121 protein-coding genes and 1 pseudogene (2 of these 122 only partly in view) are annotated in these 109,570 nt (G+C 63.6%); 46 read left to right on the top strand and 76 right to left on the bottom strand.

The features are described from left to right. Positions 1-853, bottom strand: partial view of an aspartate kinase gene (locus MchiMG62_RS01750; RefSeq protein WP_221057622.1) — the 5' portion only. 536 nt of this gene lie to the left of the window's left edge; the window shows 853 of its 1,389 coding nt (coding positions 1-853); the start codon lies at positions 851-853; its stop codon lies beyond the left edge, outside the window. A gap of 72 nt (positions 854-925) precedes the next feature. Here MchiMG62_RS01750 and tfrA point away from each other — a divergent pair, with 72 nt between their 5' ends. Both tfrA and tfrB read left to right on the top strand, forming a co-directional pair. Further along, entirely contained in the window at positions 926-2,557 is a 1,632-nt protein-coding gene (gene tfrA / locus MchiMG62_RS01745) for a fumarate reductase (CoM/CoB) subunit TfrA (protein ID WP_221057621.1), read from the top strand. After that, a complete protein-coding gene (gene tfrB / locus MchiMG62_RS01740) occupies positions 2,554-4,011 on the top strand; it encodes a fumarate reductase (CoM/CoB) subunit TfrB (protein WP_221057620.1) in 1,458 nt (485 codons plus the stop codon). The genes tfrA and tfrB overlap by 4 nt, the downstream gene beginning before the upstream one ends. 38 nt (positions 4,012-4,049) lie before the next feature. On the opposite strand, the gene MchiMG62_RS01735 is transcribed toward tfrB, so the two are convergent. Further along, on the bottom strand, positions 4,050-4,628 hold the full coding sequence (locus tag MchiMG62_RS01735; RefSeq protein WP_221057619.1) for a CDP-alcohol phosphatidyltransferase family protein: 579 nt from the start codon (positions 4,626-4,628) through the stop codon (positions 4,050-4,052). 352 nt (positions 4,629-4,980) lie between these two features. Between MchiMG62_RS01735 and MchiMG62_RS01730 the strand changes: the two genes are divergently transcribed. After that, the gene (locus MchiMG62_RS01730; protein ID WP_054847660.1) at positions 4,981-5,166 is read left to right on the top strand and encodes an antitoxin VapB family protein; all 186 of its coding nucleotides are present in this window, start codon (positions 4,981-4,983) and stop codon (positions 5,164-5,166) included. Further along, positions 5,163-5,456, top strand: a complete 294-nt coding sequence (locus MchiMG62_RS01725) for a hypothetical protein (protein WP_221057618.1) — start codon at positions 5,163-5,165, stop codon at positions 5,454-5,456. The genes MchiMG62_RS01730 and MchiMG62_RS01725 overlap by 4 nt, the downstream gene beginning before the upstream one ends. Positions 5,457-5,562: 106 nt before the next feature. Here the strand turns inward: MchiMG62_RS01725 and hepT are convergent, their stop codons facing one another. The 5 genes from hepT to MchiMG62_RS01700 form a co-directional block, all read right to left on the bottom strand. Further along, positions 5,563-5,991 (bottom strand): type VII toxin-antitoxin system HepT family RNase toxin, encoded by a 429-nt coding sequence (gene hepT / locus MchiMG62_RS01720; protein WP_221057617.1) that lies wholly within the window; start codon positions 5,989-5,991, stop codon positions 5,563-5,565. Beyond that, positions 5,975-6,400: a type VII toxin-antitoxin system MntA family adenylyltransferase antitoxin gene (mntA, locus tag MchiMG62_RS01715; RefSeq protein WP_221057616.1), complete on the bottom strand. Its 426-nt coding sequence runs from the start codon at positions 6,398-6,400 to the stop codon at positions 5,975-5,977. Before mntA ends, hepT begins: the two co-directional genes overlap by 17 nt. Before the next feature lie 62 nt (positions 6,401-6,462). Beyond that, complete coding sequence (locus tag MchiMG62_RS13405) at positions 6,463-6,747, bottom strand: hypothetical protein (RefSeq protein ID WP_244987755.1); 285 nt, start codon at positions 6,745-6,747, stop codon at positions 6,463-6,465. A 113-nt stretch (positions 6,748-6,860) separates the two neighbouring features. Continuing rightward, positions 6,861-8,045 (bottom strand): FAD-dependent oxidoreductase, encoded by a 1,185-nt coding sequence (locus MchiMG62_RS01705; protein ID WP_221057615.1) that lies wholly within the window; start codon positions 8,043-8,045, stop codon positions 6,861-6,863. An 89-nt stretch (positions 8,046-8,134) separates the two neighbouring features. Beyond that, the gene (locus tag MchiMG62_RS01700) at positions 8,135-8,635 is read right to left on the bottom strand and encodes a rubrerythrin family protein (protein WP_221057614.1); all 501 of its coding nucleotides are present in this window, start codon (positions 8,633-8,635) and stop codon (positions 8,135-8,137) included. 181 nt (positions 8,636-8,816) lie between these two features. Here MchiMG62_RS01700 and MchiMG62_RS01695 point away from each other — a divergent pair, with 181 nt between their 5' ends. After that, positions 8,817-9,740: a cation diffusion facilitator family transporter gene (locus tag MchiMG62_RS01695; protein ID WP_244987754.1), complete on the top strand. Its 924-nt coding sequence runs from the start codon at positions 8,817-8,819 to the stop codon at positions 9,738-9,740. Here MchiMG62_RS01695 and MchiMG62_RS01690 read toward each other — a convergent pair. Next, positions 9,732-10,322, bottom strand: a complete 591-nt coding sequence (locus MchiMG62_RS01690) for a flavodoxin family protein (RefSeq protein ID WP_221057612.1) — start codon at positions 10,320-10,322, stop codon at positions 9,732-9,734. The genes MchiMG62_RS01695 and MchiMG62_RS01690 overlap by 9 nt on opposite strands. A gap of 147 nt (positions 10,323-10,469) precedes the next feature. On the opposite strand from MchiMG62_RS01690, the gene MchiMG62_RS01685 reads away from it, so the two are divergent. The 7 genes from MchiMG62_RS01685 (at position 10,470) to MchiMG62_RS01655 (ending at position 17,398) form a co-directional block, all read left to right on the top strand. Next, a complete protein-coding gene (locus tag MchiMG62_RS01685) occupies positions 10,470-10,700 on the top strand; it encodes a zinc ribbon-containing protein (RefSeq protein WP_221057611.1) in 231 nt (76 codons plus the stop codon). Between the two features lie 28 nt (positions 10,701-10,728). Beyond that, complete coding sequence (locus MchiMG62_RS01680) at positions 10,729-10,854, top strand: desulfoferrodoxin FeS4 iron-binding domain-containing protein (RefSeq protein WP_054847656.1); 126 nt, start codon at positions 10,729-10,731, stop codon at positions 10,852-10,854. A gap of 5 nt (positions 10,855-10,859) precedes the next feature. Next, positions 10,860-11,210 carry a carboxymuconolactone decarboxylase family protein gene (locus MchiMG62_RS01675; protein WP_221057610.1) on the top strand — a complete coding sequence of 117 codons (351 nt, stop codon included), beginning with the start codon at positions 10,860-10,862 and terminating at the stop codon, positions 11,208-11,210. Between the two features lie 3 nt (positions 11,211-11,213). Continuing rightward, positions 11,214-11,858 (top strand): peroxiredoxin, encoded by a 645-nt coding sequence (locus MchiMG62_RS01670; protein WP_221057609.1) that lies wholly within the window; start codon positions 11,214-11,216, stop codon positions 11,856-11,858. 41 nt (positions 11,859-11,899) lie between these two features. Further along, a complete protein-coding gene (locus tag MchiMG62_RS01665) occupies positions 11,900-12,511 on the top strand; it encodes a flavodoxin family protein (RefSeq protein ID WP_221057608.1) in 612 nt (203 codons plus the stop codon). Further along, the gene (locus tag MchiMG62_RS01660) at positions 12,508-13,119 is read left to right on the top strand and encodes a flavodoxin family protein (RefSeq protein ID WP_221057607.1); all 612 of its coding nucleotides are present in this window, start codon (positions 12,508-12,510) and stop codon (positions 13,117-13,119) included. The genes MchiMG62_RS01665 and MchiMG62_RS01660 overlap by 4 nt, the downstream gene beginning before the upstream one ends. Before the next feature lie 208 nt (positions 13,120-13,327). After that, positions 13,328-17,398, top strand: coding sequence for a PAS domain S-box protein (locus tag MchiMG62_RS01655; protein WP_244987753.1), 4,071 nt, complete (start codon positions 13,328-13,330; stop codon positions 17,396-17,398). Positions 17,399-17,412: 14 nt separating this feature from the next. On the opposite strand, the gene MchiMG62_RS01650 is transcribed toward MchiMG62_RS01655, so the two are convergent. After that, positions 17,413-18,003 (bottom strand): site-2 protease family protein, encoded by a 591-nt coding sequence (locus MchiMG62_RS01650; protein WP_221057606.1) that lies wholly within the window; start codon positions 18,001-18,003, stop codon positions 17,413-17,415. Between the two features lie 93 nt (positions 18,004-18,096). On the opposite strand from MchiMG62_RS01650, the gene MchiMG62_RS01645 reads away from it, so the two are divergent. After that, positions 18,097-18,381: a chorismate mutase gene (locus tag MchiMG62_RS01645; protein ID WP_054847650.1), complete on the top strand. Its 285-nt coding sequence runs from the start codon at positions 18,097-18,099 to the stop codon at positions 18,379-18,381. A 199-nt stretch (positions 18,382-18,580) separates the two neighbouring features. Here the strand turns inward: MchiMG62_RS01645 and argB are convergent, their stop codons facing one another. From argB to argC, 4 genes are read right to left on the bottom strand one after another with little or no spacing between them, the layout of a single operon-like run. Beyond that, on the bottom strand, positions 18,581-19,450 hold the full coding sequence (gene argB, locus MchiMG62_RS01640) for an acetylglutamate kinase (protein ID WP_221057605.1): 870 nt from the start codon (positions 19,448-19,450) through the stop codon (positions 18,581-18,583). Then, a complete protein-coding gene (argJ, locus tag MchiMG62_RS01635) occupies positions 19,447-20,586 on the bottom strand; it encodes a bifunctional glutamate N-acetyltransferase/amino-acid acetyltransferase ArgJ (protein WP_221057604.1) in 1,140 nt (379 codons plus the stop codon). The genes argB and argJ overlap by 4 nt, the downstream gene beginning before the upstream one ends. Further along, complete coding sequence (locus MchiMG62_RS01630; protein WP_221058583.1) at positions 20,583-21,065, bottom strand: CBS domain-containing protein; 483 nt, start codon at positions 21,063-21,065, stop codon at positions 20,583-20,585. Before MchiMG62_RS01630 ends, argJ begins: the two co-directional genes overlap by 4 nt. A 13-nt stretch (positions 21,066-21,078) precedes the next feature. Beyond that, positions 21,079-22,065, bottom strand: coding sequence for an N-acetyl-gamma-glutamyl-phosphate reductase (argC, locus tag MchiMG62_RS01625; RefSeq protein WP_221057603.1), 987 nt, complete (start codon positions 22,063-22,065; stop codon positions 21,079-21,081). A 164-nt stretch (positions 22,066-22,229) separates the two neighbouring features. Between argC and MchiMG62_RS01620 the strand changes: the two genes are divergently transcribed. Further along, complete coding sequence (locus tag MchiMG62_RS01620) at positions 22,230-23,417, top strand: RNA-guided endonuclease InsQ/TnpB family protein (RefSeq protein WP_221057602.1); 1,188 nt, start codon at positions 22,230-22,232, stop codon at positions 23,415-23,417. A gap of 1 nt (position 23,418) precedes the next feature. Here MchiMG62_RS01620 and MchiMG62_RS01615 read toward each other — a convergent pair whose 3' ends face one another. Next, the gene (locus MchiMG62_RS01615) at positions 23,419-24,321 is read right to left on the bottom strand and encodes an ADP-ribosylglycohydrolase family protein (protein WP_221057601.1); all 903 of its coding nucleotides are present in this window, start codon (positions 24,319-24,321) and stop codon (positions 23,419-23,421) included. A 202-nt stretch (positions 24,322-24,523) separates the two neighbouring features. Continuing rightward, on the bottom strand, positions 24,524-24,832 hold the full coding sequence (locus MchiMG62_RS01610) for a hypothetical protein (RefSeq protein ID WP_221057600.1): 309 nt from the start codon (positions 24,830-24,832) through the stop codon (positions 24,524-24,526). Positions 24,833-25,205: 373 nt separating this feature from the next. Here MchiMG62_RS01610 and MchiMG62_RS01605 point away from each other — a divergent pair, with 373 nt between their 5' ends. Then, positions 25,206-26,936 carry a M28 family metallopeptidase gene (locus tag MchiMG62_RS01605; protein WP_221057599.1) on the top strand — a complete coding sequence of 577 codons (1,731 nt, stop codon included), beginning with the start codon at positions 25,206-25,208 and terminating at the stop codon, positions 26,934-26,936. Between the two features lie 52 nt (positions 26,937-26,988). Here MchiMG62_RS01605 and MchiMG62_RS01600 read toward each other — a convergent pair whose 3' ends face one another. The 11 genes from MchiMG62_RS01600 to MchiMG62_RS01550 all read right to left on the bottom strand — a co-directional run bounded on the left by MchiMG62_RS01600 (position 26,989) and on the right by MchiMG62_RS01550 (position 36,447). Next, positions 26,989-27,876, bottom strand: a complete 888-nt coding sequence (locus tag MchiMG62_RS01600; RefSeq protein ID WP_221057598.1) for a hypothetical protein — start codon at positions 27,874-27,876, stop codon at positions 26,989-26,991. Positions 27,877-28,314: 438 nt separating this feature from the next. Continuing rightward, on the bottom strand, positions 28,315-28,665 hold the full coding sequence (locus MchiMG62_RS01595) for a hypothetical protein (protein ID WP_221057597.1): 351 nt from the start codon (positions 28,663-28,665) through the stop codon (positions 28,315-28,317). Next, positions 28,662-28,970: a hypothetical protein gene (locus MchiMG62_RS01590; RefSeq protein WP_221057596.1), complete on the bottom strand. Its 309-nt coding sequence runs from the start codon at positions 28,968-28,970 to the stop codon at positions 28,662-28,664. The genes MchiMG62_RS01595 and MchiMG62_RS01590 overlap by 4 nt, the downstream gene beginning before the upstream one ends. A 250-nt stretch (positions 28,971-29,220) precedes the next feature. Next, positions 29,221-30,078 carry a hypothetical protein gene (locus MchiMG62_RS01585; protein WP_221057595.1) on the bottom strand — a complete coding sequence of 286 codons (858 nt, stop codon included), beginning with the start codon at positions 30,076-30,078 and terminating at the stop codon, positions 29,221-29,223. A gap of 9 nt (positions 30,079-30,087) precedes the next feature. Next, positions 30,088-30,498: a transglutaminase-like domain-containing protein gene (locus tag MchiMG62_RS01580; RefSeq protein ID WP_054847610.1), complete on the bottom strand. Its 411-nt coding sequence runs from the start codon at positions 30,496-30,498 to the stop codon at positions 30,088-30,090. Positions 30,499-30,812: 314 nt separating this feature from the next. Further along, positions 30,813-31,367, bottom strand: coding sequence for a hypothetical protein (locus MchiMG62_RS01575; protein ID WP_153020038.1), 555 nt, complete (start codon positions 31,365-31,367; stop codon positions 30,813-30,815). Between the two features lie 76 nt (positions 31,368-31,443). Then, positions 31,444-32,385 (bottom strand): calcium-dependent protein kinase, encoded by a 942-nt coding sequence (locus MchiMG62_RS01570; RefSeq protein WP_067077882.1) that lies wholly within the window; start codon positions 32,383-32,385, stop codon positions 31,444-31,446. 1 nt (position 32,386) lies between these two features. Then, positions 32,387-33,175, bottom strand: a complete 789-nt coding sequence (locus MchiMG62_RS01565; protein ID WP_067077879.1) for a hypothetical protein — start codon at positions 33,173-33,175, stop codon at positions 32,387-32,389. A gap of 815 nt (positions 33,176-33,990) precedes the next feature. Continuing rightward, positions 33,991-34,437 (bottom strand): hypothetical protein, encoded by a 447-nt coding sequence (locus MchiMG62_RS01560; RefSeq protein ID WP_011842993.1) that lies wholly within the window; start codon positions 34,435-34,437, stop codon positions 33,991-33,993. 27 nt (positions 34,438-34,464) lie between these two features. Then, positions 34,465-34,914 carry a hypothetical protein gene (locus tag MchiMG62_RS01555; RefSeq protein WP_048115122.1) on the bottom strand — a complete coding sequence of 150 codons (450 nt, stop codon included), beginning with the start codon at positions 34,912-34,914 and terminating at the stop codon, positions 34,465-34,467. A gap of 171 nt (positions 34,915-35,085) precedes the next feature. Further along, positions 35,086-36,447, bottom strand: a complete 1,362-nt coding sequence (locus MchiMG62_RS01550; protein ID WP_161485897.1) for a hypothetical protein — start codon at positions 36,445-36,447, stop codon at positions 35,086-35,088. Between the two features lie 459 nt (positions 36,448-36,906). On the opposite strand from MchiMG62_RS01550, the gene MchiMG62_RS01545 reads away from it, so the two are divergent. The 5 genes from MchiMG62_RS01545 to MchiMG62_RS01525 all read left to right on the top strand — a co-directional run bounded on the left by MchiMG62_RS01545 (position 36,907) and on the right by MchiMG62_RS01525 (position 40,193). After that, positions 36,907-37,599, top strand: coding sequence for a hypothetical protein (locus MchiMG62_RS01545; protein ID WP_221057594.1), 693 nt, complete (start codon positions 36,907-36,909; stop codon positions 37,597-37,599). Between the two features lie 15 nt (positions 37,600-37,614). After that, complete coding sequence (locus MchiMG62_RS01540) at positions 37,615-38,391, top strand: PepSY domain-containing protein (protein ID WP_221057593.1); 777 nt, start codon at positions 37,615-37,617, stop codon at positions 38,389-38,391. A 26-nt stretch (positions 38,392-38,417) separates the two neighbouring features. Then, positions 38,418-39,233, top strand: coding sequence for a hypothetical protein (locus MchiMG62_RS01535; protein ID WP_221057592.1), 816 nt, complete (start codon positions 38,418-38,420; stop codon positions 39,231-39,233). Positions 39,234-39,352: 119 nt separating this feature from the next. Next, complete coding sequence (locus MchiMG62_RS01530; RefSeq protein ID WP_011842985.1) at positions 39,353-39,826, top strand: winged helix-turn-helix domain-containing protein; 474 nt, start codon at positions 39,353-39,355, stop codon at positions 39,824-39,826. 172 nt (positions 39,827-39,998) lie between these two features. Further along, on the top strand, positions 39,999-40,193 hold the full coding sequence (locus MchiMG62_RS01525) for a hypothetical protein (RefSeq protein ID WP_011842984.1): 195 nt from the start codon (positions 39,999-40,001) through the stop codon (positions 40,191-40,193). A gap of 525 nt (positions 40,194-40,718) precedes the next feature. Here MchiMG62_RS01525 and MchiMG62_RS01520 read toward each other — a convergent pair. The 5 genes from MchiMG62_RS01520 to MchiMG62_RS01500 all read right to left on the bottom strand — a co-directional run bounded on the left by MchiMG62_RS01520 (position 40,719) and on the right by MchiMG62_RS01500 (position 44,949). Further along, positions 40,719-41,093, bottom strand: a complete 375-nt coding sequence (locus tag MchiMG62_RS01520; protein WP_011842982.1) for a hypothetical protein — start codon at positions 41,091-41,093, stop codon at positions 40,719-40,721. A 19-nt stretch (positions 41,094-41,112) separates the two neighbouring features. Further along, on the bottom strand, positions 41,113-42,117 hold the full coding sequence (locus MchiMG62_RS01515; RefSeq protein ID WP_011842981.1) for a hypothetical protein: 1,005 nt from the start codon (positions 42,115-42,117) through the stop codon (positions 41,113-41,115). Between the two features lie 502 nt (positions 42,118-42,619). Next, positions 42,620-43,195 carry a hypothetical protein gene (locus MchiMG62_RS01510; protein WP_011842980.1) on the bottom strand — a complete coding sequence of 192 codons (576 nt, stop codon included), beginning with the start codon at positions 43,193-43,195 and terminating at the stop codon, positions 42,620-42,622. A gap of 38 nt (positions 43,196-43,233) precedes the next feature. Continuing rightward, a complete protein-coding gene (locus MchiMG62_RS01505; protein WP_011842979.1) occupies positions 43,234-44,196 on the bottom strand; it encodes a hypothetical protein in 963 nt (320 codons plus the stop codon). A 9-nt stretch (positions 44,197-44,205) separates the two neighbouring features. Next, entirely contained in the window at positions 44,206-44,949 is a 744-nt protein-coding gene (locus MchiMG62_RS01500) for a DUF6345 domain-containing protein (RefSeq protein WP_011842978.1), read from the bottom strand. 484 nt (positions 44,950-45,433) lie between these two features. Here MchiMG62_RS01500 and MchiMG62_RS01495 point away from each other — a divergent pair, with 484 nt between their 5' ends. Further along, complete coding sequence (locus MchiMG62_RS01495; protein WP_221057591.1) at positions 45,434-46,366, top strand: AEC family transporter; 933 nt, start codon at positions 45,434-45,436, stop codon at positions 46,364-46,366. A 253-nt stretch (positions 46,367-46,619) separates the two neighbouring features. Continuing rightward, positions 46,620-47,090, top strand: a complete 471-nt coding sequence (locus MchiMG62_RS01490) for a hypothetical protein (protein WP_221057590.1) — start codon at positions 46,620-46,622, stop codon at positions 47,088-47,090. A gap of 47 nt (positions 47,091-47,137) precedes the next feature. Here the strand turns inward: MchiMG62_RS01490 and comE are convergent, their stop codons facing one another. From comE to MchiMG62_RS01460, 6 genes are read right to left on the bottom strand one after another with little or no spacing between them, the layout of a single operon-like run. Further along, entirely contained in the window at positions 47,138-48,259 is a 1,122-nt protein-coding gene (gene comE, locus MchiMG62_RS01485) for a sulfopyruvate decarboxylase subunit beta (protein WP_221057589.1), read from the bottom strand. Next, entirely contained in the window at positions 48,252-49,544 is a 1,293-nt protein-coding gene (locus tag MchiMG62_RS01480; RefSeq protein WP_221057588.1) for a cysteate synthase, read from the bottom strand. The genes comE and MchiMG62_RS01480 overlap by 8 nt, the downstream gene beginning before the upstream one ends. Further along, a complete protein-coding gene (locus MchiMG62_RS01475) occupies positions 49,541-50,782 on the bottom strand; it encodes a methanogenesis marker 16 metalloprotein (protein ID WP_221057587.1) in 1,242 nt (413 codons plus the stop codon). The genes MchiMG62_RS01480 and MchiMG62_RS01475 overlap by 4 nt, the downstream gene beginning before the upstream one ends. Continuing rightward, positions 50,779-51,396, bottom strand: a complete 618-nt coding sequence (locus MchiMG62_RS01470; RefSeq protein ID WP_221057586.1) for a (Fe-S)-binding protein — start codon at positions 51,394-51,396, stop codon at positions 50,779-50,781. Before MchiMG62_RS01470 ends, MchiMG62_RS01475 begins: the two co-directional genes overlap by 4 nt. A 4-nt stretch (positions 51,397-51,400) precedes the next feature. Next, positions 51,401-52,108, bottom strand: a complete 708-nt coding sequence (locus tag MchiMG62_RS01465) for a GTP-binding protein (protein WP_221057585.1) — start codon at positions 52,106-52,108, stop codon at positions 51,401-51,403. Then, positions 52,105-52,884 carry an ATP-binding cassette domain-containing protein gene (locus tag MchiMG62_RS01460; protein WP_221057584.1) on the bottom strand — a complete coding sequence of 260 codons (780 nt, stop codon included), beginning with the start codon at positions 52,882-52,884 and terminating at the stop codon, positions 52,105-52,107. The genes MchiMG62_RS01465 and MchiMG62_RS01460 overlap by 4 nt, the downstream gene beginning before the upstream one ends. A gap of 105 nt (positions 52,885-52,989) precedes the next feature. Here MchiMG62_RS01460 and MchiMG62_RS01455 point away from each other — a divergent pair, with 105 nt between their 5' ends. After that, on the top strand, positions 52,990-53,475 hold the full coding sequence (locus MchiMG62_RS01455; RefSeq protein ID WP_221057583.1) for a helix-turn-helix domain-containing protein: 486 nt from the start codon (positions 52,990-52,992) through the stop codon (positions 53,473-53,475). A 10-nt stretch (positions 53,476-53,485) separates the two neighbouring features. Here MchiMG62_RS01455 and MchiMG62_RS01450 read toward each other — a convergent pair whose 3' ends face one another. The 12 genes from MchiMG62_RS01450 to MchiMG62_RS01395 form a co-directional block, all read right to left on the bottom strand. Continuing rightward, positions 53,486-54,298, bottom strand: a complete 813-nt coding sequence (locus tag MchiMG62_RS01450) for a hypothetical protein (RefSeq protein WP_221057582.1) — start codon at positions 54,296-54,298, stop codon at positions 53,486-53,488. A gap of 1 nt (position 54,299) precedes the next feature. Beyond that, the gene (locus MchiMG62_RS01445) at positions 54,300-55,400 is read right to left on the bottom strand and encodes a carboxypeptidase regulatory-like domain-containing protein (protein ID WP_221057581.1); all 1,101 of its coding nucleotides are present in this window, start codon (positions 55,398-55,400) and stop codon (positions 54,300-54,302) included. Between the two features lie 17 nt (positions 55,401-55,417). Beyond that, a complete protein-coding gene (locus MchiMG62_RS01440; protein WP_221057580.1) occupies positions 55,418-55,849 on the bottom strand; it encodes a hypothetical protein in 432 nt (143 codons plus the stop codon). A gap of 239 nt (positions 55,850-56,088) precedes the next feature. Beyond that, positions 56,089-57,051, bottom strand: coding sequence for a hypothetical protein (locus MchiMG62_RS01435; RefSeq protein WP_221057579.1), 963 nt, complete (start codon positions 57,049-57,051; stop codon positions 56,089-56,091). 147 nt (positions 57,052-57,198) lie between these two features. Then, positions 57,199-57,828, bottom strand: a complete 630-nt coding sequence (locus tag MchiMG62_RS01430) for a hypothetical protein (protein WP_221057578.1) — start codon at positions 57,826-57,828, stop codon at positions 57,199-57,201. Positions 57,829-57,884: 56 nt separating this feature from the next. Beyond that, positions 57,885-58,382, bottom strand: coding sequence for a hypothetical protein (locus tag MchiMG62_RS01425; protein WP_221057577.1), 498 nt, complete (start codon positions 58,380-58,382; stop codon positions 57,885-57,887). Between the two features lie 23 nt (positions 58,383-58,405). Continuing rightward, entirely contained in the window at positions 58,406-58,807 is a 402-nt protein-coding gene (locus MchiMG62_RS01420; protein WP_221057576.1) for a hypothetical protein, read from the bottom strand. A gap of 45 nt (positions 58,808-58,852) precedes the next feature. Next, positions 58,853-59,407, bottom strand: coding sequence for a hypothetical protein (locus tag MchiMG62_RS01415; protein ID WP_221057575.1), 555 nt, complete (start codon positions 59,405-59,407; stop codon positions 58,853-58,855). Positions 59,408-59,588: 181 nt separating this feature from the next. Further along, positions 59,589-61,973: an endopeptidase La gene (gene lon / locus MchiMG62_RS01410; RefSeq protein ID WP_221057574.1), complete on the bottom strand. Its 2,385-nt coding sequence runs from the start codon at positions 61,971-61,973 to the stop codon at positions 59,589-59,591. Between the two features lie 57 nt (positions 61,974-62,030). Beyond that, positions 62,031-62,450: a MarR family winged helix-turn-helix transcriptional regulator gene (locus MchiMG62_RS01405; protein WP_221057573.1), complete on the bottom strand. Its 420-nt coding sequence runs from the start codon at positions 62,448-62,450 to the stop codon at positions 62,031-62,033. Between the two features lie 83 nt (positions 62,451-62,533). Beyond that, positions 62,534-63,661 carry a PQQ-binding-like beta-propeller repeat protein gene (locus MchiMG62_RS01400; protein WP_221057572.1) on the bottom strand — a complete coding sequence of 376 codons (1,128 nt, stop codon included), beginning with the start codon at positions 63,659-63,661 and terminating at the stop codon, positions 62,534-62,536. A gap of 77 nt (positions 63,662-63,738) precedes the next feature. Next, positions 63,739-64,410, bottom strand: a complete 672-nt coding sequence (locus tag MchiMG62_RS01395) for a hypothetical protein (protein ID WP_221057571.1) — start codon at positions 64,408-64,410, stop codon at positions 63,739-63,741. Positions 64,411-64,762: 352 nt separating this feature from the next. Here MchiMG62_RS01395 and MchiMG62_RS01390 point away from each other — a divergent pair, with 352 nt between their 5' ends. The 4 genes from MchiMG62_RS01390 to MchiMG62_RS01375 all read left to right on the top strand — a co-directional run bounded on the left by MchiMG62_RS01390 (position 64,763) and on the right by MchiMG62_RS01375 (position 66,845). After that, the gene (locus MchiMG62_RS01390) at positions 64,763-65,308 is read left to right on the top strand and encodes a Yip1 family protein (RefSeq protein ID WP_221057570.1); all 546 of its coding nucleotides are present in this window, start codon (positions 64,763-64,765) and stop codon (positions 65,306-65,308) included. A 15-nt stretch (positions 65,309-65,323) separates the two neighbouring features. Then, the gene (locus MchiMG62_RS01385) at positions 65,324-65,524 is read left to right on the top strand and encodes a hypothetical protein (protein WP_221057569.1); all 201 of its coding nucleotides are present in this window, start codon (positions 65,324-65,326) and stop codon (positions 65,522-65,524) included. 170 nt (positions 65,525-65,694) lie between these two features. After that, a complete protein-coding gene (locus MchiMG62_RS01380) occupies positions 65,695-66,258 on the top strand; it encodes a hypothetical protein (protein ID WP_221057568.1) in 564 nt (187 codons plus the stop codon). Positions 66,259-66,317: 59 nt separating this feature from the next. Continuing rightward, on the top strand, positions 66,318-66,845 hold the full coding sequence (locus MchiMG62_RS01375) for a hypothetical protein (protein ID WP_221057567.1): 528 nt from the start codon (positions 66,318-66,320) through the stop codon (positions 66,843-66,845). A gap of 6 nt (positions 66,846-66,851) precedes the next feature. Here MchiMG62_RS01375 and MchiMG62_RS01370 read toward each other — a convergent pair whose 3' ends face one another. Continuing rightward, on the bottom strand, positions 66,852-67,517 hold the full coding sequence (locus tag MchiMG62_RS01370) for a cytochrome c biogenesis CcdA family protein (protein WP_221057566.1): 666 nt from the start codon (positions 67,515-67,517) through the stop codon (positions 66,852-66,854). A gap of 143 nt (positions 67,518-67,660) precedes the next feature. Here MchiMG62_RS01370 and MchiMG62_RS13150 point away from each other — a divergent pair. Next, positions 67,661-68,503, top strand: a pseudogene (locus tag MchiMG62_RS13150) (Na/Pi cotransporter family protein); the annotation flags it as partial. Positions 68,504-69,274: 771 nt separating this feature from the next. Here the strand turns inward: MchiMG62_RS13150 and MchiMG62_RS01360 are convergent. The 9 genes from MchiMG62_RS01360 to MchiMG62_RS01320 form a co-directional block, all read right to left on the bottom strand. Beyond that, positions 69,275-70,375 carry an ATP-NAD kinase family protein gene (locus MchiMG62_RS01360; RefSeq protein WP_221057565.1) on the bottom strand — a complete coding sequence of 367 codons (1,101 nt, stop codon included), beginning with the start codon at positions 70,373-70,375 and terminating at the stop codon, positions 69,275-69,277. Continuing rightward, positions 70,372-71,208, bottom strand: coding sequence for a tryptophan synthase subunit alpha (gene trpA, locus MchiMG62_RS01355; protein WP_221057564.1), 837 nt, complete (start codon positions 71,206-71,208; stop codon positions 70,372-70,374). The genes MchiMG62_RS01360 and trpA overlap by 4 nt, the downstream gene beginning before the upstream one ends. Next, positions 71,205-72,377 (bottom strand): tryptophan synthase subunit beta, encoded by a 1,173-nt coding sequence (trpB, locus tag MchiMG62_RS01350; RefSeq protein ID WP_221057563.1) that lies wholly within the window; start codon positions 72,375-72,377, stop codon positions 71,205-71,207. The genes trpA and trpB overlap by 4 nt, the downstream gene beginning before the upstream one ends. Next, on the bottom strand, positions 72,374-72,949 hold the full coding sequence (locus MchiMG62_RS01345) for a phosphoribosylanthranilate isomerase (protein WP_221057562.1): 576 nt from the start codon (positions 72,947-72,949) through the stop codon (positions 72,374-72,376). The genes trpB and MchiMG62_RS01345 overlap by 4 nt, the downstream gene beginning before the upstream one ends. Beyond that, on the bottom strand, positions 72,946-73,698 hold the full coding sequence (locus MchiMG62_RS01340; RefSeq protein WP_221057561.1) for an indole-3-glycerol phosphate synthase TrpC: 753 nt from the start codon (positions 73,696-73,698) through the stop codon (positions 72,946-72,948). Before MchiMG62_RS01340 ends, MchiMG62_RS01345 begins: the two co-directional genes overlap by 4 nt. Beyond that, entirely contained in the window at positions 73,695-74,711 is a 1,017-nt protein-coding gene (trpD, locus tag MchiMG62_RS01335) for an anthranilate phosphoribosyltransferase (protein ID WP_221057560.1), read from the bottom strand. Before trpD ends, MchiMG62_RS01340 begins: the two co-directional genes overlap by 4 nt. Next, a complete protein-coding gene (locus MchiMG62_RS01330; protein WP_221057559.1) occupies positions 74,708-75,286 on the bottom strand; it encodes an anthranilate synthase component II in 579 nt (192 codons plus the stop codon). The genes trpD and MchiMG62_RS01330 overlap by 4 nt, the downstream gene beginning before the upstream one ends. After that, complete coding sequence (locus tag MchiMG62_RS01325) at positions 75,286-76,539, bottom strand: anthranilate synthase component I family protein (RefSeq protein ID WP_518523735.1); 1,254 nt, start codon at positions 76,537-76,539, stop codon at positions 75,286-75,288. Before MchiMG62_RS01325 ends, MchiMG62_RS01330 begins: the two co-directional genes overlap by 1 nt. A gap of 256 nt (positions 76,540-76,795) precedes the next feature. Next, positions 76,796-78,154, bottom strand: coding sequence for a TrpB-like pyridoxal phosphate-dependent enzyme (locus tag MchiMG62_RS01320; RefSeq protein WP_221057558.1), 1,359 nt, complete (start codon positions 78,152-78,154; stop codon positions 76,796-76,798). Positions 78,155-78,295: 141 nt separating this feature from the next. On the opposite strand from MchiMG62_RS01320, the gene MchiMG62_RS01315 reads away from it, so the two are divergent. The 4 genes from MchiMG62_RS01315 to MchiMG62_RS01300 all read left to right on the top strand — a co-directional run bounded on the left by MchiMG62_RS01315 (position 78,296) and on the right by MchiMG62_RS01300 (position 80,368). Next, positions 78,296-78,880 (top strand): metal-dependent hydrolase, encoded by a 585-nt coding sequence (locus MchiMG62_RS01315; RefSeq protein WP_221057557.1) that lies wholly within the window; start codon positions 78,296-78,298, stop codon positions 78,878-78,880. Between the two features lie 69 nt (positions 78,881-78,949). Continuing rightward, the gene (locus MchiMG62_RS01310) at positions 78,950-79,423 is read left to right on the top strand and encodes a spore germination protein GerW family protein (protein WP_244987751.1); all 474 of its coding nucleotides are present in this window, start codon (positions 78,950-78,952) and stop codon (positions 79,421-79,423) included. 20 nt (positions 79,424-79,443) lie between these two features. Continuing rightward, the gene (locus tag MchiMG62_RS01305) at positions 79,444-80,121 is read left to right on the top strand and encodes a DUF2953 domain-containing protein (protein WP_221057556.1); all 678 of its coding nucleotides are present in this window, start codon (positions 79,444-79,446) and stop codon (positions 80,119-80,121) included. Continuing rightward, a complete protein-coding gene (locus MchiMG62_RS01300) occupies positions 80,114-80,368 on the top strand; it encodes a hypothetical protein (RefSeq protein WP_221058796.1) in 255 nt (84 codons plus the stop codon). The genes MchiMG62_RS01305 and MchiMG62_RS01300 overlap by 8 nt, the downstream gene beginning before the upstream one ends. A 4-nt stretch (positions 80,369-80,372) precedes the next feature. Here MchiMG62_RS01300 and MchiMG62_RS01295 read toward each other — a convergent pair whose 3' ends face one another. From MchiMG62_RS01295 to radC, 5 genes are all read right to left on the bottom strand, one after another. Then, positions 80,373-81,518: an ABC transporter permease gene (locus tag MchiMG62_RS01295; RefSeq protein WP_221057555.1), complete on the bottom strand. Its 1,146-nt coding sequence runs from the start codon at positions 81,516-81,518 to the stop codon at positions 80,373-80,375. Further along, the gene (locus MchiMG62_RS01290) at positions 81,515-82,186 is read right to left on the bottom strand and encodes an ABC transporter ATP-binding protein (RefSeq protein WP_221058577.1); all 672 of its coding nucleotides are present in this window, start codon (positions 82,184-82,186) and stop codon (positions 81,515-81,517) included. Before MchiMG62_RS01290 ends, MchiMG62_RS01295 begins: the two co-directional genes overlap by 4 nt. Before the next feature lie 5 nt (positions 82,187-82,191). Then, positions 82,192-83,334 carry a COG1361 S-layer family protein gene (locus tag MchiMG62_RS01285; RefSeq protein ID WP_221057554.1) on the bottom strand — a complete coding sequence of 381 codons (1,143 nt, stop codon included), beginning with the start codon at positions 83,332-83,334 and terminating at the stop codon, positions 82,192-82,194. Position 83,335: 1 nt separating this feature from the next. Then, positions 83,336-83,992, bottom strand: coding sequence for a YIP1 family protein (locus tag MchiMG62_RS01280; protein ID WP_221057553.1), 657 nt, complete (start codon positions 83,990-83,992; stop codon positions 83,336-83,338). Positions 83,993-84,164: 172 nt separating this feature from the next. Beyond that, entirely contained in the window at positions 84,165-84,833 is a 669-nt protein-coding gene (radC, locus tag MchiMG62_RS01275; RefSeq protein WP_221057552.1) for a RadC family protein, read from the bottom strand. Between the two features lie 198 nt (positions 84,834-85,031). Between radC and MchiMG62_RS01270 the strand changes: the two genes are divergently transcribed. Beyond that, positions 85,032-86,726 (top strand): tetratricopeptide repeat protein, encoded by a 1,695-nt coding sequence (locus tag MchiMG62_RS01270; RefSeq protein WP_221057551.1) that lies wholly within the window; start codon positions 85,032-85,034, stop codon positions 86,724-86,726. Here MchiMG62_RS01270 and MchiMG62_RS01265 read toward each other — a convergent pair. Genes MchiMG62_RS01265 through MchiMG62_RS01250 form a run of 4 tightly spaced genes read right to left on the bottom strand, consistent with a single transcriptional unit; the run spans position 86,723 to position 89,905 of the window. After that, on the bottom strand, positions 86,723-87,853 hold the full coding sequence (locus MchiMG62_RS01265; protein ID WP_221057550.1) for a pyridoxal phosphate-dependent aminotransferase: 1,131 nt from the start codon (positions 87,851-87,853) through the stop codon (positions 86,723-86,725). The two genes, MchiMG62_RS01270 and MchiMG62_RS01265, sit on opposite strands and share 4 nt — an antisense overlap. Next, entirely contained in the window at positions 87,850-88,257 is a 408-nt protein-coding gene (gene ribH, locus MchiMG62_RS01260; RefSeq protein ID WP_221057549.1) for a 6,7-dimethyl-8-ribityllumazine synthase, read from the bottom strand. The genes MchiMG62_RS01265 and ribH overlap by 4 nt, the downstream gene beginning before the upstream one ends. A gap of 59 nt (positions 88,258-88,316) precedes the next feature. Beyond that, on the bottom strand, positions 88,317-88,778 hold the full coding sequence (ribC, locus tag MchiMG62_RS01255) for a riboflavin synthase (RefSeq protein ID WP_221057548.1): 462 nt from the start codon (positions 88,776-88,778) through the stop codon (positions 88,317-88,319). Further along, positions 88,775-89,905, bottom strand: coding sequence for a pyridoxal-phosphate-dependent aminotransferase family protein (locus MchiMG62_RS01250; protein WP_221057547.1), 1,131 nt, complete (start codon positions 89,903-89,905; stop codon positions 88,775-88,777). The genes ribC and MchiMG62_RS01250 overlap by 4 nt, the downstream gene beginning before the upstream one ends. Before the next feature lie 135 nt (positions 89,906-90,040). On the opposite strand from MchiMG62_RS01250, the gene purE reads away from it, so the two are divergent. Together purE and MchiMG62_RS01240 are read left to right on the top strand one after the other, a co-directional pair. Then, entirely contained in the window at positions 90,041-90,433 is a 393-nt protein-coding gene (purE, locus tag MchiMG62_RS01245; protein WP_221057546.1) for a 5-(carboxyamino)imidazole ribonucleotide mutase, read from the top strand. 322 nt (positions 90,434-90,755) lie between these two features. After that, positions 90,756-91,157, top strand: a complete 402-nt coding sequence (locus tag MchiMG62_RS01240) for an arsenate reductase ArsC (protein ID WP_221057545.1) — start codon at positions 90,756-90,758, stop codon at positions 91,155-91,157. Between the two features lie 389 nt (positions 91,158-91,546). Here MchiMG62_RS01240 and thiC read toward each other — a convergent pair whose 3' ends face one another. Next, on the bottom strand, positions 91,547-92,836 hold the full coding sequence (gene thiC / locus MchiMG62_RS01235) for a phosphomethylpyrimidine synthase ThiC (RefSeq protein WP_221057544.1): 1,290 nt from the start codon (positions 92,834-92,836) through the stop codon (positions 91,547-91,549). 25 nt (positions 92,837-92,861) lie between these two features. Here thiC and MchiMG62_RS01230 point away from each other — a divergent pair, with 25 nt between their 5' ends. Genes MchiMG62_RS01230 through MchiMG62_RS01220 form a run of 3 tightly spaced genes read left to right on the top strand, consistent with a single transcriptional unit; the run spans position 92,862 to position 94,460 of the window. Continuing rightward, a complete protein-coding gene (locus MchiMG62_RS01230; RefSeq protein WP_221057543.1) occupies positions 92,862-93,464 on the top strand; it encodes an MBL fold metallo-hydrolase in 603 nt (200 codons plus the stop codon). Then, on the top strand, positions 93,457-93,912 hold the full coding sequence (locus MchiMG62_RS01225) for a GIY-YIG nuclease family protein (RefSeq protein WP_221057542.1): 456 nt from the start codon (positions 93,457-93,459) through the stop codon (positions 93,910-93,912). Before MchiMG62_RS01230 ends, MchiMG62_RS01225 begins: the two co-directional genes overlap by 8 nt. Continuing rightward, complete coding sequence (locus tag MchiMG62_RS01220; protein WP_074369065.1) at positions 93,909-94,460, top strand: flavodoxin family protein; 552 nt, start codon at positions 93,909-93,911, stop codon at positions 94,458-94,460. The genes MchiMG62_RS01225 and MchiMG62_RS01220 overlap by 4 nt, the downstream gene beginning before the upstream one ends. A 143-nt stretch (positions 94,461-94,603) precedes the next feature. On the opposite strand, the gene MchiMG62_RS01215 is transcribed toward MchiMG62_RS01220, so the two are convergent. The 3 genes from MchiMG62_RS01215 to MchiMG62_RS01205 form a co-directional block, all read right to left on the bottom strand. Beyond that, entirely contained in the window at positions 94,604-94,765 is a 162-nt protein-coding gene (locus MchiMG62_RS01215; RefSeq protein WP_221057541.1) for a DUF1328 domain-containing protein, read from the bottom strand. 126 nt (positions 94,766-94,891) lie between these two features. Then, positions 94,892-95,986, bottom strand: coding sequence for a 5-amino-6-(D-ribitylamino)uracil--L-tyrosine 4-hydroxyphenyl transferase CofH (gene cofH, locus MchiMG62_RS01210; protein WP_221057540.1), 1,095 nt, complete (start codon positions 95,984-95,986; stop codon positions 94,892-94,894). A gap of 29 nt (positions 95,987-96,015) precedes the next feature. Beyond that, complete coding sequence (locus MchiMG62_RS01205; RefSeq protein ID WP_221057539.1) at positions 96,016-96,684, bottom strand: S26 family signal peptidase; 669 nt, start codon at positions 96,682-96,684, stop codon at positions 96,016-96,018. A 236-nt stretch (positions 96,685-96,920) separates the two neighbouring features. Between MchiMG62_RS01205 and MchiMG62_RS01200 the strand changes: the two genes are divergently transcribed. From MchiMG62_RS01200 to MchiMG62_RS01180, 5 genes are all read left to right on the top strand, one after another. Continuing rightward, positions 96,921-98,324: a DNA-directed DNA polymerase II small subunit gene (locus tag MchiMG62_RS01200; RefSeq protein WP_221057538.1), complete on the top strand. Its 1,404-nt coding sequence runs from the start codon at positions 96,921-96,923 to the stop codon at positions 98,322-98,324. Positions 98,325-98,412: 88 nt separating this feature from the next. Continuing rightward, positions 98,413-100,437, top strand: a complete 2,025-nt coding sequence (locus MchiMG62_RS01195; protein WP_221057537.1) for a sodium-translocating pyrophosphatase — start codon at positions 98,413-98,415, stop codon at positions 100,435-100,437. A gap of 110 nt (positions 100,438-100,547) precedes the next feature. Further along, complete coding sequence (locus MchiMG62_RS01190) at positions 100,548-101,489, top strand: magnesium transporter CorA family protein (RefSeq protein ID WP_221057536.1); 942 nt, start codon at positions 100,548-100,550, stop codon at positions 101,487-101,489. Between the two features lie 350 nt (positions 101,490-101,839). Then, positions 101,840-103,729 (top strand): acetate--CoA ligase, encoded by a 1,890-nt coding sequence (acs, locus tag MchiMG62_RS01185; RefSeq protein WP_221057535.1) that lies wholly within the window; start codon positions 101,840-101,842, stop codon positions 103,727-103,729. Positions 103,730-103,735: 6 nt separating this feature from the next. Beyond that, entirely contained in the window at positions 103,736-105,037 is a 1,302-nt protein-coding gene (locus MchiMG62_RS01180; RefSeq protein ID WP_221057534.1) for an L-lactate MFS transporter, read from the top strand. A 196-nt stretch (positions 105,038-105,233) separates the two neighbouring features. Here the strand turns inward: MchiMG62_RS01180 and MchiMG62_RS01175 are convergent, their stop codons facing one another. Continuing rightward, a complete protein-coding gene (locus tag MchiMG62_RS01175; protein ID WP_221057533.1) occupies positions 105,234-105,704 on the bottom strand; it encodes a ribonuclease III domain-containing protein in 471 nt (156 codons plus the stop codon). A 9-nt stretch (positions 105,705-105,713) separates the two neighbouring features. Continuing rightward, positions 105,714-106,199: a peptidylprolyl isomerase gene (locus MchiMG62_RS01170; protein ID WP_221057532.1), complete on the bottom strand. Its 486-nt coding sequence runs from the start codon at positions 106,197-106,199 to the stop codon at positions 105,714-105,716. 235 nt (positions 106,200-106,434) lie between these two features. On the opposite strand from MchiMG62_RS01170, the gene MchiMG62_RS01165 reads away from it, so the two are divergent. Then, positions 106,435-107,127, top strand: coding sequence for a nucleoside-triphosphatase (locus tag MchiMG62_RS01165; RefSeq protein ID WP_221057531.1), 693 nt, complete (start codon positions 106,435-106,437; stop codon positions 107,125-107,127). Between the two features lie 5 nt (positions 107,128-107,132). Here the strand turns inward: MchiMG62_RS01165 and MchiMG62_RS01160 are convergent, their stop codons facing one another. Next, positions 107,133-107,480 carry a putative zinc-binding protein gene (locus MchiMG62_RS01160; protein WP_221057530.1) on the bottom strand — a complete coding sequence of 116 codons (348 nt, stop codon included), beginning with the start codon at positions 107,478-107,480 and terminating at the stop codon, positions 107,133-107,135. Positions 107,481-107,484: 4 nt separating this feature from the next. Further along, entirely contained in the window at positions 107,485-107,877 is a 393-nt protein-coding gene (locus tag MchiMG62_RS01155) for a DUF2703 domain-containing protein (protein WP_221057529.1), read from the bottom strand. A 229-nt stretch (positions 107,878-108,106) separates the two neighbouring features. Between MchiMG62_RS01155 and MchiMG62_RS01150 the strand changes: the two genes are divergently transcribed. Both MchiMG62_RS01150 and MchiMG62_RS01145 read left to right on the top strand, forming a co-directional pair. Further along, positions 108,107-108,412 (top strand): ArsR/SmtB family transcription factor, encoded by a 306-nt coding sequence (locus tag MchiMG62_RS01150; protein WP_221057528.1) that lies wholly within the window; start codon positions 108,107-108,109, stop codon positions 108,410-108,412. 63 nt (positions 108,413-108,475) lie between these two features. Beyond that, positions 108,476-109,570 carry the 5' end (the start) of a heavy metal translocating P-type ATPase gene (locus tag MchiMG62_RS01145; RefSeq protein WP_221057527.1) on the top strand. It continues 1,662 nt past the right edge of the window, so the window shows 1,095 of its 2,757 coding nt (coding positions 1-1,095); the start codon lies at positions 108,476-108,478; its stop codon lies beyond the right edge, outside the window.

The following is a 109,570-nucleotide window of genomic DNA, read 5'->3' as shown; positions in this document are numbered from 1 at the left end:
ACGAGTTCTTGACCCGGATCGGGATATCCTTCTGCATCGCGGGTTCGATCGAACGCGGGTGGAGGACCTTCGCGCCGAAGAAAGAGAGTTCCATCACCTCAAGGTAGGAGATGTCGTCGAGGACCCGGGCGTCCCTGACGATCCGGGGGTCGGAGGTCATCACACCGTCGACGTCGGTCCAGATCCAGATCTCGTCGGCATCAAGCCCGGCGCCGACGACGGCGGCCGAGTAGTCGGAACCGCTCCGCCCGAGGGTGGTGACGACGCCCTGCTCGGTCGCCCCCATGAAACCCATGATCACCGGGACGGAATCGGCGAGCAGCGGGGCGACCCGGGCACGGATGTTCTCCTCGCTGACCGGGAGGGCACGGGCGTCCCCGTGGTTTGCGGTCGTGACGATCCCGGCCCCGGCGCCGTCGAGGACGACCGAAGCGATCCCGCGCTGCCGCAGGGCGGCCGCGACGATCGGGGCGGAGAGCCGTTCCCCGAAGGAGATGATGTAGTCGCGGGACCGGGGCGTCAGTTCCTTTAAGGTATGCACCGCGGTGAGGATGTTCTGCAGCCGGGTGAGCCGGTCATCGATGATCGCGGTCACCTCGCGGGCGTGGTCGGGAGCCACTTTCTCAAGGAGCCGGGTGTGCCGCTCCCGTATCACCGAGAGAAACGTCTCAATCCGGGGCTGCTCCTTGCTTGCCATGACCTCGTCGGTCACCGCGATGATCTGGTCGGTGACCCCCGAGCATGCCGATACGACTAATGCAACCTCGTCGCCTGCCGCACGATGCGATTCCACGATGTCTGCGACCCTCCCGATACAGTCGGTCTCTCCGACGGAAGTGCCGCCAAATTTCATTAAAAGCCTCATTCTGGCTCACTTGTCCCCTGCAATTACTTTATGGTATTATACAACGCACCGACTAATAAGATGCATGCAGACGAGATTGTGGACGCGCACGTGCTGGTTGTCGGAAGCGGCGGCGCCGGGGTGCGGGCCGCCATCGAGGCTTCCCGGTACGGCGACGTGGTCATGGTCTCCAAGACCATCGCCGGCAAAGGCGGGTGCACGACGATGGCGGAAGGCGGTTACAACGCCGTGCTGCGGGACCGGGACTCGGTCGACGTTCACCGCGAAGATACATTGAAAGGCGGGGCGTATCTCAACGACCCGGCCCTCGTGGACGCGCTGGTCCGCGAAGCGCCGGAGCGGATGGCCGACCTCGTCCGGTGGGGCGCGGTCTTCGACGTCACGGAGGACCGGGAGATCGCGCAGCGGCCGTTCGGGGGGCAGCGGTTCCCCCGGACCTGCTACGCCGGAGACCGGACCGGGCACGAGATGATCATGACCCTCCTCGACCGGCTCGACGCGACCGATACGCACCTCTACCAGGAGGTCTCGGTCGTCGACTTTGTGAAGGACGAGAACGGTGCGGTCGCAGGCGCGATTGCTCTCGACCGCGACGGGAACGTCGTGCTCTTCCGCTCCGACGCGACGGTGCTCGCGACCGGCGGGGGGACGCAGGTCTACGATATATCCACGAACTCCGCCGCCGGGACGGGAGACGGGTTTGCGATGGCCTACCGGGCGGGGGCGGAACTGATCGACATGGAGATGATCCAGTTCCACCCGACCGGGGCGGTCTACCCCTACGACGCCCGCGGCCGGCTGGTGACGGAGGCCGTCCGGGGCGAGGGGGGCATCCTCTTGAATGCGCGGCGGGAGCGGTTCATGAAGCGCTACGACCCCGACCGGATGGAACTCTCCACCCGGGACGTGGTGGCGCGGGCGATCGCGACCGAGGTGCTGGAGGGCCGGGGGACGAACCGGGGCGGGGTCTACCTGGACGTGACCCACCTCCCCGCGGAGAAGATCGAGACCCGGCTCCCGGTGATGCTCGAGCAGTTCCTCGCGTTCGGCGTCGACATCCGCCGGGAGCCGATGGAGGTCGCCCCCACCGCCCACCACATCATGGGGGGGCTGCGGATCACCCCGGAGTGCCGGACGACCCTCCCGGGCCTCTTCGCCTGTGGGGAGGTCGCCGGCGGGGTGCACGGGGCAAACCGTCTCGGCGGGAACGCCCTCGCGGAGACGCAGGTCTTCGGGAAGCGCGCCGGGGAGTTCGCCGGGAAGGCACCCGCACGGGGCGGCCGGTTTGATGAGGGCGCAATCGACGAGAGACTCCGGATGCTCGACGGTTTCTTCGAGGGAGCGATAAGCCCCGCAGACGTCAGGAAGGACCTGAAACTCACGATGTGGAACCAGGCCGGGATCTTCCGGAACGCCCCCGACCTCCGGACGGCGCTCGGGCACGTCCGGCGGCTGGCGGAGACGCGGCTCTGCGCCGCCTCGACCGCGAACCTGCTTGAATGTTGTACGGTCCGGAACATGTGCACCACGGCGTCCCTGATCGTCCGGTGCGCCCTCCTGCGGCCCGAGAACCGGGGTGCCCACGTCCGGCTGGACGCGGAGATCGTGACTGACCCTGCGACGTCGCCGTTCGGCCACACCTACATCTCGCTCGCCCGCGAGGGGATCGAGCAGCGGGAGGTCACGGCATGAAGACGATCACGCTACAGGTCTCTCGCTTCGACCCGGCCGTGGACGCGGAGCCGCACTTCGAGGAGTACGCCGTCCGGGTCAACGAGGGCGCCCGGGTGCTCCACGCCCTCCACGCCGTCCGCGACGGGCACGACCCGACGCTCACCTACCGCTACTGCTGCGGGTCGGGGCAGTGCGGGAGCTGTGCCGTCCGGGTGGACGGGAAGCCCGTCCTCGCCTGCATGGAGGAGGCCCGGGACGGGATGACGGTCGAGCCGCTGGACCTCCCTGTCCTGAAAGACCTGACGGTGGATATGGAGCCGGTGATCGCGAAGATCGCCAGGATCTGCCCGGCGCCGGATGCAGTGCTCCCGGCAAAGGAAGAGATCGAGGCGATCAAGCCGCTCCGGGACTGCATCGAGTGCCTCTGCTGCGTATCGGCCTGCCCGGCGCTCCAGGTGACGGATTTCGCGGGGCCGACGGTGATCCGGCAGGAGATGCGCCTCGCCCTTGACCCCCGCGACTCCGGGGACAGGATAACCGACGCGATCGCAAAAGGGCTCTTCTACTGCACGACCTGCAAGCGCTGCACGGAGGTCTGCCCGAAAGAGATCGATATCCCGGGGAAGGCGATCGAGAAACTCCGGGAGATCGCGAACCGCCGCGGGCTGACCCTTCCCCGCCACCGGGAGGTGGCGCGGCTGGTGCAGGAGACCGGCCGGAGCGTCGAGCGGACACAGCCGACCTTCCTCGAACAGGTCCCGGAGGTTATCGAGCCCGACGGCCCCGTCCGCGGCGAGGTGGGGTTCTTCGTCGGGTGCATGTTCAACGGCCGGGTGCCGCAGACGGCGCTCGACGCGATGGAGGTGATGAAGCGCAACGGCATCCGGGTGATCGTCCCCCACGACCAGGTCTGCTGCGGTTCGCCGCTGATCCGGACGGGGCAGACGACGAATGTCTCCGACCTGAAGAAGAAGAACATCGAGGCCTTCGCCCGCCGGGGGATCACGACCGTGATGACGATCTGCGCCGGGTGCGGGGCGACGCTGAAGAACGACTACGAGACGCCGTTCGAGGTCAAAGACGTCACCGAGATCCTCACCGGGTACGGGATCGAGCCCACGGCGAAACTCGACCTCCGGGCGACCTACCACGATCCCTGCCACCTCCTCCGTGGCCAGGGGATCAGCGAGCAGCCGCGGGCGCTCCTCCGCGAGGCTGTCCGGGAGTTCGTCGAGATGCCCTCCCAGTGTTGCGGCGCTGGCGGCGGCGTCCGGTCGGGGGTGCCGGAGGAGGCGAAGGCCCTCGGGGCGAAACGCAACGAGTGCGTGAAGGCGACCGGCGCGGACGTGGTGGTGACGGTCTGCCCGTTCTGCGAGTTCCACATCGCGGACTGCACGGACGTGCCCGTCAAGAACCTGGTGACGGTCCTGCTCGAGGGCTACCGGAAGAAGGACGCGGAAGCGGGGCAGTGAGAGAAGCCCCTTCCGCCGAACTGTTTTTGCATCATACATCACCAGTGTGACACCCCCCGGACAGCGAGGAGTCTCCGCGCCGCAGTAATGTTCGTCGCGACCGCGAGGAGGACGAGCGCCGGGAGGACGAGACCCGTCACCAGTCCGATGATGATGACCGCGATCCGCTCCGGGCGGGCGAAGAGCCCGGCCCGGCACTCGATCCCGAGCCCCTCGGCGCGGGCCCGGGCGTAACTGACCATCAGCGACCCGATCGCGGCGGCAAACGCAGCCTCGACGCCCGAGATCGTCCCCACCCCCGCGTAATGCACGACGAGCCCCCCGTAAACCGCCGCCTCGGCGTAGCGGTCCAGGAACGAGTCGAAGAACGCCCCGAAGGGAGAGGCGGCGCCGGTCACCCGGGCGAGCGCCCCGTCGAGGGCGTCGAAGACGCAGGATGCGGCGACGATGATGCCGGCGAAGAAGAACGATCCTAAAGCACAGAGGACCCCCGCGACCGCCATCCCGAGAAACCCGAGCAGGGTGAGGGTGTTCGGGGTCGCCCCCGTCCGGGCAACGAGGGCTGCGATCCGGGTGAGCGCCCCGTTCAACCGTCCCCGGAGGTGCTCCTCGATCACCGGCCCGTCACCCCGGAGAGCTGATCCGCGACCGCCGCCGACCCTGCCATGGCAGGGGATCGTTCCTCTCGGGAGATAAGGGTGTCTCTCCCGGGCGGTGGCCACAATGATTGTATCTATAATTATTATGGGAATAATCATTGAAGTCGTCCCGAAAGTGTCCAGCGATCGAAGATCCGCCTGATGTAGAGCATTCTCACGCAGATTTTCGAAGGAATGCCATTATACAGTGTCGAATTGCTAACATGGCTTCCCACCGGGAGTCGCACCTCCCGGTTGAAGGATTCTTGCCGGAGAATACCCGATACACCGGCAATGTTTTTCTGTCAGTAGTACATATATCACGAATATCATGAATGCCATAAAGCGTATTGTTGTCAGGGAAGAGGTCTGGGCTGCCCTCTCCAGTATGCGCAAGCCGGGGATGACCTTCTCCGAACTGATAGAGGAGATGATCGAACACGAAAAGAAGCGGCGGCTTATGGAGGATATCAAGCGGATCCAGGAGACGGAAGAACTCGTGGAGATCCCATTGTGACGTTTGCCGTTCTGTTCAGGCGGTCGGCAGCGGATTTCTTGAATACTCTGCCGGAGAAGTCGCAGCGCATCATCGCGGCAAAGCTTGCTATTCTACAGACAGACCCATATCCCGGTAGCGGGGGAGATAAAGAACGCCTGAATACGGATGGCGTGGAGGTATTTCGCCTCCATATAGGGCGAACGTTTACCGCGCTCTATATTATCCATACCGATACCGACAGGAACTGGGTCGAGATCACCCACCTGATGACCATCGAACAGGCGCATAAACGCTACGGCAGACTCTGACCCGTGATAGCATGCGATCGGCCATATTCACGGGTCAGGCTCGCATGAATGAGCTCGGGACGCACGGAATGATGAGTGGCCCGGGGCCAGTAGAGTGCCAGCGCCTTCACTCCCTCTGCAGGGCACGGATATATTCGGTGAGAAACTGCTCGATGTCGCCGACGTCCTCCCTGAGCAGGTCGTAAATCCTGTCGTTATCGATATCCCAATAGATGTGGATCAACCGGTTCCTGAACCGGGCCATCGTTTGCAGGCGTTTTCCAAGGTCTTCGTCGAAGAACCCGTGTTCCTGCACGATACAAAACGTGTCGGCATAATTTTCAGGCATTTTCCATCGATTCTTCGTGATCACGTGGTTGGCGAGATCGATAGCCGCCTCGACGCCGACGATCAGATGATACTTCGCGCTTGCAACGAGGTGAGGGTCTCCCGTAAACACCTCCCTCGGGAGTTGACCCAGTTCCCGGAGCCTCTCACAGGCCTGCATCAGCTCCGATGACAGCGCAGTAACCTTCTCCTCATCGTAGGAGACCAAGAGCCTCCCTCCTGTAACGCTCCCGGTGATGGGAGAAATCGTGATACTCAGTAAGAATCCTGCAGACAAACTCGCAGCGCGCCTCCTCATCGCGGGATACCAGGATTTCCCCGGTACGGAGAACCGTGAACGCGAACGAAAGCGGCGCCGTGGTGAGCACCCGTACATCTATAGGCACCCCGGTAACCTCCTCCAGTTCCTGTTCAAGCGCCAGCTCGTACCGAAGCGGGTCGGACGACCCGGTGCTGCCGTCCGCGAGGAAGACAGCGATATCGATATCGCGGAAGGGACCCTGCACAAAGGAGCCGTACACGTACGCGAAGAGGATCTCCTTCTTCTCCCCCAGTCGAGCGGCGAGGAGGGCACGGAGGCCCTGTTTCTCTTCCGGGGAGAGGTTCCGGGGTCTCATTGGAGAGAGATCGGCGGCGACGGATAAAGACCTTGTGCCGCCGGGGGAACACCGCGGCGCACTTATATCCCGGGAGCGACAGGAGTTTGTTGACCATCGGGCCGATACCATGGATGCGAACATGCGGATTCGATCTGCAGTGCCGCGAGACGAGCGCTCGCCGGGTGATGGAGCAGGTCCGGGCTCTCGCTCGCGAGATCCGGGCGCGCCGGCGTGTCAGCGCTATCATCCTCTACGGGTCGTTCTCCCGCGGGGACTTCCACGAGGAGAGCGACGTCGACCTGATCGTCGTCGGCGACTTCCCCGAGCGTCCTCACAAACATTGCAGCGTTCATCATCGGTCTCACCGACCTCCCGGTCGAACCGCTCTGCTACATCGACAAGGAGTTCGCCGACCTGATCCGAGAGGAGAACCCGTTCGCCCTTCAGGCACTGGCCGAAGGCACCCGGGTGTAGCCCCTCACGTGCAGACGGCCCGCTCCTCGGTCGGCCTGCCCGTGAGTTCCTCGAAGTACTCGTGCGCCGAGAGCGCCGCCTTCGCCCCGTCGCCGGCGGCGACGATGATCTGTTTGGCCTTGACGCAGGTCGCGTCCCCGGCCGCGAAGACCCCGGGAACGCTCGTATGGCCGTTCTCGTCGATGACGATCTCACCCTGCTCGTTCAGCGCCACGAGATCCTTGAGGAAACCCGTATTCGGCGCAAGCCCGATCGCGAGGAAGAGCCCCTCCACATCGAGGTCCGTCTCCTCACCGGTCTCGCTGTCGCGGATCGTGATCCCGGTCAGGCCCGCGTCCCCGTGGAGCGCCGTCACCTCGTGGCGGGAGAGGATCCGTATCCCCGCCTCTTCCGCCCGGTCGATGTAGACCTCGTCGCAGCGGAGGGATCGCCGGACGATCAGGGCCACCGAACTCGCGAACTTCGTCATCTCGATCGCGGTCTGGAGCGCTGCGTTCCCCCCGCCGACGACGGCTACCGGTTTGCCACGATAGAGCGGGGCGTCGCAGATGGCGCAGATCGAGACGCCCTTCCCCATCAGCCGGTCCTCACCCGGGATCCCCAGTCTCCGGGGCTCCTTGCCCGGGGCGAGGATGAGCGTCCGGGAACGGTAGACGGTTCCCGAGGCCGTCCGGACGAGGAACGTCTCATTCTCCTTGCGGACATCCCCGACGCTCTCGAGCTCGAGACGGACCTGGAACCCCCGGACCTGCTCCTCGAACTTCCGGACCAGTTCCTCGCCCGAGATCGTCGAAAATCCCATATAGTTCTCGATGGTCCAGCTCCAGGCCGCCTGACCGCCGACGTTCTCCGCTATGACGACGGTCTTCATGAGTTTCCGGGCGCAATAGACCGCTGACGTCAGCCCTGCCGGACCGGCGCCCACAATGACCGCGTCGTGGACGATCTCCTCCGGCGGCGTCCCAAAGAGCTCGCGGAGCCGCTTTGCATCAAACCCGACGACCACCTCGTCGCCAAAGACCGTGACCGGCACCCCCCGCTGCCCCGAGATCGCGATCATCTCCCGGGCTGCCTCGCGATCCTTCCCGACGTCGACGATCTCAAACTCGACGTCGTGTTTCCGGAGGAACGCCTGAACCATCCGGCAGTACGGGCAGTTCTCCGTCGTGTAGACCTTAACGCCTGCCATGTGAGGGAATATCTCGGGAAGAGTATTTAACATAGGGGGTGCGGTGCAGGAACCCCGGCCACGGCGGCACCGAGCCGAAAAGAAAGGAATTATTGGACTTCGCGGAACATCCGCGCCGGAACCCCGCAGATCGGGCATTTCTCCGGCGCCGCCCCGATCTCGAGGTTGCCGCAGACCGGGCAGAGGAAGACCTTATCCGCATCGAGGTCTTTGCCTTCCCGGACGGCCTCGAGCGCCTGGAGGTAGAGGTTCGCGTGCACCTCTTCCGCCTTCATCGCATGGGTGAAGACGATCGATGCCTCGTTTTTGCGCTCCTTCTTCGCCTCGGCGACGAACGGGGGGTACATCTCCATGAACTCATAGTTCTCGCCCTCCATCGCGCTTTTCAGGTTCTCTTCAGTGCTCCCGACGGCGTTCAGGATGAAGAGAAGGCGTTTCGCGTGGACGGCCTCCGCTTCGCTTGCCGCACGGAAGAGTTTTGCCACCGCGGGATACCCCTCGGCGGCTGCCTTCTCTGCAAAGACCGAGTACTTTCTGTTCGCCTGGGACTCCCCGGCATACGCATTCTGAGCGTTCTCATCTGTCGGCATGGATGGATCATTGCGGGACGCTCGTATTAAACCTTTCATCTTAATCTCCGGAAACCCTATGCCGCTGGAACACCACCACCCCCGGTGGATGAGGGTTGCGACGGACGGAACGACCGGAGCTCGAGAGGACCGAAGGTCTTCGAGTGCGACGAGACGAAGTGCCGGAGCAGGAGCACCGGAGGTGAGGGGGGCGGCGGGCGGAACGGCCGGAGAACGAGAAGACCAGGAGGATTCAAGTGCGACGGGCCGGAAGGTGCAGCGGGTCTTTCTCCTCGTCCTCGTGCTGAACCTCGCCGTCGCGGTCGCAAAAGCGGTCTTCGGCCTCCTCGCCGGGTCGGTGAGCATGGTGGCCGACGCCATCCACTCGGGGTTCGACTCCTTCTCGAACGTCGTCGGCATAATCGCCCTCTACTTCGCCGGGAAACCCCCCGACCCCGAACACCCCTACGGCCACGGCAAGATCGAGACGCTCGGGACCCTGGCCATCGGGGCGATGCTCCTCCTGACCGCAGGAGGGATCCTCTACGAGGGGTACAGGCGGCTCATCGTCCCGGTCGTCCCCGAGATCACCCCTGTCACTGTCGTGGTCATGGTCGGAACGCTCGCCATCAACCTCGCCGTATCCACCTATGAACGGAGGAAGGGGGAGGAGTACCAAAGCCAGATCCTGGTCGCCGACTCCCAGCACACGAAAAGCGACGTCTTCGTCTCGATCGCCGTCCTCGGGGGGTTCCTCGCCGTCAGACTCGGGTTTCCGGCGGCCGATCCGGTCATCGCACTCGCCATCGGCCTCCTCATTGCAAGGATGGGGATCGGGATCCTCTACGAAGCCGCGCAGGTCCTCACCGATGCGATGAACCTCCCCTGTGACCCGGCACTCATCCGGGCGGTGGTGACGGACACCCCCGGTGTGGCCGGGTACCACGAGTTCCGGTGCCGGGGGAAACCCGGCGAGATCTTCGCCGACATCCACATCACCGTCGAGGCGGCCCTCCCGGTCCCCCGTGCCCACGCGATCTCCGACGAGGTGGAGCGGCGGCTCAAAGAGGCGGTGCCGGGGCTCGTGGAGGTCGTGGTCCATATCGAACCCGACGGCTCATTGTAAGAGCCGCCCGAGTTCGCGGCCCTTCCGGTACGCCGCTTCCATCACCTCCGGCCGCGTAGTGATATCCTGGACGGTGTCCATGTCGTTCTGGAGCACCTCGGCCCAGAGGGGGCAGTCGATGATCTCCCCGAACGCCTGCATGGTCATCCTGACCCCGTCAAAGACGTTCGGGATATTCATCCCCGCGATCGATATAAAAAGCATCTTCCGTTTTTTCCGGCGTTCAGGAGAGATAAATGAGTTGCCCCGGTGATACTTCGCCATATAAAAGACCTGGAACCGATCGATGAACGACTTGAGCCTCCCGGGAACACCCATCGTCATCACCGGGGTCGCCACGATCAGGCCGTCCATCTCCCGGAACTTCCGGAAGATCTCCGTCATCTCGTCCTCGATCAGGCAGTTCTCGCTCCCTTTGCACTGGAAGAACTCCATGCAGGGCAGGATGTCCATCTGCGCGACCTCGATCTTCTCGACCCGGACCCCCTCCTCCTCTACGCCCCGGATGGCCTCGTCGAGGAGGCGGGCGGTGTTCCCGTCGAGGATCGGGCTCCCGAGCAGTGCGATAACCGTCTTAGGCATGATGCAGGGTTGTTCACGGCCCTATTAATAGGGTTCGGGCTCCTCCGGTGCGGGTCGGGATAACCGGATACCCCGGCCGGACCGGTTCTTGCCCGGGTGAAAACTGCTAAATACCTTGAAATGATAGTAACAGTCCGGTGATTTTCTGTGGTCGAACCAGGATCCAGCAAAACGGCGAAGGCAGGAGAGAAACCGGGCCCGGGCCGCTACATCTGTATCGACTGCGGGCGGGAAATCCGCATCGACAGCACCGATGCAGACCTCGTTAAGTGCCCGACCTGTGCCTGCGAAATGTATAACTGTTTTCCGATGACCCACATCAGACCGGACATCAAGACCCCGGAAGACGTCATGAACCCCCCGAAGAGGAAGAAGTGATCGGGGCCCGTCAAGGTAGGTGAGAAGAATGGTGAATGTATCGGCAAAAGGAGAGATCTACCACTGCGAGATCTGCGGAAACGTGGTCCAGGTAATGGAGGCCGGCGGCGGCGAACTGATCTGTTGCGGCGAACCGATGGTGCTCGAGGAGTGAGCGGCATGGAAGAGAAGAAACTCGAAGAGAAGATCGGGAAGATCCCCGTGATCTTCAAGGAACTCAAAGAGACCGACCCCGACCTCTACGGAAAGGTCATGGGGCTCGATCAGGTGATCTGGGCCGACGGCGCCCTCTCCAGGCAGACGAAGAAGGTCATCGCGATCGCGATCGCCGCGGCGCTCCGGGACGGGCACGCCGTCCGGGCGCAGATGGCCGGTGCCGCGAATCTTGGCGTATCGAAGGAAGAGATCGAGGAAGGACTCAGGGTTGCGTTCCTGCTCGCGGGGATGCCGGCCTACGTCCACGGCAAGACCGCCCTCGAAGAATATCTGGGCAACCGCCCGAAGAAGTGAGTCATGGAACCTGCAGGGCTACTCCAGATGCCGGTCATCGGCGAGAAAGCACCGGAATTCGACGCGCTGACCACTCACGGACGCCTGAAACTCTCGGACCTCAAGGGAAAGTGGGTCATCCTCTTCTCCCACCCGGCCGACTTCACGCCGGTCTGCACCACGGAGTTCATGGCGTTCGCCGGGATCGCCGATGAACTCAAAGGACTGAACGTCCAGCTCGTCGGCCTCTCGATCGACAGCGTCCACTCGCACCTTGCGTGGGTTCGAAACATCAAGGAGAAGATGGGCGTCGAGATCCCGTTCCCGATCATCGCCGACCTCGACATGAAGGTCGCCAAGACCTACGGGATGCTCCACCCCGGGCAGAGCACCACCTCGACGATCAGGACGGTCTTCTTCATCGACGACAAGGGCGTCATGCGTGCCATGCTCTACTACCCGATGTCCAACGGCCGCTCCATGCCCGAGATCCTCAGGATCACGAAGGCCCTCCAGACCTCGGACGCGCACGGCGTCGCGACGCCGGCGAACTGGCAGCCCGGCGAGAAGGTCATCGTCCCGGCGCCGACGACCCCCGAGGGGATCGAGAAGCGGATGCAGGAAGGCTACGAGTGCAAAGACTGGTACCTCTGCTTCAAGAACCTCTAAACCCGTACTTTTTTTGCCTCCGGCCGAGCAACACTCTGTATATGACCATCGACGTCCTCGCGTTTGCGACCTCGCCCCGCCGTCACGGCAACTCCGAGACCCTCCTCGACTGGGTGCTCGCGGCGATGGCGGAGGAGGGGGCCGCGACCGAGAAGATCGCCGTCACCGAGGTTGATATCAGGCCCTGCCGCGGGTGCAATGTCTGCGAGACGCTCAACCGGTGCGTCCAGCGGGACTACATGGACTACGTCTACGACCGGATCGTCGCGGCCGACTGCATCGTCCTCGCCGCCCCGATCTACTGCATGGGGCTCCCGGCACAGGCGAAGGCGCTGGTCGACCGGGCGCAGGTCTTCCGGTCCCGGAAGTACGTCCTCCATCTCCCGGTCGCCCCGCCCGAGCGGAAGGGGAAGCGGGTCGGGATCTTCCTCTCGACCGCCGGGCAGAACTGGAACTACGTCTTCGACGCGGCGATCCCGTCGGTGAAGTGCTTCTTTAACGTCGCCGATGTCCGGAATAAGGACCTCCGGTACCTGATGGTGAACGGGGTCGACGAGAAGGGCGCGATCGAGCGCCACCCGACCGCGAAGGCCGACGCGGAGGCTCTCGCCCGGGAGGTCGCCGCGCACCTGCGGGAGGTCGGGGTGGCATGACCGTAAAAGTCCTCGGTATCTCCGGCAGCCCCCGGCGGCACGGAAACACCGAGACGCTGCTCGATGCCGTGATCGAGGGCGCCCGGGAAGCGGGGGCCGATGTGGAGAAGATCGTTCTGCGGCCGCTCGACTACGCCTCGTGCCGGGGGTGCAACGCCTGCCACAAGACAGGTGTCTGCATCATCAAAGACGACCTCACAGGGGTTTTTGAGAAGATCGGCGACGCCGACGTCCTTGTCCTTGCTTCCCCCATCTACTCGATGGGGATCACGGCGGAGGCGAAGGGGCTGATCGACCGCGCGCAGTACCTCTGGGCGCGCAAGTTCATCCTGAAGAATCTCCACTACGCTCCCGACCGCCTCCGCCGCCACAAGGGGATATTCGTCTCGACCGCGGGGCTCGGGTGGGAGAACGTCTTCGACGCGGCGTTCCCGGCGATCACCGCCTTCTTCAACACCACCGGGTTCGAGTACTGGGACAACGTCATCGCCAACGATCTCGACCGCTACGGGGGGATCGCGGGGCATCCGACAGCACTCACGGAAGCACGGAAGAAAGGGCGGGACGTGGTCAACCTTCTCGCCGGCCTGCAAGACGCAGAGGCCTGACTCCCGTCTGCCCCGCGCGCGGCCGGCTCCGGCAACGAATGTTTCCATATCACCGATCCCGGGCACGATCCCCCACTCCATCGCCGGCCGCACGGATCAATATTTTTCCCTGCCGCCCTGCAACCGGAACAGATTAATACGTTTTGACCGTCTCCATATTCAGTACCAGCCCGCACGATGCATCTTGGGGCAGCAGGAGCAAATGCGCGTGACCCCCGCCAAGCCTCCGGAGCGCCTGCACGGCGCGCAGCCGGATTACCGGATACTGGAGGGCATGGAAGACGCTGTCCTGGTGCTCGATGAGGACGCCCGCATAGTCTGGGCGAACACGGCCTCCCGGAGGGTGCTCGGCGTGCATGAGGGAGAAACCCGGCGGGCGGGGGCGGTGAGCGAACTTGCCGATAAGGTTCTTGCGGCACCCGGAAACGGGACTCTGGAGTTCGAGTGCCGGCTCAAGAGCCCGGGCGGTGAAGAACGGGGGTACCGCTGCTCGGGGTGGAGAACGCCGTCCGGGAAGAACTGGGTGCTCCGGCTCCGGGAAGCCCCGGGCACCGGGGATTACGAGGCGATCGTCGAGTACACCGGGACGGCAACGATCCTCATCGAGGAGAACGGCACCATATCGGTGGCGAACACGGAGTTCGAGCGGCTCTCCGGGTACCCGCGCGCCGAGATCGTCGGGATAAAGCGGCTGACCGATTTCGTAGCATCCGAAGACGAACGCCGTCGGCTGAAGGAGTACCATGCCCTCCGGCGAAACGATCCTGCAACCGCACCGAAGAACTATGCCATCTCATTTGTCGACCGTTCCGGCAACACCCACGCCGTCGAGGTCACCATCGGCCTGATCCCGGGAACCGCCCGTTCCGTGATGTCGCTCCTCGACGTGACCGAGCGGAACCGCGCGGAGCAGGCGCTCCGGGTGAGCGAAGAACGGCTGCACCTGGCACTCTCGGCGGCAGACGACGGGCTGGTCGACTGGGACGTCGGCACCGGCACGGCCTACTACAGCACCCGGAGTTTCACGATGCTCGGCTACGATCCGGGAGCGTTCGTGCCCACGACCCCTACGATCCTCGCACTCGTCCACCCGGACGACCGCGACGGCGTCGAGGCAGCCCTCACCGGGATGGCCGCAGGAGTTCGCGATCGCTGCGAGATGGAGTTCCGGATGAAGTCCGCATCGGGAGAATGGGTCTACGTGCTCGACCGGCTCCGGGTGGTCGAGCACGATGCCCGCGGAATGCCGCTCCGGATCGTGGGGGCGCATTCCGATATCACGGAGAGGAAGGAGGCGGAGCGAGAACTCCTGATTGGGAAGATGGCGGTGGAGTCGTCGTTTGCCGCGATCGCCATCGCCGACCTCGACGGCAACATCACGCACGTCAACCCGGCCCTGCTCGCGCTGGGCGGGCTGACCGACCCCGCAGAGGTTCTCGGACGGCATCTCACGGAGTTCTGGGTGGACCCGGCGAAGGTCGAGAGGGTGCTTGCGACGTTTTCGGGGCGCGGCAGGTGCAACGGGCAACTGGTCGGCAGAAAGGCCGATGGGACGGAATTTACTGCTCATATCACCGCGAATCTCCTCAAGGACGACTCCGGAAACCCGATCTGCATCATGGCCACCGCCGTCGATATCAGCAAGGATATGCGCATGGCGCAGGCGCTCCGGGAGAGCGAGGAGCGCTACCGGACGCTTACCGAGTTTGCACCGGACGGCATCTTCCTCGTAGGCACGGACGGCGAGGTCCTCTTCGTGAACAGTGCCGGCAGCCGCCTGGTCGACGCAGATCCGGAGAGCCTGCGGGGAAAGAACATCAGGGAATTGTTCCCGCCGGATCTCGTTGATGGATGGCTTCCGGCGCTCCGGGCCGTAGCGGAGTCTCCAGGGAAGATCTTCACCGCGGAGGGACAGATTCCCGGTGACGGCGGGGGGATATGGCTTGAGACGCGCCTCATCCCGATGGTTGAACCCGACGGCACCGCCCGGAGCCTGCTCGGGATCGGCCGCGACATCACCGAACGAAAACGGGCGGAAGAGCAGCTCCGGTTCCAGGCCCAGGTGCTCTCGCAGGTGGAGGACGCCGTGATCGCAGCCGATACGGATGAGAGGCTCACCTACATGAACCGGGCGGCAGAGCGGCTCTACGCCGTCCCTTCCGGTGAGGCTCTCGGCCGGCCGATCCCGGAACTCTTCACCACCGAGTGGCTCCGCCCGGACGACGAAGAGGCGGCGAAGAATGCCCTCCGCTCATCCGGAACCTGGCGCGGTGTCGTCAGTCACCGGAAGAGGGATGGAGAGGTTATATCCGTCGACGAGACGCTCAGCACGTTAACCGACGATTCCGGGCAGGTTACCGGGACGCTCTACTCCCTCCGCGACGTGACCGGGCAGCGACGTGCCGAACTCGAACTCTGGATCAAGGATATGGCGATAGCCTCGGCACTCGAAGGCATCTCGCTTTCCGACTACGACGGGAAGATCATCTACGCCAACCGCGCCTCTCTCGCCATACACGGATGGGAGGAGGAGGAGATCGTCGGGCAGCATGTCTCGGTGCTCTGGGGGGACCTGGGGGAGATGAATCAGATCCGAGAGGAACTCGTCCGAAACGGCGCCTGGTCGGGCGAGGTGAAATCGCGACGAAAAGACGGCTCAACCTTCCCCATGCAGCTCGTCCTCTCCGTCGTCACCGACGAAGCGGGCAGGCGGATCTGCACGATGGGATCGGGGATCGACATCACCGAACGCAAGCAGGCCGAGCAGGAACTCCGGATCAGGGATATGGCGATAGCGTCTTCATTGAGCGCGTTCACCGTCGCCGATCTCGACGGCCGCCTGATCTATGTCAACCGGGCGTTTCTCTCCATGTGGGGCTACGACTCCCCGACCGAGGTGATCGGGAAGCGGGTCACGGAACTCTGGCAGAACGAGGAAGAGGCCCGGAACACGTTTGAGAACGTCGTCCGCACCGGCAGGCACATCGGAGAGCGGATCGGCAGAAGGCGGGATAAAACGACGTTTTATGCCATGTTCTCCGGAAGCCTGGTCAGGGACGGCGACGGAGTCCCTCTCTGCATCACGGCTTCGCTCACCGACATCACCGGCCAGAAACAGGCCGAGGCGAACATCCAGGCCCACAATCGCGAGCTCTCGGTCTTAAACCGGATCATCGGGGTATCGACGTCCGCGACGGATCTCGAGGAGGCGCTGGGACGGGTCCTCGCGGCAGTCCTCTCCCTCCTCGATCTCTCCGGCGGCGGCATCTACCTGATCGAGCCGGGGAGGGAGAGAGCGCGACTCGTCTGCGTGCAGGGTCTCCCCGAAGGCTTTCCTTCACAGCCGTGCATCCCCGACATCACCGCGCGGCCCTACGTGGAGGTGCTGGTGGCAGGAAACCCCCTCTTCTTCGACGATCACCCGGATCTCCGCTACCCGGGGGAGGAAGAAGGAACACTGCACCAGTCCGCCAGCATCCCGATCACGGCACACGGGAGAGTGATCGGGGCGCTGAATGTGGTCTCCGGGAACGGCAACCAGTTCACCGACGCCGACCGGTCGCTCCTTACGGCCATCGGGAGAGAGATCGGCACCTCCGTCGAGCGCACCCTGCTGATCCGGCAGCTTGAGACAGCCGAACAGGAGGCGAATCTCTACCTCGACATTCTCAGCCACGATATCAGGAACGCCGAGAACGTCTCGGGCCTCTACACCGATCTCCTCGTCGACATGCTCGAAGGGGAAGGAAGAGACTACGCACAGAAACTCCAGAACAGTATCCGCAAAAGCGTCGAAATCCTGCGGAACGTCTCGACCATCCGCCGGATCCACAAGGAATCGGCCGTGCTCGCGCCGGTAGACCTCGAAGGGGTCATCCGGAACGAGATCGGGATCTTCTCCGGAAGCCGGATCCATTACGGCGGCACGAACCTCTCGGTCATGGCCGACGCGCTCCTCCCCGAAGTCTTCACGAACCTCATCGGCAACAGCATCAAGTTCGGGGGGCCGGAGGTCGAGATCACCATCCGCGTGGAAGAGAGCGACGGCGAGGTCCGGGTATCGGTCGAGGATACCGGGCCGGGGATTCCCGATGGGATGAAAGATGCCGTATTCATGCGGTTCGGGCAGAGCCGGAGCCGCAAAAGCGGCCAGGGTCTCGGGCTCTACATCACCCGGATGCTTGTATCGCGCTACGGCGGCCGTATCCGGGTCGGCGACCGGGTGCCGGGTCGGCCGGAGTGCGGCGCGGCGTTCCGATTCACCCTGAAGAAGGCCTGAAAAAAGGGTGTTACTCAGAGGAGGAGCGACCAGAAGAGGAGCCCGGCGGAGGCGACGATCAGCACGGCAAAGACGGCCGGGTTCCAGGCGAGAACCTTGCGCCCGTCGAGGACGCTGATCGGGAGCATGTTGAAGGTCGCGATCATCGCGTTGACCCGGAGCCCGACGAGGCCGACGAGAGCGAGGAGCCCGCCGCCGGAGAGAAGCATCAGCGCCGCGAAGGGTATGCAGAGGAGGAGGTTCGTGATCGGGCCCGCAGCCGATATCCGCCCGTTCTCCGTCCGTGTCGCGTTCCCGTAGACGTAGGTCGCTCCCGGCGCCGCAAAGACGACCCCGACGAGCGCCGCCATCACCACGGCGACGAGGAGCATCTGGTTGTCCTTCTGAAATTCGGCCCAGTATCCGTAGCGCATCGCGGCGAACTTGTGCGCCAGCTCGTGCAGGACGAAGGCGACGCCCACCGTGACGAGCGACATCACGAAGAAGAAGACGAGCCCGATAGGGTCCACGCCGCCCCGGATGTAGATCAGGGTGAAGGCAATCGAGATGGCAAGCCACGCGATCAGGAGGTCCCGGCGTTCGCGTAGCGGTATTCGTTCCAGCATCCGGTATCAGGTTTGTCCCGGCACGATAATATCCTTCGCCTCACCGGGCGCGACCCGTCAGGTTTATTCCCCGGCCGCGGTCAATCATGTAGTATGACTCTAGATGCCGTCAGGAACGAGATCCGTGAGATCGACGAGAGAATCATCGATCTGGTTGCGGAACGGCAGAGACTTGCGGCGAGGATCGCCCGGATCAAGCAGGAGGAGGGTCTTTCCATCCACGATCCGGCGCAGCGAAAGGTTGTCCTCGACCGGGTCTTCACCTACGCCGTCGAGAGCCGGATCGACCCGGTCGCCGTCAGGAGCGTCTTTGAGATCCTGGTCGGTATGAGCGAGGAGCGACAGCGGGAGTGCAGCGGCGACGGCAACCTGCCGTGAGAGGAAAGGTACGGATTTCCGGGGTCCAAAGACAAGCCCCAGTCCTGCGATACGGTCTCACGCGAAGTGCGACTGCCGCAGGGCAGGAGCTTGAGCACGGCTGGGTGCGAGCCGCGAAGAACGCAAAGGCCGTGATAAACGCTCCCCCCATCTTCGCGGCTTTCGCGTCTTCGCGTGAGCTGAAAATGTAGGAAAGGGGTTAGAGGGTGAGCATCGTCCCGACGCCCTGGTTGGTGAAGAGTTCGAGGAGCAGGTTGTGCTCCTTGTTGCCGTTCACGACGTGGGCGCTCGTAACCCCGCTCCGGACCGCCTTCATGCACCCGTCGAGCTTCGGGATCATCCCGCCGGCGATGATTCCGTTGCTGATCATCGTCTCCGCTTCGGTAAGGGAGAGCCGGTGGTAGACCGTCGTCCGGTCGGCGTCCATCACGCCGTCGACGTCGGTGAGGTTGACCAGTTTGAATGCGCCAAGAGCGATCGCGATCTCGGCGGCCGCCGTGTCGGCGTTGATGTTCAGGCTCCGCCCCTGCCGGTCGATGGCGATCGGGGCCACGACCGGGATGTAGTTCTGGGCGAGGAGACAGTGGAGCACCTCGGGGTCGACCTCCTCGATCTCCCCAACCTGGCCGAGATCCACCTCCTCGATGACCTCCCCGACCTTCACCCGCTGGGGCTCCATCTTCCGGGCGATGAGGAGGTTGCCGTCGTTGCCGGAAATCCCGACGGAACGGGTGCCGCAGTTCGCGATGAGGGAGACTATGCCGTCGTTGATCTTGCCCACAAGGACCATCTGGGCGATCTCGAGCGTCTCGGCGTCGGTGATCCGGAGCCCCCCGACGAATTTGGGTTCTTTTCCCATCGCCTGCATCTTCGCGGTGATCTCCGGGCCCCCGCCGTGGACCAGGACGACCTTCATCCCGACGTAGCGGAGAAGAACGGCGTCCCGGATCACCGTCTCGAGGATGCCCTGGTCGACCATCGCGTGGCCGCCGAGTTTGATCACGATCGTCTTGCCGTAAAACTTCTGGATGTAAGGGAGTGCCTCCATCAGCACGTCTTCTCGTTTCATGTCGTATACTTCCCGTTGATCTCTACGTACTTCTCGGTGAGGTCGCACCCCCACGCCGTCGCCTTCCCGTCGCCTGCGGCAAGGTCGAGGTCGAACGCGACGGTCTTCCCCCGCATCGCGGCCTTTGCCGCCCCGAGGTCGGCGACGATCTCGCCGCGGCGGACGAGCGGCGTGTCCCCGACCGAGAGCGAGACGGCGTAGGGGTCGAACTCCACGCCGGCCCTCCCCGCCGCCGCGACCACCCGGCCCCAGTTCGGGTCTTCACCGTAGATGGCGGTCTTGACGAGCGGGGAGGCGACGACCGTCCGCGCCACGGCGGCGGCGGCGTCCTCGTCGGGGGCGCCGCGGACGGTCACTTCGAGGAGTTTCGTCGCCCCTTCGCCGTCGCGGGCGATCTGAACGGCAAGGTCGCGGCAGACGGCCTCGACGGCCCGTGCAAGCTCGTCGCGGTCAACCCGCCCCGCGGCGCCGGTCGCGGTGCAGAACGCGACGTCGTTCGTGCTGGTGTCGCCGTCGACCACCACCCGGTTGAACGACCGCCGGGTTGCCTCGCGGAGGATGTCCTGCAGAACGGGAGCCTCGACCTGGGCATCCGTGTAGATGAACGCGAGCATCGTCCCCATGTTCGGGGCGATCATCCCGCTCCCCTTGGTGATCCCGCCGACGGAGAACGACTCCGTCCGGACGAGGGCGTGCTTCGGGAAGGTGTCGGTCGTCATGATCGCCTTCGCCGCCGCGTCCTCGGCCTCACCGCTCCGGGCAAGGAGCGGTGCGACCCGCCCGCACTGATCCGTTATGAGTGGGAGATCGAGGTAGCGCCCGATCACCCCGGTGCTCGCGACGCCGATCGACTCCGTTGCAAGGCCGAGGGCTCCGCCCGCGATCTCGCACATCCGGACGGCGTCGCGGTAGCCCCGCTCGCCGGTGTAGGCGTTCGCGCACCCGCTGTTGACGACGACGGCATCGAGGGTCCCCCGGCGCATCCGCTCCATCATCACCTCGACCGGGGCCGCCCGCATCCTGTTCGACGTGAAGACCCCGGCCGAGGTTCCGCTTGCCCGGATCAGGGCGAGCCCGAACTTTCCTTCCTTGATTCCCCAGGCACTGACGCCTTCGACTCCGCAGATACTCTTCACGACCCTTCCTCCGAAGACATCCCGATACCCCGGACGATATCCGCCCGGGTGACGATCCCGACCAGCCGCCCGTCGCGGAGGACCGGGAGGCGGGCGATCCCCTCGTGGAGCATCTGGGCTGCCGCATCGGCGATATCGGCATCCTCGTCGATGGCGACGACCGGGCTGCTCATCACCCGTCGCACCTCCACGTTCCCGATTTCAGTGAGCGCCCGCTTCGTCTTCTCCCAGTTGATGAACTCCCTGACCGGGACCTCGATCACCTCGAGCGGCGACGGAAGCCAGAGGTCGTCGGAGATATCCCCAACATCGAGGAGCGAGAGGATGTCCGTCTCGGTGACGATACCCGCCACCCGGTCACCGTCCATCACGGGAAGCCCGCCGATATGGTACTTCCTGAGCAGTCCCGCCGCCTCGCTGACCGGCGAGTCGACCCGGACGGTCACCGGGTCCGGGGTCATGACATTCCTGACCTGCACCACCTTCATCACCTCAGGGGAGCATCCCGGCGCTGCGGAGCCCGGCGTCTTCCGCAAACCCGCACATCAGGTTCATGTTCTGGATCGCCTGGCCGCTCGCGCCCTTGACCAGGTTGTCGATAGCCGAGACCGCGACGACCCGGTCGCCCTCGCTCTCGACGGCGACGTCGCAGAAGTTCGTCCCGCGGACGGCCGCGAGGGTCGGTCTCTGGTAGCGGACGAAGAACTCGTCGGCGTAGAACTTCTGATACAGCGCCTCGACCTCGTCCTGCTCCATCGGTTCGTTGAGGAGGATGTGGGCCGTCGTCAGGATGCCCCGGTTCACCGGGAGGAGATGGGGCGTGAAGTAGCACCGGGCGGTCGAGCCGAGCCGGGCGACCTCCTGCTTCATCTCCGCGAGGTGCCGGTGGGTCGTCCACTTGTAGGCGCTGAAGTTGTCGCCGACGTTTCCGTAGTGGGTGGTCGCGGAGGGGGTGTTCCCCGCGCCCGAGACCCCGGTCTTCGAGTCGTAGATGATGGTGTGAGCGAACTTCGCGAGCGGTGCCGCCGCAAGCGTCGCTCCCGTCGGGAAGCAGCCGGGGTTCGCGACGAAAGCGGCACCCCTGACCTCGTCCCGGTGGAGTTCGGGGATGCCGTAGGGCGCCTCGAAGTAGGCCGTATGGGATACGCCGTAGGTCTTCTCGTAGATATCCTTCGCGAGCCGGTAGTCGGCCGAGAGGTCGACGGTCTTTATCCCCCGCTCCGCAAGCGTCCCGGCAACCTTCATCGCCGCCGTGTGCGGTACGGCGAGGAAGGCGAAGTCGGCGTCGATATCGCCGGCCTCGGTGTTCCGGAAGACGAGATCGGTCAGTCCCCGGAGATGGGGGTGTACCGAGGCGACGGGGGTGCCGTCCAGCTTCCGGGACGTCGCCGCGACGACGTCTGCGGACGGGTGCTGCAGCAGGAGCCGCATCAACTCGCCGCCGGTGTATCCGGATGCACCGATGATCGCAATTTCCATAAGAGAGAGGTGTCTTTTATAGAATCTTAAGGCTTTGGGGCTGAAGGGGCGAAGCGGGAAGTTCCCGGCCTTTAGGCCGGGGATGAAAGCGGAGCCATCCATCTTCCACTTTCGCCCTGCACGGATCACGTATATCTTCTTTCGGATAAACTCTCTCGTTGTCTATGCTTATTTCCTACAAGTATCGAGCGTATCCAGATGCAACCGCTGAGGCGCGATTGAATACCGCACTCGATACCTGTCGGTGGCTCTACAACAAACTCCTCGAAGAGTGCACTACCGCACGAGAGGCCGGGATCACTCCGGCGATGCGAGGAATGCAGGCGCGGATCGTCACGTTGAAAGAGGAGAACCCATTTCTAAAGGACGTGTACTCCAAAGTGCTTCAGATGGTGAACTACACTCTCTGGAGTAACATCCGTGCTCTGTCGCAGACAAAGAAGAGAGGACGCACGATCGGCAAACTCCGGTTCAAGAGTGCATCCCGGTACCGCACACTCAACTACAACCAGTCCGGGTTCAAGATCGACCGTGGACATCGTTCGATCACGTTCTCGAAGGTCGGGACAGTCCCATTCAAGATGCACCGACCATACTCGGGGGAGGTGAAGGGCATCCTGATCACCCGTTCTGGTGATAGATGGTACGTGATCATCCAGGCAGAGCGGGGGGCTTCTGAATCAAAGCGTGAAGGGCGGTCTGTCGGGATCGATGTTGGTCTGAACGCATTTGCGGTCGATAGCGACGGCGCGGTAATTGAGAACCCTCGGTTCTATGAGCACTCGCTCGACCGGATCAGGAAATTACAGCAGAGTATTGCCCGGAAACAACGGTTCTCGAAAAATTGGGAGAAGACAAAAAGAAAACTGGAGGAGGTGTATGAGCATATCACGAACCAGAAGAACGATTTCCTGCACAAACTCTCCCGCCAGTATGTTGACGCCTACGTAGCGATCTGCGTCGAAGACCTGAATATCAAGGAACTGAAAGAGAACGGCAAATCGTGCGGGCTTCGGAGAAGTATCCACAGTGCGTCATGGGGACGATTCTATTCTTACCTCTCGTACAAGGCTGAAAGTGCCGGTACGAACTTCATTCAAATCGATCCCCGGAATACAACGCAGATGTGTTCAAACTGCGGAAGTATCGTGAAAAAGGATCTCTCTGTGAGAGTCCACGATTGCCCATATTGTGGGTTTGTTGCCGATAGAGATTACAATGCGGCGGTGAATATCCACCGCGTGGGGATGGAACAGCCCTTTGAGCCTGGGGAGCCAATACCGCTACATCACATCTCTGTGATGCAAGTGTTGTCCATGAAGCAGGAAGCCCCGCCCGAGAGCGCTGGGTAGTTCACGGCTTTGTGGTGCAGCGTTCGTAGAGGCGGGCGGCCACGGACTCGATCTCGTCTCTTCCCTCGAGTCCATCGAGGAGATCCTGCGGGAGGGCGGATCTCCCGTAGACAGCGCCCGCGTATGCCCCGCAGATGAGCGCGATGGTGTCGGTGTTCCCCCCGACGTGCGCCGCGGTGGTGAGGAGAACCGTGACGTCTTTGATCCGGCTGATCAGGAAGAATGCGAGCGGGACGGTCTGGTAGACGGTGACGTCGTTGCCGATCACCGAGAGCGCGCTTTCGAGGCTGATCCCCTCGTTTGCGAGGCGGACGGCGTCCCGGATCTTGTTGCCGAGGGCGACGTCTTCGAGGGTGGCGTGCTTCCCGGCAAGAGCGAGGGCGTCCGGGCGGCCGCGGACGGCGTGGTGGACGAGCATCGCGACGGTGACCGCTCCCGCGTGCGCCGCAGGGTGGGTGTGGGTGACGCTGCAGGCCTGGACCACCCGCTCGGTGACGTCGATGGGGTCGCCGTAGAGGAGGCCGAACGGGACGGCGATCCCGGTGCAGCCTGCGGTGTTGGAGGCGACACCCCCCGGTTTGCCGGAGAGGAGGAGGTGGCGGCACGCGGCGTCCACGGCGCCGTCGGGGAACCGGAGCTCCTCGTGCATGTACATCCGGGCAAGGGCTGCCGCGTATGCCTGCTCCGAGTAGGTGCCGTCGGCGAGCATCCCGGCGACGAGGAGCATCATCTGGGTGTCGTCAGTGAACTGCCCGGGTTTCAGCCCGGCGTTCGGGTGCCCCCGCCAGGCACGGCGGTAGCCCTCGTGGAGGCGCTGGAAGTCGGGCGGCGTGCTCTCCCGCGCCATGCCGAGCGCGTCCCCGATGGCGGCCCCGAGGAGGCAGCCCTTGAACTGATCGAGCATTCGAATAGTAACTCTCGTAGGGTTGCTCTTAAGGGTTGTTGTTCGGCGCGCGGGGGGGAAGGGCAGAGCGGTAACTCATGCTGTCCGAGTGGCTGAGAGGAAGTCGCTCTCGCCGGAGATCCCTCTTCCCGGATGACCCATCGGGGCTATGAGAACGAACGCTATCCAAGGACGAAGGCGACGGCCGGATAGAAGAGCACACTCACGGTGCATCCTTCCCGCGGGACCTCCGGATGAGGAAGTAGCCCACCGCGAGGACGATCACGGCTCCCAGGCCGCACCCGAGAAGCACGGGGCTGTAGAAGATGCTGAACGCACTTTCGGAACCGTGATACACCGCCGTATCTGCGGGTTGCTCGAGCACGGCCTCCCGGCCCTCCCCCGCATCGGCCGGCGGTGCTCCACCCGGAGATGCGCACGCTATGCCACTACCGGCCAGGATGAAGGCCAGTAGGGCGATGCAGATCAGCCCTTTCCGGCCGGTGCCGTTCATGAATTGCTTTTCTTCCACCGATTTCACCTGCCGGCGCGTCCCGGGAGACCGATCCCGGTATTCATGACGGAAAAGTCAACGCCCTTCTATAAACCTTTTCTGTGACACGCATCTACACATCGGGTCTTTCCAATCGGTTTCACACCAAAAACAGGCCGCAACGGGCCGGGAACCGGGGACAGGAATAGCGCTCCACCCCGGCGACCGATGAGACGGCCTACGTTATTTCGTCTGCCGGGGGTTCTCCAGTCACGCGGAAGTATCAGAAAGGAATCTGCCGGCGCCCGCATCCCCGGCAGCCCGAAGAGTTGACTCCTGGCACAGAAATCACTTATAGCGCGACAACAAGCTCTTCGATCAGGAGGGGGCCCGCCTATAACGAGAGGGAACCATGAGACAATCATTAATACTGAGGGGCGCCGCCGTGCTCCTGGTGGTGCTCGCCGGGATCGCGCCTGCGGCCGCCCTCGACAATCTCACGGCCGATCCTGCACGGATCGAGGAGATGACGTATGACCTCTGCACATTCGAGCGGGCGCTGGGGTCAAAAGAGCGGACTGCAGCGGCGACCTACATCGCCACCGCGATGGAGGAGCGCGGGCTCTCGGTCGGCACCGGGAGGTTTTCGTACAGCAACTGCTACTTCGACCCGCCGCTGGCCCTCTCCTCGAACATCATCGGTGTCAGGGAGGGGACGAGCGACCATATCGTCGTCGTCTCCGCACACTATGACACCGCCGGGCCGGAGACCCCCGGCGCCGACGACAACGCCGCGGGCGTCGCAACGATGCTCGAGGTCGCCAGGATCTTCAACGCCACTCCCCTGAACCGGACGGTCTACTTCATCGCCTTCGGCGGCGAGGAGACCGGGCTTGAGGGGAGCACACGGTGGCTCGCCGACAACCCGGACCTCCACGACCGGATCGTCGCCGCGATAAACCTCGACTGCATCGCCTCCGGAGACCGGCTGCTCGCGACGACGCTCCCTCAGCACCGGTGGACCCTCGATCTGCTCCCGCCGTCGGCGTGTATCGAGGAGACGCCGGCGCGGCTGCTCGACGCTGCACGGGGGGACGAACATGCCTTCCGTGCCGCGGGGATACCGGCGCTCCGGCTCTACGAGCGCGACAGTTATGCGATCATCCATACGCCCGACGACCGGCCTGAGAAGCTCAACTACACCCTTGCCGCGGAATGCGCACGGGTCGTCGCCGGGACGATTGTGGGGATTGACACGGCCGATGACACGCCGGAGATCGATCTCTCGGTCGAGGACGGAACGGTCACCTTCAGAACCCCGGACGACGCGCCGGTCGAGGTGCTCGTCGACGGCACCAGCCTCGGGGTGCTCCCGTCCGGATCGGTCACCCTCCCGGGAGGGTCCCACGTTGTGCAGGCGGCCACCTACGGCCCTACCGGGGCGAAAGCGGTCGCGACGGTCATGGGGGAGGGGGTAGAGATCGTGCCGCCGGCGGTATCCGGGAGCGTCGTCACCATCCCCTGGGGGGACGAAGCCGGACCGGACGAAGGCCCTCCAGTCCTATTCACCTTTGCGGCCGTCCCGCTCTCTTACCGCCTCGAACGGCCAGAAGTGGTCGTTCGGGTCGACGGCTACCTGGACGGGATATTGATCCGGGATCTTGAGGACGGCCAGGCGGTCAGCCCGGTCCCGGGGCCGCACTCCTTCACGGTCGTGGCCTACGGACCGGACGATGCGGTCCTTGGGGCCGACCGGGCCGACTTCTCCATCTCGAGCTACGGGATGGTCGACCTCGACGGGGGAATTTTGCAGGTCGATGAGACCGGCGGGGCAACCTGCTCGGCATCGGCCCGGACCTACACCCGCACCTACACTCCCGGCGAGCGCTACCGTATCGTGGTGGGGTGCGACTACCGGGACACCGCGGATGCGTTCCTGCGGGCGGCGGAGTTCCGGGTGGATGGTGATGGTGGCATGAATAGCGTTCGGAAGTTCTTTGATCTGCCGGTCCTCAACGACTCCCAACGACAGGAGATCGGGTTCTGGCTGGAGCCGGAGGGGCCCGGGGTCTATCAGTGGACCATCTCCTGTAGCGAGGGGGACAGAGGTGGCGCGGAGACCGGAAGCCTCGTCCTCAGCTGATCCGGCTACCCGGGGGCCGGCCGGTACCCCTGCAGCAGCGACCCCTCAGTCATCAGGCTCTTCCCGGCCCCATAGCGTCGATCAGGCTCTTTGCGAGGCTTGCAACCCGGGCCCCGGTAGCTTCCGGAGAGCCCCCGGTCCCGGACGGCGTCACGCAGACGTCGGTAGCCAGGGGCCAGAATTTCGGGATGACGTCCCGTTCGTCGTAAATGATGTGCACGACCTTCTGCTCCCCGCCGACCTCGACCGTCCCGGCCTGGCCGATGGCGAGCGACGTCGCGCCGCACCGGATCGTCCCGAGGATCACGCCGTCGCCGACCATGAACGAGGCGGAACTCCCGGGCTCGCCGGCGACGATCCCCTCGAAGAACCAGATCCGCAGAGGAGCGACTTCAAACGTGCCCGACTCGTTCTTGACGAACGCACGGGCGTTTCCGGCAACGGGGCCCGGCACCGGTTCGAGGTCGAGCACGAACTTCCGGCCGGGGAGGTGAAGCGCCACCGGGCTGCCCGAACCCGCGTCGGCGACGAACGACACCGGATCGGCGATCACGAGGTCGTACTCCCGGAGGGGCGGAAGGCTTGTGAGGTTCGCCCCGCCGGCCGTCGGAACCGGACTGAAGTACGCAGGATCGGTCATGACAACACCAACCGTAGGGCCGGACGGCAGCCCCGGCGCCACCACGTATCCGGCGTCGGGGAACGTCACGTTCTCATCGAGCAGGATCAGGCCGGGGTGCTGCCGTGCGATCTCCTCAGTGATCGGAACCCTCTGCGGGGTTTCAATGACCGGATTGTACATCGACATATCCCGCGGCCCGGCCCACTCGTCGAAGGTATCGAGCCAGTTCGTGGTGCCCCCGGTGGAGGGCGCCGGAGCGGCGGCGGAGCCCGCCGGGAGGATGAGCGCCAATATCAGGAGTATTTTGATTACCCGCATACCCGGTCACCTCATTGGTTGAGAGGGATCTCGGCATTCTTCTATAAACGATTTCTGTGGCGCGCGTCTACACGTCGGGACTTCCGGACGGCCTCATGCCGGAGAGCGGCAGCCATATGCAGGGGACAGACCGGGCGGCAGGAGAGCAAGTGCGAGAACGATGAGGATTAATTCATCAGGCCGCCGCCATCTACCCGGGTTTATCTCCGATCCTCCGTTTCCTGTCCGTCCAGGCTGCGCATCACGATGCCCACAGCCAGGCAGACAACCGCTGCACCGAGGAATACCTCCAGGTACAGCCCGGTCAGCAGACCAAGCGAGAAGAAACCGCGATACCCGGGCTCCCCGGCGGTTCCGATTGCCTCTGCAAGAGCATCGAAGAGTATACCCAGGAGGGACAGTTTTTCCGCGAAGACCGGCGGGGCGGCGCCGGGTAATTTATCGGGGACCCACGAACTGGGCAACCAGGAACGGCAGCTGGAGCAGCGACCCGGCTGCAGCACATAGTCTTCTGCCGTTCATAGCAACGTTCCCGAACAGAAAATACGCCGTCGCCACGGCAGATGCCGAGACCGTAACCATCGAGAGCAGGATTATCCCGGATACCAGCGGGGTGGCGGGAGCGCCCGCGTAAGCCGTGGCGATCGTGCCGGACGCCACCGCCACGATTCCTATCCCGAGCGAGACCGCCGGGCGCCGCTTTTCCTGTCCCAGCTTCCCGACCAGGGTTATGAGAGCGAACGGCCACGCGAGGACGAAGGCGACGGCCGGAAAGAAGAGCAGACTCACGGCGCGTCCTTCCCGCGGGACCTCCGGATAAGGACGTACCCCACCGCGAGCACGATCACGGCCCCGAGAGCGCACGCGAGGTGCACGGGGTTGTAGAAGACGCTGAACGCACTCCCGGATCCCTGATACGTCGTCGTATCTACGGGCTCCGCCAGCACGGCCTCCCGGCCCTCCCCCGCATCGGCCGGAGGTTCTCCACCCGGAGATGCGCACGCTATGCCGCTGCCGGCCAGGATGAAGAGCAGCAGGGCGACAGAGATCAACCCCCTCCGACCGATACCGCTTATGAATCGCCTTTCTTCCATCGATTTCACCTTCTGTCGCGTCCCGGGACACCGAACCCGGTATTCATGACGGAAAAGTCAACGCTCTTCTATAAACCCTTTCTGTGCCGCGCATCTACACATTGGGTTCACCAGATTGCCTTCGACCCCAAATGCGACCGCAAGGGGGCCAGAAAAGAGTGCCGCTCCGGACGACGGAAAGGCTTACACGGCGGCGAGAGCAGGTAACCGGGTTGTTGAACAACAAAAAAGGGCATCCGTAATTCTGGCCCTATCTCCGCCTCCGGTACAGGACAAAACCCACCCCGGCACCAAGAACCGCGAAGACCGCCCCAAACCCCGGCGTCGTTGTCTGGATCAACTGCCCGGACGCCAGATCCGAAGGGACCTGCACAACATCGGTCTTCTGATCGGCTCGAACGGTAATCTCCCAGACAATCCGGTCGCCGCCGTAGACTTTCAGCACGATGTTCTCGACGCTGGCGCCCGGGGGCTGTCCGGAGAGGGCCTGCGCCTCCGCTTCGGCTCTCCCGACCGTGAGGTTCTCCTCCGAGACGTATGTTGTAGAGACAATCTCTCCTCCTGAGAGGAGGACGATGTACTCCGTGAACACGCCGGTATCGTTGATGAAATAGACCTGCGCACGCGAAGGCCTGGCCGTAACCTCCTCATAGCGGTTTGGGGATTGACTCTCAATGTACGACCGCAGCTCTGCATCGTTGCTGAGCGCCGGGTACTTCGCAAAGATCTCCGGGAACCGGAGCTCTGCGGCCAGGGGCATCGCCTCGTCGCAGCCGATAATCCAGATGCGTTCAATAGACTGTTCGCCGCCGTGTTCATCGGCTATCCGGTTAAAGTAGACGAGCTGTTCTTCGCAGGCGTTCGCCGGCACGACGTACACGTACTTGTGGGTGTGATTGTACACACCCTCATGCCACCAGATCTCTCCGTGTTCGGCTATGAACGCGGTAATCGTCTCGTTGGTCTTCGCGTTCGGGTGGACCCCGTACAGGATCTGGGTCTGGTTTCCCTGTCCGGGAAGGGGCGTCACTACTGCACCTGCAGAGGCGCTGCAAGCGAGTACCGCAATGACGAGCCCGAGTGCCAGAAGGACAATATCTTTCTTCATAAAAAAGGGTTAATTGTACCTCGGAACCTCTCCGAGGAGAATCTGTGTTCTGAAGTCTTCATACCTAAGAATGCCGTCGCCGGTCGGGTCGTTCGGATCCAGGGTGTAATAGGAGTCATCGGCGTCACCGTAGACAGTGATGTTGATGTGAGTGTTTCCTGCTGTCTTATAAACTTGCGGGTTATCAAACGAGTTCCACGTCGGATCCGAGTGTATCCAGGCATTTCCATTCCACGATTCTGCGATGGCATGCCCTGATACATTACCAGTAGACACTTCTTGCATGGTGAACGACAGGAACCGCGTCGGGATGCCCAGCGCCCGGGTGGAAGCGGTGTACAGAGTCCCATACTCATCGCAGACTCCCACGTACTTCCCGTCTATGGGGGATGGGTGATCCATAGTGTACAGGTCGGACATGTCTATTTTGAGCAGAAGGAAATGCGTTATATGCCGTTGGATTGCCCACGTTGTCAGGAAGCCGCCGGATCGGGCAGATACGGGTCGACCAGGTCCCGGAGTTCGTCGCGGCCACGTGAAGCGCCCCAGGCCCCGCAACCATCCCCCAGCCGCGTGATGATCATGTTCTCCGGCTGGTCCTCGAGATGCAGAAAGGAGATCGCTTCGTCTATAGGGATCTCCCGTGGGACCCATCGATGATATAACTCGTCTCGAATGTCGTTGGAACCGGGAAATGCATCGCGACACAGGTGCCGTTCCAGGCCGAGAGATCGTCAAGCACCCTGCCGCCGCTTTCGGGCGCTTCCAATCTGCCGGAGTGGAACGAGAATCCCGAGGACCGGGAGTAGGACGTCGAGCCCGAGCAGATACACCCAGACCTCGATAGCCGGGAAGAACGAACCGTGCACCTGGAGCAGAACAAAAGAGACGATGCCGAACCAGGAAAGGATCAGTAGCGGCAGGCAGAAGACGACCACAGCGAGCCAGGCAGACTCCCGCACCGGGATGTTTCCCCCGGTGAAGGACGGTCGAAAGAACCAGACGAAGAGAGCAGCGGTGAAGAGGGCCGCAAGGGTAGAGATCACCCACAGGGAGAGGCTGAGCCAGCGGAGCAGGATCGCCATGGAGAGGAGAACGGTACTGAAGGCGATCAGGATATACTCCTTTGTCGTGATCCGCCCCCGGTCCCGGCCGGTGAGGCGGGGCCAGGCGTACCAGAGAAAGAGAACAACGGCAAATGTGCCGAGGAGGAAGAGATAGACCCGACCCAGGGAAACTACGGTCTCCAGAGTCACAAGAACCACCTGAGTAAAGCCGAATTCAGTCATGCCGGTACTCCGGAGGGCGTATCCGCGGGCAGATTTCTCCTACGGATATCCAAAAACCGGGGAAGAAGGGTAGATCTCACTGCTTCCCCTCATCGGCAAAGACATATTCGACATACGGTTCCTCAACGCCGTCCCGGAGCGCGGTTCCGGAAAACGCATAAACCGGCCGAACGAGGTCCTGCACAAAGCCCCTTGGCTCCATCCAGTAACCAATCGCGATATGCTCGATCGTGATCTGATCGTACTCTTGTCCCGTGTGAGGGCGGACAGTCCGTGCTGCACGAAGATCCTCATACGCCTCCCCGGGGGATCGGAGGCTGACATTCCCGTCCGGCGTCACCTCACGCCAGATTTTCACGAGCCCGACGACCTTGCCGCCGTCACCCAGGATCGCCGCGAATTCGTCGCCATAGACCGGCAGTCCGTCGAGTGACCGGCCGAACCTGACTGCCTTGGTGATGTCGTACGACACCTTCGGCTCGGTGGCACCTGCTTCCCAGGCCTCCTGCTTCTGGTTCACCTCGGTCTTCACGACCCGGGCATCCGGCGACTGCATGCCGGTCTTCTCCAGGAACGCAAGCGCAATCTTCTCTGCCTCCGCATCCGAGGGAAGGTCCGGCTGCCGGGTCACTTCGGTCGGCAGTTCCAGATCAGGGATGTGGTAGGCCACGGCGCCGGAATGTGCATACACCGATACCTGCTCCTCCGGGTCCTTCGAGGCATCGATGAGGAGGAACTCCCCGGTCTTTTTGTTCATCGTCCCCGGTTCCCCCGCAAGCCCGAACCGCTCCGCAACCTCCCGGACCTGCTCTTCCGTGACGGTGACAGGGACTGCCCGGTAGAGCGTGTACGAGTCCCGCACCTCCGGGAACTCAGCGTTGAGGGAGTATCTGTCTTCACCTGCGCCCGCCCTGGCGGGAAGAGGGCTTTCCGGGACCTGGCCCGGACCAAGAACCCATACGCACCCGACTATGATCGCGAGAGCGAGACAGACGAGTGCACCGATCTTTCGTGGCATTTTAAGACCTTCTATGTACTATCCCGGGAGATTCCGCTGCCCGGGGCGGGAGGGGCGTGCCTTCGCACACGGAATGCGTAGACCCTGTTGCCGCTTCCTGTGCCGAGCAGGGTGCGAGCGGCCTTGCACCATGAAGCGAATAACTCCGGAGCATAAGATTCTCCAAGGTAGCAGTGTGATCAGGGAGAATGGCCGGCCCGACCACCCCATAGTAAACAACGAAGTAATCGTCGTGTTCCGGGGACAGCGGCTTCTCAACAACGGTGAAATAACCAAAAGACGTTTCATTATCGAATTTTGTTACGGCAACGGGACTAAAGATCGGTTCCCCCTGTGATAAATCAGGTTCTTTGGAGAGGAACAGCTCAGCGGAAGAGACATTCCCAGATGCTCGGAGGTGGCTGCAGAGGACCATCTCAGCCTGTAAGAGGTCTGCCTTGTCATCGAAGTACCAGTTGACGACCAGATACCGATCACCCGACACGGTGTCGACATACATTGCATAGCTGCAGTGCCGTGAGAGGACCGGGAATAAGGATGGACACCCGTCTTCGATATCGCCGAGCAGGACAACATTCCCATCGATCGTTCTATTTACGGCGACAGAGCCGTTCTCCGCATACTCGTACCGGGGCTGCGGGATATACCATTTCTGCAGGGCCTCAGGGGGAGGATACCCAGGACCGATGGCGAGGAGGTCAATGAGCAGGAGGATACCGAAAGCACCGATAGCGATCAGGAGGAGAATGAATGCGAATTTGCTGGTTCTGTCGGTTTTCAGGGATTTCATCTGGATCTACCACCATAAAGAGGGGTCAGGGCCTCACCCAGGTCGCCATGGCACCCCACCAGTTACCATAGACTACGTTATGGATCTGAGTATCCCATGTGTCATGTATGGACACCCAGCCCTCCGTATAGTCGTGATAACCTACACAGGCAACGCTGTGATCACCATAAGGCCTATCTCCTCCTATAGGCATGCCGCCGCCCCACAGGCTGAACAAAAGGCCTCTGTGCACCCACCTCGCTCTTTACCTCATCAAACGTCATCCAGGCATCGTCGCTTGAATCCATTGAAGAATCACACATTTAAGTGCACAGAACGCCTACGTGCCCATTGCCTCCGGGCATGGGGGGTGCGTCATCCGGGGCGTCAGACCTGGGGATGGGCGACCCCCGCACACAAATGGGTACCGCACGCGGCACCCAATCCGATTCTGTGTCATGAGACCATATAAAACCGGCAGCCATCGTCCGTTTTTTTTCCGAATTCATCTTAAACCCTCTCATTGTGGGGCGATCGCACGGCAGTGTGCCCCCGTCCCCGCCAGGGGGTGTGCCCGAAAGGATGCACTCACCCGATCTCTGGAGAACCGGTTCGGAACAGAAAAACCCAAACCTTTTCTTCGCTGAGGGGGGAGAATGGTACCTCCCGAGATTTTCCCCCAGTCGGCCTCTAAGGCCGGATAATAGCGGGATAGGGTGGCCCGAGGCCAGGCGGTGACGCCCAGACTGATGTTGTGGTTCAGTTCACTTCCTCCGACTTGCCTCCCCCGTGGAAAGAGGCGATGCATATCGAGCACGGGCGACGGGGACTCCCCTTCAGGGCCATGTCGTCAGGACCACGTAATACGCACCCTCGTACTCCATGAGCGGGTACAGCCCCCTCCCCTCTCGGGGACCGTAGGCATCATGGAGCGCCTTGCTCTCCGTGTACGAGACCTTAGTTCCCCCGATGACACGTTGATCCCGGTAGCCCCACTCCCACGCCGAGGGGTTCCGCTCCTCACCCCGGATGACTGCGGCGAGTTCGGGGTGCTGTTCGAAGTCCTGCTCAGTCAGGGGAACGATCACGCTCCCCCCCGGCTCCGCTCTCTCCATAACGTAGAACATCGGCTGTTCCCCAGAACTCTCGTGAGCGTAAATGATGAGGGCGTCGGCGAGCATGAGGCCGAGCGCGATGGCGATGACGCCGGCAAGACCACAGGCGACGACGAGGGCCGCCGTTTTGAGCCGGTTTCTTGATTTCGGATTTTTATCTTCTTCCATTCCAATAGCACCTGTTTTGACCCGATTTTAGGGGATCAGGATGAGAAAGTAGTAATACGCACCCTCGTATTCGATGTACGGCTGGTTTCTCGCCTCGACATCGGGACCAAACGACTCGATAAGTACTTCCCGTTCTAGGTATGTCACCGGAGCGCTCCCAATCGTTCGCTCGTCGAGGACACCGTACGGTGTGTCTCCCGAATACCAGGGTCCGGGACCCCGGTTGTCGCCCCGGATTGCGGAGTCGAGCGCCGGGTGCTGCTCGAAGTCTTTCTCGGTCAGGTGGATGATCGATGCATTTTCCGGCGGCAGTTCGCCCCTGATCTCCCAGACGTCCAATCTCGGGGATCCACCGCTTGCTTCGAGCCAGTTGAAGAGGGCGGTGCACATGAGCACAACCATCGCAACGAGGAGGATGACGCCGATGAACGCCAGAACCCCCTCGATAACCAAACGTCTGTCATGTTTCGATTTCATGTGACCTCTTTTATCTCTTTCGCCCGATCCTGCCAGAAAGAGAACGCCCCGGATCCTTCCGGCGGCCCCCATTCTTCTTTTCTGACACATGCTGCCCGGGGTTTCTGTACCACCAAACCACCCGGTAACAATTTAAAAAGGTGGTAGGGGTGAGACTCGCATCGGCTCCCATCAGGAGTGATAGTTCGCAACTGTCCATTTCGTCTCCCGGATTCTCCTTGCGTTGTCGTGATCGGCATCCCCGTGGTAGTCGTCCGATGAAAATTCAGTGGTACTCATCAACTCATTGAAGTAACTGTATGTCACGGTATTCTTGAGGTTGAGGGGAGGAGAAAACGGTTGATACCACTGGTAGGCCCTACGGTAAGACGGGATCGTCCGGTTTTCATCCAGCTCCTGGTGACCAGCATCAAAGAGGTGCCCCAGTTCATGGATGCTCACGCACCTGCGGCCGTGTGTGGTACCCAGGTACAAGATGTCGTCAGGGACCATCTGAGCCCAGGCATGCCGATGATGATATGGGTAGTAGCCGTAAGTAGCCCCCTGTGCAGAACCGTCTGCATCGTAACCACCAACATACAGTGCAATATCTGCGGCCCAGAGATCAAGGTCGGTGTTCGGATAGATCGCTTGGACCGCAACAACGGGGTTGCTCGTGATGTTAGAATGGTTTGAGAGTTGAACCCGCTTTGAATCGGTATACGCCATTACACAGAGCGTCACCCTAATATCGTCCCGGTCAAACTGCCGGTTCGCTTCGGCTACGATATCCTGAGCGACTGTTTTCCAGTTGTCCTGATCCTGGTAGAACTGGTTATCGGTAACCACCAGCAGATTGACCGTGGCATACTGGTCCTGGAGTTCTCTCATGGAAGATTCCAGATTCTCGGGAACTTCGATCGGAGTGTATCCTTCCGGGGGCGTGAGCGTCCCGTAGTCGATAAGACTCCATTTTTCAGGATTTTCAATATCCTGAGAGCTGTAGATGACATGCAGAGGCGATGCTTCTCCCTTTGCGCGCGCTCGCGACTCGACCGGGGTGATCCAGAATGTTTCGTTACCGAAGGTTACACTCCCGACAAGGGCGTTTTCCCCGGTCGTCAGGAGAACATCGCTCCCGCCAACGCCGACGATCACCCCCTCGTACGAGTCGATGCCGTCGTCGATCTGCTCAAAATCCATCCTGTGCAGTTCGGCCTGGTACTCCTTGCCATGGATCTGGAGGGGGAGTACGCCCCGTATCTGCTTGTTCAGTGCAGCATGATCGAACGTCACGAGATCGTACCGGGTAATGCCCTTCGGGATGTTCAGCTCTTCTGGAGCGTTGATTCCGGATGCTCGCATATCGGATACCGATGTAGTACCCGTGATGAGTACATCCATAGAATCCCCGATGACCAGGACCGGCTCGCTGCTATCTGCGGGAAGGGTCCCTGTGACATCCTGGGCGCTCACCGCAGACACAACCCCCACGCCCACCAGCAGCAGCGCCGTGAGCAAGGAGAATACCCGCATTCCAGTTTTTCCGTTCATTTCGTTTTCCTCCAGTTTCTGTCCACGGAGGCAGGAGAAGCACACGTTTAAGTGCGCAGAATGTGTACATCCTGTTGCCTCCGGGCTTGCGGGGCGCGTCATCCGGGGCGTCAACCGGGGATGGGCGACCCCCGCACACAAACGGGTACCGCATGCGGCACCTTACGCATTTTGAGGTCATTAAAACATATAAAATCAGCAGGCATCGTTCGGCTGGAACCGAACACATCATAAACCTTCTTATGGCAGGACAATAATCCCCGCCCCTGGAGACAGGACCCGCCGACACCCACAGTCCCGGACACCCGCACATTTACCCATCCGCCACGCAGCAGATCGCAAAGTTTAAGATTTGTTCGGCCAGAACCGAACGACGACAGCGGGCTTTATAAGATTCCCCCTCGAATTCGGGTTTAGTTCCGGGTGCAGGAACGCCCGGGCGCTCCTTGAGGGATACTTATGAAACCATGGATCTACATGCTGGCAGCACTCTTCCTGCTCGCGGCTCTGCCTGCTGTCGCCAGCGCCGCACCACCCGCGCACAACTATGACTGTTCGGATACGACGCCGACGGCCTACGACGCACGGGTGGATCAGGCAGCGATGTACTACTCCAGCTCGTCGTCCACGAATGCACACGCATCGACGGCTTACGGTCAGTTCAGGTCGGATGCGGTGTTCTTCTTCAACGGCCACGGCCTCTACTACGACGACTCGCATAAAGGCGGTGGGATAAAGTTCTCCTCGGAATCCTGGATACTTGCCGACACCGACGGCCACTACCCGGGAAACGACCGGTACTACATAACTGATTACGGGACCGACATCAGGGATGTCCTGCTCGCGGTCTACCTCGCCTGCCATACGTCCCACTACAACCCTTACAACGGAGATCTTCTCCAGCAGACCATGAACAAAGGCGCAGACATCTGCCTGGGGTTCGACGGCGAGGTCGAGGTCGAAAACGGAAAGTGCTGGTCCGGGAGCTTCTGGGACCGGTTGCGAAACGGGGAGACCGTTGCAAGCGCCGCAAGCAATGCAAAGGACGACTGCTACTTGCACTGGCCGTTCGGTTACCATGGAGTGGACACCTACGAGATCTCCGGCAGTTACAACAGTTGTCTCACTCCCGCTCGCTATGGGGTCTATTAATGGGATGATTCAATCATGAAATGGATACCAATTACTGCAATCATATGCCTCGTCGTCGCGGTCTCGGTCGTGTCAGCGACTGGTGCCAACGCTCCGATCGGGGTGGATACCGCGAAAGGAAAAGCACAGGACTTTCTTAACGCACCCGATGCAACCGTCGAGTACCAGAAGACCGAACGCCTGAATCTTGGAGAGTACTATGTCTTTGGCACCGGAGAGGGACAGGTTTACGTCAACGCCCGGACCGGGGTGATCGAACGTGCCACGTTCGATTCCGCACGGAAGGATTGCCGCGATGTCCGGCTGGATCGGGCCGCAGCCGAAGTAACGGCAAGGGCCTACGCCGAAGAGAAGTACAGCGGCTTTGCGAAGAAGAGTATGCAGCTTACCAGATCGGACCTGGTTTCTCACGGTGATGCGGGCAGCGAGTACTCGTACATCTGGAGAGAAGAGATCAGCGATGTCCTCACGCCGAACACGGTCGTCGTGAACCTTAACCCGAGCACCGGCGAGATCGTCTCGTACATCGGGATCCAGCGGGAGATCAAATGTTCGCTTGAGCCGAAACTTTCCCGGGACGAGGCGCTGAAGATCGCAGCCGGGCAGTTCCCGGGAATCCGGGTGACCGGTGCAACGGCCGACCTCTCCGTCGAGTACACCCGACCGGACGTACAGACGCTGACATGGGTGATTACGATGAGAGGCGAGCCAGAGGACCACGTTCTCCAGGGAGGGCTTGTCGTTATCGACGCGCAGACCGGAGAAGTGCTGATGGTGAGTCCATACCTCTAAATCACCTCTTTTCCTAATGTGATACAATGCACTCGAAGACATGGATATGGCTCGGTATCGGCGCCGTTCTCATCCTTGCTGCGGTAAACCTCGCCATACTCGCCGCCTTTCCCCCGGGACAGCAGCATGTGCAGGAACCGCTCAAGCGGGTGAACTGGATACTGCCGTTCGGGCCGGGGTTCGAGTATCCCGATCCCTGTGAGAGCCCGATCATCACCTACGACGCCGATAACGAGACCTGGCATCTCGAGAACGCCACCGCCTGGAACCGGACAATCTCCCTCGGGGATCGCTACAGCCTCGACCCGGCCCGCCCGGAGGATATCCGGTACACTCCCGATATCGCAATCGAGAGCGACAGGATCAGCCTCGACTTCTTCATCCGGAACCTCGCGGGCGAAGACTGCGCCCGGGCCGATCTTGCCGTGACGACGGAAACCGCGAGCCTGAACACCACCACCGGGTCGCCGGAGGGGGATGTCCTCCCCGGCGCCTCGACCTCGCTGCCCGTCGACGACCTCGCCGCCGGGGAGTGGCGCGAGGTGCGGGTGATGGCGGACCTCCCGCAGCCCGGCCCGGAGGAGGTCCTCTCCCTGACGATCGGTCTTGCCGCCCCGTACACCCTCACGACCCCGAACGGCACACCGATCGACTTCGACTTCCGGCGGGCGACCGTCACCATACCGGGTTCCAACACCCCCTGGAAAGAAGAGATCGACCCCGGCTCTACCCCGGACCCCAACCTCAACAGGGACCGCCTCCCGGGGGGATCGGCAACGTTCGTCGTAGTAGGGATAGGTGCACCGGAACCGGTCCCACCCCCGACCCTCCGGGCGGAATGACGGAGATCGGCGCATCCTCTTTTTCGGCAGTACCGGGACAGTTCCGGAACGCTTTTCTCTCCCGGCAGGGGAGTACCTGATTGTTTCGGACCAGACCCATATCGGAGAGATTTCAAATCATGGAAGAAGTCACGCTCGACCGGGGCGATATCGCTGCGCTATCCTCCGACGTCCGGGTCGCTATCCTCAAAGCGCTCGATATCCGGCCCATGGCGATGAGCGAGCTCGCCGACGGGCTCGGTCTTGCAAAGTCGACTGTCCACGAACACCTTGCCGTTCTGGCCGATGCGGATCTCGTGGCCCACGAGAACGCCCGGAAATGGCGGGACTACACCCTGACGGAGAAGGGGCGGCGGATCCTTCATCCCGGGAGAGACCACCGGATCATCTTCCTCCTCGGCACATCCCTGGTTGCCATGACTGCCGGGGTGCTCTGCGTGACCTCGTATCTCCGCGGTTTTGTCGTCCAGGGGGGGAGCGTCGTCAGGGAACCCCTCCTCCTCTACGCGGGCGAGGCGCTCCTCGGCGTGACATTTGTGCTCTGGTACATCGCGTTGCGGTGCCGGCGGAGAACCGCCCCTATACCGGCGTAGTTTCTTTCCTGTCCGCACAGCCGCTCTTCGGCGACGACTTCCCCTTCTACGTCGCCACCTTCAACCTCCCCGTTTTTCGATCGGGATCGCGCCTCCGTCGGCTCGGTGGAGAGCACGAGCCCCATCCATCGATGCGGTCGACCCCCTCAGCCGGGTAACCACACCATTTGCGATGATCATCGTCGGGACGATGCACGTAACATTCCTGGCGTGGGAGATGGTCGACAACTGGCGGATCTGCGCGGCAAGTGTCGCCCCCCTCCTCACCCGGGTCTTTGCCGACGCCCGGCATACCTCTCAGATCGTCTTTGTCTCGACGAACGGGTCGTCTGTTACGGTTCCGCTGATGACGACGGTGCTACTGTAGGGCAGGAGGGGACGCAACCCGATCACCGACCATCCCTGGTTTAACTACGAAGAACTCGATAACCCCGGGAACACACAGGAAGGGGGATCTGCCGATCGGTACGCCAGGACCTGATCGCCGGCATAGTAATACTACAGATACGGCTGGATCGTTCAGCAGTTAAAGGGCTGTCTCTACTCCCTCGGTTGCCTTAATCAGGTAGTACCCAAGTCCCCTCTCCAGATCGACCTGCTCCTCCGGGGGCAGTGTCGATTCCCCGCAGGTATCTTTCTGACCTCTGTAACAAACCGGGTCTTCTCTTCTTCCGACAGATCCGTTGCGGCATCTTTGACAAAAGCCCAATCTTCTTCGGTCGGCTCACATATCTCCGGTCCGATATCCCTCCACGACGAGAGGATCGGGACGGCCTGCGGGGGTTTCGAATCCCCGGTTGCCCGGATGACAGTCAGGTTCCCGGCCCGCCCGGGCTCTTTTGCCGGGGTGGGCTCCGGGGCTGGCATCTATACCAGGTCCTGCAGAGGCTGTTCACTCTGCAGCAATTGAAGAATTAACTGGAGGGAACGACCGCCAGATTTTGTAAACGTCCCCGTCGTAGGTCACAATAACCTGTAAACCTTCGAGCGGTTCGTGCGTAGTGCTATTGAAGCGATCGATGTAGACCATATGGTGTTCTTTAAGCCTTCCCTCACGTACGTCAGAGACGGTGAGCTTTCCGACGGTGATCCGGAACGAATCATTCTCAATTGTTTTAGCAACTCCCGGATAGGAAAGGGCAACGATGACCGCATCTGCTTGAGAGATGGGTTCTGTAAGTGAAATATTGATATATTTCGATTGATTCACCGGTTGCTCTTCAACGCAACCCGTACAACAAAAAAGGAGGACTGAGATGATTACCATCAACCCTATTCTTCTTTGTTCACGCGATCCACGTGTCGATTCTGTATGCATTCGACCACCATGGTCTGTAGAAATCGCCATAAACACCTTCCTGCGTATCTGCATGGAGCTGTGTCGGGTGTGCTAACTGTGCATCCAGCTGCTCGTTCCACCATACACCATATCCGTCGTAATAGACGTAGGAATCACACACATAGGAGGTTGATACATCGGAGAATGATCCGGGATCGTTTCTGACGTATTCGTGTACCTCGTTCAGATCGCCTTCCGCAAACGGAACGTGACCGACCCGGACGACCTGTCCTTCCCATAAGATCATATAGGGATAGCCCTCCGGGTACTGCACGTCACTTACGTAGATCTCGAAATTGTAATCCCTGTCGCCGTTGGTAAGGTTACTATGCACAACCATCGGTCGTGATATGTTGTTGTTATCATAGGTGAAAACATGGTAGCGAGCCGGATTCGGATCATCGCAGACTGACTCTATACCTATCTCGATCCAGTTAGCGGTCGTACCGATCTTTTTTCCAAGATGGGTCGTAAGAAACTGGCGTCTGGTGCCATCCGAGGAGCATTCCATCAGTCCGGGATGTACCCATCCATTAACACCCTGAAAAACTGTGTCAAACAGCCAGATGCCTGAAGAACACATCTTTACTGCCGAAACGCCATCCTCTGTCAGAGGATCTATCTCGCCGTACATCGAATAGTTCACCTCATCCCTTGCCTGTTGCAAAAGGGGCGATACCCGTTCGTCATCAGCCTCTGTCCATCCGTCAAGGTATGAAACTCGCGGCAGGCTACGGATTGCCTCGGCAATCTCTTCTTCGGAACATCCTTTGCTTCGGAGTTCGCTGATGAACGAGGGAGATCGTTCCTGAAGTGTTGCAGGATCCACGATGTCCAGCTTCTCAATATCGAGTGCCCCGGCATCCATTGCCATCGCCGGCACCATCACCACACTCACCAGCATTATCGCCAGGAGTGTGGAGAATGCCCGCAGTCCAATTTTTCCGTTCATCTGTTTTTCCTCCGGTTTTTCCCCGGAGGCGGGAAGAGCATACCTTCAAGTGCAGGAAGTGCATACACTTCCATTGCCTCCGGGCTTGCGGGGCGTGTCATTCGGGGCGTCAACCGGGGATGGGTGCCCCCGCACACAAGCGGGTACCGCATGCGGCACTCGATGCGATTCTGGGTCGTTAGAACATATAAAATCAGCAGTCATCGTTCGGCTGGAACCGAACACATCATAAACCTTCTTATGGCAGGACAATAATTCCTGCCCCTGGAGACAGGACCCGCCGTCGGGCGCCGGGATAATGGTCACGGCCCTGCCACGCTCGTCGAACCTCCCCCCACGGAACCGGGCACCGTCGCAGTTGTTCCCGGCAAAGACCGCCGAAAACTATTCCCCTCATACATCCCGGTTGCCGGCGCGGAGGCGTTGATCGTATTCTGCCGATTGGACGGGTCTGTTTTGAACAGACGAAATGCAAATATATACCACTGACCGTCTACGCCTGTCAGGACGCGGCCCGACCGACCAAAAACGGATCAGCCAGAACCCGAAGTTTTTCCCGGTCGCGCGAAGCGTCCCAGACCCCGCAAACATCTCCCAGTCGCATGATGATTATGTTCTCCGGCCAGTCCTCGAAATCCAGAAAGAAGACCGCTTCGTCTGCAAGGATCTCCTTCGGCGACCCATCGACGATATAACCCGTCTCGAATCTCGTGGGAGCAGGGAGATGCATCGCGACATAGGTGTCGTTTTGTTTCATGGCGTCCAGCTCAACCCGCGAGAACCCCATCTTATACTGACCACAGGTGCTCCGGATCTGCTCGCGGCACTCTGCTTCGATGGCAGGATACCCGGGATCTCCTGGATAGAGGATAACGCCCGGGTCTCCTGCATGATGAATCTCGATAAACGATGTATTCTCCCGGGGAACGCCTGTCGGGCGGGGTGTTCGGTTCTCCGGAACCTCCGTCGGTATCTCACCCGGCCCTTGCAGATCCGGGTTCGGGAGTATATGTATTCCAACCAGGACCAGCATGCCCGCGGCGGCACAGGTGATGACGAGGTACAGAATCTTCTTCATAGAATTTCGCTCCGAAAAAGAAGAGGAACCTGGGGCGGTCACTTTACCGCCGGGATACCCTCCCCAAGGTCGGGGGACGCGGGGATGTATCTGACGAATGCGGTTCCCCCGGTCTCATCCCGCACCTCGCCCCTGAAGATGTAGACCGGGACGAGGTAGGTAGGCTCATCCATCGCCGGTGCTTCATAATACCCAAGTTCGATCCCGGTGATAACCGCGGTCGGGCCTTTTCCGTCGACCGCCAGCCCAGTCGCCTTCAATTCTTCAAAAGCTTCCTGTGGCGTTATGACTGCTATCTCCTTCTCCGGGGCATAGTCTCTCCAGAGTTTGTAAACATTCAGGATATCCCCGCCGCCGCCGATCTCAGCCGTCAATTTCGAACCCACAACCGGCCGACCGTCGATTGTGCGGGAGTAAGAGACCTGGACGTCTTCAAAGGCGATACCGATCACCTCACCATCCTCGTTATACTCAACGATTTGGGGGTGGGCAACGCCACACAGGATTGCATCGGGGGGCATCAGCCCGGTCTCCTCCAGGTACTGTGTTGCGATCTGGATCGCCTCATCGTCCGAAGGAAGGCTTTCCGGCAGGTCTTTGTCGTTCGGGTTCATCCAACGGGGGATATCAATCAGAGCGACTCTCCCCGACTTCATATGAACCTCCAACGAGTGGGGTTCATCGGAGAGCAGCATCTGGTCGTACGATTCGCGCACCGTTCCCTTCAGGCCTATCTTCTCCGCCATCGATGAGACAAGTTCCGTCGTGATCTCCGGCTCCAGCACCCGATACAGGATAACCTCCGCAGGCGTCGGCGGGAACGGAACAGAGGCGGTGTAGGTGAGGTTTGCAGCACCCGCCGATTTCACGCCACCTATCTGGTTGGATTGACCACAGTCAGGTGTATGACTGTCGCTGAAAAACACGGGTATGCTGACAACGCAGATGACTCCAAGAAGCGCCAGGACACCGGCACTAACTCCAATTAGTTTCATGTTCATGTGATCACCTCAACACTGGTACGTACCGTACAGGAACGACGTTCCGGGTGTCCCCTGGCTCCCGTGCCCGTAGACATAATCGGACCAGCAGCCTTCTCGGGCAAGGGCTGCCGCATACGTGGTCGAAGGCTCTGTATCCTTCGCTGCAATGAACCATGCCGTGATGATCGGTTGGGTGGTCCACGTACCGACCATCCGGTGTACGAAGTTAGAGCCTCTGTCCGAGACATCGTGACATTCAGTATGGAACCCGGTCATCGAGTGTAGGCCGCCAAATGCATTGTACCAATTTGTATGGCTATTCTCGCGCAGAACAGTGCAGGCATCAATGGTAATCCAGTCCATCTGCGTGTTTCCCCAGAGAGCATCACTGTAACTCAGGAAGGTATCGTCTTGGGAGGAGGAAAATGCAAATCCTTCTGGGGCACCATGGCCCGAAAAGAACGCAAAATGTGTATCATCTGTGTAAATATAGTCTATACCGTTTCCGGACTTACTGGGATCTTTCCAGTGTCTTTCCAGGGCCTGACCATCGCCATAGATAAAGTCTCCCCACCAGGATGAGTCACCACCGAGCTGGTAGTAAAACCCCTGTGCGTTTTCATCATTGTGCTCCAAGTCGGATGGTGGGGGATAGTTGTTCACCCATTCTGCACAACAATAATAGTATGCGCTTGCGGGCACCATAACCACGCTCACCAGCAGCAGCGCCAGGAGCATGGGAAATGCCTGCAATCCGGTTTTTCCGTTCATTTACTTTCCTCCTGTAGTTTTCCGGAGGCAGAAAAGGCACATATTTAAGCACGCAGAACGCTTACGTTCCCTTTGCCTCCGGGCTTGCGGGGCGCGTCATCCGGGGCGTCAACCGGGGATGGGAGACCCCCGCACACAAACGGGTACCGCACGCGGCACCCAACGCGATTCTGGGTCGTTATAACATATAAAATCGGCAGTCATCGTTCGGCTGGAACCGAACACATCATAAACCTTCTTATGGTGGGATAATGATCCCGGCCCTTGAAGGCAAGACCCGCCGACACTTCACAGTCCCGAACAGCCTCACCCTTCCTCTACGCGGGCGAGGCGCCCTCTGTGCGAGGAACACGCCGCGATCCCGAAAAACCCCGCTCTAAAACCCAGGCAGGCTCCCGCTCGCTCACTGCACCCCACACCCCCGAGCAGAACCGTAAAGGGGTACCGGCACTCACCTTGATGAACCGGACGGAGCGGTGCCCATATGAACGGTGCGGTCACGGATTTCCTGATAGTTGCAGACCAGATCTTCATCCTGGTCCTCCTGATCGCCGCGGGCTACGTCGCCGTCGCGACGAAGATCGTCGACCCCCGGGCAACCCGGGGGCTCTCGGGGCTCCTCGTCAACATCACCATCCCGGCGCTGATCGTCGCCTCGATGCAGGTGCCCTTCACCCCCGAGCGCCTCGCCGGGGCCGAGACCCTGGTCCTCGCGACCGGGATGCTCTACGTCTTCTCGTTCGCCCTCGCCTGGGTGGTCTCGAAGGCCATGCGGGTCCCGGCCGCGGAGGAAGGGGTGCTCCAGTTCGCGATCGTCTTCGGCAACGTCGGGTTCATGGGGTTCCCGGTCGCCCTGACACTTTTTGGAGAGGAGTCGCTCTTTTACGTCGCGATCTTCAACCTCATCTTCAACGTCCTGGTCTTCTCGGTCGGGATCGCGATGCTGACCGAGGGGAGAGGGAAGGGGTTCGACCCAAAACTCCTCTTAAACCCAGGGATCGCGGCCTCCATCGTCGGGTTCGCCCTCTTCCTCGGCTCGGTGGAGATCCCGTCGCCCTTCATCGACTCGATCGACCTCCTCGGGGGGGTGACGACGCCGCTCGCCATGATCATCGTCGGGGCGATGCTCGCGACGTTCCCGGCCCGGGAGATGGTCGGGAACTGGCGGATCTGGGCGGCGAGCGCCGTCCTCCTCCTCGCCATCCCGGCGGCCTACTGCTATCTCCTCGCCCCGGTCTTTGCCGACCCCTACATCAACGGGATCATGATCACGATGGCCGCGATGCCCGCCGCGGCAAACACCGTCATCTTCGCGGAGCAGTACGGCGCGGACTCGAAGCTCGCGTCGCAGATCGTCTTCGTCTCGACGATCGGGTCGCTCGTCACCATCCCGCTGATCGCGACGGTGATGCTCTAGATACGCCGCCCGAAGTGTCGCGAGAAGAAAGATCGGCCCCTCGAGGCCGGTGTTGACGAAAGGCAGGTACCAGTGGCCCGGTCGATCGAGAGCCCTTCCCAGAGGAGGAGGGCCGCCCGGATGATGCGCATGGGCGGGGGAGGGCGGCGGCGGGGATAGTGGACCAGTTCGTATGGTGTAGCTGGATCAAGACTGGCATCGCCCTTACTGTCCCAAAACCTCTTTTCATTTCCCCGTTAATAGCGGAGTAATCATGGACGCAAGAGAACGGGAACCCCTGACCCTTAACGATATGCAACAGAACTGCATGTTCGAGATTGTCATCCTCTTTAAAGGGCACAATCCGGAATCTAAGGAGGATACCGGATACAAAATATTTGCAAAGGCGTGGAGAAAATCAATAAAGCCGTTCACCTCCCTGGACAATTCCGCTTACCCCCGAAAAGACAAACGGAACGGGGAATGGACATTGCAGTTTGACAATTACGAATGGCAGGGTCCGGGATGGCATTGCTACATTGAGGAAAACCGGTCTGATAGTAACATGATGAAGACCCTTAACACGATTCTGCAAATCCCAAAACAATATCCCGAATCGGAAGCCTTTTTCTTCAGCCAGGAATATGCGGACTGGGAACGGGACAGGAGAACGCACCCTGTTCGGATTCGTGATGATGAGTATAGTGTGCTATGCCGGGCAGGCTACCATCATTGTTTGGAATAAAGCAGATCCAAGAGAGAACAATGAGAACAGGCACACCGGGATGCGCCTCACCCCCGAAGCGCCCGCACAAACCGCTCCCGGATCTCGACCGGGGCGAGGGGGATGTTTCCGACCGGTGCGTTCCCGGGCTTTAAGACCACATGGATGAAATTCGGGCCCCGGCCCCGGTTCTCCCAGGCTTCGCTGAGTTCCCGCTCGTCCTGCACCTTGCACGTCCTCTGGATCCCGGCGGCACGGGCGAGGAGCTCCATGTCCACCAGCCCGGAGGCCGGGGTGGGCTGGTTTCCCGTGCTCCCGAAGGCCCCGTTGTCCAGGCAGACGATCGTGAGGTTCGCCGGGGATTCCGCCGCCACCACCGGGAGGACGGCGGTCCCGAGCAGGCTCCCGTCGCCGTCGAGGACGACGACGTCCTTATCTGTGGCGAGCGCAAGCCCGAGCCCGATCGGGGTCGCCTGGGTGTAACTCCCGAGCATGTAGAAGTTCAGGGCCCGGTCGCTCGCTGCATAGAGCTCCTTTGAGGGCACGCCGATGTTCGCGACGACCGCCTCGTCGTCAAGGGCGGCGGCGATAGCCCTTATCGCGTCGTACCGGGTCATCACCGGTTCCCGAAAGGTTCGCCGGTACTCGATCACCGACTCCCGGGCCCGGGGCGGGAAGACCTGCTCCGTCGGGCAGGCCTCCTCTTCCCCTTCCCAGAACGAGGGGAGGATCAGTCCAACGTGCGGGCGCATGGAATCGTAGGCGTCCCGGACGACCTCATCGATCAATCCCTCATCCTCGGGACCGCGGATGATCGTGAAGGGGATCCCGAGCGCACGAAGCACCTCCGGAACCGCCCGGTTGAACGGCACCTGGGCCGGGATCGCCTCCCGGTAGACGCCCCGCCAGCTCGTGAGGACGGGGAGCGGGAGGCCGAAGGTGACGGTGAGGGACATGATGGCATTCAGGGAGTTGCCGAGCCCCGAACTCTGCATGTGGAGCACCGATCGCGCCCCGGCCATCGCGAGCCCGGCCGAGATCCCGACGCCGTCCTCCTCCCGGGTCAGGTTCACCGCACGGAACCGCTCCGGGATCAGGGCGCAGAACTCCTGCGTCCGGTCGCAGGGGAGGCTCGCCACGGTATCGACCCCGAGGGCGGAGAGCCGGTCGAGGACACATCCTTCACGCACGGACCGCCACCCCCTGCTCCGAAAGCCATCCCCGGACGGCATCCCGCACGTCCCCAGCGAAGGCCTCGCCGGCCCGGACCCGGAGGTAAGGCTCGACCGGGTAGCGGTCGAGGTCCTCTGCCGCACGCGCATACCCCCCGCCGGTCACGTTCAGGAGGATGCGCTCATCCGGGCCGACGAGCCCCTCCTCCGCCGCCCGGAGGAGCGAGGCGACCGCGACAGCCGCCGCCGGGTCGAGGTCGATCTCTTCGGTCTCGGCAAAGAGTCTCCCGGCGGACCGGGCGTCGTCGTTCCCGACCGCATACACCCGGCCGCCGGAGGCCGCGAGGGCGTCGTAGACCCCGCCGCGGACCCCCCAGGGCGGGTGGCGGTTCGTCAGGACGTCGGCATAGACCCGGGAGATCGAGGCTTCGACGTCCGGCATATCCTCGGCCGGGAGGATATCCCGCCGTCCCGCCTCCCATGCCCGGACCATCGGGACGAAGGGGAGGTTCTGGGAGAGGTGGAGAGCCGGGAGGCGGGTGCCGAACCGGCCGTCGGCGATGAGCCGCTCCGCCGCTTCCCACGCGGCAATCGCCCCGGTTCCGCTCCCGACCGCCTGGAAGTAGGAGTCGGGGAGCCGCCCGGCAGAGAGCGTCCCATCGAGCACCACCGTCCCCATCCCGTCACGGCGGGCGACGTTCTTCGCCCCGCCCTCGGGGACGATCCCCGGGATGGAGCAGACCTCCCGCCCGAACGCGATGGAATCCGAGTAGTCCCCGTCCACCGTGATGAGGCAGACGTTCGGGGGCTCCACGGTCGTCCAGAGCCGGTCGGCGGCGGACGCCGGGACCACCACCACGACCGGCGCCCCGGTCAGGGCCGATGCCTGGCAGAAGGCGCGGCCGGTGTTCCCCGCCGACGAGACCTGGATGACCCCGGCTCCCTTCTCCCGGAGGCGGAGCACCGTCGGCTGCGCTTCGAGCTCCTTGAAGGAGCAGGTCTCCATCCGCCCGCCCCGCTCGGGCCAGTAGCCCGAGAAGGTGACGGTGAGGTGGGAGAGCCCGAGTTCCCGGGCGAGCCCCTCACTCGCGTAGGAGACCGGGCCGGCATCGACTCTGAGGTGGCCCTCGACCGGGAGCCACTCCTTGTAGCGGAAGACCCCCGGGAGGCTCCGGAGGGGGAGGCGGCGCTCAGCATACACGGTCCGGAGGAGGGCGTCGCACCCCGAGGGGCAGTCGAGGGTGTAGTGGTCGGGGAAGGACCGGCCGCACCCCGGGCAGTGGATGAGGTACTTCTCCCTCACCGCTCCCCGCCTCCGGTGAAGGTGAACCGGAAATCAAGGACCATCTCTTTTAGGTCCCGACAGAGGTCTTCGGCGAGCGTCCGGCCGGACTGGCGCAGCGTGATCGGCACCTTCCGTCCCCTGACCCGGATCGAGCCCTCGCCGGCCTCGAGGGCGTCGTTCGGGCAGGCGGCAAGGCAGGCGGTGCAGGCGAGGCAGCGGTCGCGGTCGATCCCGGTCTCGCGGTCAAACGCACCCGTCGGGCAGATCGCGGCCGCGGCACAGGCCGAGCACTCCTCGCACCACTCGGGGTGGTAGGTCGGCTCCCTGTCGGGCCGCTGCCAGAGATCGGCGTAGGTCGCCGTATCAAGGACGGTGCGGGTGTTGATGTCAGCGACCGGAAGGGGGATCTCCTCGTCGAGGACGCGGAGGGCAGCGACCTGCCGGTCGTCGAGGACCGGGATAGCGACGCCGAGGCTCGTGATGCACTCCGGGCCCGCAGAGGTCTTGAATCCGCCCATGTAGCGGGGCTGCATCCCGGCCATATCGGCGATGACCGTGAGGTTCGGCCGCGAAGGAGTGCTCCGGGTCCCCTCCCCGGTCACCAACCCGGCCGAACCGTTCAGGAGAACCGGGGTCCCGTCCCGGATCGCAAACCGTGCGGGGTCGTTCTCGAGCGGATTGATCTCGCCGCACCCGCTGACCGAGACCTCCCGGCAGGGCCCCTCGAGCCCCGTGACCGAGAAGATCGTCGTCACCCGGGTCGGCCGGGTGTTGAGGTAGGCGGTGTAGTTTTTGTAGGCGCTCCGGGTGGTGAAGATCCGGGCGTAGGCGAGGTCGTCGATGGTCACCCGCGTCTCGATCGAGCGGTCGGCGGCCTCCGCCAGCACCTCGATCTCGCGGCCCTCCACAATGTCGCGGAAGAGGTGACCGCCCCCGTAGCCCGCCCCGGCGTGGGCGGTCCCGGAGACGATCAGGTCGACGAGCCCGAGGCGCTCGTTCGGGCAGGGGCCGGGCATGCAGGGGACACCGTTCAGCCAGACCCGTTCCGCCCGCTCGAACTCCCCCGGCGCCGCCACCGGGACCGAGAGGATCGCCGCGGTCCCCGACATCACCCCGCAGGTCCCCGTGGTGACCACGTCGACGTCTGCCGCCGTGACCTCCGCACCCTCGCGGACGAGGCGCTTGAACTCCGCGGCCGTGTAGACGACCGCCGAACCGTTCCGGATCTTTGCGTCGATCTCTCTTATCGTCTTCATAATCTGATATCCTCCACCCGCACATGGAGACCCGAGGACTGTGCGAGAATCATATTCACGACACCCGTGTGCGTAAGGTTCATCATGCAGTAGCCGGGCAGAAACCGCTGCCGCATCCCGAAGATGGGTTCGCGCCGCACCGTCCGGGCAATCCCCTCGAAACCGACGATGTGGTACGCCTCAACGTCCTTAAATTCTCCGCCCCGCGATACTTCCGGTCCGACGACCTGGCAGGTGAGGAGGCCGCTCACCAGGCTGGCGTGAAGGACCGAGAGGACGTGCTGGACCGGGCAGCCCGCACCGGCCGGCCTCCCGACGACGATATCCCCGGCCTCGATCCCCCACTTCTCCACCAGGTCCGGGCGGAAGGGGAGGATGATCTTCCGGGCCGAGACCTCGCCGGGGAGGGGATCGAGGACGAAGTCGTACTCGCCGCCGAGGATGTCCCGGCCGGAACGGAGGGCCTTGCCGTCGAACCGGGGGGCCGCAGTCCCCGCGTGGTAGAAGACGCAGTCTCCGAGTTCCTTCTCCCCCCGCCGGACCCGTTCGAGAAACGCTTCGCAGGTCGGGGCGCCGCAGGCCCCGCAGTCCCTCCCCGGCGGTTGCCATGCCACCGGGCTAGTCCCCCCGGAAGAGGTAATCGGCATCCTCGAGCCTCCGGACGACCCCGAAGTGGTGCTGCCACCCAATCTCGGTCTTCCCGATGCAGACGGTGCAGACCCCGAGCGGCGGCGCCCCCCGGAGGACGATTGTGTCGGGATCGGTTATCTGCGGATATTCTTCGATCGCCCTGAGGAGGTAGCGCATCCCGGTCCCCTGGACGGCGTTCGTCTCGACGATATCGAGGTCCGGGTTCACCTCCCGGATCCGCTCCCGGAAGACCTCTTTTTCGGCCTGGGAGACGAGGTCGATCCGGGTCACGACCGCGATATCGGCGAGCGCAAGCATCGCGGCCATCTTCAGGGGCGTGTTCGTGCCGGAGACCGCGGAGAGGACAACGATCCCGAGCCCCTGCGTCGTGTAGGGGGAACAGCGGAGGCAGAGCCCGGCGCTCTCGACCAGGAGGAGGTCGGCGCCCTCCCTTTCGGCCCAGGCGATGGCGTCCCGCATCACCATGACCCCGGCGTGGTCCGGGCAGAGGTCGCCTGAGTAGACCTTCCGCACCGGGATGCCGAACTCGGCCGCGAGTTCCTCGTCCTCGAACGCCCGGACGACGTCGATCTTGAGGTAGACGATCCGGTGCCGGTCCAGGAGAGAGCGGATGGTCTGCCGAACGACAGCGGTCTTCCCGGCGGACGGCGGACCGGCAACGACGGCGAGCTTCATGCCCCGACCGGTCCCGTGATCAGGTTTCCGGCCCGGATCTCCTCCCGCATCCGGTGGAGGATGCCGTCGAGGCGGAGAGCCTCCCGGAGAGCCTCGTTCTCGCGATCCAGCGGCTCGATCACCCGCTCGACCCCCCCGTCCCGCATGACGATCCGCCGGGCGGAGAGGAGGGAGACCAGAGGATCGTGCGTGACGAAGATGACCGCCTTCCCCCCGGCCCGGAGGACCTCGATCACCCGCTCCTTGAAGATTCCGGCGTTCTCCACCTCGTCGAGGAGGAGGACCGGTGCCGCCGCGATGAGGACCGCGTCCGCCACGAGGAGCGACCGGGTCTGCCCCCCGGAGAGCGCGGTCATCCGGGCACCGGCCCGGATCTCTTCACCCGTAAACTCGTTTGCGAGGGCGATCGTTCTTTCGACGATCCCGTCGTCGGCGATCTTGCGGGACCGGACGTGCATCGCAAGGAACTCTGCAACCGTAAGATCGGCGAGGCACCGGGTGTTCTGGGTGATCAGGGCGACGGGTTTATAGGCCGGGTCGCGGACGAACTCTTCGGGAGGGAATTCGCCGTTGACGAGGACCGTACGCCCCGTCGCGGTGTCGTTCCGGGCGAAGACCTCGATATCGTTGATGAGGGCGCTCTTCCCGGAGCCGGTGGGGCCGACTATGGATATTGTGTCCCCCGGACGGATGGTGATGGCCTCGAACCGCTCCGGCTCGCCACGCCGGTTCCGGCCGGGTAGGATCGTGATCTCCCGGGTGGGTGAGGTGTCCATGAAGGAGGATTGTCATACGGGATGATAAGGGTTGTTCTCAATAGCAGAATTCTTAACCAAACCAGGAAAAACATTATCTAAATGATACTACTATAGTAGAACAATATGCTCTCGCGAAAGATCTTTGAAGTAGAGTTTGCCGACGCGCTCCAGGAGGAACTCGCCCGGCAGGATATGAGCATCCGCGACCTCGCGGAACGGGCCGGGATCCCGCCCGCAACCCTCTACAAACTCACGTCGGGCAGGGCGGATCCACGCCTCTCGACCGTCCGGCGGATCGTGAACGTCCTCGAACCCCGGGAGAAGAGTTTCATCGCGGTCATCGCGGCCCGGTTCCTGCTCGACGAGATCGACAACCGCGACCTCCCCATCGGCGGGAAGCAATACCACATCCGGGGCTACGCGGCCGATTCCCTTGAAGAGTGCATCATCGCCGCCGTCCGGGCCGACAAGGAGGGGGCGCTCGGGATCATCTGCGCTCCGATCCTCGCGCCGATCGTGGAGAAGATCGCCGACTGTCCGGTCGCGATCATCAAACCGCAGCAGCAGACGTTGATCGAGGCGATCGAGACGATTGCAAAGAGGGTGTAGGAGCCGGGGATCAGGCCGTTATGAAGTCGATCACGTAGTAGTTCCCGCGATACTCCGCGATCTTCCCCCGGTAACCCTCTACGATGCGCATCGTCTCGTTCTCGGAGAGCGGAACCTCCATAAAGCCGGTGCGGAGGGTCTCGTTCACCCTGGGGAGGTCGACGAGATCGGCATCGGTGAGCGGGACGATCTCGTGGCCGGCACTCAGGAAGTCAGCTTCCGTCCAGCCTGCAGGGTACCCGGAATCCTTTAGATCCCCGTTGCTGATGTTGTAGAGCGTGAGATAGCAGCCGCTCAGCCCTTTCACGTCGGCGGAGGAGAAGAGATAGTGGATGACCTTCCCCGGGGATTCGGTGTCGTACCGCCCGGTGCTCTCCACCCAGTATGCGACGCCGCCGGTCTCGAAATAGCCGCGAAGGACGTCGCCGCTGATGGTCAGGTGCGCCCTGCCGTCCCCGGAAAGGGTGCCGGTGAAGGAGCCGGTGCCGTGCAACGACTCCTCGAGAACCGCCGTGCAGGGCTGCCCGGCGATATGCACCGCCAGCGGTTCGCCGGAAAGCAGGCGATCATGGATACCCTCTGTATCGTAGACCGCGAGTTCGTAACGCAGGATCGAGGAGAGGATATCCACGCCCTCGACCGGGGCATCCCTCTTCTCCGTGAAGAAGTCGATATGGACCAGGGCCTGATCCTGTGGGGCAATCTGCTCATGCGGGGTTACGGTGACCTCTGCGACGGGCGCGAAAGCCGCAAAGCCCGCCGCCAGCGCCGTGACTGCGGCGGTGAGGAGGAGCGCCGGGATTATCGAACGTTTCTCTGTCATCTCACCACCCCTTCCGGCCGATGAGGAGGAAGAAACCCAGAAGCGAGAGAACAGCAAGCGTGGAACCGAACCCCGGCACCGTCCGGGGGAGGGGCTCCAGTTCCAGGTCGAGATCGTTCGTCAGGTTTTCAAAGATGAACTCCTCCCGGAGGGGGGCGTAGCCCTCCTTCTCGACCGTGACCGTCTGCCGGTAGCCAAAGACGCCTTCCACCAGGTAGCCGCCGTCCTCTCCGGTCACGTTCGTCGCCGCGATGGGTTCGTCGTCGAGCGTAAACACCGACTCGAACCGCACCAGTGCACCGGGAACCGGGTTGCCACCGGCATTCGTCACCCTGCCCGAGACGGCGATCGCCGGGGGCGGCGGGAGACCGATACGGACGGTCACGTTCACGGTCTTCTCGGCCTGGCGCCCATAGTTGTCCGTTGCCGTGACGGTTATCGTGTTCTCCCCCGTGGAGACCGGGACCGAGCAGGCGAACTCGGGCCGGTTCCCGCACGAGACCTCCCCGGTTCCGCTCCGCACAACCACGTTGTGCAGACCCGTGGGGGCGTGGACCTCCCCGACGACGGCGACGCGGGGCGGAACGACGTCGATCCAGACCGTCTCGCCCTCGGCCGGGGAGGTGATGTTGATGGTGATCGGGTCTTCGACGGGCGGCGGGTGCTCGTTGATGACGGTCAGGATGAGGTCCCCGGCCTTGCCGAAGATGAAGGTCGCGTTGTCGTGATGATAGACCCGGGAGTCGTTCGGGAGCTGGTGCACCCAGGTGCAGGGCTTCTCGACACCCGCAGGGGTGGGGACTTTTGCAGAGAGTTCGTCGCTGATGGAGAGCAGCTGGTTCCCGTCGCTATCGAAGATCAGTGTTCTTGCGTCGGCAGTATGAACCATGATCGAGCCGAACGGTATCCCGGTGGTCACACTCCCGTCCCACTCCGGCTGAAGGGTCAACACCCCGGATATGGCGATCGTCTCGATCGACTCGTTCACTTTCAGTTCCGGGATCACGTAGTGATTGGGATCGAGATCTGCGCCCGCCGCCGGGACGGCCGCGAGCAGCAGCGCGAGGAGGAGGAGTGTCCATGTTCTGGTTGTTCCGTTCATTTTCAATCCCTCACCGTTCAGTCCCGGTAAATCGTCCCGACCCGGTAATACCGGCCCTCATACTCGAAGTACTTCCGCTTGCCGGTCTCGCTATCGAAGATGTAGGCATCAATCGTCTCCTGGCGGATCTTCTCCGGGTACTCAACGCTCCCCACCAACCGGATGTCCCCGGGCATATACGGGCCCCCTTCGTCCTCATGCCCCTCACCCCGGAGGATCGCGTCCAGGACGGGCAGGTTCCGGAACATCTCCTCATCGAGGGGAATGACGATACCCTCCCGGGCCGTCTCCTCCGTGACTTCGTAGAGCAGGAGTTCGTCGGGCGGGATGGTCGCGGCGATGTAGGAGGAAACAGCGACGTAGCAGCCGAACAGGAGGAGCCCGGCGACCACGACCGCGATGAGGTATCGCTTCAGCCGGGTGCCCTTCTCATGACGCGACGGCGTCATCGAATCCCCTCAAGAACGGCTGCATCTTCCTCCATCTACCCTCCGCCGGTGTGCCGACCCGGTTTTTGGCGGGTCGCACGACCGGACCCGCGCTTCGGGATACCGGTATCCACGCGGGAGAGGTCGACGTTCTTCTATAAACGATTTCTGTGACAATCGTCTACACGTCGGGCCTTCCCGATCGATTTTAAACCCAAACAAAGCCGCCGCTGGCCGGGAACCAGAGGCGCGCCCGTCCTTCAGAGGGCGAGTACCACGTCGCCGTCGTGAATGATATAGGTCACATTATCGACCGTACGGGAGAGATATCCAGACGGAACCTCGACGGAAGCCCTCTCGATGCACATACAGTCGATGTTGACGAGGTAGTCGATCGTCATCTCCCCGTACCTGACGCGGACCGCAGGGTAGCATCCCGGGCCCCCCGGTTCGGACGCGGCGGACGGCGGGCAGACGACAACGACGCCCGCGATCTCGCCCCCTTCGGAGAGGAGCCGGGCGGTGGCGGGATCCTCCCGGACGAGATCGAAGAGCCCGCCGACGGCCTCGACAAACTCCCCGGTCTTCGAGTAAGCCTCGCAGGGTTCGTGGGTGAAGCCGGTGTCGATATCCCCGGACGGGTGGGCCACCCGGTACCGCGCCACGATCCCGTCAAGGTCGGGGGAAGATTCTGCCGGCCCGGAAGAACGACCGTACGACTCGTTCAGGTACAGGAGCGACGTCCCGTTGTAGGTCATGATCGGGGCATCCCCCAGGTAGACGGTATCGGTTCCGGTCGAGATGTCGCGGGTCTTGTAATATGCCCGGGAGGGCGTGTTCGGCACGAGTGCAGAGCCCCCGAGCACCGTTCCGGCCGTCTCGTCGACGGTGACGGCAAACCGGATCTCCCCGTAGCGGATGACGAGGCTCGGGTTCTGGTTGCAGTACGGGTCGTTTTGCGGGCACGAGTGGAAGAGCACGGCAACCGACTCGGGTTTGCCGCCGTGCCGGACGAGGGCCCGTGCCCGCTCGTCCCCGAGCGCAATCCCGGCGATGTATGAGCCGTTTGTTCGAATCAACTCTGGGGTGGCTACAGGGATCTCCGATACGTTGATCTCGGGGTACTGTTGCGCCGGTGTCCCCTGCGTGTCGCCCGTCGGGCCTGCAGGATCGGCCGTTTTGTCGGTGCAGCAGCCCGCGATACATGCTGAGATAAACAGCAAAAGAACGATGAGCGGAGTATTCCTCATCTTTCGGCCTCTCTGACTGCCGGTGTGCAACCCAGATCCCGCGGCGTTTCAACGCACCACACGGTTCCGTTCATGTACTCCCACAACGTTGCCTGCGAGCGTCGGCACCTCAACGTGAGATCAGTCAAGTATCCCCTCCGTATCGATGATCGAGTACGATGGAGAGAGGTAGAAGAGCGTCGTGCTGTTATAGATCATAACGACCCTCTCGTTCCGGTCATCGAAGACGTGCCACCATCCCTCCATCTTATCCTTAGCCTGATGATAACCCTCGGGACGAGAACCTGAAACGGGCTCTGCAATCCAGATCTCGGCATCGCAGTAGCCCCCGGCGGTACGCCCCTCCTGTTCATCGACTCCGATGTAGAACGACAGCCCGTCCTTTTGGAACTCCACTGCGGCTGAGCCCCCGGCGCGGTCATTTTCATCGTTTTTTTCGGTGATCGATGTGATGTTCCACCCATTCTCGATCAGGAGCCCGGTACGCGTATCATTCCGGAGAATCGAGGAGATTAACGTGACATTCGGGCTGAAGTCCGGCCCGCCTCTGATCTCGAGCTGCGAGAGGTCGACAGGCATCTCCGTGCCTCCGGTAGCCCCAGAGGTGGGTGTAAAATAGTCGTTTATCGGCGGTCCTTCCGTGGTGCCGTTCTGCATGCCATCATCCCCGACGACTTCCCGGGTATCGACACAACCGCAGGACGCCAGCAGGATCATGAGAACAATAAACAGGGAGCATTTGGTTTTCATTCAATCACCGCTAATTCGTAGTAGGGAGTTTCAGCCGGTACGAACTCTGCATCATTTCAACGTACCCTCTGCGACCTTCCAGAGCGCACCCGCCATCCGGCTAAAACCCCCCTGCACGGCCACGTCGTCACCACCAGGTAGTACGCCCCTTCGTACTCCAGGTGCGGGTAGACCCACGTCTCCCGGTCGGGGCCGTAAGTGTCCTGGAGCGCCTTGCTCTCCGCATACGAGACGTTGGTTCCCCCGATGAAGCGCCGGTCGCTCATACCCCACTCCCACGCCGACGGGTTGCGCTCGTCGCCACGGATGACCGCATCGAGCGCCGGGTGGTCGGCAAAGTCCCGCTCGGTCAGGGGGACGACCACGTTCTCTCCCGGCTCCGCCTGCTCCATGACGTAGAGCATTGGCTGCCCGCCCGAACCCTCCATCGCGTAGATGATGAGAGCGTCGGCGAGCATGAAGCCGAGTGCGACGGCGACGATGCCGATAAGGCCGCACGCGGCGACGAGTCCCGCCGTTCTGAGCCGGTTGCCGGGTTTCTTACCGTCTTCCATTCTGCACCTGTTTTGACGCGAGCCTAGTGGAGCAGGACGCGAGTGGCGTAGTATACTCCATCGTACTCGAGGATCGGCGCATTCGCTGTATACACGCCGAAGGACTCGGTGAGTGCGAGGCACTCGACCTCTGTCATCGGGACCGACGCAGATCTCACCACGTTGGACTCGTTGCCGGCCTCCCGGATCGCGGCGGCAAGCACCGGGTGCTGCTTCAGGTCCCGGTCGGTCAGGTGGATGACGGATGCGTTCTGCAACTTCCCTTCCCCGACCACCTCCACGGTCAACGCCTTCGGAGGCCCGTCGACTCCCGTGATCAGGGCAATGAGGGTCGTAACTCCGAACACGGTCACCGCGACGAGGACGACGACGCCGATGAACGCGAAAACCCCTAAGGCAATCAGGCGCTTTCTGTCAGGCTCCATGCAACCTCCTCCGGGATCCCGCGCTCCCGCTCATACCGCCGCTTCTCAGAACCATCCCGCACCCCTCGAACTGTATATGATGTGCAGGGGGGATGCCGACCGTTCGGCACGCGCACGGGGCTCGACCCCCTCGATCCGGAACGTCTCGCGGCCGAGCGTCACGCTCCCGATAAGGCCGTTCTCCGAGGTCGTCAGGAGGACGTCGCTTTCGCCGACACCGACGATCCTCCCCTCGTAGGAGTCGATGTCGTCGTCGATCTGCTCGAAGTTCATCCGATGCACCTCGGCAAGGTATTCCGTTCCGCGGACGCGAAGGAGAAGCGTGCCGCCTTCCATCTCCCGGGAGAGGGCAGCGTGGTTGAACGTCACGATATCGTAGCGCCCGGCGCCCTTCGGGATCTTGAGTTCATCCGGCGCCGGAATCCCGGCGGCTGCAAGGTCGGAGACCGATGTCGCGCCCGCGACGATTACGTGTGTAGAATCGCCGACGGCCAGAACCGGGACGCCGGCGGGATTCTGAGCGCCTGCACCCAGCACGACCGCTGCTGCGACGAACACGCAGACCAGAAGAGCGGCGCCCCCGATGAGGGAGCGTCTCATCCCGCTTCATCCCCCGGCTCGTCCATGCGGGAGAGGTCGACGTACCTCTATAAACGATTTCTGTCACGATCCTCTACACGTCGGGCCGCTTCGGGACAACCGGCTCCCCGGGCGGGGCCTGGTGAGCAAAAAAAAAGCACGGAGCGGGGTAAAAGAGGAGGTGCCCGAACCCAAGGGATCTTCAGAGGTTGTGCGCGGGGACGCACCGGTTCTTCCCCGCATACGGCACGACCGGGCCGTGGAGTTCTATCCCGAGCGCCTCGCGGAGGACGTCCTCGATCGTCTCGACGGTCACGAACGCAAGATCGCTCCGCACATCCTCAGGGACATCCTCGAGGTCCCGCTCGTTCTCCCGCGGGAGGATGACCATCCTGATCCCGGCCCGGTGGGCCGCAAGGACCTTCTCCTTGATCCCGCCTACGGGGAGGACGGCGCCGGAGAGGGTCACCTCGCCGGTCATCGCGACCGTCGGGTCGACCGTTCTCCCCGTGACCAGGGAGGCGAGGGCCGTAAAGAGGGTCACGCCCGCCGACGGTCCGTCCTTCGGGGTCGCCCCCGCCGGCACGTGGATGTGGATGTCGCTTGCGAAGAAGTCGAACCCGGTCGCGATGGCCGCGAGCCTCGAGCGGATCAGGCTGAGGGATATCTGGGCCGACTCCTTCATCACGTCGCCGAGCTGGCCGGTCAGCGTCAGTTTCCCTTTGCCGGGCATGAACGTCCCCTCGATGAAGAGGATGTCCCCGCCGACCGGCGTCCAGGCGAGACCCGTCACGACGCCGGGCGGGTTCTCCTTCCGCGCCACGTCCGGCCGGACGGTCTCCCGGCCCAGGATCTCGGGGAGCATCTCCGCCGTCACGACGACCGGGAGGTCGACGGTTCCCGAGACCACTTTCGCCGAGACATGCCGGGCGATCCGGGCAAGCTGCTTCTTGAGCGTCCGGACACCCGCTTCCCGGGTGTAGCGGTCGATGATCGCCGAGACGGCCTCGTCCTCGACCAGGAGGTGATCCGCGGTCAGGCCGTGCTCCTCGAGCGTCTCCGGCAGGAGGTGGTCTTTCGCGATCGCGAACTTCTCGTTCTTCGTGTAGCCCGAGATCTCGATCAGTTCCATCCGGTCCAGCAGCGGCGCCGGGATCGTCGCAAGCGAGTTCGCCGTCGCGATGAAGAGCACGTCCGAGAGGTCGTAGGGGACCTCCAGGTAGTGGTCCGAGAACGTGCTGTTCTGCTCGGGGTCGAGGACCTCAAGCAGAGCGCTCGCCGGGTCGCCGGCGTACGAAACGGCAAGCTTGTCGACTTCGTCGAGGATGAAGACCGGGTTCTTCGCCCCCGCCCGCTTCATCCCCTGGATGATCCGGCCGGGGAGCGACCCGACGTAGGTCCGCCGGTGCCCGCGGATCTCCGCCTCGTCCTTGACGCCGCCGAGACTGATCCGGACGTATTTCCTCCCCAGCGCGTCGGCGATGCTCCGTCCGAGGCTCGTCTTGCCCGTGCCGGGCGGACCCGCGAAGAGGAGGATCGAGCCCTGCTTCTCCTCCTTGAGTTTCATGACCGCGAGGTGCTGGACGATCCGCTCCTTGACCTTCTCGAGGCCGTTGTGGTTGCTCTCCAGCACCCGGCGGGCCTCCTCGATATCGATGCTCTTCTTCTCGACCGTCCAGGGGAGATCGAGCAGGAGGTCGAGGTAGTTCCGGATCCCCTGGCTCTCGTGGTGCTGGCTCCCGCCCGTCTCGAGTTTCTTCAGTTCGGCAAGAGCCTTCTTGCGCACCTCCTCGGGCATCGTCGAGCGCTCGATCCGCTCCCGGTAGTTCTCCTCGCCGGACGAGCCCTCGCAGCCGTTGAGCTCGTCCTGGATCACCCGGAGCTGCTCGCGGAGCATCGCTTCGCGGTTCGCCTTCCCGACCTTCTCGTTGGCCTTCTTCGCCACCTCGATCCGGAGGTTGATGCTCTCGTTCAGGTTCACCAGGATCCGGAGGAACGCGGTGTAGCGCTCCCGGACGGAGACGATCTCGAGGAGCGACTGCTTCTCGGCAACGCCGATCGGCAGGAAGGGCATGACGAACCCCATGATCTGGTCGACGGACTCCATCCTGTCGACGGGCCGCGTGAACTGCTCGGAGCCCTGGAAGTTGCCGCTGATCTCGTGGACGGCCGCTCTGACACGCTTGAGCATCTCTGCCCGGCCACCTTCGTCGAGGTCCGGTACGTCCGGGAGCGGTTCGCAGACGGCATAGTACTGCCCGTCCCTCTCCGAGACGGCCACGGCCTTCACCCGGCGCGTTGCGTGCGCAAAGATCAGGTAGCCGTCGTCTGCGGGCTGTACGTGTGCGATCATGAGGAGGTTCCCGGTCGAATAGAATGCGTCGGCCGGATCCTCAGGGGTTTCCGCCCCGCTCTTCGCAGTCAGACCGACCGCGTATGCCGATCCGTCGCTCTTCATGGCGGCGATCAGCGCTTCTCCGACGGCCGTCTCGACCTGGAGTTTCGTCCGGGTCTCGGGGTAGACCACGGTCTCGAAGAGCGGTATGACGATGTAGTCTCGACTGGTGTCTTGTTGTGGTGAGTTCATGATGTCTCCGGGTTGTTTAGTTCGCATTTACCTAACAATACGGCCGGCCAAAAAAAATCATCCGACCTTTCTCAGGATCTCCACCAGGAGATCCACTTCGTTCTCATCGAGCGTCCGCACCACCCTCTCGATCATCCGGTGGAGCGCGTTCTGCTCGGCGTTTGCCAGCATCCGCCCCTTCTCGGTCAGCCGGATGTAGGTGACCCGCCCGTCGTCGGGGCACTTCTGGCGGTAGGCGCACTCCATCCGGGTGAACCGATCGACCATCTCCGTGACGGTGGGTTTTGAGTTCCGGGTGATCTCGGCGAGCCTGCTGAACGTCATGTCGCGGTGCCCGTCGATGACTTTCAGGTAGGCGACCTGCTTCGCCGTCACGTCGGCAAGCCCGCATTCGGAGATGATCTCGGAGGAACATTCATTTTTGATGGCGATCAGGCGATCAAACACTTCGAACAGGTGCTCACGTCTCGCCGCCATGGTTGATACCCATTAGTTTGGGTCGACCTAACTATAAAGGTTGTGGTGGCCGGCACCGGGAGAGCATACGGGCTCTTGAGGGGTCAGGTCTTCGTAGACCCACCAAGAACCGCAAACCCCCCATCCGGGGTCTGCACGATATCCGTGACGATTTCCACCTCCGCCTCCGTGCCGGTACTGACCCGGACAATCTCACCGCGATCGTCACATCTCGTCACGTGAATCGGCGACCCGAGATGGTTTCCCATGGTGTAACCCTCGCCCTCGGAACTCTCGAGGGAGGCACAGGCGTAACCCCCGTCGGAGGCCCGGGTAACCGGGCAGGGCATATAGAACTCCGTTACGCTCATGTCCGAACCGTCCCGGGCGAGAGTTCGGTCGACCGTGACCGATCCTCCGGCTTCCTCTCCTTTCAGGGCCCGGCCGACCTTATAGAGCAGTTCCACGCTGCCGTCCGGCTTCTCTTGCACCGAACATACACGGTGAAGCATGACCCCGATAAACTCGGGCCCTTCCTCGAAGGTGCGGCTCCAGATGACGTTGCCCTCTCCATCAAGCCGCATCACCCAGAGCGGCTGGCTGTCCGTCGTCCCTGCAACGATGCACCCCCCGTCCGATGCCGAAGCGACCCCCAGAGCCCGTCCCCGGCCGAGATCCGGGTAGGTCTCTTCCCGGAGGGGCGACCCGGTACCGTTCACGACCGCCACCCAGACATCCCTCTCGTGCCTGCTCCCTGCAGCCACGATACCTCCATCCGGCAGACCGGAGACTCCAAGCACGGACCCCGAAACCTGGTTGCTCCAGACCGGTGTCCCGTCGCCGGCCACCCGGAATAGAGACCCGTCACCCGTCCCGGCGGTGAAACTGCCGTCAGGGTGGGAGACGACTGTCTCAACGCCATACCGTGTCGGAAACGACCGGTTCCACTCGATCCGGCCGTCCTCCGCGATCTTGAGCAGCAGGGCGTGCTCGTCGCTTCCCGGAGATTGTTTGACCGACCCTCCGACAAGCAGACCGCCGTCCGAAACCGGCAAAAGGACGGTGCCGTATTCGTCGCCCCCTCCATCAAAAGCGGTGTGCCAGATCTCGGTACCGGCGGCGTCGGTTCGGGTGACGGAGAGAGCATGACGGTCGGCGACAGCGTCGATCGAGAGGCATCCCGATACGGCAGTGAAGACGATGAGGGATAAAAGAGCAAGAGATATCGCCATTTTACGGGCTGCATGAGTTTTGCCGCCAACGAGCATACGTTTCAATCGATGGAGATCTTCTCTCCCGGAGTCGGTCATTATAGATTGATACCCCCGGCAATAACATGGTATCCTGCCGGAACCGGAACGAATCCCGACGTTGTGCTCGGAACAGCCGTATGCACCGTCGCCGTCCAGATCCCCTCCTTGATCAGATGTTTCACACCGCCGCCGCCCTGGTACTCGAGGTCGAACGAGATCGATGTGACGTTCTCCGGCGGGACGAAACCGTCAAGGAAGACGACCGTGGTGTAGGTGCCGCCCGACCCCCGGGTGAACTCGGCGACGCTCGCGTTGTCCGGGGTTGCGAGGACCGGCACGAGCAGTCGCGGCTCTTCCTTCGTCTCGAACTCACCGGACGGTACGAAGATATCCTGCGGGTAGCCTTCTGTCGTCGTGAACGCAAGCATCTTTCCATACGGCGTCTCCCGGATTGCCGCATACCACCCGTCGGGCTGGCGAACGCCGGACGACTCGAAGATCACCAGCTCGCCCTTCGCGTTCGCCGGAACCGGGATCATGACCGTGGCGGTGCCGTTCACGGCAAGACCGGAGAGACCGGTGATCTCGATCATGTAGGAGTCGTTCGGCATGGTCGTCGAGACGAACGCAGGGCCAAGGAAGAGCAGGAAGACCACCACGGCAAGGATGGTGACTGCTATCAATAGGTTCAGTACGGTTTTTTTGGTATTGGTACGTTGTCCGTCCATCTCCTCACCATCTCCCGGCCGGGTGGGCCCGTCTTCCGGGATCTATGCATGAGAACTCAACGTTCCCCTATAAACGATTTCTGTCACGATCCTCTACACGTCGAGCCGGATTCACTCGTTTTGCTCCGGAAAATTCGCCGCAGCCCACCAGGGGCGTCTTCTGCGCCGGTTGATTCCCTGCCGCACTGACCGGCCTCATGGTAGTTTTTTGCGAATGAGAGGTCTATCGAACGCTCCCGGTGCGTAGACAATTCAGACAGAGAACGTTTATAGGAAAACGTCGATTTCTCATCGATTGATACCGGAGCCGGCACTCGGAAGGGTGATTCCCGCTGTCCGGGAGAGGAGAACCATGTCGACAGAGATATCACCGGAAAGCGCCTTCCCCGGCCCCCGGCGGGTCTTTCAGAAACTCAACGAAAAGCCGCTGCGCGACGATCTCATATTTTACTTCGCGATCGTCGCAGTCGCATCGGTTCTCTTCATGATGCTACCCCTCCTTACGGGAGAGACGGCGGAGATTGACGGGCTGCACCTGATCTGGTTTCTCGTAGCCGGCACCCTGATCGTCCTCGTGCAGGGCCTGATAACCGGGGCCGTCGCCCTCCTCGCCGTCAGCCTCGTCGAGCACTTCTTCCTGCTCTTCGTCGACGTCCACCGCGAGTTCGAGCAGACGATGAAATCAACGGTCTATGCTCTCTCGCCGCTCATCCTCTTCTCCTGGGCGGTCCTCCTGAAGATCCCGTTTGCCGGCCTGCTGTTCCTCGCCTGGTTCTGCCTCTCGACCTTCTTCGGCGTACGGATATTCCACGAGAAGTCGAAGGACCGGGCCGTCTTCGTCGCTCTTGCAACCGGCGTGGTCCTCGCGTTCTACCTCCATCGCGCGGTGGGAATCTGATAAACGGTGACGGTCATGAACTGCAACCACCTCTCGTTCCTGTGGAAACTGCTCCTCGCCCTCGCCGCAGTCGTTCTCGCGGTCAACTTCTACCAGGATATAATCCTGCACGGCCGGCCCGGCGCCCTTGCCCGGTACCTGTTCTTCATCCTGCTGTTTGGCAGCCTCATCGTGCAGGTTGCGAGCAAACGGTGCCGGAAGAAGCAGCCGGGCTGACCATTGTGCCGCGGCGGAAGAGCCGCATCAAGGCATCTCTTCGGGAACAGAACGGCTCAAAGCGCCCCGACGTGTAGACGATTGTGACAGAAATCGTTTATAGAAGAACGTTGACATTTCCCGCAGGTTTACAGGACACGGGAGCCGAACCATGCCGAGAACGGTGCAATATGTCGCGTAAGATCGTCGCCTCTCTTCCCCGGAGCCGGTTCTCGCCGGCCATTCCCCCGCTCGTCGCGGTCGTTGCATGCACAGTCTGGGCGGGTATCGCCGGAACCGTCTCCGGGGCACCGGGGGCGGCGCCACCGTCCGTCCTCCCCGTCTTTGTTCTCGTGATCGTCATCCTCGCGGCCGCGGGGGCCGCGACGCCGCTCCCGCTCATCCCGGGCGCCGTCCCGGTCAGGAGAGAGCAGCAGGCGCTGCTCGCCGCCATCGCAGCCACCGTCCCGTTCGTCGCCGCCCTGGTGATCAACCCGGACCGGTGGCCGGGCGGCCCCGCCCCCCTCCTCGCGGAGAGCGTGCCGGTCTTCGGGTGGCTCTTCGACGGCATCATGGGCGTCCTGCCGCTCGCGGTGGACACCCTCGCCTACCGCCTGTTCTTCTCCGGGTTCGCGGTCTTCGGGTTCTACCTCGAGTGCGTGCTCATCGCCGCGATCCTCTATATCGTTCTCCGGACGGTCGCCGCCTTCGATCCAGGGTTTCGGGAAGAGAGGCACGCTGAAGAGGAGGGATAGATACGGCCCCGAAGAGAAAAACGCTCGCCCTCGCCCTCACCGCGGCATACTTCATCGCCGTGCCCGTGACCGGGGTGTATGCCCGGTTCGCCTACCCCGGCAGGTCCATATACGGGGCTGCAGACCTCTCGCCGGTGCTCCTCCTCTTCTGCATCGTCTCGCTCGCGGGAGCGGCGCTCTTCTCGTTCGCTCTGGCGCAGGAGGGCGGCAGGTGGTGGGCGGCGGTGCCGCTCGCGGCGCTTCTTGCGGCACTCGCCGCCTTCGGCCCGGTGCCGCAGTCCTCCGGGATCAGCCTGTTCGCGACCGTGCTCCTCGCCCCGACGGCCCTCGTCCTCCTGCTCGGAGCGCTCCCGTTCAGGCAGGGGACGTTCGCGTGGTTCTCCGTGATCGAGGCGGGGATCATCAGTCTCTTCGGCATGGCCTGGGCATACGGCCTCTTCCTCGCCCCATCACTCCCGGCGAATATCCGGGTCGACTCGCCGTCGCTCTATGAGTTCGCCGGAGCGGCCTACGTCTACGTTGGGCTCCCGCTGCTCGGCATCATGCTCCTCGCGCTCGCCTCTCAGTGCAGCCGGCAGGCCCGATGAACTGAATTAGAAAAAGGCCAGGTAGAGGAAATAAGCCCCGATCAGGACGATTGCGACGCCGACGACCCGGTCGAAGACCTCGCCGCTCACCCTCGCCCTCTCTTTGACCTTCTTCCCGACCGCGCCGCCGAGCGAGCTGATGACGATGAGGGGGAGCGCGAGCCCCACGGCGTAGACGAGGATCGTAAACAGCCCCTCGAGGGCCGTCTGGTAGAGCGCGATGTAGGTCAGGACGATGAGGAGCATCGGTGCCCCGCGCCCCACGGTGATCGCCCCGAACGAGAGCCCGAGCAGGAACGCCCCCGTGACGGAGTAGGAGGCGGGAGCCCGGAAGAGGTTGAAGATGCTCCGTATCGGCGGCTTGTAGACGTGGAGGAGCTGCAGCCCCATCAGGATCATCAGCACCCCGCCGATCCCCCACGCAACCGCCTCGTTCAGGAAGAGGAGGTATTCCCCGACGTACCCCGCGACCGCCCCGAGCGGCATGAGGACGAGGACGGTGCCGAGCGAGAACGACACGGTCAGTTTGAGGATGCCGGCGAGCGAGAGATCGGTCTTCCCACTCGTCAGGTAGCCGATCAGGCCCAGGCACAGGACACTGTTGCACGGGCAGATCCCGGCGACGAGGCCGAAGATGAAGATCCCGAGGACCGAGGGGTCGAAGGCTGCCATCAGGAGAGGTTGGACGGCGACCGGAATTATACCTGCGGTCCCGAACCCCGGGAGGAATACGCCATTCTATCCCGGGAGAAAACCACCAAAGATACGGAAGAGAGTTATTTTCAGATCAGAGGGCCTATAGGTATAGAACAATAATGGTCCCGTGGGAGATACTATTCGCCGTCGTACCCGGCCTGATCCTCTTCTTCTACGGAATCGAGAACTTCTCCCGGGAGATTCTCGCCGTCGCGAAGGGTAGCTTTGCGGCAATCCTCGGCAGAGTGACCAAGCGGCCGATCCTCGGCGCGATCCTCGGCGCCGTCGTCACCGCCCTCGTCCAGTCGAGCATGGCAACGACGATCATCACCGTCAGCCTCGTCAACACCGGGACGCTCTCGTTCATCCAGAGCCTCGGGATCATCATCGGCGCAAGCGTCGGGACGACCATCACAGCCCAGCTCGTCGCCTTCAAGATGACGGCGTTCGGACAGGTGCTGATCCCGATCGGGTTCCTCGTCGGGATATTCGGGCGGCGCTACAAGTTCCTCGGGAAACCTCTCTTCTACTTCGGCCTCGTCTTCTTCAGTTTAAACCTCATATCGATGGCGCTCGTGCCGTTCCAGAACAACCCCGAGATCATCGGCTTCGTTGCGGAGTACTCGGCGCTTCCCCTCGCCATCCTGATCGGGTTCCTCTTCACCGCCATGGTGCAGTCGAGCGCCGTCACGACTGGCCTTGCCGTCATCCTCGCCCAGCAGGGATTGCTCACCCTCCCGCAGGCAATCCCGCTCATCCTCGGCGCACACATCGGCTCGACCACAGGAACCCTCATCGCCTCCTCCCGGATGAACCTCCACTCCCGGCGAGCGGCGGTGGCCCACTTCACCTTAAACCTCGGGGGAGTGCTCCTGATCCTCCCGTTCCTCATGCCATTCACCGAACTCATCATGACGATCGGCGGAACCGAGGCGCAGATGGTGGCAAACGCCCACCTCATCTCCAATCTGCTCACGGCAACGGTCTTCCTCCTCCTCATCAACCAGTTCGGGCGGTTCATTACGTGGCTGGTGCCCGGGGATGAGCCCGAGGTCCTGATGCGGACGCGCTACCTCGAGGACGGCGTCCCCGACGACACAGAGCTCGGGTTCGGACTGATCCGAAAGGAGCTCGGGCATGCCCACGAGGTCACGCTCGACCTCTTCCGGGCGGCGATGGCCTACCTTGCGACATCGAAAGAGTCGGATTACCAGATGGTCGATCGACTCAAAGACCTCAATATCCATCTTGACGGGAGGATCGGGCAGGCTCTCCGTGAGATCTCACGGCGACAGCTCACGGATCGGGAAGCGACCGAGGTAGTCTTCCTCGTCCGGATGTCGAACGAGATCGGCCGGCTCGGGTATCTCGGGGCAGATCTCGGGGAATTTTTCCAGATAGCAGCCCGGAACGGAAACGGCGCCTTCAACGTTCTCAGAGAGAAGACCGAGAGCGTCTACCGGATCCTCGATGAGAACATCGTCGGGCTCGGCCGCCTCTTTCCGGCGATCGAGGATGACACCGTTGCAGAACTCCGCGCCCGGGACGTCGAACTCCAGTTCGCCATCAACAGGCGTTACCGCGAGCAGCTCATCAGCCTCCGCGCAGAGGGCGACGCCGGGGATAGCCGTTACCTTGAGGCCCTCTCCATCATCGAGGCGGCGAACGCCAAGGTGCGGGATCTCCGCAAACTCGCCGAGCAGTACTCGCGCGAGAAAAAGGCCGAAGCGGTGTCAGTCGGCCTGGACGATCCGTTTTCGCTGCGCAATCCGGTAGCCGGAGACGACCTGGAGAGAGTCCCCGACCTCCCGGTCGAGGGCCGCATCTCCCGAGTCAACGTAGAGGAGGGGTGTTGCGGCGAGTTTAGCGGGCGTGGCGACCACGATCAGGTTCGATAGCCCGACCCTCCGGAGCACCGCGGGGCTGATCTGCTGGTTCCCTCTCCCGAGGACGAACCCCTGAGCGCCGATGGGGCTCACGACGATCTTCGAGCAGGGATAGTCGTCGAGGAGGGCGAGCAGCGTCTGTTCATCGGCGTTCCGGGCAATGACCTCTCCGTCCCTGACGGCATCGACCCCGAGAAGCGTCGGGGCAAGCCCGAGCCGTTCGATGATCCGTGCCGTCGTGCTCCCGGCGCCGATGATATACAGCGTCTCCGGGAGCATGACCTCGTTGATGAACACCGCGATATCATCCTTCGCCCGCTCCTCGTCCTGCTGCTCAAAGACCTGCTTCCCCCCTTGCGTCCGCTCAGGGATGAAGGGAACGCAGGCATAGCCATAGAGCCGGGCGGAGAGGCGGCCCGAACGGTAGGCTTCTTCATCGATATCCATCACCTCGGAGTCCCGGCAGGGGATCTCGCCCGCCCGGCGGATGAGGTCGGCCGCCGCCGCCGGATTGACCGCGAAGACCGCCGAGTACATCTTCACCCCGGCGGGGATGCCGAGGATCGGGATACCCCCGCAGACGGCGTCGAAGACGTCCCGGGCCGTCCCGTCTCCGCCGCAGAAGACGATGAGATCCACTCCGGCGGCGAGGAACGCCCGGCACGCGGCCTTCGTGTCGGCGGCGCCGGTCGGGACAGTCGGGTGATAGAGGACGGTGGAACGGCCGATCCCGGCCGCCGCGAGGACATTCTCGCCCATCGGCGCCGAGCAGGTGCACCACTCGATATCCTCACCCCGGAGAGTGGAGAGGGCCTGCACCGCCCGGTCGGCGGAGCGCGGGACGGCGCCGCGCCGGAGGGCTTCGGCCACCTTCCCGTCCGTCCCCGCGAGCCCCACGGCGCCGCCCATCCCGGCGATGGGGTTGACCAGAAACCCGATCCGTCTCATCCTTCTACCCTTTCGCGCCGGAGCATATCAGGTTCGGGGTCGAGGGCGAACCCGCCCCGGAGCGCGGCGATCGCCGTCCGGAGGCCAGCGTGCATCGCAGCCTCGTCGCCCGCGTGCTCCTCGATCAGCCGGACGAGCGCGCTTCCCACGATGACGCCGTTCGCACCGGCGGCGACGACGGTTCGGACGTGCTCCGGGCGCGAGACCCCGAACCCGACGGCGAGGGGGAGATCGGTCTTCTCCCGCACCGCGCCGACGAGCCCGGCGAGGCCGGGGGGGAGCCGGTCGCGCTCGCCGGTCACCCCCTCGAGCGAGATCAGGTAGACGAACCCTGAGGCGTCCTTGAGGATGGTACGCTGCCGTTCCGGCGACGTCGTCGGGGCGATGAGGGCGATCCGGTCGACGCCGTGCCGGGCGGCGTAGGGCGCGACCTCGTCCGACTCCTCGGCAGGGAGGTCGACGATGAGGACGCCGTCCGCGCCGGAGGCCGCGGCCTCCGCAAAGAACCGGTCGGCTCCCCGGCGGTGGATGATGTTATGGTAGGTGAAGAGGACGAGGGGCGTTGCCGGCGCATGCTCCCTGACCCGTCGGACGAGGGCGAAGACGTCGCCCGTGGTCGTCCCTGCCCGGAGGGCGCGGACGTGCGCCCGCTCGATCACGGGGCCGTCCGCCACCGGGTCGGAGTAGGGGGCGGCGATCTCGAGGAGGTCGGCGCCCGCGTCGATCATCGTCTTCGCCACCCCAAACGACGCCTCGATGCCGGGGTCCCCCGCGACGGTGAACCCGATGAAGACCGGGTTCTTCCGGGCAAAGAGCGCCTCGATCCGGCTCATGCGACGCCCCCGTGAAGGTTCGCGACGTCGGCGACGTCCTTGTCCCCCCTCCCCGAGAGGTTGACGACGAGAATGTCGTCCTTATCGAGATCGTCCGCCGCCCGGAGAGCGTAGGCGACCGCGTGGGCGGACTCGAGCGCCGGGATGATCCCCTCGGTGCGGGAGAGGCGGCGGAAGGCGTGGAGCGCCTCGGCGTCGGTGACCGCCTCGTAGCGGACCCGCCCGGAATCCTTCAGCATGGCGTGCTCCGGCCCGACGGAAGGGTGGTCGAGGCCCGCGGCGACGGAGTGCGTCTCGAGCGCCTGGCCGTCGTCGTCCTGGAGGAGGTAGGAGAGCGCCCCCTGAAAGACCCCGACCGAGCCGGCCGAGAGCGAAGCCCCGTGACGGCCGGAGTCGAGCCCCTCGCCTCCCGCTTCGACGCCGACGAGCCGCACGTCGTCGTTCACGAACGGGTAGAAGATGCCGATCGCGTTCGAACCCCCGCCGACGCAGGCGACGACCATCTCGGGGAGACGCCCTTCCCTCTCAAGGATCTGCCTTCTCGCCTCCTCGCCGATGACCGACTGGAAGTCGCGGACGATCCGGGGGAAGGGGTGCGGGCCGACGCAGGAGCCGAGCAGGTAGTGGGTATCCCGGATGTTCGCCACCCAGTCGCGCATCGCCGCGTTGATGGCGTCCTTCAGCGTCCGCGTCCCGGAGGCGACCGGGATGACCCGGGCGCCGAGGAGTTCCATCCGAAAGACGTTCAACGCCTGGCGCCGGGTATCCACCTCCCCCATGTAGACCTCGACGGGGAGACCGAGGGCCGCGCCCGCGATCGCCGTCGCGACGCCGTGCTGCCCGGCACCGGTCTCGGCGATCAGCCGGCGCTTGCCCATGAACTTCGCCATCAGCGCCTGGCCGAGGGTGTTGTTCAGCTTGTGGGCACCGCCGTGGAGGAGGTCCTCACGTTTCAGGTAGACGCGGCAGCCGAGGTCGCGGGAGAGGTTCCCGCAGTAGGTGAGCGGCGTCTCCCGCCCGGCGTACTCGCGGAGGTACCAGGAGAGCCTGCGGGAGAACCCGGGGTCCTCGCGGACCCGCTCGTAGGTCTCCTCGAGTTCGATCAGCGCGCTCATCAGGGTCTCGGGCACGTACTGCCCGCCGTATATACCGTATCGTCCTGGTTTCATGGGTTGTTCATCATCCTGCATACCTTCACGAACGCCCGCACGAGGCGCTCGTCCTTGATCCCCGGCGTCGCCTCGACGCCGGAACAGACGTCGACCGCATGCGGCCGCACCGCAAGGATGGCGTCGGCGACGTTCCCGGGGGTGAGGCCTCCCGCGAGGATGACCGGGACCGGGGAGGCGGCCACGCATGCCCGGGCATACCCCGGGTCGAACGCCCGCCCGGTGCCGTGGCTGCCGTCGACGATCACCGCGTCGCAGTCGTCCCGGAGGGCGTCGCCGGGAGAGAGCATCCTGATGACCCGCACCCCCGTATCGGGGGGCAGTTCCAGATCGCCCGGCACCTGCACCGCGTCCGGCCGCGAGAAGAGAAGCGCCGGGACGTCTTCGGGCCGGCCGGTCGAGGTGACCGCGACCGTGGTCACGAACGGCCGAACCGCCGCGAATATCTCACGGGCCGCTTCAGGGGTCACCGAACGCGGGGAGGGGCTCGCGAGCACCACGCCGATCGCGTCGGCACCGGCCGCCACGGCGAGGAGTGCGTCGCGAACGCTCGTCATCCCGCAGATCTTCACGCGAATACGAACCCCTCCAGTCGTTTGCGCCGGTCGCGGGCCGACATCAGGGCGGACCCGATCAGGAACGCGTCACAGTGCCGGGAGAGGCTCCGGACGTCGCAGGGCCACGTGATGCCGCTCTCCGAGACCACGATCCTCCTGGCGTCGCGGGCCGCCCCCGCGAGACGGACGGTCGTCGAGAGATCGATTGTCATCGTCTCGAGGTTGCGGTTGTTGATCCCGATGAGGGTCGCATTCGTCGCGAGAGCGCGCTCCATCTCGTCCCTGTCGTGGACCTCGACGAGCGGCTCGAGCCCGAGCGCGAGCGCCCCGTCGACGAACGCGGGGAGGCGATCCCCGAGAACCCTGGCGATCAGGAGGACGGCGTCGGCACCGAGCGCCCGGGTCTCGCCGAGCTGGCGCTCGTCGATGATGAAGTCTTTGCGGAGGACCGGGACAGAGACCGCACGCCGCACCCGGACGAGGTACCGGGTGCTCCCCCCGAAATAGGTGGGTTCGGTCAGCACCGAGAGGGCCGCGGCCCCGGCGGCGACGAACTCGCGGGCGATCACTTCGGGGGTGCAGCCTTCGTGGATCCTTCCGCGCGACGGGGAGGCGTACTTCACCTCGGCGATGACCGCGTGTCTCCCGGAAGAGGTGCGTATCGCCGCTGCGAGGCTCCGGCGGGGCAGGGGATCGGGATCGACCAGTTGGTCAAGGTGCCGGAGGCGCTCGCCGGTCGACCTGACGATCTCGTCAAGGATCATGCCCCGCCTCCGGTCGCCCCGACCAGCCGGCGGAGCCGGTCGAGCGCCGCTCCCGAGTCGATCGACGCCTCGGCACGGGCAATCCCCCGGGGGATATCGCGGGCCTTCCCGCCGAGGTAGATCGCCGCCCCGGCGTTGAGGAGGACAATATCCCGGGCGGGCCCCTCCTCGCCCGCGAGGACGGCGAGAAGGGTCGCGGCGTTCTCCTCCGGCGCCCCGCCCCGGATGGCCGCGACGGATGAACGCGGGATCCCGAACTCCGTGCAGTCGAGGGTATACGTCACGACCTCGCCGCCCCGGAGCTCCGCGACCGTCGTCGGGCCGGCCGTCGCGATCTCGTCGAGTCCCGCACCGTGGACGACCATCGCCCGCTCCGCCCCGAGGTCGCCGAGCACCCGGGCGACCGGAAGGGTCAGGCGAGGGTCGTAGACGCCGAGGAGATGGGCTCCCGCGCCCGCCGGGTTCGTCAGGGGGCCGAGGAGATTGAAGACCGTCCGTATCCCAATCTCCTGGCGGGCGGTGCGGGCGTACTGCATCGCCGGGTGGTAGGCCGGGGCGAAGAGGAACGCGATCCCGGCAGCCGAAAGAACATCCGCCACCCGGTCGGGCGGGATCGCGACGGTGACCCCGAGCGCCTCGAGGACGTCGGCCGAACCGCACCGGCTCGAAACCCCCCGGTTCCCGTGCTTCACGACCGGGACGCCCGCACCGGCCGCGACGAAGGCGGCTGCGGTGCTGATGTTGAACGTCCCCGCGCCGTCGCCCCCGGTTCCGCATGTATCCACCCGCTCCCCCGGGGAGGGGAGAGAGACCGGGACGGCCGCCGCCCGCATTGCCCGGGCGAACGCCGCGATCTCTACAACGGTCTCCCCCTTCATCCGGAGCGCCGTGAGGAATCCGCCGATCTGGGCGGGAGTCGCCGCACCGTGCATGATCTCCTCCATCACCCCTCCCGCCTCGGCCGGGGAGAGGTCCGTGCCCGAGGAGACCCGGGCGATCGCCTCGCGGATCATCCCGCACCCCCCGTGCCGGAGAGGAAGTTCGCCACCAGCCGGTTCCCTTCGGGGGTGAGGATGCTCTCCGGGTGGAACTGCACCCCCTCGATCGGGAACGACCGGTGCCGGACGCCCATGATCGCCCCGTCGTCGCTCGTGGCGGTCACCGCGAGGCAGTCCGGGACGGATGCCGGGTCGATGACGAGGGAATGGTAGCGGGTCGCGACGAGGGGATCGGGCACGCCCGCGTAGATCCCCGCTCCGTCGTGCCGGACGACCGACCGCTTCCCGTGCATCAGCCGGTCCGCCCTGACGATCCGGGCGCCGAACGCGAGGCCGATCGCCTGGTGGCCGAGACAGACCCCGAGCGTCGGGACGGTGCGGCTGATCGTGCCGAGAACCTCCCGGTAGAGGGCGGAGTCCCGGGGATGCCCTGGGCCGGGCGAGAGGACGATCCGGTCGAACGATCCGGATCGTAGCCGCTCAGACGGCGTATCGCTCTTCACCACGACCGGTTCCGCACCGAGCACCCCGATCTGCTGGCAGAGGTTGAAGGTGAAACTGTCGTAGCTGTCGATGACGAGCACCCGCATCACTCCGCCTCCGCACCGAGCGCCGCAAGCATCGCCCGCCCTTTGTTCTCGGTCTCGGTCCACTCCCGGCCGGGGTCGGAGTCGGCCACGATCCCGGCCCCCACCTGGACGGAAGCGACGCCGTCCTGCACCAGAACCGTCCGGATGGCTATCGCGAGATCCATCGTGCCGGAAAAGCCAACGTAGCCGACGGCCCCGGCGTAGATCCCGCGCCGGAACCCTTCCGTCTCGCCGATGATCTGCATCGCCCGGACCTTCGGGGCGCCCGAGACGGTTCCCGCCGGGAAACAGGAGCGGAGGGCGTCGAACCGGTCGCACCCCTCCCGGAGCGTCCCCGTGACCGTCGAGACGATGTGCTGGACGTGGGAGAACCGCTCGACGGTCATGAAGTCCTTCACCGAGACGCTCCCATAGGCCGAGACCGCCCCGACGTCGTTTCGTGCAAGGTCGACGAGCATGACGTGCTCCGCCCGCTCCTTCTCGTCGGCGAGGAGCTCGGCCGCGAGCAGGTCGTCCTCCGCCGGGGTTCGCCCCCGTGGCCGGGTGCCGGCGATCGGGACGGTCGTCACCCGGCCGTCCTCCACCCGGACGAGCATCTCGGGGCTGCTCCCGGCGACCTGGCGGTCGCCGAAGTCCAGGTAGTACATGTAGGGGCTCGGGTTCTCCGCCCGGAGCCGCCGGTAGACGGCAAACGGGTCGCCGGCGATGCGGCAGGCGAGCCGCCGGGAGAGGACGGCCTGGAAGACGTCGCCCGCAGCGATATGCTCTTTTATCCGGAGGACCGCGCCCGAGAACTCGTCCGGGGTGCAGGACGACGCCGGGACGCCGGACCTGCACCGCCCGCACGGGGACGGCGGCGGAAGATCGCGAATCCGGGCGGTCCGCTTCACGATCGCCGTTCGGGCCCGATGGTGCTCCTCCTCCGCATCGGTCCCGTCGGCAACGAGCAGGTTTGCGATGACCGCAAGCCGTTCTCTCTTGTGGTCGAGGGCGAGGCAGTCCCGCGCCAGCATGAACCGGGCAACGGGTTCTTCGACCCCCTCCGGCAGGGGAACCGGGTAGAGGGACGAGGCGAGGTCGTAGGAGAAGTAACCGGCAAGCCCCCCGGAGAAGCGGGGAAGCGGCGCGGAAGCGACCCGGAACCCGTCCATGAACGACCGAAGGGCGTCGAGGGGGTCGGCGGCCTCGATGCCGGCGGCAACCTCCCGGATACGCGGATCGCCGGAGACCGTCAGCGTGCCGTCGGAGGCCACGGCGACGGTCGCGGACGGGGCGGTGCAGATGAACGAGTAACGGGCGGTCTTCGCGCTCCCCTCAAGCGACTCGAGCAGGAACCCGGGCCCTTCGCGGAGGGAGGCATAGAGGTCGGCCGGCGAAGTCGCGGGGAGCGGGATCTCTCCATATACCGGGACGACGAGAGGCCGGCCGCTCGCGTCCGCCGCGGCAACGGCCTCCTCGTATCCCGAAGTCGTGTTCAGCTCTCTTGGAGCGCAGTCCAGTCCACCGGCATCACCCCGTCACCGGTAGCCGGGCGAGCGACTCTTTGATCAGCTCCGCCGGGTACTCGTAGTCGACGAGCCTTCCTGCAAAGTAGGCCTCGTAGGAGGAGAAGTCGAAGTTGCCGTGCCCGGAGTTGTTGAAGAGGATCGTCTTCGCGTCACCGGTCTCCCGGCACCGGAGCGCCTCGTCGACCGCGGCCTTCACCGCGTGGGCGGCCTCGGGGGCGACGACGATCCCTTCCGTCCGGGCGAAGAGCACGGCGGCCTCGAAGACCTCGTTCTGCCGGTAGGCGACCGGCCGGACGACCCCATCCTGGACGAGCCGGGAGACGAGCGGCGACGCTCCGTGGTAACGGAGCCCTCCGGCATGGATCGCCGGCGGGACGAAGTCGTGGCCGAGGGTGAACATCCGAAGAAGCGGCGTCAGCCCCGCGACGTCCCCGAAATCGTAGGCATAGAGCCCCTTCGTCAGGGTCGGGCAGGCGGCGGGTTCCACCGCGACGATATCGGTCTCGGGATGCTTCCCGGTTATCTTCGCCCCCGCAAACGGGAACGAGAGGCCGGCGAAGTTCGTGCCGCCGCCGACGCACCCGATCACCACATCGGGGTAGGCGTCCACAGCCGCAAGCTGCTGCTGTGCCTCCTGGCCGATGATCGTCTGGTGGAGGCAGACATGGTTGAGGACGGAACCGAGGGCGTAGTTGGTGTTCTCGTGGGCGGCTGCGTCCTCGACCGCCTCGGATATGGCGATCCCGAGGGAGCCCGGCGTATCCGGGTCGCGGGCGAGGATGGCCTTGCCGGACCGGGTCTTCTCGGACGGGCTCGGGATGCACTCGGCGCCGTAGACCTGCATCATGCTCTTACGGTAGGGCTTCTGGTCGTAGGAACTCCGAACCATGTAGACGGTGCACTCCATATCGAAGAGGCTCGTCGCAAACGCGAGCGACGACCCCCACTGCCCCGCCCCGGTCTCGGTCGCGAGCCGCTCGATCCCCTCTTCGCGGTTGTAGTAGGCCTGCGGAATGGCAGTGTTGGGCTTGTGCGAACCCGGCGGGCTCACGCCCTCCCACTTGAAGTAGATCTTCGCCGGGGTCTTCAAGGCCGCCTCGAGCCTTCTTGCCCGGTAGAGCGGGCTCGGTCTCCAGAGGGTGAGGATATCCCGGACTTCCTCGGGGATATCGATGTAGCGCTCCGTGCTCATCTCCTGCCGGATCAGTTCCATCGGAAAGATGTGGCGGAGATCGTCGGGGACCGCCGGTTTCCCGGTAGCCGGGTGAAGGGGCGGGTCCATGGGAGTCGGGAGGTCTGCCTGGATGTTGTACCACCGTTTCGGCATCTCTCCCTCGTCAAGGAGGATCTTCGTCTGCATGCATCACGGTGTACTCTGAACACATATATACATTATCCAACACTATTGATCAATTGAGATCACTTTGATACTGCACGGATCCAATCCCCACCCGGTCCGCACGGGAAAAAGAGTATATGCACGCCCCGCCACGGGATACCGATGTACCTCCTCGCCCACGCCATGGTCGGTCTCCTCATAGGCGTCGTGCTCGCGGCGATCGCCGGCGACCGGAGGGTTCTTGCTCTCGCCGTGCTGGGCGCCGTGCTCCCCGATCTGATCGACAAGCCGCTCGGGCACATCCTCCTCGCCGGAACCGTGGGCTACGGCAGAATCTACTTCCACGGCCTCACAATCCTCTTCCTGGTCGTCATCGCCGGCCTCATCCTCTATTACTACCGCCGGAGGATCGATCTTTTCGCCGTCGCCGCCGGGATGGCGAGCCACCAGTTCTTCGACGCGATGTGGCGGCACCCGATCGAGTGGTTCTGGCCGTTCCTCGGTCCTCTCCCGAGCCACGGCTACCCGGAAGATTACTTCTGGGAATCGATTCTCCGGGAGCTCGCCCAGCCGAGCGAGTGGCTCTTCTTCCTCCTGATAGCAGGATTGTTCGCCTACATCTACCGCCGAGAACTCACGACCGCCCTCACCCGGCTCACAAACACCTCGTTGCGGCTGGCGCTCGTCGCCGCACTCGGCCTCGCCGTCCTCGCCGCGCTGGCCGTGGGCTGGCGGCTCCTGCCGTGAGGGCGTCGACAGGCGGCCGCCGGGAAACCCCAACCATTATATACGGGGCCGGTGAGTGGATTACCTGTGGTGAACAGTTTGACAGGCGAATCGATGCTTCAGATAACCGTCGATCAACTTGCACGAACACTCTGCGCGAGCGCCGTCCTCGGTGCCCCGATCGAGGCCGGCGAGCGGGTTATCATACCGGTCGCCGAGTTCGGGCTCGGGTTCGGCGGCGGTGAAGGGTCAGGAGAGAAGAGGGAAGGCCGGCCGGCCGGCGGATCCGGATCCGCGAGTGGCGGCGGCGGCGGCATATCGGCCGTTGCCCTGATCATCATCACCAAAGGCGTCCCCGGCCCCGAGGGCATCCAGGTGGTCTCGCTGAAGAAGAAGAGCGAGATCGCCGAGGTCATCTCGACGATCGGGGAGGCGGTCGGCCCCCACATCGAGAAGGTGCTCGAGAAGGGCTCCGAGATGATGCAGCAGCGCAAGGGCGGCAGAACGTCCCCGGTACCGGAAGGTGGAAGGGAGATCCCGATCGGCGGTGAAGGAGAGGCATAGGCCCTCTTCCCCTCCGTCGTATGGCCGCGACCATCCTTTTCTCCATCCTGCTCGTCGCCGCCGTCCTCATCCTCGCTCTTCTGCTGGCCCTCTACCTGGTTCCGGTGACCGTCTCGACGATCGCCGGTTGCAGCCGGGAGAGCGCCCGGGCGACGGCAACCGTAGCCTGGGGCATCGTGGGGGCGAGGGTCCGGGTCGCCGACGAGGTGCAGGTGCTCGAGATCCTCCTCGCCGGCCGTCGGATCATGGCCCGGGATCTCGGGGAGATGGCGGCGGGAAAACCGGAGGAGAAAGAGGAGAAGATCGAGGAGAAGCGGCCGGCCCGGCCGGTGCGGGAATACCTCGACGCCGCCGGCGACCTCTGGCCGCATATCCGGACGATCCTCAAGACCGTCTACCGGTCCCTCTACCTTGAATCGCTCCGGGGGGATATCACCCTCGGCCTCGCGAGCCCCGCCGACACCGGCGTCGTGTACGGTTACTGCACCGCCATCCGTTACGCACTCCGGCCGGCGGAGGCGATCGACTTCGTGGTGACCCCGGTCTTCGACCGCGAGGTCTTCGAAGGCACGTTTTCGCTCCGGATGCAGATCCGCCGGCCGCTCCTGATCCTCATCGCGGTCGCAAGGGCTCTTCTGGACAGACCGGTGAGAGAGCGGCTCCGCCGGGTATCGGGAAGAGGTGCGGCGGGTGCCTAAAGCAACCGATCTCGTCGTCGGCGGCGGCCGTACGGCAGGCGGCCGGTACATCATCCCCATCATCAGGACGTTCACGCTCTGCATGGGGGAAGCGGCCGCAATCAGCCTGACCCCGGTTGCGCTCCTCGTCGTCGAGGGGGAACGTGAGTATCTTGCCCTCCTTCCCGGTGCGCCTGAAACGATCGACGATCTCTTCGAGACGCTCCGTGGCGATATCGAGCGGGAAAAAGAGAAATGTGCGGGTTAGGCCGTCACTCGTGGCGCAGCGCCTGGATCGGGTTCAGGTGCGCCGCCTTCCAGGCCGGGTAGAGGCCGGATGCCACGCTCGTGATGACGCCGAAGGCCATCCCGAAGACGATGTAGAGGAGGCTCGCCGGGTCGAAGAGATAGTCCGCGTTTCCGGCGAAGACCACGGTCACCAGATACCCGGTGCAGAAACTGAGCACGCCCCCGATGAGAGCGCCCGCAATGCCGAGGAGGAGTGCCTCGTAGATGAACATCCGCATCACCTCGCCCCGCCGGGTGCCGATACTCCGGAGAACGCCGATCTCCTTGATCCGCTCGGTCACCGACATCAGCATCACGTTCAGGATCGAGACCCCGGCAACAAGGAGCGATATCGCGCCGATTCCCGCGAGAAACACCGTGATCGACTCGGTGGCCGCAAAGACGCTCTCGAGGATCCCTCTCGTATCCATGACGTTGACGGTATCCTCCCGGCGGTTCATCCGCTGCTCGATCGACTCCTTGACCGCGTCGATATCGTTGACGTCCCTGACCTTCACGATCGCCTGGTCGTAATCTTCTTCGTCGTAGTGACTCGAATACCAGGTGTAAGGGACGACGATGGCGTAATCGGGGTTGATGTCGAACCCCATTCCCCGCTCCTTGAGCACGCCCACGACACGGAGGGTCTCGTCGCCGATCCTGACCCGGGCACCGAGTTTCAGGCCGTTCTCCCTGCTGTTCGCGGCAAGCTCGCTCCCGATCAGGCACCCGCCGCCCGTATCCCTCGGGTAGGCCCCCGACTCCACTTCGAGCAGAGCGGGGATATCCTCGGCGGGGATCGCGTAGATCATCGCGGCGCTCTCCTTATCGCCCACGGATAACCTGTCAGCGGTGCTCGAGAACGGTATGACGTCGTTCGAGCCGACCGCCCGGGCGATATCGGAGACCTGCCGCTCGGTGAGTTTGCCGCCGCCCACGCCCATCGCCGGGGAGACGATGACGGTGTCGCCGACGTCGCTGACCATGTCGTTGAACATCAGGCCGATGCTGTTGCCCATGATCCCGAGGGAGGCGATCGCGATGACGCCGATGACGATCCCGATGACCGCAAGGGACGACCGGAGCCAGTGGCGGACGACGTTCCGGCGGGCGAGGTCGAAGAACGTCATTCTTCCACCCTCCCGTCGACGAGCCGGATCGTCCGGTCGGCGTATTCGGTCATGCGGGGGTCGTGGGTGACCATGACGACGGTCTTGCCCTCCTCGCGGTTCATCCGGTCGAGGAGGGTCATGATGGCGGTGCCGGTCTTCGAGTCCAGGTTCCCGGTCGGCTCGTCGCAGAGGAGGAAATCGGGATCGTTGACGAGCGCCCGGGCGATCGCGACCCGCTGCTGCTGCCCGCCGGAGAGTTCGCCCGGCTTATGGGTGAAATGGGTCTTCTCGATCCCGACCGCCCTGAGGACTTCCTCCGCCCGTTCCCGGGTGCCGTTCTGCCGACCCTTCAGGATCAGGGGATACTCGACGTTCTCGACGATCGAGAGGAGCGGGATCAGGTTGAACTGCTGGAAGACGAACCCGATATGGTCGCGCCGCAGAAGGGTCAGGTCGTCGTCGTCCATCCCGCCGATCCTGTTGCCGGCGATGGTGACCTCGCCCGAGGTCGGGACGTCGAGCGACCCCATGATATTCAGGAGCGTCGACTTCCCCGACCCCGAGGGGCCCATGATCAGGACGAACTCTCCCTCCTCGATGGCGATATCGACGCCGGCGAGCGCCACGACGTCGCCCGCCGGGAGGGGGTAGACCTTCCTCACGTTCTCGAAAGAGATGACCGGCATCGTCGTTACGTCCGCTTCCACGAGTAGTAGATCGCTCCGGCAACCCCGAGCGCGACGAGCGCCACGACGAGGATCCCGGCTATCGGGAACCCGCCGTCCTCCTGCTCTTTGAGCGGGGCGGCCGTCGTGCCGCCGAGATCGATCAGCCGCGTCGCCGTGTAGCGGTTGCCGTCGTCGTCCCGGTACTCGACGACGACCGGGATCTCCGCCACGGTCCCGTCGACCTTAAACGTCACCTCGAACGACGAGATGTCGTCGGGATCGAGCGTTCCGACGACGTAGACCCGGAACGGGTCGATGGGCGTCGCGGGCGACCCGGGGCTGATGACGACCGACCGGGCGGACTCGAGACCGGCGTTCATGACGTCGCCCACGATCCGGTAGCCCCCGGCGATCGGCGTGACCTCGACGTTGGTGATGACGGGGTCGGCCTGCTTCTTGTCCTCGCCGAACGCGACCGGCAGGACGAGGTCGGTGGTGTGGGTGTTGATCCCGTTGCGCCAGACCACCTGGAACGTGACGTCCGTCTCCGCGGTCGGGGTCAGGTTGAAGGTGACCGTCCCGGACGCGTCGGGGGCGAGGCTGCCGATGAACCCGCCGGTCGGCGTGACGGTAAAGCCGCTCCCCTGCGGGATCACCTGGACGCCCGAGGCGGCGTTCGGCCGCGGGTTGCCCACCCGGACGGTGATATCGGCCGTTCGCGACTCGGCGAAAGCGTCCGGCTTTTGGATCACCGACGCGCTGAGCGGCGTGTTCTCGACCTGGACCGGAACCGGGTAGCGCAGGTTGCCGGCACCGTCACGGAAGTCGAGCACGAACGTCGGGTAGAACGTTCCTTCCCCCCCGTCCGCCCGGACGGTGAAGGTGAACGTCTTGCTGTTCCCGGCGCCGAGCTCCCCGACCGAGGGATAGGGCTCGCTCAGGGGAACGACCCCGCTGCCGTAGAGCCGGGCGCTCCGGATGGCCACGGTCTCGGCACCGGTGTTCTGGACGACCACCGTCAGCGTCCCGGTGTCCCCCTTCATCAGGACCGAGGGGTCGAGCGACGAGGAGACCACGGTGATGTCCGCAGGACCGGCGCTGGCCGGTGCGGTGAACGCTATCGCGGCACAGAGGAGTGATATGATCAAAACATTGAGTGATTTCATGTTACAGCCATCCGGCAAGTGTGATGAGCATATAGAGGATGTAGAGCCCCACGGGTATTCCGACGGTGAGAACCGCGTCCCGCGTGGAGAGGTTCCGCGCGTACTTCATACCGAAGATCCAGATATTGGCGCTCCATATCATGAAGAGAATGCCCACGATCCCGGCAATCCGCGCCAGGGGATCGGTCGTGAGAATCGTCATCAGGTTCTCGGAGAACTCCACCATCTGCTCGGGGTTCGTCATGGGCGGGATGTTCAGGCCCGAGAGAAGCTGGTAGGAGAAGTATGTCCCGATGATGCCCCCGAAGACCTGGGGAAGGAGCCCGTAGCCGGTGAACTCCATCGTCCGCTCGAGGTCGCCCTGGCCCTTGAAGATCATCGAGACAATGTGGAAGACGAAACCGTAAATGATCCACGCGAGAAACCCGCCGATGAAGGCAACGCCGGCGGAGATGACCATCATGATCACCCCGAGGCCCTGCATATCCGCGGGAAGCATGGCCATGGTGATATCCGTCATCGGTATGGTCGATACCGCACCGATCAGCCCGATGACGAGCGCAATCAGCGCCGGTATCTTCAGGCTCGGTTTTTCCTGCATACGCGCTTCAAAAAATCGTCCGGGATCGAGCAACACCCGGAGAAATCCAGTGTCCATGGTGAGTACGCCTCGTATACTCTTGGCCTACGAGAGGGGATAAATTTTTTCAGGGTCGTGATGCCGAATGCGGAGGTATTCACCGGATTTCAGAGATCCACCGACGGCGTTCGGCTCAAACCGGGGGACGAGAGCGGTATTACCGGGGTGTTAGGGCGGTTTGTCCCCGCTGTTACAGGTGCCCGAGCTCCTTTAAGCTCGCGTAGCCTTTCTTCGTGACGATGATGTGGTCGAGCACCCGGATGCCGAGGATCGATCCGGCCTCGACGAGCTGCCGGGTGATGCCGAGATCCTGGGTGGACGGCTCAAGAGTGCCCGAGGGATGGTTGTGGATAAGGATGACCGATGCCGCACGGTCGGTGATCGCCTCGGAGAAGACCTCCCGGGGGTGGACGAGGCTCTGGTTCAGGGTCCCGACGGTGACCACCCGGCGCTCGATCACCTCGCCGGCACCGTTTAAGGTGACGCACAGGAAGTACTCCTGCTTTTTGTCCCGCCACTCGGCAACCAGCGGGAGCACATCGACGGGAGAGGCGATCCGGTGCCCGGAGACCCCGTCGCCCCCGAGATACCGCCGCCCGAGTTCGAAGCAGGCCATGATCTCGCAGGCTTTTGCCGAACCGATACCATCTATTTCGAGGAGATCGTCATAGGAGGGGCAGCCTTTCGCATGCTTCAGGCAGCGTTCGACGTCGCCCGCGACCTCTCGAACGTCCCGCCCCGCCGTGCCGCGCCCGATGAGAAGGGCGATCAGTTCGGCATCGGTGAGCGCCCGGGGTCCCCGTGCTGCCAGTTTTTCGCGCGGGCGATCGCGGTTCGGGGTATCACGCATCTTTCTCATGCTCGTCCGGTCCGATCGGGTTACCTCGATCCCCGGTTTAGATCCCGGAGCATGTATACGTTGCCAATCGATCCGGCGCACCGGGCGGACCCGAATCCGGAGAGAACAAGAACGAAACGAAATAATTTTTCCGCGTTGGCGGATTCCTTGAGAACGTTATCGAAATCCTTTTTTAATCCGGTGGCTATCTTTCACGAAATGGAACTCCCCTGGAAGAGCGCCGACGCCTTGTGCAGGAAGGGACGGGCATACGCCGAGCAAGGGCAGTACGACCGGGCCGTCGAGTGCTACGACCGGGCGATTCTGCAGAGCCCCGGCACCGGCGCCGCCTGGTACCATAAGGGGCTCGCCCTCACCGGCGCCCGGGACCACCGGGGAGCGATCGAATGCTTCGACCAGGCGATCAGGATCGACCCGACCTGTGCCCGGTTCTGGCAGGCCCGGGGGCAGGCGATGTACGAGATCAGGGAGTACCGGGAGGCGGCCGGATCCTCCGGCCAGGCGGTGAAACTCGCACCGGACTCCGCGAACGCCTGGCTCATCCGGGGCCACGCCCTCCGGAAGATCGGGCTCACTCCCGAGGCAATCGCGTGTTACGACCGGGTGGTCGTGCTCGAACCGGACCGGATCGACGCCTGGCTCGCCCGCGGCACGGCGCTTGCCGGCGAGCGCCGGTACGAGGCGGCGATCGAGTGCTATGACCGGGTGGTCGCGCTCGATCCGGGGAACGCAAACGCCTGGTATGCCAGAGGGACCATCGAGACCCTCCTCGCCCGCTTCGAGGACGCACTCGCCTCCTACGACCGCGCCGTCGCCATCGACCCGAACCACACCGATACCTGGTACACCAAAGGGTGCACGCTCTCGGCGCTCCAGCGCTACGACGAGTCAATCGCCTGCTTCGACCGCGCGCTCGCCCTCCGTCCCGACGACATCGAGGCCTGGTACAACCGGGGCCGGGCACTGCAGAACCTGGAGCGCTACGAAGAGGCGCTCGACTGCTACGAGCGGGCGTTCCGGCTCAACCCCGATTACCCCGGGATCTGGTATCTGAAGGCCACGGCGCTGAAGAAACTGAAGCGGTACGACCTCGCGCTCGCCTGCTTCGACCGCGCGCTCCGGGTGAACGCCGTCGACGCGGAGATCTGGTACCAGAAAGGCCTGCTCTACTTCGCCCTGAAGCGGTACGGGGAGGCGATAGAGTGCCTGGGCCAGGCGCTCAAACTCCAGCCCGGCCATACCGACGCGGAGTACTACCGGGGCGAGTGTCATTACGCCCTCGGGGACTGCGAGGCTGCAATCGAATGCTACCGGGCCGTGGTCAGGGCGCACCCCGAGAACGCCATCGCCTGGAACAACTACGGCAACGCACTCTACCAGCTCGAGCGCTACGAGGAGGCGCTCGTCTGCTACGAGCGGGCGCTCGAGATCGACCCGGAGAACCAGCGGGTCTGGAACAACAAAGCAAGCGTCCTCTCCGTTCTGTCGCACTACGACAAGGCGCTCGTCTGCTACGACCGGGAACTCCGGATGCACCCGGAGAACGCGGACGCCTGGTACAATAAAGGGCTCGCGCTCTTCGTCCTCGGACGGTACGGCGAGGCCGTCACCTGTTATACGCACGCGCTCGAGATCGATCCCGCGAGGGTTGAGGCCTGGACGACGAAGGGGAACGCGCTCGTGCTCCTGGATCGCTGCGAGGAGGCGCTCGACTGCTACGACCGGGTTCTCGCCCTCAACCCCGACGACGACGAAGCCCTCAACGGAAAGGCGGTGGCCCTGATCCACCTCGACCGCCCCGCCGATGCGGTCAAATACTACGAGAGGCTGCAACGGCTGCCGGAGCGGAAGCGGAAGGGAGAACGAAGTCGGGGAAAAAGGATAGGGTCTTAGACCCGCGCGATCCGCCCGACCGCTTCCTCGAGGTTCTCCATCGAGGTCGCGTAGGAGAGGCGGAGCCAGCCGGGGGTGTGAAACGCGGTTCCCGGGGTGACCGCCACGTGGATGTCCCGGAGCCACGACCGGGCAACCGCCATGTCGTCGCCGTCGACCTGCACGTAGGCGTAGAAAGCGCCGTCGGCCGGTGCGGTGGCGTAGCCGAGGTCGCGGAGCGCCGGGATGAGGTAGTCGCGGCGGCGCTCGAACTCGCGGCGCATCGTCTCCACGCAGTCCTGGGGACCCTCGATCGCGGCGAGGGCGCCGAACATCGCAAACGTCGTCGGGTGCGATATGGTGTGCTGCTGCACCTTCTCCATCTGCCGGAGGATCGGCCGCGGAGCAACCGCGTAGCCGATCCGCCACCCGGTCATCGCATAGGCCTTCGAGAACCCGTTGATCGTGATCGTCCGCTCGGCCATCTCCGGGAGGGAGGCGAGGGAGACGTGCTCCTTCCCGTAGACCAGTTTCTCGTAGATCTCGTCGGAGAGCGCGTAGAGGTCGTGGTCGCGGCAGATATCGGCGATGAGCCCGAGCGAGTCGCCATCCAGCACCGCGCCGGAGGGGTTCGAGGGGGAGTTGACCACGATCATCTTCGTCCGGGGGCCGACGGCCTCAAGAAGAGTGTCGTCGACCTGGAAGGTCTTGAGCGAGAGTGCGTGATGCCGGGCGACGGCGCCCGCAAGTTGAACGCAGGGCTCGTACGACACCCACGCCGGATCGAGGATGAGCACCTCGTCGCCCGGGTTCAGGACGGCCTCCATTGCCTCGTAGATGGCGTCTTTCGCCCCGCAGGTGACGATCACCTCGTCGGACTTTGCGGGGACGCCGTTCTCGCGGGCGATCTTCTCCGCGATCGCAGACGTCAGCGCGGGTATCCCGGCACTCGGGGCGTAATGCGTCTCGCCCCGGTGGAGGGCGTCGATGCAGGCATCCTTGATGTGCTCCGGGGTGTCGAAGTCCGGCTCCCCGATGGAGAGGCTGATGACGTCGACACCCTCCTGCGCCATCCGCTTTGCGGCGTTCGAGATCTCGATCGTCGCGGAAGGAGCGATGGCCGCAACCTTCTCCGAGAGGCCCCTCATTCCAACCGCTGAACCATCTTCACGGCCGACTCGACGGCGCGCTTCGCGTAGTCGATCCGCTCGGTCGCTTCCATCCGGGTCATCCCCGGCCCCGAGATCCCGAGGGCAACGGGCTTGCCGAACTCAAGGGAGAGGTCGATGATCTTACGCGCCGCGTGCTGGACGACGATCTCGTCGTGCTGGGTCGCGCCCTCGATCACGCAGCCGATGGTGACGACCGCGTCGACCTTCCCCTCAGTGAGCATCTTCTTGATCGCAAGCGGCATGTCGTAGGCGCCGGGGACGTAGATCGTATCGGCGACCTCCGCGTCGAGGAAGCGGGCGTGCTCCCGGGCCTCGATCTCCATCATGTAGGTGATGTCGCGGTTGAACTCCGCGACGACGAATCCAAGGTTTATCGTCATTTGTAATCCTTCCTGTGGTACTACTCGCACCGGTTGTTGATAATCCTCACTTTTTTGCGTCAGGGGCGTGCGGGACCGACGTCCTCGAACCCCTGCCGCTGGCCGGTCCCGGCGAGCTTCTCGAGGTCTTTCGGGCGGAGGGCGAGCCGGACGGCGTTCACCGCATGCTCCCTCGTCCGCTGCTCCATCAGCCAGGCAAGTTCCTTTGCGTCCCCTGCCTCGTCCTCGTGGACGAAGACCTCGATGATGTGTTTGTTCGTCATCAGCTGGCAAAGGATGAGGCCCTGCGAGGCCTCGTGGGCGCAGACCTTGTCCTTCTCCGCTCCCCCGGGCATCCCGAGCGCCATCACGAGGTCGCATCCCCGCTCCTCGATCAGTTTCTTGCAGGCCACCGGGAGATCCTTGATCCCCGGGACGACGTAGCGCTCCAGCCCCACGCTCGCGTGCTTGCGGATCTCTTCCGCGGCGATCCGGCCCATGTCGATCCGGGCAAACGTCGTGTCGGCGATCCCGATCTTCATCCGAGGAGCACCTCAGCAGCCGCCTCCACCCCGTCCCCGGCCTTGAACCCGGACTTCTTCAAGGTGAACTGGACGGCCGCGAGGGTGGCGAGGATCTCCTGCGCCCCGACGCTGCCCATGGTGCCGATCCGGAAGATCTTCCCCTTGAGGTGGTCCTGGCCGCCGGCGATCTCGATCCCGAACTTTTTGACGGTTCCCCGGAGATCCTTGTCGGTGATGCCGTCCGGGATCCGCATCGCGGTCGCGGTGTTCGAGTAGGCGTGGTGTTCGTCGAGCTTCGGGAAGAGGTCGACGCCCCAGGCCTTCGCCGCGGCGCGGACGGCGTCGGCCATCCGGCAGTGGCGGGCGATCCGGGCGTCGACGCCTTCCTCGTCGATGATCTTGCAGGCCTCGTGGAGCGCGAGGAAGAGCGGGACCGCCGGGGTGTAGGGGGTCTCCATCGGGGTACCCTTGCCGCTCTTTCTGTAGGCGGCCATGTCGAGGTAGAACGGCCGCTTCTCCGATATCCGGTCCCAGGCGCGGTCGCTGACGGCGATGGCCGCGAGGCCTGCGGGAGCCGCGAGGCACTTCTGCGAGCCGACGACGGCGACATCGACGCCCCATTCATCCATCCGGACGTCGTCGCCGCCGATGGAGGTGACCCCGTCCATGATGAAGAGTGCGTCGTGCTTCCGGGCGAGTTTGCCGACCTCGGGTGCGGGGTTCCTGATACCCGCGCTCGTCTCGTTGTGGACCATCGTGACGACCTCGGCCCCGGCCTCGAGTTCCCGCTCGAGGGCCGCGAGATCGAGCGGGGTTCCCCACTCGGAGTCGAGGACGGTGACGGTGCCGTAACGCTCTGCAATCTTCGCGAAACGGTCGCCGAACTTACCGTTTACGAGCGAGACGATCGATCTGTCCCGCCCGAAGTTCGCGATGCCGGCCTCCATGCCGGCGCTTCCCGAGCCGCTGATGATGTAGAGTTCGTTTGCGGTACCAAAGAGGGTCTTCAAGGTCCGGACGGTCTCCGCGTAGGCGGCGCCGAACTCGGGGCCGCGGTGGTTGATAGCCTGCCGCGTCATGGCGGCGCGTACCCGCTGCGGAACGGGCACGGGGCCGGGGATCATCAGGAGTGGTTCTTGTTCCATGAGATATCAGTCCGTATCGTTTCGTCGAGGACAGACGCTGTTCCTGCAAGGAACTTGGATGTAGTGTCATATCAACCTCACCACCGTGCAATATCGGCAGGGTGAAAAAGTAGCGGGGCACAACTGAATCTGGATATGGCAGACGTCACGGTTATCTGCGGTTCCGCCTCGGACGGCGCCGTTGCGGAGAAAGTCTTCGAGACCTTAAAAGAGCACGGCGTGTCCTACGACTACGCCGTGATCTCGGCACACCGCGACCCCGAGCGGCTGGACGAGTACGTGAAGGCGAGCGATGCACGGGTCTTCATCGCGATAGCCGGACTCTCGGCGGCCCTCCCGGGAGTGATTGCCTCGAAGACGAAGCGCCCGGTGATCGGCGTTCCAGTGAGCGGGACGCTGATGGGCCTCGACGCCCTCCTCTCGATCGTCCAGATGCCGAAGGGTGTGCCGGTGGCCTGCGTCGGGGTGGACAACGGCGTGAACGCCGCCCTGCTCGCGGTCAGAATCCTCAACGCAGGACGCGCCTGAGACATCCTCTCTCCTGCCGGGCTGGGGGTGCCGGCCCCACACGCCTGGAGCGCCGCGTGGATTGTCGAAGGCGGGAAGGGGCGAAGTTGGGAGGGGGAGTTGCTCTCAGACAAACCGTTCTTCGCGTTCTTCGCGGCTTCGCGTGAGCTGACAGTTTATAGGCGATGATACGGCCGCACGCGAAGAGCGCGAAGCCGCGAAGGGGAGTTCCACACCCATCTACCAGACACCGCGTGGAGCAATGATCGTCCCCGGGGCGCGCGCCGGTCGCACTTCGAGGGTGTCGGGCAACCTTTTTGCACCCGGCCGTGCAGGGAGGGGCATGAAGCAGAGAGTGCTCTTCATCGGCACGAACAACGCCGCCCGGACCCAGATGGCGGAGGGTTACCTCCGCGCCCGCCACGGCGACCGTTACGAGGCCTGCTCCGCCGGGATCGCCCCGACCGCCCTCGATCCCCTCGCCGCAAAGGTCATGGACGAGATCGGGGTCGATATCGCCGGGCAGCGGGCAAAGGATCTCACCCTCTTCGACGGGAAGGAGATGGACTACGCGGTTGTACTCTGTGCCGGAGGCGTCTGCCCGATGTTTCCCTGGACGAAGGAGACGCTCCACGTCGACTTCCCGGACCCGGGCCGGGCCACGGGAACCCCGGATAAGGTGCTTGCGGCCTACCGGCGGAGCCGCGACGCGATAGCCGCCTGGATCGACGGGCGGTTCGAGTGAAGTGAGCGGGGCCCATCCAACATTCAAGGGGCTCGGACTGCGGTGCGGTTCTGCGCGCAATGGCTGGTCGGAGGTGGGATGGCTGGAGATCCTCAGGTTCGACCACCGAACAACTTAGACGAACGAAAAGCCCGGTGCGGTGGACCGTGGGGGTATCGCCATAGGGGGGAGCATCCCCCCTCCCCGCGAGCCGCCACCCCAAAATGCGATATCCATGGAAAGCCGTGAACGACGGGTATCTGTAATAGTCTGAGTTGTTCTACTGCAGGTGTAGAATACAGAGCTGGTTTGCTCGTAAATTGCATGGATATTCCACAATATTAAGGATAGGGGGTTTTGGGGCTCTATGCACAAGAATCAGAGAGAGAAGTTCTGAAGGGTCACCCCTTCTACCGCTCCATCCGTTCGTCCGGGGCCGGGAGGATATCCCGAACCATCTTCACGGCGCAGAGGTCGCCGCACATCGAGCACGTCTCGAGATCGCCGTCGCGCTCGTGGATCCGCCGGGCCTCGTCGGGAGCGAGCGCCGCCTCGAACTGCTTCTCCCAGTCGAGCGCCCGGCGCGCCTCCGCCATCCGGATCTCGCGGTTCTTCGTGTGTGCGGCGGCACGGGAGAGGCTCCCGACATGCGCCGCGATCTTCGCCACCCGCGTTCCTTCCACGATGTCGCGGACGTCCGGCAGCGCCAGGTGCTCGCTCGGCGAGACCATGCAGAGGAAGTCGGCGCCGTTCATGCAGGCGATCGCGCCGCCGATCGCCCCCACGACGTGGTCGTAGCCCGGCGCCACGTCGGTCACGAGCGGGCCGAGCAGGTAGAGCGGAGCGCCGTCGGTCAGTTCCTTGATCATCCGGACGTTGTAGCCGATCTGGTCGGCCGGGATATGCCCCGGCCCCTCGATCATCCGCTGCACCCCGGCGGCGAGCGCCCGCTTTGCGAGATGGCCGAGCGTCAGGTACTCGGTCGACTTCGCGAGATGGCCGGCGTCCACGAGCGCGCCCGGCCGCATCCCGTCGCCGAGGCTCACGACGACGTCGTGTTCGGCGAGAATCTCGAGCAGGTAGTCGTACTCGGCATAGAGGGGGTTCTCCTCACCGGTCGCGGCCATCATCGCCACGTGGAACGCCCCGCCCCTGCTGACAACGCCCATCGTCCGGGGGTCGGCCCGGAGCGACGCGAGGGCGTCGCGGTTCACGCCGCAGTGCAGGGTCAGGAAGTCCACGCCCTGCTTACAGTGCTCCCGGATCACCTTAAAGAGCAGATCACCGTCGACGTCCGCCGCACTCCCCGCCCGCCGGACCGCCTCGTAGACGGGGACAGTGCCGACCGGCGCATCGAGTTCGAGGATTCGGCGCCGGATGCGGACGAGATCGCCGCCGGTCGAGAGGTCCATCAGCGCGTCCGCACCCTCCCGGAGTGCCGCCTTCGCCTTCTCGACCTCGAGATCCTCGTCGCACCGGGTTCCCGACGTTCCGACGTTCACGTTGACCCGCACCCTGCAGCCCTCCCCGATGGCGCAGAGCCGGTGCGGTCTCGTGGGGTTTGCCGGAATGACGATCCGGCCGCGGGCGATCGCCCGGGCGACACGGTGCGGGACGAGATCCTCTTCCCGGGCAATCGCCTCCACCTCGGGGGGGACCCCGCTCAGGCACGCGGAGATCAGGGTATGCATAAGAACCATTTGCCCGGAAGCCATATTAGTCTGCATGCCAGTCCGGTGGATCGCGAGCAATGCGACCTACGCCAATTCGTTCGTTTACGAAAACATCCTTATCGACGCGGGCGTTCTCCCGATGATGGTGGAGCCCTATGCCGCCGCGATCGATACGATCGTCATCACCCACGCCCACTACGACCATATCGCCCACGTGAAGGAGATCGCGCGGCTCTGCGGCGATGCGGCCGTCTGCATCCACCAGGCGGACGCGCCCGGCCTCACCGACGACGCCCGGAGCCTCTCGATGGTCTTCGGGGGCCGCTCGCCCGGGATCGTCCCCGACACCGTTCTTGCCGACGGCGACCGGATAGGGAACCTCCGCGTCATCCACACCCCCGGGCATACGCCGGGCGGGATCTGCCTCTACGCCGAAGCGGCGAAGATCCTCTTCTCCGGGGACACCGTCTTTACCGGCGGATCCTTCGGGCGCTACGACTTCCCCGGCGGCGACCGGACGGCGCTCGCGGCATCCATCGAACGCCTCAGCGCCCTCGACATCGAGGGACTCTACCCCGGCCACGGCGAGCCCGCCCTCCGCGGCGGCGGGAGGCATATCGCGGCCGCCCGGGAGGCGCTCCGGTTCTATGGATAGGGGGGTCTACGCCCTCGTCCTCGAGAACACCGGCTGCGTCGTCCGGATCGGCGCCCTCGGGGAGAGGGAGTTCTCCGCCGGCAGTCACGTCTACGTGGGTTCCGCCCGGGGGAGCGGCGGCCTTGCCCGGGCAGACCGGCACCTGCGGCTCGCCCTCCGCCGGGACCGCCCGCCCCGGTGGCACATCGACTACCTCCTCCTCGACCCGCACTTCTTCCCCGCCGCCGTCATCACCGCCGCCACCGACCGGGACTGCGAGTGCGATCTTGCCCGCGCCGTCGCCGGGTCCTCCGTCCCGGGATTCGGGTGCAGCGACTGCGCCTGCCCTTCCCACCTCTTTTACCGTCCCGGCGACCCGGTCCCCGAGGTCGCCGCGGCACTCCGGGATCTTGGTCTCGATGCCCGGATCACAAGAATCAAGAACGAGAGGAACGAGCATAGGGTATGAACGTTCTCGGTATCTCCGGAAGCATGCGCAAAAACGGCAACACCGCGGCTCTCGTCACCACCATCCTTGATCGGGTGCGGGAGGCGGGCATCGAGACCGAGTTTCTCTCACTCGCCGGTATGGACATCCGACCCTGCACCGGGTGCGAAGCCTGTAAGGACGCGAAGTGGTGCGTGACGGAGGACGACGACTGGGGCCTCGTTGCAGAGAAGATGATCGACTGCGAGGTGCTCGTCCTCGGCGCCCCGACCTACTACTACGACATCAACGGCCAGACGAAGAACCTGATCGACCGGACCTACTCCCTCTACCACGACCGGAGGCTGTCGGGGAGGAGAGCCGTCGCCGTCGCCGTCTGCGCCGACCGCGGGTGCGAGCGCGCCCTCGAGACCATGGAGGGGTTCCTGAACACCCACGAGTTCTCGTACCTCGGCTACGTCTGCGGGAAGGGCTACGCGCCGGGGGATATCCGCAAAGACGAACAGGCGATGAAGAAGGCCAGGGCGGTCGCGGACACAATCGTCAGGTACCTCCAGCCCGAGGACTGAGAACCGGAACCCCCGCGCCTTTCCAGCGGCCGGTCTCCTCTCAGAGCCGCGCTCCTGACCCTCAGTCCTCGCGAGCAGGGTGTCTCAGGGAGGGCGGTGTGTTCTCCAGCCGGCTGCCCGCCATCTCCCCTGCCCGGCTGCAGTCAGAGCAGCAGCGATATGACCGCGAGGACAATGAAGATGATAACCAGCCACTTCGCGACCGACATTGTCATTCCTGCAATACCTCGTGCCCCGAGTATGGCGAAGATAAGTGCCAGTACAAAGAAGAGGATTGCAAGCCCTACAAGGCCACCACCTAACATATCGTTCTCCTCCCAATCGCCAGCACCCGGCCGGCGTTGAGGAGCGACACTCTATTCTAGGATATTTATAATTTTCCAGATATGGTTTTGAAAATCCCGGTGAACCGGTCCGGTCTCTCCCGGAGGTCAGCCCGGAAGGAGATCGTAGATCGTCGTCCGCCGCCGGAGCACCCGGCCGAGATCCCCTGCTATCCGCTGCATCTCCGCCGGATCCAGGTAATCGGTATCCCGGGCGCCCGCCTCCCGGGATATGCTCTCCTCAAAGAGCGTCCCGCCGAGGTCGTCTGCGCCCGCAAGAAGCCCGAGCTGCGCCATCTTCGTCCCGACCTTCACCCAGGAGGCCTGGATGTGGTCGAAGTTGTCGAGGAAGAGCCGGGCAACCGCAACGAGCAGGAGGTCTTCTCTGCCGGTCGCCCCGGGCGAGGCTTGCCCCGCCCGGTAGAGGGGGGTGTTTTTGTGGATGAACGAGAGGGGCACGAACTCCGTGAACCCGCGGGTTTCGTCCTGGATCTCGCGGAGGATTGCAAGGTGCCGGGCGCGATCGCCTGCGCTCTCGCAGGAGCCGTACATGATCGTCGCCGTCGACCGGATGCCGAGACGGTGCGCCTCCTTGATGATCCGGGTCCAGGTCGCCGTGTCGATCTTGTCGGGGCAGATCACAGCACGGATGCTGTCCACCAGGATCTCGGCCGCGGTCCCGCAGAGGGTGGCGAGACCCGCGTCCCTCATCATCTCCAGGACTTCCCCGGTGGAGATGCCGCTCTTTCTCGCGGCATACGCCACCTCCATCGGGTTGCTCGCGTGGATGTGTACGCCGGGAGCCTCGTCCCGTATCCAGGAGTAGATATCGGCATAGGATTGGGCGTCGAACTCCGGGTGAAGCCCGCTCACCGTGCAGACCTCGGTGACGCCGCGCTCGCGCGCCGCCCGCGCCTTCTCCCGCACCTCGGCCTCGCCGTAAAAGAAGGCATCGGCGTCGCCCGATTTCCGGGAGAAACCGCAGAACCCGCAGGCGTTCACGCAGAGGTTGGTGACGTTGATGTTCTGGTTCCGGACGTAGGTGACGGTATCACCGACTCTTCGTGCGCGGAGCTCGTCTGCGGCGGCGGCAATCGCCCAGACTTCCCGGCCGCGCGTCGAGAGGAGGCGGACGGCCTCCTCCTCCGTGAGCCGGTGGCCGGCAAGTGTATCGTCAAGCAGGGTATGCAGCGAGTTGGGCATCGTAAACAGCTCTCCTGTAGTTCCCGGATCTATTTTTCTTTCTCTTTTCGGCGCGCAAGGACGAAGTCGTGGATGAGGATGACGATGATGATGACGACGGCAAACTCCGCGAGGTGCAGGGGAAGGTAGCCGACGAGCGGCACCGCAACGAGGGCTTTCCCCACAATCCACTCTTTCTTCACCGGCTCGATCACCCCGACGCCCGCGATCCGGAGGTTCGGCTGGTCGGTGTAGGGGTTGTTGTCGCCTTTGGTGATGTAGCCGCCGTGCGGGTCGTCGTAGTAGGCCCCGAGCCCCGACTCAACTACGGCGGCGGTATCGACGTAGGTCATCGCGCGATGGATGATCGGGTTGACGGAGTCGGCACCGTTCGGCCGGTAGACGATCACGTCGCCGTAGTTCCCGAAGGACGTATGCCCCGTCCACCGCCCGTCGTCCCAGGTCGTCAGGGGGCCGAACCGGTCCTCGTCGACGACGAGCACCAGGTCGCCGACGTTCATGTTCGGGACCATGCTCTCCGACTCGATCGTGACCACCGCCGGCCAGGTCCCGGAGAAGAGGAAGAGGACGAGGGCGATACCCCCCACGACCGCGACGACCCAGAGGAGGTCGCGGGAGAGCGAGACGACCGGGTGGTCGCTCTCCCGGAACGCCGTAAGGGCCGATGCTGCACGCTGCAGCCAGGTGGTATCCGACATCTGTTCTAAAGAGATTGCTACCCTTCATATACATAAGTTCCCCGGATGTCCAGACCGGGGACAAAACGCGAAAAAAGGCTCTGTAGAATATCCCCCTCTGAGGCCATACCACTACCATTTTCATCGACAACAGGGGAACCTCCGGGAGATCTCGTTGCTTGGGGGTGTATGAAGTATTTCTCCGGAACGCGAAAAAGATAAACCCATATTGCCGGGGGGAGAATATCTTGGAGTCCATGCTCGCCAACGCCGAGATAGTACGCCGGTTCCTCGAGTTGAAACATCAGGTCCATCCCGACGTGGTGAGTTACATCCGTGAGCAGAACGATCCCGCGCTCATCGACCGGATTGCGGCGGGGGTCCCCGACGGCACTCTGGTCGTCTCCTCAGAGCATATCCCGGCCCTCAGGAAAGTCCGGGACGGGACGCGGTTCCTCGTCGACCCCGAGCTCGAGGTGATCATGGGGAGCGCCGGAACCACGGGCAGTATCACCGGCCACGAGGACGCCGTCCACTACTTCCGAAACCGCTACAACTGCCTCTCCTCGATGATCCGGAGCCGGATGACCACGATGCCGGTCGAGGCACTGGTGAAGTCTCCCCACCGCTACCGGGACGAGGAGTGCAGCATCATCGGGATGGTGGCCGACGCCCGGACGACCGCCAAAGGGCACCGTCTCATCGAGATGGAGGATCCGACCGGGGCGATCCGGGTGCTCTTCAACAAAGGGCGGGACGATTCGTTCGCGGAGGCGGAACGGATCCTCCCCGATGAGGTGCTCGGGGTCAAGGGAAAACTCTCGAGCGACGGCGGCCTCTTCTTCGCCGAGCAGCTCTTTCGCCCGGACGTCCCCATCAACAACGCCCCGTTCAAGAGCGACCGCCCGGGCAAAGCGATTCTCATCTCCGACGTCCATGTAGGAAGCGACACCTTCCTCGATGAGGCGTGGAACCGGTTCGCCGACTGGCTCCAGGACTCCGATGCCGCATACCTCCTGATCGCGGGCGACCTCGTCGACGGTATCGGGATCTACCCCGGACAGGAGAACGAGCTGACGATCAAGAACATCTACGAGCAGTACGACGTCTTTGCGGAGATGCTCCGCGACCTGCCCTCGCGGATCCGGATCGTCGCCGCGCCGGGGAACCACGACGTCGTCAGGATGGCCGAGCCGCAACCGGCTCTCCCGCCGGAGTTCACTGCGAAGTTCCCGTCAAACTGCACCCTTGTCGAGAACCCGTGCCTCTTAAACCTCCAGGGTGTCCGGGTCCTGATGTACCACGGCCGGTCGATCGACGACATGATCGGGCTCATCCCGGGCGCAAGTTACGAGCGGCCCGGGGAGATCATGGATGAGATGCTCAAACGCCGGCTGCTCGCCGTCCCCTACGGGATGCGGACGCCGATCGCCGCGATGAAGACCGACCGGCTCGTCATCGATCCCCTTCCCGAGATCCTTCTCACGGGGCACGTCCATATCTGCGGCATCACCCGCTACCGGGGCGTTCTCGGGGTGAACGCCGGCACCTGGCAGGCCCAGACGGCGTTTCAGAAGCAGATGAACATCAATCCAACACCTGCGCGAGCGTTTGTCATCGATCTCCAGACACTCCAGCCGGAAGTGATGGATTTCAGCTGACACCCGTTCTTTTTCCTGAATACTTTCCGCATGTTTAAAACTGTTGAATCCCATTGTATATGTTACACAATCGGAGGAATGCAGAGAGATGGATCTGGTGTATCTGGCACCCCTGTGTGCCGTTCTCGCTCTCCTGTTCGCAGGATACTCCTACATGAGTATCAAGCGGGAGGGTACGGGTACTGAACTGATGCAGAAGATTGCTGCCGCTATCCATACGGGAGCAATGGTCTACCTGAACAGGCAGTACCGCGCTATCGGAATATTTGTCATCGTGCTTGCCGTTGTCCTTGCGCTCGGGATCGGCGTGTTCACCGCCGCCTGCTTCGTGTTCGGCGCGGTCCTCTCGGCGACCGCCGGCTACATCGGCATGTTCACCGCCACGGCCGCAAACGTCCGGACCACGAACGCCGCACGGCGCGGGATCGCGGATGCGTTCCGCGTCTCATTCTCGAGCGGCTCGGTCATGGGCATGGCCGTGGTCGGGCTCGGGCTTCTCGGGCTCTCGATCGCGTATGTGGCTATCAGCACCTTCACGGGGCTTACCCAGGCTGAAGTCCTCACCCACGTGACCGGATTCGGTCTCGGCGCGAGCTCGATCGCCCTCTTCGCCCGTGTCGGCGGTGGCATCTTCACCAAGGCCGCAGACGTCGGCGCCGACCTCGTCGGCAAGGTCGAGGCAGGCATCCCCGAGGACGACCCCCGCAACCCTGCCGTCATCGCCGACAACGTCGGTGACAACGTCGGCGACGTCGCCGGCATGGGTGCCGACCTCTACGAATCCTACGTCGGCGCGATCATATCGGCGATGATCCTCGGCGTCGCCTTCGCGGCCACGCAGTTCGCGAACACCGACGTCATGAACGTGATCCTCCTCCCGCTGCTCATCTCCGCGGTCGGCATCATCGCGTCCATCATCGGCTCGCTCTTCGTCCGGACCAACAAGACCGAGAGCAGCGCCATCCACCTGGCCTTCAACAAGGGCCTGGTTGCTGCGATGGTCGTAACCATCGTCGCTACCTACTTCCTGGTGACAGGGCTCCTCGGGGCGGAGTACATCGGGGTCTTCTACGCCACCGTCGCCGGTCTCGTCGCAGGGTTCGCCATCGGCCTGATCACCGAGTACTACACCTCGTTCGACCGGAAGCCGACCCTCTCTATCGTGAAGTCCACTGAGACCGGGGCGGCGACCACCATCATCACCGGGTTTGCGAAGGGAATGGAGAGCACCATCTGGCCGGTCCTGATCGTTTCCGTCGCGATCTACGTCGCCTACACGACCGCCGGGCTCTACGGTATCGCCATCGCCGCCGTCGGCATGCTCGCGACGCTCGGGATCTCGCTCTCCGTCGACGCCTACGGCCCGGTCGCCGACAACGCCGGCGGTATCGCCGAGATGTCCCACCAGAAGCCCGAGGTTCGCGAGATCACCGATACCCTGGACTCTGTCGGCAACACGACCGCCGCCATCGGTAAGGGGTTCGCCATCGGGTCTGCAGCGCTGACGGCGCTCGCCCTCTTCGCCTCCTACACCCAGGCGGTCGGTCTCTCGGTCATCGACGTAGCGGTCCCGAACGTCTTCATCGGCGTTCTGATCGGTGCGATGCTTCCCTTCCTCTTCTGCGCCATCACGATGACGGCGGTCAGCAAGGCGGCATACAGCATCGTCCACGAAGTCCGCCGCCAGTTCAGGGAGATCACCGGCCTCATGGAGGGAAAAGCCGACCCCGACTACACCTCCTGTATCGCCATCTCCACGAAGGCAGCACTGCGTGAGATGATCCTGCCCGGCGTCCTGGCCATCGTCGCGCCGCTCTCCGTCGGGTTCGTCCTCGGCACCGAAGCTCTTGGCGGCCTGCTCGTCGGTTCGCTTGCGTCCGGGTTCCTCCTCGCCGTCACGATGGCGAACGCCGGAGGTGCCTGGGACAACGCAAAGAAATACATCGAGATGGGCCATCTCGGGGGCAAGGGTTCGGATGCCCACAAGGCAGCGGTTGTCGGCGACACCGTGGGCGACCCCTTCAAGGACACGTCAGGACCTTCCCTGAACATCCTCCTGAAGTTGATGTCCATGGTATCGCTGGTCTTTGCACCGCTGCTCCTGCTCTTCTAACCTTTTTTTTCAGGCCCGGTCAGGCCCGGTCTCTTCCAGGCGTCCATACCTTCATCCCGCCCGCCGACAACAGTAGAATGTGAACTCTCCCGCGGGCGGGGTGAGAGACCATGTTCCACATCTATCGCACAGTTGAAGCGGCCCCGGTGCCACGGACGGAGGAGACCGGCACGTTCGAGCCCGGTTCCTGGGTTTCGATGATCAATCCGCTGCGGGAAGAGATCGAGGAGGTCTCGGCAAGGCTCTCCATTCCGGGCGACTACCTCCGGGCGGCGCTCGATGAGGAGGAGCGGCCGCGGACCGAGAACGAGGACGGCATCACCCTGATCGTCATCGATATCCCGGTGCCCTACCCGGAACAGACGATCCTCTACACGACGATGCCGCTCGGGATCATCGTCACGCCCGACACCATCGTCACGGTCTGCCTCCGCGAGAACGCGATCATCCAGGACTTTGCGAACGGCCGGGTGAAGCTCTTCTACACCTTCAAGAAGACCCGGTTCGTACTGCAGATCCTCTTCCGGAACGCGTCCTACTTCCTCCAGTACCTGCGCCAGATCGAGCGATTATCCGACCGGATTGGGGCCGAACTGAACCAGTCGATGCGAAATAAGGAACTGATCCAGTTGATGAACCTCAAAAAGAGCCTGGTTTACTTCTCGACGTCGCTCCGGAGCAACCAGAGCGTCCTCGACAAGACCCTGACGTTCCAGCCGCTCCGGATGTACGAGGACGACACCGACCTCCTCGAAGACGTCATCGTCGAGAACAAGCAGGCGATCGAGATGGCAAGCACGTACTCGACGATCCTCACCGAGACGATGGATGCCTTCGCCTCGATCATATCGAACAACTTCAACAACATCTTGAAACTCCTCACATCGATCACCATCATCCTCGCGATCCCCACAATGATCGCGAGTTTCCTCGGTATGAACGTCCCGGTCCCCCTCGAGGACCACCCCTACGGGTTCCTCATCATCATCGTTCTCTCCCTGATCGTCTCCTCGCTCATCGCGGTGGCCATTAACCGGAAGGGCTGGTTGTAGTGCCTTTCTGGCCAGAAACAGGGGAAACCGGCCCCTTGCCCGGGCCCGGAAGCCCCACCTGGCCGACCGCAACATTTATTTTTTAGATTTTACATTATAGATCGTGATAAATTCTTCATGATAGATCATGTAAGATAGCGGCGCCGCGCGGGAGGAGGCGCCCGGGAAGATTACGCTCCCGGCGGAGCCGGCACCGGTTGCCGGCGACCGCATGTACGGCAGCACAACCACGGACCGAGCGGCCGGAAAGGTTGTCGGTCGGAGGATCAGCCACTTTTGCACGGTACGGTGGCCCATTCGGGGACCGGCCGCGGCAATCGGGTATGATGAATCGTGTAAATTGAGGAAGTATGGAGCAGACATTCACCGTGAAACTGGAAGAGAAACGCTACCTCCCCGACCCCCGGTGCAAGGCAACCGCCTGGACACCGGACTACACCCGGGCATACCAGGAGTTCATGCGTGACCCGGAGGCTTTCTGGGACCGGATCGCCCGTGAACTCTCCTGGTTCGAGTCCTGGGACCGGGTCAGGGAGTGGAACCCCCCGTATGCGCGATGGTTTGTCAACGCGAAGTTAAACATCACCGCAAACTGCCTGGACCGCCACGCCGCCGGTAGCCGGAAGGATAAGCCGGCGATCGTCTGGCGCGGTGAGGACGGGGCGGAGCGGGTCATCACCTACGACGGCCTCCACCACGAGGTGATGCGGTTTGCAAACGGCCTGAAGTCCCTCGGCGTCGGGAAAGGCGACCGGGTCTGCATCTACATGCCGCTCGTCCCCGAGCAGATCGTCGCGATGCTCGCCTGCGCCCGGATCGGTGCCGTCCACTCGGTGGTCTTCGGCGGATTCGGGCCCGACGCGCTCGCGATGCGGATCAACGACGCGGAGGCAAAGGTCCTCGTCATCGCGGACGTCGGTTACCGTCGGGGAAAGACCGTTCCGCTCCGTGAACTCGCGAGTGAGGCGCTCGCCCACACACCGTCCGTCGAGCGGGTCGTCGTCCTCCGGAGGGAGACCCCGGCTGTCGAACTCGACCCCGGGACGGAGGTCGACTACGCCGATCTGGTGGCCCGCGCCGCACCCGACTGCCCGGCGGAGGTGATGGACTCGGAGGACCCGCTCTTCATCCTGTATACGAGCGGTTCGACCGGCGCACCGAAGGGGATCGTCCACACCTGCGGCGGTTACATGGTCGGGACCTACTACACCGCCCGCCACGACTTCGACATCAAGGAGACCGATATCCTCTGGTGCACCGCCGACCCCGGGTGGATCACCGGCCACAGCTACATCGTCTACGGCCCGCTTGCGGTCGGGACGACCGTCGTCATCGCCGAAGGGACGCCCGACTACCCGGATCCGGGCGCCTACTGGCGGCTGGTTCAGGATCTGGGGGTGACGATCTTCTACACCGCACCGACGGCCATCCGGATGTTCATGCGCTACGGTGACGAGTGGCCGGCGAAGTACGACCTTTCGACGCTCCGCATCCTCGGGTCGGTCGGCGAACCGCTCAACCCGGAGGCGTTCGAGTGGTACTACCGCACCATCGGCGGCGGGCGGTGCCCGATCGTGGACACCTGGTGGCAGACCGAGACCGGGATGCACATGATCACCACGATGGTCGGCGAACCGATGAAGCCGGGGTTTGCCGGCAAACCCATTCCGGGCGCTGTCATGGACGTCGTCGACAGGAGGGGGTTCCCGGTCCCGCCCGGCACCGGCGGGTTCCTGGTGATCCGGGAGCCCTGGCCCGCCATGCTCCGGACGGTTCACGGCAACGACGAGCGTTACCGCGCCTACTGGAAGACCATCCCGGGGTGCTACACCGCAGGCGACCTCGCGGTGAAGGACGAGGACGGCTACATCATGGTCCTCGGCCGGGCGGACGACCTGATCGTCGTCGCCGGGCACAACATCGGGACGGCCGAGGTCGAGAGCGCGCTCGTCTCCCACGACGCGGTGGCGGAGGCCGCGGTGATCGGGAAACCCGACCCCCTGAAAGGGCACGTCATCAAGGCGTTCGTCACCCTCCGCGTGGGAGTGAGCCCCGGCGACGGCCTCACCGACGACCTCGCCCGGCACGTCAGGAAGAGCCTCGGGCCCGTCGCGGTTCCGGCCGAGATCGAGTTCATGGACAGGCTCCCGAAGACCCGGAGCGGCAAGATCATGCGCCGGGTCCTGAAAGCCCGCGAGCTCGGCATGGATCCGGGCGACATCTCAACGCTCGAGGAGTAGACGGTCATGACGGACACACCAACGATCTTCGGGCTGCCTGCGGAGAAGGGGCGATGGGGGCTCGTCGCCCTCGGCCTCGTCGCCAACCTCTGCCTCGGGAGCATCTACTCCTGGAGCGTATTTGTGGCGCCGCTCGCGGCGCACTTCACCGCGACGCTCGGCCGGGAGGTGACGGCGGCGGAGGTTCTCCTCCCGTTCTCGGTCTTCCTCGCCTTCTTCGCGATAGCGATGCCGCTCGCCGGGAAGTACATCGAGCGCTACGGCCCGCGGAGGGTGACGATCGTCGGCGGGCTCCTCACCGGCCTCGGGTGGCTCCTCGCCTCGACGGCGACGTCGGTCGAGGCCCTCTACATCGTCTACGGCGTTATCGGCGGTCTCGGGGTCGGGATCGCCTACGGGGCGCCGGTCGCCGTTGCTACCCGGTGGTTCCCGGACCGGCGGGGGCTCGCGGTCGGGCTTGCCCTCCTCGGGTTCGGGTTCTCGGCCTTCGTCACCGCGAACGCCGCCGGAGCCCTTATCGCCGCATACGGGGTGATGGCGACGTTCAGGATATTCGGGGCCGCGCTCATCGCCGTGCTGGTCCTCTCGGCCCTGCCGCTCCGGTTCCCGCCGGAGGGCTGGCGGCCGGCGGGATGGTCGGCACCCGCGCCCGGGGTCGGAACGACGCCGGTCTGCGAGTGCGACCGGAGAGGGATGCTCCGGACGGGAACGTTCTACGGGCTCTTCGCCTGCTACTTCGTCGGCTGCCTCGCGGGGCTCATGGCGATCTCGATCGCAAAACCGGTCGGGACCGAACTCGCCGGGGTCGACGCGGGGCTCGCGACGCTCCTCGTCGGGTTCTTCGCCGTCTTCAACGGGCTGGGCCGGCCGGCGTTCGGGAACCTCACCGACCGGATATCCCCGCAGAAGACGGCGATGCTGACGTTTGCGTTGATCGCGGCGGCGTCCGTCCTGATGTGGCTCGTGCCCGGCGTGCCCGCCTACGTCGTCTCGTTCGCCGTCCTCTGGGGATGCCTCGGGGGCTGGCTTGCGATCGCGCCGACGGCAACGGCGTCCTACTTCGGGACGTGCGACTACCCGCGCTGCTATGGGGTCGTCTTCCTCGCCTACGGCGCAGGCGCCATCGCCGGGCCGCAGCTCGCGGGGTTCATCCGGACGGCGACCGGGACGTATCTCGGGGTCTTCCCGTGGGTCGCGGCCCTCGCGGCGGTGGGGTTCGCCGTCGCCTGGCTCCTGATGCGGCCGCCGGCCGTTGCCCCGGCGAGAGAGCCCCTGCCGGGATCGGCGGTGGAAGAACAGGGTAATTGACTTAGAGGAATCGCTCCGCTAAGGATGAGTTCCTTCAAATTATCCTAAATCATTGACTCACGCGAAGCCGCGAAGGACGGTTATCCGAGAGCAACTCCCCTTCGCGGCTTCGCGCTCTTCGCGTGAGGCTATACTGCCTTCTATCGACGAACGGGTTTCCCCGGGGGTTGTGTGAAGCGTTCGACGGAGAGAACGGTTACACGCTCTCCGTGAGGCCGAGCCGCCGGAGCACTCCCGCGGCCGCCTCCATCCCGCCGTCAAGGTAGACGGCGCCGACAAGCGCCTCCAGGCACTCGGCGAGGACCCGGCCGGAGGTCCAGACCTTCTGCGCGGCCTCGCCCTTCCCCCAGCGGACGTAGTCCGCGAGAGCGAGGTCTTCGGCGAGAGCGCGGAGCCGGGTCATATTCACCAGGTTCATCTTGCGGTTCGTGATCGCGCCTTTGTCGTGCGCTCCCTTCGCGATCACCGCCTCCACGACGGCCACGTTGATGACCGCATCGCCGAGAGTGGCGAGAGCGTCCATGTGAGCATCGGCAGGGAGGCCGGCCTCCAGGGTGTAGGCGAGGCGGGTGAGCGCCCGCGTGAGAAGTGCGCGGTCACGAAAGGCATAGCCGATCCGCTCCTCGATCACGCCCGGGTCCCTGCGGCCGGCGTCACTCTGGCGCATAAAAAGAGATTACTCCAGGACTTCCGCCTTCTCGATCCGGACGGGGACCTTCGGCTTATCGGCGGAGCCCGTCTTCACCTTCCCGATCCTGTCGACGATGTCCATCCCGCCGACGACCTCCCCAAAGACCGGGTGGGCGCTCGGCGTCTGGGGGTTGTCCCAGTCGAGGTAGGTGTTGTCCACCAGGTTGATGAAGAACTGGCTGCCGCCGGTGTTCGGGCGTCCGGTGTTCGCCATCGCGATCGTCCCCCGGACATTTGAGTGGCCCTTCACGAACTCGTCGGTGATGGTGTAGCCCGGGCCGCCCGTCCCGGTGCCGGTGGGATCGCCGCCCTGGATCATGAAGTTCGCGATCACGCGGTGAAAGATCGTGCCGTCGTAGAACCCGGATTTTGCGAGTTTCTCAAAGTTTCCCGCGGTCACCGGCATGTCGTCGTAGAGGCGGATCGTGATATCTCCCATGGTCGTGTGGAGCACGACGTTCTTCTCAGCCATAGTCATTAACTCCGTTATGGTATTGTCCCGTTTTTCTACTTATACTGATGGAGGGCGGCATCCCGGGAGGCCTGGCCCACCAGGTCAACAAGATCAAATAAACAAACCTCGCGAGTAAAAGTGATTTATATGAGCAGCCCGGAAATATATGTATGTACTCCGGAGCGAACATTCTCCCCGGCCGGGATATATCCACCATTCCCCATCCGATCTCTGGCAGCGGAGGGCTCCCCGAATGAACCGCCGGGCGCCGGTCTTCATCATCACCGGCGGGCAGGGCCAGTGCAAGACGACGTTCCTGCACCTGGTTCTCGGGCTCATCGTCGGGCTGAACGTGCGTGCCCGCGGGGTCATCGCCCCCGGACACGTGCGGGACGGGCGGCGGTCGGGGTTCACCCTGGTCGACCTTGCCACCGGCGAGCACGAGGAACTCTGTTCGATCGACCCCGATCCCCGGTGCGAGGCCCACGGCCGGTTCTACTTCCGCCCCGAAGGACTCGCGTTCGGCCGCCGGGCGCTCGCGCCGCCCGACCCGCGGGAGACCGATCTGATGGTCATCGACGAGGTGGGGAGGTTCGAGCTCCAGGGCGTGGTCTGGGCGGAGCAACTCGACCGATTGACCGCGCACCCGCACCCGCCGATGGTCTGGACGGTCCGGCGCCGGCTCCTCGATACCGTCGTCGAGCGGTGGAATATCACGAACCCCGTCGTGGTGGACGTCGGGGCCGCGAGCGTTATGGCGACGGCGGACGCCGTGATGGATGCCGTCTGGGAGTGGCGGGAGGCGCAGACGTTCTCCCCGGTTCCGGCGCCTCCGGTTCCGGGGGATCGCATTGCCAACGATGCTCCCCTCTTCGCCGAGGCGGTCGCCGGGGGTTCCCCGAGTGCCCCGGCAATCCTCCGGCGGCGCTACGGCCCGGAAGGGTGATGCACTCAGGGCTGCTGCCCGCTCCGGATCGCCTCGATTACCGCGCCCGCGAGCCGCTCGATCTCGTCGAACCGGGGCTCCGCCATACCGTTTTCGACGACCCCGCATTCGGTCGCGACGACATGCAGGTCCGGCTCGACCCTGTTCTCCCGGAGTTTTTTGAGCGCACAGGCGTCCTCGCAGCCGTCCAGCGCGAGGATTCGGCCGGAAAGCGACGCAGGCAGGCGGTTCGCCGGGATCGAGGTCTCTATTGCGCCCGGATACCGCTGCAGGACCACCATCCCCACCCGGCCGGTCAGCTTCCCGGTGTTCGAGAGGCCTGAACAGGTGACGAGGGTGACGGGTTCCGTCACGGCCTCACTCCATTTCGAGCGCTTTTGCGGCCGCCCGCCCGATCAGTTCCGGCGGGATTGCCTCGTACTCCTCGCCGTTGTAGCGGAGCGTCCGGCACTCCGCGTTTCCCCCGCAGGAGTCGCAGGATGCGCAGGAGCAGGACGTGGTCGTCACCTCGACCCCCTCCAGGAGTTCCTCGACCGGGATGCCGTTGAAGAGGAGGCGCTCCGATCCTGCGGGGGCATCATCGGGGAGGACGGTCTCGTCCACCCGGACGCTGACCCCCTCCATCTCGAGGAGCATCCGGATCTCCGCGAGAACGGCCGAAAGCGTCATTCCGGTCTCCTCAAACTCTTCGGCGGTCTTCTCGATCTCGTTTCCGATGTGTTTCCATTCGATGACGAGTTCCTTCTTCATGGTGTACCTCCTCCGTTGGTGGTAGCGGGACAAGTCACTGTCGCCTCCCCGCCGTACCACCGGTCCCGAAACCGGAGGGTGACGTTCAGCACCGCGTCTGATTACCTCTACAGACGTTTTCCTCAGTACCGGCGGCCCACACCCGTCTCCGGCCGGGCCCGACTCAGGAGACGCCGGATCCCGATCAGCGCGATCATATTCATATATTTGAATATACCAATATCCGGGTGTGCAAGGGAAGATAAAACTGCTGAAAGCTCTCGCCGATGAGACACGAGTAAAGATCGTCCAATGCCTGATGGATGGCGAGCGATGCGCGTGTACCCTCGTGCCGGCCGTTGGAAAGGCACAACCGACAGTCTCGCAGCACCTCAGGATCCTGGAGGAGGCCGGGGTCCTGGAGTCGCGGAGGGACGGCGTAAACATCTGGTACAGGATCCGATCGGATCAGGCGGTTCAGATCCTGAAGATCCTCGACATTCAGAGTATTGAAATACCCATTTCCTGTAGCGGGGGTGACCATGACGAACGATAGCGTGATAGCATTCAAAGAAGCGATCTCCTGTTCGGGGTTTGCGCGCCGGGAGATGGGAGCGAAATGAGCACTCCTCCACCAACATCTGAGACCGATACGGTTACCCTGCAGATTCAGGGGATGGACTGCACCTGCAACGCCGACCTGCTCGCCCGAAAACTGGATGCCCTCGCCGGCGTCCGGGGCCACGAGATCACGCCGGTCACCGGTCAGGCCCGGATCAGCTACGATCCCACGATCGTCAGGGTCCAGGAGATCATCCGCACCGTCGCTGAGACGGGGATGACCGCCTCGCAGGTGCGGAGCGAGGGGCGGAAGAGCACCTGGTGGCGTGAGCCACAGCAACTCGCCCTCTACGGGAGCTTCCTCACCGCAGTGATCGCCTTCGTCGCGGGATACTTCGGGACGTCGCTCACCATCGTGAACGGGCTCTACCTGCTCGCCGTGCTCATCGGCGTCTACTATCCGGCACGAAAGGCCCTGATCGCGCTCAAGAACCTGACGCCGACGATCCACCTGCTCATGCTGATCGGCTCGGTCGGCGCGATGGCGCTCGGCCTCTGGGGAGAGGCCGCGGTCCTGATCATCGTTTACTCCCTTGGCGACGTCCTCGAGTCCTACGCCGTGGATAAAGCCCGGGGTGCGATCCGGTCGCTCATGGCGCTCGTGCCGAAGGAAGCGCTGGTCAGGCGCAACGGCCGCGAGACCATCTGTGCGGTCGAGACGATCGGCGTCGGCGAAGTCGTGATCGTCCGACCGGGCGAGCGGGTGCCGGTCGACGGCACGGTCGTCGCGGGGTCGTCGTATGTCGACCAGGCAGCGGTCACGGGAGAACCGGTTCCCGTGCACCGCGGCCCCGGCGAGGACGTTTTCGCCGGGACGATCAACCAGAACGGGTCACTCGAGGTCCGGGTCACGAAACCGGCGTCCGAGACGATGCTCTCCCGGATCATCCTCTCGGTCGAGGAGGCGCAGGCGAAGCGGACGTCATACCAGCGGTTCTCGGACTCCTTCGGGAAGTGGTACACGCCGGCCATGTTTGTCCTCGGCGTGCTGGTCGCCACCGTGCCGCCGCTCTTCTTCGGCGCCGAGTGGTATCCGTTCATCTACCGCGGGCTTGTCGTCTTCGTGGTCTCGTGCTCCTGCGGCCTTGCGCTC

This window comes from Methanoculleus chikugoensis (assembly GCF_019669965.1).
Lineage (GTDB): Archaea > Halobacteriota > Methanomicrobia > Methanomicrobiales > Methanoculleaceae > Methanoculleus > Methanoculleus chikugoensis.
The sequence above is the reverse complement of the archived record's forward strand: the minus strand, read 5'-3'. Positions and strand labels throughout refer to the sequence as shown.

Excerpts from the sequence above, each read along its gene's own strand:
- tfrA (WP_221057621.1), top strand. The coding sequence starts at position 926 with ATGCATGCAGACGAGATTGTGGACGCGCACGTGCTGGTTGTCGGAAGC.
- tfrB (WP_221057620.1), top strand. The coding sequence starts at position 2,554 with ATGAAGACGATCACGCTACAGGTCTCTCGCTTCGACCCGGCCGTGGAC.
- MchiMG62_RS01730 (WP_054847660.1), top strand. The coding sequence starts at position 4,981 with ATGAATGCCATAAAGCGTATTGTTGTCAGGGAAGAGGTCTGGGCTGCC.
- mntA (WP_221057616.1), bottom strand. The coding sequence starts at position 6,400 with ATGAGACCCCGGAACCTCTCCCCGGAAGAGAAACAGGGCCTCCGTGCC.
- MchiMG62_RS01705 (WP_221057615.1), bottom strand. The coding sequence starts at position 8,045 with ATGGCAGGCGTTAAGGTCTACACGACGGAGAACTGCCCGTACTGCCGG.
- MchiMG62_RS01700 (WP_221057614.1), bottom strand. The coding sequence starts at position 8,635 with ATGCCGACAGATGAGAACGCTCAGAATGCGTATGCCGGGGAGTCCCAG.
- MchiMG62_RS01690 (WP_221057612.1), bottom strand. The coding sequence starts at position 10,322 with ATGCCTAAGACGGTTATCGCACTGCTCGGGAGCCCGATCCTCGACGGG.
- MchiMG62_RS01680 (WP_054847656.1), top strand. The coding sequence starts at position 10,729 with ATGGTGAATGTATCGGCAAAAGGAGAGATCTACCACTGCGAGATCTGC.
- MchiMG62_RS01675 (WP_221057610.1), top strand. The coding sequence starts at position 10,860 with ATGGAAGAGAAGAAACTCGAAGAGAAGATCGGGAAGATCCCCGTGATC.
- MchiMG62_RS01670 (WP_221057609.1), top strand. The coding sequence starts at position 11,214 with ATGGAACCTGCAGGGCTACTCCAGATGCCGGTCATCGGCGAGAAAGCA.
- MchiMG62_RS01665 (WP_221057608.1), top strand. The coding sequence starts at position 11,900 with ATGACCATCGACGTCCTCGCGTTTGCGACCTCGCCCCGCCGTCACGGC.
- MchiMG62_RS01660 (WP_221057607.1), top strand. The coding sequence starts at position 12,508 with ATGACCGTAAAAGTCCTCGGTATCTCCGGCAGCCCCCGGCGGCACGGA.
- MchiMG62_RS01650 (WP_221057606.1), bottom strand. The coding sequence starts at position 18,003 with ATGCTGGAACGAATACCGCTACGCGAACGCCGGGACCTCCTGATCGCG.
- MchiMG62_RS01645 (WP_054847650.1), top strand. The coding sequence starts at position 18,097 with ATGACTCTAGATGCCGTCAGGAACGAGATCCGTGAGATCGACGAGAGA.
- argB (WP_221057605.1), bottom strand. The coding sequence starts at position 19,450 with ATGAAACGAGAAGACGTGCTGATGGAGGCACTCCCTTACATCCAGAAG.
- argC (WP_221057603.1), bottom strand. The coding sequence starts at position 22,065 with ATGGAAATTGCGATCATCGGTGCATCCGGATACACCGGCGGCGAGTTG.
- MchiMG62_RS01620 (WP_221057602.1), top strand. The coding sequence starts at position 22,230 with ATGCTTATTTCCTACAAGTATCGAGCGTATCCAGATGCAACCGCTGAG.
- MchiMG62_RS01615 (WP_221057601.1), bottom strand. The coding sequence starts at position 24,321 with ATGCTCGATCAGTTCAAGGGCTGCCTCCTCGGGGCCGCCATCGGGGAC.
- MchiMG62_RS01605 (WP_221057599.1), top strand. The coding sequence starts at position 25,206 with ATGAGACAATCATTAATACTGAGGGGCGCCGCCGTGCTCCTGGTGGTG.
- MchiMG62_RS01600 (WP_221057598.1), bottom strand. The coding sequence starts at position 27,876 with ATGCGGGTAATCAAAATACTCCTGATATTGGCGCTCATCCTCCCGGCG.
- MchiMG62_RS01590 (WP_221057596.1), bottom strand. The coding sequence starts at position 28,970 with ATGGAAGAAAGGCGATTCATAAGCGGTATCGGTCGGAGGGGGTTGATC.
- MchiMG62_RS01585 (WP_221057595.1), bottom strand. The coding sequence starts at position 30,078 with ATGAAGAAAGATATTGTCCTTCTGGCACTCGGGCTCGTCATTGCGGTA.
- MchiMG62_RS01580 (WP_054847610.1), bottom strand. The coding sequence starts at position 30,498 with ATGTCCGACCTGTACACTATGGATCACCCATCCCCCATAGACGGGAAG.
- MchiMG62_RS01575 (WP_153020038.1), bottom strand. The coding sequence starts at position 31,367 with ATGACTGAATTCGGCTTTACTCAGGTGGTTCTTGTGACTCTGGAGACC.
- MchiMG62_RS01570 (WP_067077882.1), bottom strand. The coding sequence starts at position 32,385 with ATGCCACGAAAGATCGGTGCACTCGTCTGTCTCGCTCTCGCGATCATA.
- MchiMG62_RS01565 (WP_067077879.1), bottom strand. The coding sequence starts at position 33,175 with ATGAAATCCCTGAAAACCGACAGAACCAGCAAATTCGCATTCATTCTC.
- MchiMG62_RS01560 (WP_011842993.1), bottom strand. The coding sequence starts at position 34,437 with ATGGAAGAAGATAAAAATCCGAAATCAAGAAACCGGCTCAAAACGGCG.
- MchiMG62_RS01555 (WP_048115122.1), bottom strand. The coding sequence starts at position 34,914 with ATGAAATCGAAACATGACAGACGTTTGGTTATCGAGGGGGTTCTGGCG.
- MchiMG62_RS01550 (WP_161485897.1), bottom strand. The coding sequence starts at position 36,447 with ATGAACGGAAAAACTGGAATGCGGGTATTCTCCTTGCTCACGGCGCTG.
- MchiMG62_RS01545 (WP_221057594.1), top strand. The coding sequence starts at position 36,907 with ATGAAACCATGGATCTACATGCTGGCAGCACTCTTCCTGCTCGCGGCT.
- MchiMG62_RS01540 (WP_221057593.1), top strand. The coding sequence starts at position 37,615 with ATGAAATGGATACCAATTACTGCAATCATATGCCTCGTCGTCGCGGTC.
- MchiMG62_RS01535 (WP_221057592.1), top strand. The coding sequence starts at position 38,418 with ATGCACTCGAAGACATGGATATGGCTCGGTATCGGCGCCGTTCTCATC.
- MchiMG62_RS01530 (WP_011842985.1), top strand. The coding sequence starts at position 39,353 with ATGGAAGAAGTCACGCTCGACCGGGGCGATATCGCTGCGCTATCCTCC.
- MchiMG62_RS01525 (WP_011842984.1), top strand. The coding sequence starts at position 39,999 with ATGATCATCGTCGGGACGATGCACGTAACATTCCTGGCGTGGGAGATG.
- MchiMG62_RS01520 (WP_011842982.1), bottom strand. The coding sequence starts at position 41,093 with ATGGTAATCATCTCAGTCCTCCTTTTTTGTTGTACGGGTTGCGTTGAA.
- MchiMG62_RS01515 (WP_011842981.1), bottom strand. The coding sequence starts at position 42,117 with ATGAACGGAAAAATTGGACTGCGGGCATTCTCCACACTCCTGGCGATA.
- MchiMG62_RS01510 (WP_011842980.1), bottom strand. The coding sequence starts at position 43,195 with ATGAAGAAGATTCTGTACCTCGTCATCACCTGTGCCGCCGCGGGCATG.
- MchiMG62_RS01505 (WP_011842979.1), bottom strand. The coding sequence starts at position 44,196 with ATGAACATGAAACTAATTGGAGTTAGTGCCGGTGTCCTGGCGCTTCTT.
- MchiMG62_RS01500 (WP_011842978.1), bottom strand. The coding sequence starts at position 44,949 with ATGAACGGAAAAACCGGATTGCAGGCATTTCCCATGCTCCTGGCGCTG.
- MchiMG62_RS01495 (WP_221057591.1), top strand. The coding sequence starts at position 45,434 with ATGAACGGTGCGGTCACGGATTTCCTGATAGTTGCAGACCAGATCTTC.
- MchiMG62_RS01490 (WP_221057590.1), top strand. The coding sequence starts at position 46,620 with ATGGACGCAAGAGAACGGGAACCCCTGACCCTTAACGATATGCAACAG.
- MchiMG62_RS01475 (WP_221057587.1), bottom strand. The coding sequence starts at position 50,782 with ATGAAGACGATAAGAGAGATCGACGCAAAGATCCGGAACGGTTCGGCG.
- MchiMG62_RS01465 (WP_221057585.1), bottom strand. The coding sequence starts at position 52,108 with ATGAAGCTCGCCGTCGTTGCCGGTCCGCCGTCCGCCGGGAAGACCGCT.
- MchiMG62_RS01460 (WP_221057584.1), bottom strand. The coding sequence starts at position 52,884 with ATGGACACCTCACCCACCCGGGAGATCACGATCCTACCCGGCCGGAAC.
- MchiMG62_RS01455 (WP_221057583.1), top strand. The coding sequence starts at position 52,990 with ATGCTCTCGCGAAAGATCTTTGAAGTAGAGTTTGCCGACGCGCTCCAG.
- MchiMG62_RS01450 (WP_221057582.1), bottom strand. The coding sequence starts at position 54,298 with ATGACAGAGAAACGTTCGATAATCCCGGCGCTCCTCCTCACCGCCGCA.
- MchiMG62_RS01445 (WP_221057581.1), bottom strand. The coding sequence starts at position 55,400 with ATGAACGGAACAACCAGAACATGGACACTCCTCCTCCTCGCGCTGCTG.
- MchiMG62_RS01440 (WP_221057580.1), bottom strand. The coding sequence starts at position 55,849 with ATGACGCCGTCGCGTCATGAGAAGGGCACCCGGCTGAAGCGATACCTC.
- MchiMG62_RS01430 (WP_221057578.1), bottom strand. The coding sequence starts at position 57,828 with ATGAAAACCAAATGCTCCCTGTTTATTGTTCTCATGATCCTGCTGGCG.
- MchiMG62_RS01425 (WP_221057577.1), bottom strand. The coding sequence starts at position 58,382 with ATGGAAGACGGTAAGAAACCCGGCAACCGGCTCAGAACGGCGGGACTC.
- MchiMG62_RS01420 (WP_221057576.1), bottom strand. The coding sequence starts at position 58,807 with ATGGAGCCTGACAGAAAGCGCCTGATTGCCTTAGGGGTTTTCGCGTTC.
- MchiMG62_RS01415 (WP_221057575.1), bottom strand. The coding sequence starts at position 59,407 with ATGAGACGCTCCCTCATCGGGGGCGCCGCTCTTCTGGTCTGCGTGTTC.
- lon (WP_221057574.1), bottom strand. The coding sequence starts at position 61,973 with ATGAACTCACCACAACAAGACACCAGTCGAGACTACATCGTCATACCG.
- MchiMG62_RS01405 (WP_221057573.1), bottom strand. The coding sequence starts at position 62,450 with ATGGCGGCGAGACGTGAGCACCTGTTCGAAGTGTTTGATCGCCTGATC.
- MchiMG62_RS01400 (WP_221057572.1), bottom strand. The coding sequence starts at position 63,661 with ATGGCGATATCTCTTGCTCTTTTATCCCTCATCGTCTTCACTGCCGTA.
- MchiMG62_RS01395 (WP_221057571.1), bottom strand. The coding sequence starts at position 64,410 with ATGGACGGACAACGTACCAATACCAAAAAAACCGTACTGAACCTATTG.
- MchiMG62_RS01390 (WP_221057570.1), top strand. The coding sequence starts at position 64,763 with ATGTCGACAGAGATATCACCGGAAAGCGCCTTCCCCGGCCCCCGGCGG.
- MchiMG62_RS01385 (WP_221057569.1), top strand. The coding sequence starts at position 65,324 with ATGAACTGCAACCACCTCTCGTTCCTGTGGAAACTGCTCCTCGCCCTC.
- MchiMG62_RS01380 (WP_221057568.1), top strand. The coding sequence starts at position 65,695 with ATGTCGCGTAAGATCGTCGCCTCTCTTCCCCGGAGCCGGTTCTCGCCG.
- MchiMG62_RS01370 (WP_221057566.1), bottom strand. The coding sequence starts at position 67,517 with ATGGCAGCCTTCGACCCCTCGGTCCTCGGGATCTTCATCTTCGGCCTC.
- MchiMG62_RS01360 (WP_221057565.1), bottom strand. The coding sequence starts at position 70,375 with ATGAGACGGATCGGGTTTCTGGTCAACCCCATCGCCGGGATGGGCGGC.
- trpA (WP_221057564.1), bottom strand. The coding sequence starts at position 71,208 with ATGAGCCGGATCGAGGCGCTCTTTGCCCGGAAGAACCCGGTCTTCATC.
- trpB (WP_221057563.1), bottom strand. The coding sequence starts at position 72,377 with ATGAAACCAGGACGATACGGTATATACGGCGGGCAGTACGTGCCCGAG.
- MchiMG62_RS01340 (WP_221057561.1), bottom strand. The coding sequence starts at position 73,698 with ATGATCCTTGACGAGATCGTCAGGTCGACCGGCGAGCGCCTCCGGCAC.
- trpD (WP_221057560.1), bottom strand. The coding sequence starts at position 74,711 with ATGATCCGCGAGGCGATCGCCCGGGTCTCCTCGGGCACGGACCTCTCC.
- MchiMG62_RS01330 (WP_221057559.1), bottom strand. The coding sequence starts at position 75,286 with ATGCGGGTGCTCGTCATCGACAGCTACGACAGTTTCACCTTCAACCTC.
- MchiMG62_RS01320 (WP_221057558.1), bottom strand. The coding sequence starts at position 78,154 with ATGCAGACGAAGATCCTCCTTGACGAGGGAGAGATGCCGAAACGGTGG.
- MchiMG62_RS01315 (WP_221057557.1), top strand. The coding sequence starts at position 78,296 with ATGTACCTCCTCGCCCACGCCATGGTCGGTCTCCTCATAGGCGTCGTG.
- MchiMG62_RS01305 (WP_221057556.1), top strand. The coding sequence starts at position 79,444 with ATGGCCGCGACCATCCTTTTCTCCATCCTGCTCGTCGCCGCCGTCCTC.
- MchiMG62_RS01295 (WP_221057555.1), bottom strand. The coding sequence starts at position 81,518 with ATGACGTTCTTCGACCTCGCCCGCCGGAACGTCGTCCGCCACTGGCTC.
- MchiMG62_RS01290 (WP_221058577.1), bottom strand. The coding sequence starts at position 82,186 with ATGCCGGTCATCTCTTTCGAGAACGTGAGGAAGGTCTACCCCCTCCCG.
- MchiMG62_RS01285 (WP_221057554.1), bottom strand. The coding sequence starts at position 83,334 with ATGAAATCACTCAATGTTTTGATCATATCACTCCTCTGTGCCGCGATA.
- MchiMG62_RS01280 (WP_221057553.1), bottom strand. The coding sequence starts at position 83,992 with ATGGACACTGGATTTCTCCGGGTGTTGCTCGATCCCGGACGATTTTTT.
- radC (WP_221057552.1), bottom strand. The coding sequence starts at position 84,833 with ATGAGAAAGATGCGTGATACCCCGAACCGCGATCGCCCGCGCGAAAAA.
- MchiMG62_RS01270 (WP_221057551.1), top strand. The coding sequence starts at position 85,032 with ATGGAACTCCCCTGGAAGAGCGCCGACGCCTTGTGCAGGAAGGGACGG.
- MchiMG62_RS01265 (WP_221057550.1), bottom strand. The coding sequence starts at position 87,853 with ATGAGGGGCCTCTCGGAGAAGGTTGCGGCCATCGCTCCTTCCGCGACG.
- ribH (WP_221057549.1), bottom strand. The coding sequence starts at position 88,257 with ATGACGATAAACCTTGGATTCGTCGTCGCGGAGTTCAACCGCGACATC.
- ribC (WP_221057548.1), bottom strand. The coding sequence starts at position 88,778 with ATGAAGATCGGGATCGCCGACACGACGTTTGCCCGGATCGACATGGGC.
- MchiMG62_RS01250 (WP_221057547.1), bottom strand. The coding sequence starts at position 89,905 with ATGGAACAAGAACCACTCCTGATGATCCCCGGCCCCGTGCCCGTTCCG.
- purE (WP_221057546.1), top strand. The coding sequence starts at position 90,041 with ATGGCAGACGTCACGGTTATCTGCGGTTCCGCCTCGGACGGCGCCGTT.
- MchiMG62_RS01240 (WP_221057545.1), top strand. The coding sequence starts at position 90,756 with ATGAAGCAGAGAGTGCTCTTCATCGGCACGAACAACGCCGCCCGGACC.
- thiC (WP_221057544.1), bottom strand. The coding sequence starts at position 92,836 with ATGGTTCTTATGCATACCCTGATCTCCGCGTGCCTGAGCGGGGTCCCC.
- MchiMG62_RS01230 (WP_221057543.1), top strand. The coding sequence starts at position 92,862 with ATGCCAGTCCGGTGGATCGCGAGCAATGCGACCTACGCCAATTCGTTC.
- MchiMG62_RS01225 (WP_221057542.1), top strand. The coding sequence starts at position 93,457 with ATGGATAGGGGGGTCTACGCCCTCGTCCTCGAGAACACCGGCTGCGTC.
- MchiMG62_RS01220 (WP_074369065.1), top strand. The coding sequence starts at position 93,909 with ATGAACGTTCTCGGTATCTCCGGAAGCATGCGCAAAAACGGCAACACC.
- MchiMG62_RS01215 (WP_221057541.1), bottom strand. The coding sequence starts at position 94,765 with ATGTTAGGTGGTGGCCTTGTAGGGCTTGCAATCCTCTTCTTTGTACTG.
- cofH (WP_221057540.1), bottom strand. The coding sequence starts at position 95,986 with ATGCCCAACTCGCTGCATACCCTGCTTGACGATACACTTGCCGGCCAC.
- MchiMG62_RS01205 (WP_221057539.1), bottom strand. The coding sequence starts at position 96,684 with ATGTCGGATACCACCTGGCTGCAGCGTGCAGCATCGGCCCTTACGGCG.
- MchiMG62_RS01200 (WP_221057538.1), top strand. The coding sequence starts at position 96,921 with ATGCTCGCCAACGCCGAGATAGTACGCCGGTTCCTCGAGTTGAAACAT.
- MchiMG62_RS01195 (WP_221057537.1), top strand. The coding sequence starts at position 98,413 with ATGGATCTGGTGTATCTGGCACCCCTGTGTGCCGTTCTCGCTCTCCTG.
- MchiMG62_RS01190 (WP_221057536.1), top strand. The coding sequence starts at position 100,548 with ATGTTCCACATCTATCGCACAGTTGAAGCGGCCCCGGTGCCACGGACG.
- acs (WP_221057535.1), top strand. The coding sequence starts at position 101,840 with ATGGAGCAGACATTCACCGTGAAACTGGAAGAGAAACGCTACCTCCCC.
- MchiMG62_RS01180 (WP_221057534.1), top strand. The coding sequence starts at position 103,736 with ATGACGGACACACCAACGATCTTCGGGCTGCCTGCGGAGAAGGGGCGA.
- MchiMG62_RS01175 (WP_221057533.1), bottom strand. The coding sequence starts at position 105,704 with ATGCGCCAGAGTGACGCCGGCCGCAGGGACCCGGGCGTGATCGAGGAG.
- MchiMG62_RS01170 (WP_221057532.1), bottom strand. The coding sequence starts at position 106,199 with ATGGCTGAGAAGAACGTCGTGCTCCACACGACCATGGGAGATATCACG.
- MchiMG62_RS01165 (WP_221057531.1), top strand. The coding sequence starts at position 106,435 with ATGAACCGCCGGGCGCCGGTCTTCATCATCACCGGCGGGCAGGGCCAG.
- MchiMG62_RS01155 (WP_221057529.1), bottom strand. The coding sequence starts at position 107,877 with ATGAAGAAGGAACTCGTCATCGAATGGAAACACATCGGAAACGAGATC.